The organism is Ruegeria sp. BI11 (assembly GCF_056538005.1).
Window position 1 is genome coordinate 1 of record NZ_JBQFSM010000004.1, and the last position, 111938, is coordinate 111938.

Sequence of the window (111938 nt, forward strand, 5' to 3'; positions counted from 1 at the left end):
GCTTCGGCTTCGGCTTCGGCTTCGGCTTCGGCTTCGGCTTCGGCTTCGGCTTCGGCTTCGGCTTCGGCTTCGGCTTCGGCTTCGGCTTCGGCTTCGGAAAAGGCCTCTTCTACTGGCTCAGCCACGTCAACAGGAGCTTCTTCCCCCGCAATTGTGGATTCAACCACTTCGTCCGACTTGGGGTCTTCCACCGGCTTTTGATCGGTTTTCTTCTTACGAGCCACCGCAACATTCCCCTTATCGAATCCAAAATCGCATGAATAACAGACCACTCTAAGTTAATCGGTGGTCCCGCCACCCTCAACCCGCATCGCATGTTTCACAAGTGTTTTAACTGCTTTCCTCATTTTCTTCTGGGTCGGCGCTTTGGCGATCTTTAGACGCGCGTGGTCCAAGGAATAAAGGGGTTCCGCGGTCGCTTCGCTGATCGAGGCCAGCCACAACGGCGCTGAACCAGTCCAGATATCGGCAAATTGTCGCGCCGTTCGGGGGGAAAATAACGGCGCGATAATCGGTTCTTTGCCACTGGCGGCGGCGGAGGCCTCTGGTGTTAGTGGTAACAAGTGTTGCTGATAGACGGCCTGTTCGCGCACGGTCAGCCCGGACTCGGTCAGGCGATTGGCGATATTGCCCCGGCTGTGTTCACCACGCAAATGCAGCAGCGGGCTGTTGGGCCTGTGTTTCAGCAGATTAGCCACCAGCTCTTCCGCCGTTGCGCCAACCATCTGCGCATTCCATCCGGCAATTTGGGCCGTGCCGGTGGTGGCGGGGCCGACGCAAAAGGCGGGCATGTCGCGCGATAATCCCAGAGACATGGCAGCATTCACCCCATTTGCAGAGGTGAAAATCAGCCCCCGCACCCCACCGACGTCGACATTGATCGGCAGGGGTTTGATTTCCAGTATCGGGGAATAGATGACTTTGACCCGAGATCTGGTGCGGGCCGACAACTGCGCGACAAACCGTTCTGAGGCGGCGCGCGGGCGGGTCATCAACAAATACAACGGTCGGCGCCTTCCGCCTTGGGATTGTTTGCATCCGCGCAGGGTGATACCCCGCTTGGCAATCATGGTGTAACGGATCAGACCAATGGTGCAAACACTTACCGTCCTCGGATTGGAAAGCAGCTGTGATGACACGGCTGCCGCCGTCGTGCGCCAGACCGAGGGTTCGGGGGCCGAGGTGCTGTCCTCGATCGTGCATGGCCAGACCGAGTTGCACAGCGCTTTTGGCGGCGTAGTGCCCGAGATCGCCGCCCGAGCGCATGCGGAAAAACTGGATATCTGCGTCGTTCAGGCATTGGACGCCGCCGGTCTGACGCTATCTGATATGGACGCCATCGCCGTCACCGCCGGGCCGGGCCTGATTGGCGGCGTCATGTCCGGCGTCATGTGCGCAAAAGGGCTGAGCGCGTCTACCGGCCTGCCGTTGATTGGAGTGAACCATCTGGCCGGGCACGCGTTGACACCGCGTCTGACTGACGGGATCGCCTTTCCCTACCTGATGTTGTTGGTTTCAGGAGGTCACTGTCAGTACCTGATCGCGCACGGGCCGGAACAGTTCACCCGGCTGGGCGGCACCATCGACGACGCTCCCGGCGAGGCGTTCGACAAAACTGCTCGCTTGCTGGGCCTTCCGCAACCCGGTGGTCCATCGGTTGAGGTTGAGGCTCGTTCGGGTGATCCCAAACGGTTCCGCTTTCCGCGCCCTCTTTTGGACCGGCCAGGGTGCGATCTGTCTTTCTCGGGGTTGAAGACTGCGCTGATGCGAATGCGGGATCAGATCGTGGCTGAAAAGGGTGGGCTGACCCGTCAGGACCGCGCCGATCTGTGCGCCGGGTTTCAGCAGGCCATCGTCGATACGTTGGCAGAAAAAACCCGCCGCGCGATGGATCGATATCTGGACGAAAATCCTGTAGAACCTGTGATCGCAGTTGCGGGTGGCGTGGCGGCAAATTCTGCCATTCGTGCCACGTTAGAGGCTGTTTGTGCTGAAAAAGGCGCGCGCTTTACAGCTCCACCACTGAATTTATGCACCGATAATGCCGCCATGATCGCCTATGCCGGGATCGAGCGGTTTCGTACTGGTGCCAGGGATGGGTTGGACCTGACAGCCCGACCCCGCTGGCCGTTGGATCAGACCAGCCCTGCAATGCTGGGCAGCGGCAAGAAAGGGGCCAAAGCATGAGCGTCGCGATTCTCGGTTCAGGTGCATTCGGCACCGCACTGGCAATCTCACTGGCCGGGAACGGCCCGGTGACCTTGTGGTCGCGCAACGCAGAGCAAGCACGCGACATGCAAAACACCCGCGAAAACGCTACACGCCTGCCAATTGTGACCCTCCCGGATGAGATATTGGTGACAGCCGATATACCGGACGCTGCGACCTCTGATGTGCTGTTGCTAGCGGTGCCTATGCAGAAACTGCGGACCGCTCTTGAGGAGCACGCCCAAGTTCTGACCGGAAAGACGCTTGTGGCCTGCTGTAAAGGGATCGAGCTTTCCTCGGGTCTTGGTCCTATCTCGGTGATCCACCAGACCATCCCGGATGCGCGCCCGGCTCTGCTGACCGGCCCCAGTTTCGCCGATGACATCGCGCGCGGGCTGCCCACGGCGCTGACGCTGGCCTGTGCGGATGCCGATCTGAGCGAAACGCTGCAGACCGAACTGACCACTGCCAACTTGCGTCTCTATCGCACCACAGATGTTATCGGCGCGGAACTGGGCGGTGCCTTGAAGAACGTCATGGCCATCGGCTGCGGTGCAGCAATCGGCGCCGGGCTGGGCGACAGCGCTCGCGCTGCCCTGATGACCCGTGGATTTGCCGAGATGCAGCGGTTCGCTTTGATGCGGGGCGCGCGCCCTGATACCTTGATGGGCCTGTCCGGGCTGGGGGATCTGGTGCTGACCTGCTCGTCCGAATTGTCCCGAAATTACCGTTTTGGCCTGTGTTTGGGTCAAAATCGCCCGTTCGACAGCCGCACTACGGTCGAAGGCGTCGCTACCGCACGGGCCATGGCCGAGATCGCCCTGGCCGAGGGGCTGGACATGCCCATCAGCGCCACGGTGGCCGACCTAAGCCATGGTACTTATAGTGTGCCCCAAGCCATCCAAACCCTGCTCAATCGACCCCTCAAGGAGGAATAATATGCTCATAGCCCTGATCGCCAAGGACAAGGACGGTGCCCTGCAAACCCGGCTGGACAACCGCGCCGACCACCTGGCCTATATCGAGGAAACCGGCGTTGTCTCCCAGGCCGGTCCTCTGCTGGATGGCGATGCGATGATCGGCTCGCTGATCATTCTTGAGGTCGAAGATATGGCTGCGGCACAGGCCTGGGCGGATAACGACCCTTATGCCAAGGCGGGGCTATTTCAATCCGTCGAGCTGATCGTGTGGAAGAAGGTCATCGGCTGATGGCGTATTGGCTGTTCAAATCCGAACCTTCCACCTGGAGCTGGGACCAGCAGGTTGCCAAAGGGGATGCAGGCGAAGAATGGGACGGCGTACGCAATTATCAGGCGCGCAATTTCATGCGCCAGATGGCTGTCGGTGATCGTGGGTTCTTTTATCATTCGCAAAAGGACAAAGCGATCGTCGGCATTGTCGAGGTCTGCGCCGAGGCGCATCCCGACAGCACCACCGATGATGAACGCTGGGAATGCGTCGACATCAAGGCCATCCGTCCCTTCACAACTCCGGTTACATTGGACCAAATCAAGGCGGATGAACGTCTTGGCGAGATGGTGCTGGTAAAAAACTCTCGCCTGTCCGTTCAACCTGTGACTGAAGAGGAATGGCGGACCATTTGTGCCCTGGGGGCAACCCAGCCGGATTGACCGATTCAGCGCATACAGGCGCAAACCTTCTCAAGACACCAATAAAATGGTATATTTTATGCGCTGCACCTAGTGGGGGCAACGGCGGTCGCAGATTTAGTGATCGCCTGTCTTTTGGTGTTGCTCGATCTTTGGTTGATCAATTCGAAAGCACGAACCCATGTCTGACGTTGAAGGCAGCGATGGGAATATAGAAGACGTTGCTGCTGAGCTGAGTTCGAAAAACTGGGAAACGCGCCTCGAGATTGCACGAGAGCAGCGCGCCGCTGCGCTGGCCGAAGCCCAGAAATCGCGTGAGCCAAAAACACCGTCAGGTAACTGCCATGAAACACCGCAGAGCGAAGCCCTAGCGGAACCTGGCGAGTCGAAATTCGAACAGGTTGTGTTTAAAAGCACCCAGTCAAAACACCCAACAACGCATCCCCGGCGACGGCATCTGAATCGCATGTATCCGGTTATTGCTGGCGCAATGCTTTGTGGTGCTTTCCTGCACTGGGCCACAACCAGTGTTTTGGCGGGATGGCGAAACCCCGACGCCGTAATTCAGGCCAGCTTACCCATTGAAACAAAGCCTGAAATCTCCGCGAGAATCGAACCGAGAGAAGACTATGTGCCTTTACCCAATCTGGAACCGGATACCGCAGAGCCGATTACACATATTGGCAAATTGAAACTCAAGGACGCCGCAGCACAACCGAAGCTTGGGCTAGCAGAAAGGGACCCAATTAAGCCGTTGGGTTACACACCGCCCCAGGTGATTGCCATCACCGACGCGTTGTCACCACCAGTGCTGCAAAATTCAGACCAAGCAAAGACGCCACTAAAATCCATGCCGGACGTCGTGTATGCCTTTGCGATCACGCATGGTTCGGCGCCAACACCCCCTGAATTGACTGACAACTGGCCTGTTCAAGACAGGACCAAAGAAACTGAGGTGTCTCTTTTTGTACCCGTGGGCGTATCAAATGAGACCAGCATTAACGTACTTGAGGTTTTGACCTCAGATCAGACCGACGTGGTTGCAACTGCGCGGGTTAATTTTTCCATTAAGGCGACTCAGGTTCGGTATTATCACGCAAAAGACGCGGAAATTGCTGATCTGACAGCAAAGGCGCTTGGTGGAATCTCTCGAGATTTTACGAAGGCAGGTTCAAAAACGCGGCCTGGTCATATTGAGGTTTACCTGGCTGGAAAAGGGGGTGGCAAGAAAAGCCGACCAGATCCAGTGGAACGGTTTGTTGCCCGAATTATTGAAGAGTTCCAGTGAAAATTCGGGAAGGTTCCGACGGTACAGAACCTTCCCTACCCCCGCGTGCTCCCTACTCACCACACGCGTTTGGAAATCTTTGGCTCTGACCGTCCTGGTCACACTCTGATACTAGTCGAATTCCGGCAGTCAGCACAAACGCCAAGTGCTTAAAATTGAAAACGCCCGCTAACGGACTGCCGGACGCCCATTGACCAAGGGTTCAGCCGTAGACGGACTCTTTGCCGAAATGTTTGGTCAGCATGTAATACACCACAGCACGGTATTTGTTGCGCTCGGACATGCCATAAGTTTCCAGCGCTTTGTTGATACCCTTCATCAGATCTGGCCCATCGGACAGGCCCAGTTTCTTGATGAGGAAGTTATTCTTGACTGTCTCAAGCTCACCTTCCTGCGTGGCAGCCACAGTTGACGCGTCGGCGTCATAGATCGCCGGACCACAACCGATGGTGACCTTGGTCAGCAGGTCCATGTCGGGGTCCATTCCGCATTTGTTTTTCAGATCATCTGCGTATTTGGCGATCAGCTCGTCGCGTTTACCCATGTCCCAATCTCCTTAATCCGTTGTCACGGCACGTTTCACCGATGCCCGAGAGACTAGCCTTGCAACGAGATTTCCCAAAAGGGAAAAATCACAAGGTTTCCCCCTAGGCCGAACTTTGCGGAACGCCGCGAATTGATTTTCGTGGATTTAGTATTTAACCTTTTTGTTAATTATGATTCCCGGAGGTCCTCATGCCCGTTTCCCTGCCCAATGAAACCACCGAATACCGATCCGCGCGCAACGCACTTCTTTCCGCCGAGCGGGACCTGAGAGCCAAGGTTGAAGAGGTCGCCGCCTTACGCCGTGCTCTACCTGCTGGTGGTAAAATCCCTGACGATTACACGTTCCGAGATCTGGCAGGCCAGGCCGCGCCAATGTCGTCGTTGTTTGGAGACAAGGACACGCTGATCATCTATTCGCTGATGTACGGACCGGATGCGGAGCGTCCCTGCCCGATGTGTTCGGCCTTTCTGGACGGGCTGAACAGTCAGGTCCATCATCTGACGCAGAAGGCATCGGTTGCAGTGGTGGCGCAGAATACGCCCGAAAAGCTCTTGGCTCTCAAGGACAAGATGGGCTGGAATGCACTCCCGCTCTATTCCGCACTGGGGACACGCTACCAGAGTGACTATCTGGCCGAGACGGAGGGTGGTGACCAGCTTCCCATCCTGAATGTCTTTCAGCGCCTCGCGGACGGTATTCGTCATTTCTGGAGTTCCGAGCTGTTTTTTGAACCCAGCGAATGGCATCCCCGGCATGTGGATGCAGCGTGGCCATTGTGGAATGTACTAGATTTCACGCCTCAGGGCCGCGGTGATTTCATCCCCTCCCTACGCTGAGCCGGCGGGCGCGACTATCGGCAATTGCCCCAGCCGGGTCCCTGAAGGTGAAAATGATCGGCATGTAAGCGGTTGAAATCAGGTCCAAGTACTACACGGAACCAATCACATGCGCCGCGTCCGATCCGGCGCAGAAATTCGGCCTCGGGGCTCGAAGACGCCCAATCCTGCAACAGGCTGAGTGTCCGTCCATCCGCCAGTTCCACCCCGACAATGTCGATTGAATCCGCGGTGGCATGGCTGCTCCACCCGCTGTTTTCGCCTTGGGCCGTGCGCATGCGGCGACAGTTATAGCTGCCCAGATGGCGCAACTTTCGGACCTTGGTGCCCAGAAGCTCCTGCGCTGATGGCTGCACCACATGGTATTCCCACATCGCTAGACGCAGGGCGGTGGTGCACCGTGTCTCAACAGCCGCAACCCTGGCTGAGGTCAGTTGCGACAACGCGCCCCGACCGGCAATCCCGCAATTCTGATCAACGACCAGATCCTCCATCGGTGCGAACTCCACGCCCGCGTCGGACAGAACCGCCCGACATTGCGCCTCATCCGCCAGCGCCCAGTTCAATTGGTATTTTGTGACCGGAGTGACCAGAGCGGTGACCGTCAGGCCCCGCAACGGATTCCAATGTGCGGGAACAGGCGATTGTGGATGGGACAACAGCAAGTACCCACCGGAACCAACAAGAAATAGAAATACGATGATCGAAAAGAAGGACGCCGCCAGATAAGAAATCCGGCGGCGTCCCGTGCGTTTGGTCATACCAGATCCGCGATCAGTAGCGGTAATGCTCGGGCTTATAGGGGCCTTCCGGCGCAACACCGATATAGGCCGCTTGTTCATTATCCATCTTGGTCAGTTTCACGCCGATGCGGTCCAGATGCAGGCGGGCCACTTTCTCATCCAGATGCTTGGGCAAGATGTAGACCTTGTTTTCGTACTGATCCCCTTTTGTGAACAGTTCGATTTGCGCCAGAACCTGATTGGTGAACGAAGCCGACATCACGAACGAAGGATGCCCGGTGGCGTTGCCGAGGTTCAGCAGGCGGCCTTCGGACAGCAGGATGATACGGTTGCCCGAGGGCAGTTCGATCATATCTACCTGTTCCTTGATGTTGGTCCACTTGTGGTTCTTCAGGTTGGCGACCTGAATTTCGTTGTCGAAGTGACCGATGTTGCCAACGATGGCCATGTCCTTCATCTCGCGCATATGCTCGATGCGGATCACGTCCTTGTTGCCGGTGGTGGTGATGAAGATGTCCGCGCTTGCAACTTCGTCTTCCAGCAGGGTGACTTCAAACCCGTCCATCGCCGCTTGCAGCGCGCAGATCGGGTCCACTTCGGTCACCTTCACACGGGCACCCGCACCGCGCAGAGACGCTGCCGATCCTTTGCCCACGTCGCCATAACCGCAAACCACGGCAACCTTACCGGCCATCATGGTGTCGGTGGCGCGGCGGATACCGTCGACCAGAGATTCTTTACAGCCGTATTTGTTGTCGAATTTCGACTTGGTGACCGAGTCATTCACATTGATCGCCGGGAACGGCAGGTGGCCGTCTTTCACCAGCTGATACAGACGATTCACACCGGTGGTGGTTTCCTCGGACACGCCTTGGATCTGGTCGCGCATCTTGGTGAACCAGCCGGGGCTTGCTGCCATGCGCTTGGCGATCTGTTTCTTGATCACCTCTTCCTCTTCCGAACCCGGAACAGGAATGATGTCCTCACCCGCTTCGGCGCGGGCACCCAACAGAATGTACAGCGTAGCATCGCCGCCATCGTCCAGGATCATGTTCGGGCCGTCTTCGAACAGGAAGGACTTGTCCAGATAATCCCAATGCTCTTCCAGTGTCTGGCCCTTGATGGCGAAGACCGGGATGCCAGCCTCGGCAATCGCCGCCGCCGCGTGGTCTTGGGTCGAGAAGATGTTGCACGACGCCCAGCGCACATCGGCGCCCAATGCAACTAGCGTTTCGATCAACACAGCTGTCTGGATGGTCATGTGCAGCGAACCCACGATCCGCGCACCTTTCAGGGGCTTGCTCTCACCGTATTCCGCGCGCAGGGCCATCAGGCCCGGCATCTCGGTTTCGGCGATGTCTAGCTCTTTGCGGCCAAATCCGGCCAATGCAATGTCTTTAACGATATAGTCCCCGGCCATCATATGCTCCATTCCGGTAAACAGGTCCGGGCTGCCCCCTAGCATCCCTTGGGGCAGGTAGCAACGCAGATGGCCGAAAACAGATTATTTGGCAGCAAAAATTAGCTGGGCTCACCCTTTAGTGCAATCTTCGGGATCGCTTCAAAAAAATCGGTGCCAACGGCGACAATACAACTAATGCCGTTCGCCTGGGTCACCAGAACCGTATAGCTTCCGGTTTCCTTCGAGGTCCAAACCTCCATGATCGCCTGTGCACCGCGCGTTTTCTGCAATCCGCCAAAGACCAGCTCTTCTGAATAGCTGTCCTGCAGCTTGGCGATCACATGCTCGCGTTGCGCACAACCTTGGGCAAATGCAGGGGGGGCAGTGGCGGCCATTCCAAAGGCCAGGGTAATTCCAAACAGTCGCTTAAACATAGCTAGCTCCTTTCGATACGAGTTACGTTCCGAGAGGGGCACACCAGGAGGAGCATGCGCCCCCCTCAGCACTAATGTCGGTATCACCACGCACCCCTTCAAAGCACGACTGGTCAAGAAAAAGTTGGCAGCTGGTGATCTCGACAGGTACATCATAACACAAAAACGCGAAACTTACGTGTGCGACTTCACAGGGCATGGCATAATGGCAACACAAGCACGAGCATGGCAGAGGATGCTGTCGGGGCGCAGACTGGATCTGCTGGACCCGACCCCTGTCGACATCGAAATCGAAGATATTGCGCACGGGCTGGCCTTTGTGGCCCGTTGGAACGGCCAAACGGCGGGTGATTTTGCCTATTCCGTGGCCGAACATTCCCTGCTGGTCGAAGAGCTTTTTGGCCGGATTGCGCCCAAAGCGCCGGTGAAATGGCGGCTCGCAGCTTTGTTACACGATGCGCCGGAATATGTGATCGGAGATATGATCTCGCCGGTCAAATCCGCCGTTGGCCCCGATTATGGTGCTTTGGATGACCGTCTGGCGGCAGCGATCCACATCCGCTTCGGATTGCCTGCTGCGGTGCCGAAAACGGTGAAACGTCAGATTAAGAAGGCTGACAAGATCAGCGCCTGGATGGAGGCGACACAGATCGCGGGCTTTTCTGAAACCGAGGCGACCAAATTCTTTGGTCGCCCGGATAAGGCGGTGATGGAAGGGTTAGAGATCAAGCTTAGACCGCCAGTTGAGGTAAGGCGAGCGTATACGGCCCGACATGATGAATTGCTGCGGAAGCTGTAGTCCTAAGCCACGTCTTTGATCCAGCGGGTTAGGGGAAGATGTCCGTGTCTCCAAAATCGTTCGAACCAGCCTGACTTGGCTGAATGTAGAAGTATATTAGGACTAAGGTTCCGATTATTGGAATGAAGCCAATCAACAGCCACCAACCGGTTCGTCCAATGTCGTGCAAACGTCTGGCTCCGATCGCAAGATTGGGAAGCAAAAGCCCAAGCGACACCAGAACTGACAGCGGCTGGCCGGCGCTCGGCTCGAACGCACCAAATCCAAGCATCGGTGCGATTAGGGTCCCATCAATTATCCGCGTCACCACAAGAACGAGAATTACGGCCAATACCCACCACCAAAATGTCGGACGCGAAGCTCGCCCGTTGAAATTAGCGTAGTTTGACAGGGCCCGCCGAAATGCCGTCGAAAGATTGTTCATTCCATTCTCCGCGATTGGACGGCATTCACATATCATAATTTCTTGTTATTTAACACGAAAACAACTGAATTTCGCTTCAGTAAACAGCCTAGGGAACTGGTACCAGAAATCCTGATGTACCATCGGGACAGTGCGCTAGACTATTATTCCACTGCTAGAGTGCGTTAAAACCCGCTTTAATCGGCCAGAAAGAGAGCTACCGCGGGCTGCGTTTCGCCAAAATCCGCTGCAACGTCCGGCGGTGCATGTTAAGCCGACGGGCGGTCTCGGAGACGTTGCGGTCACACAGCTCATAAACCCGCTGGATATGCTCCCAACGAACGCGGTCCGCGCTCATGGGGTTTTCCGGTGGTGGCGGCAGTTCGTCTCCTTTAGCCAGCAGCGCACTGGTAATGTCGGTGGCGTCGGCGGGCTTTGACAGGTAGTCGGTCGCGCCGATCTTGACGGCAGCCACGGCGGTGGCAATCGCGCCGTATCCGGTCAGAACCACAACCCGGCTGTCGGGGCGCTTTTCGCGCAGAACCTCGACCACATCCAGACCGTTACCATCCTCAAGCCGCAGGTCGACAACGGCATAGGCGGGGGGACGGGCGGTTGAAATGGCGCGGCCTGCAGCGACAGAGCCAGCGGTTTCAACTTCAAAGCCACGCTTCTCCATGGCTTTGGCCAGCCGCCTCAGAAACGGCTCGTCATCATCCACCAGAAGCAGGGATTTATCGGGGCCGATATCGAGGTCAGAGCTGTCCGCCATATTCTGTTCTTTCCGCAAATTCACGTCTTTGGCTTAAACATGAGTAATAGCAGCGCCATTCCAAAGGTCAAATCGACAGTGCGCCCTATATCTGATCCAAGAAGCACCCGACCTTATCGGCCATCTGTTCAGCCGTATCGTCGCGGTTGAAGAATTCCAGGAATCCGTGCTCGGGTGTCATCAGGTAGGTAAAGGTGGAATGATCGACCAGATAGTATTCGTCGCTTTTGTCCTGAGCCTTATAATAGGTCTTGTAGGCCTGGCTGGCGGCCTTCACCTGCTCGGCCGACCCGGTCAGCGCGATGGTCTTACCGCCAAGGTTAAACGCGTAGTCCGCCATCACTTCAGGGGTGTCGCGATCCGGGTCGATCGAGATGAACAGTGGCGTCACCGACTGGCCGCGCTCGGCCAAAATATCCACGGCCTCGGCATTGCGCGACATGTCAAAGGGGCAGACATCGGGGCAAAAGGTGTAGCCGAAATAAACCAGCGTCGGTTCGGTGATCACGTCTTTGTCGGTGATCGTCTCACCCTTGCCGTTGACCAACTCGAACGGGCCGCCAATGGCAGCTGAACCGCCCGCGATCTGCGCCGAGCGGCATTGCGCGAACTGGTCATCCGACCGACCGCCCAATGTCAGCAGCCACATGGCGCCCAAACCGACGGCCAGAACTACGGTTGCAAGGATGGCATAAAGGCGGGTCATGACATCAATCCTGAAATGAGAGGGGTTGTTGATCGTTTCGGCCGGGACACCTATCAAGATGCACAGCCGATGCAACAGGACAAAATAGACCAATGGCGAATTCCAACATCACATTGTGGCGCGGTCAGGAAAGCAGCAGTTGGATTCGGCTGCGCACGCTGATCCTGTTGCGCTGGGTGGCTATTATCGGCCAGTTCACAGCCATCACAGTGGCGCAGCAGTATTTTGACGTGCAGTTGGAATTGGCGCTGTGTTACCTGGCCATCGGTGTTTCGGTCATGGGTAACATGACGGCCATTCTGCTGTTCCCACAGAACAAGCGCCTGACCGAGTTTGAAAACTTTCTGATGGTGCTGTTCGACCTGCTGCAGCTGGCCATTCTATTGTATCTGACCGGCGGCTTGAACAACCCATTTGCCTTGCTGCTGCTAGGGCCGGTGACGATCTCGGCTAATGTGATGAGCACGCGATCGACCCTGATTGTGGGGGGGGTTGCGATCCTTGTAGCGTCCTTGCTGGCCGAGTTTCACCTGCCGCTGCGTACAGTTCAGGGCCAGACTTTGCTGATCCCTGATATGTTGCTGTTCGGAAACTGGGCCGCGATCGTTATCGCAATTGTGTTCATCGGGGCCTATTCCCACCGCGTCAGCTCCGAAGTCCGGTCTATGTCCGAGGCACTTGCTGCCACTCACATGGCCCTTGCGCGTGAACAGAAGCTGACCGATCTGGGCGGGGTCGTCGCCGCCGCCGCGCATGAACTGGGCACGCCGCTGGCCACGATCAAACTAACCAGCTCAGAGCTGATCGAGGAACTGGATGATCGCCCCGATCTGAAAGAAGACGCCGCCCTGATCCGCGAACAGGCCAACCGCTGCCGCGATATCCTGCGCGATATGGGCCGGGCGGGCAAAGACGATCTGCACTTGCGGCAGGCCCCCCTGTCCACCGTCGTGCATGAAGCCGCCGAGCCGCATATTCACCGGGGCAAGGTTGTGCATTTTGACGAAGGTCCGGCCGGGGACGGCGATGTGCAACAGCCCTCGATCCTCCGCAAGCCCGAAATCATTCACGGCCTGCGCAATCTGATCCAGAACGCAGTGGATTTCGCCCGTGCCAATGTCTGGGTCGAGGCCGAATGGACCACCGATCAGATTACCATCAACATCATGGATGACGGGCGCGGATACCCATCGCATATGATCGGGCGGATTGGCGATCCCTTTATGCGCCGCCGACGAGCCGAGACAGATCAGCGGACTCGTCCGGAATATGAAGGAATGGGGCTGGGGTTGTTCATTGCCAAAACCCTGCTGGAACGCAGCGGCGCAGAACTGAAATTTGCCAACGGGTCAGACCCCTATCAAAACCTGAGCGACAACCGTGACCGGCGGGGTGCGATTGTGCGAGTTTCCTGGCCGCGCAATCTGGTGGATGCGCAGACCGGAGACACGCCCGTCCCCTCAGGCGCGAACCAGCGCATCCAAGTCTGAGTTAAGACCCCGTTAACCATTAACACGCATAGTGCCTCCTCATGATATCAGTACCGAGGAGAGCATGGTCGACTGGATCATTCTGGCCGCAATTAGCCTAGTATCCGCCAGCCTGGCGGTGCAATGGCTGTTGCCCCGCCGTCGCCAACGGGGCGATAATTTTGGCTTATCCTCGCCCGCGTCTCTGTTCGATGTTGTCTTTCTGTTCGATGGTGACCGTTTGATCAGCCATTCCGACATTGCTCTGGAGGGGTTTCAGGCGGTCCGCGACTGGCCCGATCTGCGCCGCCTGCTGCAACGAGATTTTCCAACCTTTCCCGAGACACCTGACCTTATCCGACGCGAGGGCACGTTGGTCATTCCCGCCATCGATTGCACCATTGAACGCGACGTTCTGTGCGAATGGATCGATGGGATCGTTCGGGTGCAACTGCGCGACAGTGCCGACCGCCCTGCCCCGGTGCAACGTGACGCGCAGGATCCGATCCGGCTGGCAATGGAACAGGCGCCCTATCCGGTGTGGCTGCTGGATCTGCAAAACAACGTGCGCTGGTGCAACGCTGCCTATGTGTCGCTGGTGCGCAAAGTTCGCGGTCAAGATACCGATCTGACTGCACCGATGTTCCCTGGCACCGGAGAGGACGCACGGCTGGGTGCAAAAAGCCGCATCTCGATCTCGTCCGAAGACAGCGGCAACAAGCTATGGTTCGACCTGACGCTGGTGAATCACCCCGAGGGGCACCTGTGCTATGCCGTCGATATCAATGCAATCGTTGCCGCGGAAACCGCCCAACGCAAATTCGTTCAGACCATGACGAAAACCTTTGCGCAGCTGTCCATTGGTCTGGCCATTTTTGACCGTAACCGACAACTGGCGCTTTTCAACCCGGCCTTGATCGACCTGACCACCCTACCCCCGGATTTCCTGAGCTGCCGCCCCAGCCTGTCCAGCTTTTTCGACCGGCTGCGCGATCAACACATGATGCCGGAGCCCAAGAATTACCGTGGCTGGCGCAATCAGATGAACGACCTGCTCGAAGCGGCCGAGGACGGGAATTACCAAGAAACCTGGTCGCTGCCCTCGGGGTCAGTCTATTCGGTCAGCGGGCGGCCGCATCCCGACGGCGCTGTGGCCTTTCTGTTCGAGGATATCACGGCCGAGATTACCCTGACCCGGCGGTTCCGTTCGGAAATGGATCTGATGCAATCGGTTCTGGACAAGTTGGCCGATGCCATCGCGGTATTTGGGGATGATGGAACGCTGGCCTTCACCAACCGCGCCTATCAGCAGCTCTGGGGTGATACCGGCGAAGCTGGGTTCGAGCCGGATTCCGTGCTGGACGTGACACGCAGCTGGCAGGAACAAAGCGTCGCCTCACCGATCCTTGGCGAGATTCGCGATTTTGTGGAAATGCGTGACAACCGCGCCGAATGGTCAAGTGGCATGCGGCTGCGCAATGGCACCCATTTGTCTTGCACCGTTAGCCCCATGCAGAACGGCGCAACGATTGTGCGGTTCTCGGTCGAGGATGCACCAGCAACCCTGCCGATCCGTCATATCAGCGCTTGAACCGGGTTGCAGCCGCCCGGGCGTAAGGCCATTGTGGCGCTATGACGTTGCAGGCCGGTTCCATTACCCTTAATTCACCCGAAGAAACCGCCGATCTGGCCGCAAGGCTGGGCGCGGAATTGCGTCCCGGCGACATCCTGTTGCTTGAGGGTGAGATAGGTAGTGGTAAGACCCATTTTGCCCGCAGTCTGATCCAATCGCTGATGGTTGTCCCCGAGGATGTGCCCTCACCCACCTTCACGCTGGTGCAGGCCTATGACACCCCAGCCGGTGAAATCTGGCACTGCGACCTGTACCGGCTAACCGCAGTGGAGGAGATTGAGGAGCTGGGCCTATCTGATGCTTTTGACACCGCCATCTGCTTTATTGAATGGCCGGAAAAGCTGGGCCCGTTGACGCCCACAACCGCCTTGACTCTACATTTGAAACCAGACCCTAACAAACTGGAAAAACGTCATCTAACCCTCTCGTGGTCAGATCCGAAATGGCACAAAAAGCTGGAGAATGCCACATGACGAACCGGGCTGTGCTGGCCGAAGCGCTGATTGCACAAACACCATGGTCCAACGCAACGCGTGCGCCGCTGGCTGGGGATGCTTCGAACCGCCGGTACGAACGATTGAGCGATCCCGACACTGGCCGCACGGCGGTTTTCATGGATTCCCCTCCGGGCAAGGCCGAACCGGTCGAGGCTTTTGTTCGCATGGCCAACTACCTGCGGGAAATCGGCCTCAGCGCGCCTGAAATCTATGCAGAGGACACAGAATTCGGCTTTCTGTTGCTGGAGGACCTGGGTGATGATCTGTTCGCCCGCATACTCAAGCAAAACCCTCAGATGGAGCGAGAGCTGTATGAGGCCGCAACTGACGTGCTGATCGAACTGCACAGGGCACCCACCCTGTCTCTGCCCTCTTATGATCCGACCATGATGACCGAGCTAGCGGCGCTGTCCTTCACTAAATACGCCCAGGCGGTGTTGGGGGAACATGACGCAGACGCGCGGGTGCGGTTTGAAAACCGTTTTGCAGACATTCTGCATCGCGAAACCTCAGGCCGCAAAGTTGTTATTCAACGCGATTACCATGCGGAAAACATGATCTGGCTGCCGGACCGCGAAGGGGTGAAACGGGTGGGGTTGCTGGATTTCCAAACCGCGATGCTGGGCCATCCGGCCTATGACCTTGTGTCGCTGCTGCAGGACGTACGCCGCGATGTCGCAACAGGCACCGAGATGCGGATGGTAAACCGATACATCGCCGCAACCGCGGTAAATGATCATGATTTTCGAAGTGCTTATGCCGTGTTGGGCGCCCAAAGGAACCTGCGCATTCTGGGTGTGTTTGCCCGTTTGGCGACGGAATACGGTAAACCTCAGTATATTGATCTGATTCCGGCCACCTGGGCCCATCTGATGCGTGATCTGGACCATCCTGCATTGGTCACCGTAGCTGATCTGCTGCGTGGAGCCCTGCCCGCCCCAACCCCGGAAAACCTAGACAGGTTAAGACAAGCATGACCCGACACCCCGATGCCGTAATGCTGTTTGCCGCCGGGTTTGGCACCCGTATGGGCGCGTTGACCAAAGACCAGCCCAAACCCCTGATCAAGGTTGCGGGCCGCCCGTTGATCGACCACGCGCTGGATATGACAAACGATCTGCCTGCTGGCCGAGTGGTCGCCAACTTGCATTATCTGCCCGATCAGCTTGCGATGCATCTGACCCCCAAAGGTGTGCTGATGTCCCGTGAAGAGCCCGAGATTCTGGAAACAGGCGGCGGTTTGCGCGCTGCTTTGCCTCTGTTGGGGCCAGGCCCGGTCTTTACTCTGAATTCGGATGCAATTTGGTCCGGACCAAACCCGTTGACCATGCTCCGCAATGCGTGGGATCCAGACCGGATGGACGCGCTGCTGATGTGCGTTCCCATCGCCCAGACAATCGGGCATACCGGACCGGGCGATTTCACCGTAGATGCCGAGGGCCGGATCACTCGCGGCCCCGGATTGGTTTATGGCGGGGCGCAGATCGTCAAGACCGACGGGCTGGCGAATTTTACAGAACAGGCGTTCTCACTGAACCTACTCTGGGATCAGATGCACAAACAGGGCCGCTTGTTCGCGGTCACCTATCCCGGCCGCTGGTGTGACGTGGGTCGCCCCGAAGGGATCGCACTGGCCGAAAGGTTGATTGCCGATGTTTGAACCCAGCGGCGCGCCTCGTGTCTTTGCCGTGCCTCCGGGTGCGGATTTCCCGAAGGCCTTGGTAGAAGGCGTGCGCCAGCGTGCTGCTGAAAATCCGCCCGAGGCTCTGGCCCGAGTTCAGTTGGTCGTCAACACGCGCCGCATGGCCCGCCGCGTGCGCGAGTTGTTCGATCAGGGTCCCGCCTGCCTACTGCCGTGCCTGTCGCTGGTGACTGATCTGGGCGAAAGCGTCGATCTGGCGCAAATCCCGCCCGCCATCCCCGCATTGCGGCGCAAGCTCGAATTGACCCAGCTGATTGCCAAGCTGTTGGAACAACAGCCTGATCTGGCTGCACGATCCTCGCTTTTCGACCTGTCCGACAGTCTGGCGGCGCTGATTGATGAGATGCAAGGCGAAGGCGTTTCACCTGACACAATCCGGCAACTGGACGTCAGCGACATGTCCGGTCACTGGGCGCGGGCACAGGATTTTATCGGGATTGCCGACCATTTCATCGATTCTGGCCCAGATGCGTTGGACGCGCAGGCACGGCAGCGACGTGTGGTGGAAAACCTGATTGATCGCTGGCAGGTTACGCCCCCGCAGCATCCCGTGATCCTTGCTGGCTCAACCGGTTCGCGCGGTACAACACTGATGCTAATGGAGGCCGTGGCCCGCCTGCCGCAAGGGGCGCTGATCCTGCCGGGATTCGATTTCGACCAGCCAGACCACGTCTGGCAGGGTCTGGACGACGCGCTAACCTCGGAAGACCATCCGCAATACCGGTTCCGCAAGCTGATGACCCGGCTTGAGTTACAGCCGGGGCAGATCAAACAGTGGACCGACAATCCTGCCCCATCCCCTACCCGTAACCGACTGATTTCACTTGCTTTACGCCCAGCGCCAATCACTGATTCATGGATGTCCGAAGGCCCCCGGTTGTCCGATCTGGACGGTGCCACCAAAGACCTCACCCTGGTCGAAGCGCAATCTCCCCGCGCTGAGGCTTTGGCCATCGCATTGCGTCTGCGCGAAGCGGCTGAAACCGGCCAGACCGCCGCGCTCATCACACCCGATCGGATGCTGACCCGTCAGGTTAGCGCCGCGCTGGATCGGTGGAACATCCTGCCTGACGACAGTGCGGGTCTGCCCTTGCAACTGTCGCCTCCGGGCCGGTTCCTGCGCCATGTAGCAGGGCTGTTCGCCCGGCGGCTTGATGGTGAGGCACTGCTGACCCTGCTGAAACATCCGCTGTGTCACGATGGCGGCGAACGTGGCGCGCATCTGCTGCATACCCGCGATCTGGAACTGGATTTGCGGCGTCACGGCCCTCCGTTTCCGGACAGTGCCAGCCTGACCGCCTTTGCCATCCGCAAAGAGGTGCCTGAGGACTGGATGCAGTGGCTTGTGACGCAGTTCTGCGACCAACACCTGACAGGTGAATTGCCACTGTCCGATTGGGTGACCCGACTGCGCAATCTGGCCGAGGCGATTTCGGCTGGCAGTCAAGGCGATACGGGCACGTTGTGGGACAAAAACGCGGGGCAAAAGGCGTTGTCGGTTCTGACCGCGCTTGAGAATGAGGCCGAACATGGCGGCCCAATGACGGCCCATGATTTCGCCGATCTGCTGGGTGCACTGTTGGCGGGTGAAGAGGTCCGCGACCGTGACGCACCGCATCCACATATCATGATCTGGGGAACGCTCGAAGCACGGGTGCAGGGCGCTGATCTGTTGATCCTGGGTGGTCTGAACGAAGGCAGTTGGCCCGAGGCCGCAGCACCAGACCCTTGGTTGAACCGACAGATGCGCGATAAGGCGGGGCTGTTGCTGCCCGAACGCCGGATTGGGTTGTCGGCGCATGATTTTCAACAAGCCATCGGCGCGCCCGAGGTCTGGCTGACTCGCGCAACCCGATCTGATGACGCCGAAACCGTGCCGTCGCGTTGGCTGAACCGGATGACGAACCTGTTGCAGGGTTTGCCGGGGCAGGGTGGTCCTGAGGCCCTTTCCGCCATGCGCGCCCGTGGACGGCAATGGCTTGGTTGGTCAGAACAACTTGAGATCGCGCCGCGGATCGAACCGGCCGCGCGCCCGTCACCGCGCCCACCGGTCGCCGCGCGCCCGCGTCAACTAAGCGTGACCGAGATAAAACGCCTGATCCGTGATCCCTATGCAATCTATGCCAAACATGTCTTACGCCTGCGACCGCTGGACCCTTTGGTTCAGGCACCAGACGCTTTGCTGCGCGGGATCGTTATCCACGAAATCCTCGAACATTTCGTCAAGGACAGCGTGCTTGATGCTGCCTTGCTGACCCGCGAGCACTTCCTGACACGCGCCGAAACCCTGTTGGATCAGCATGTCGCGTGGCCCACCGCCCGAAAACTGTGGCTGGCGCGGCTTGAGCGGATCGCCGATGACTTTCTGACCGCTGAAATTGCTCGGCGAGGCGATGGCGGACCGGTGGCTTTTGAAGCGGCAATGAAGCTTGTGCTGTCTCCGCTGGATTTCACGATCGCAGGGCGGGCCGACCGGATCGACCACAACAGTCATGGCGCGTTGCGGATTGTGGATTACAAAACCGGTACACCTCCGACCGAAAGCCAGCAGGCCAAGTTCGACAAACAGCTATTGATCGAGGCTGCCATGGCCGAACAAGGTGCCATCGAGGGGATTGATCCGCTGCCAGTGGCCGAGGCTGTCTTTATTGGCATGGGCGGCACCTACAAAGAGGTCGCGGCCCCGCTGGTCAAGGAACCGCCGGACAAGGTTCTGGCTGAACTGAAAATGCTTATTTGCTCTTATTTAGAGCCTGATCAAGGATTCACCGCCCGCCGTATGCTGCACAAAGACACGGACGTTGGCGACTATGACCATCTGGCCCGGTTCGGAGAATGGGACCGCACCGATGAAACAACGCCCAAGGACCTGACATGAACGCCCACAACGATGCAACCGAGCGGCAGGTGCAGGCGGCGCGTCCGGATGCCTCAACCTGGTTAGCGGCCAATGCGGGTTCGGGCAAAACGCGGGTATTGACCGACCGGGTGGCGCGTTTGCTACTGGGTGGTGTTCAGCCGCAACATATACTCTGCCTGACCTACACCAAAGCTGCCGCCAGCGAGATGCAGAACCGGTTGTTCAAACGGTTGGGTGAATGGGCGATGCTGGGGGATGACAGGTTGCTGTCGCAACTGACCGATCTGGGCGTACCCGGCGTGATCGACCCTGACAAGTTAGCGCAGGCGCGTACCCTGTTTGCCCGCGCCATCGAAACGCCGGGTGGGTTGAAAATCCAAACGATCCACTCATTCTGCGCCTCGCTATTACGGCGTTTTCCGTTGGAGGCCGGGGTCAGCCCACAATTCTCGGAAATGGAGGACCGCGCCGCCGCCCTGTTGCGCGAAGAGATTGTCGAGGATTTTGCCGAAGGTCCACAGGCCACGCTAATTGAGGATGTCGCTCGGTTCGTCACCGATACCGGCTTTGACAACCTAACCGCCGCCGTCACGCATAAACGCAACCTGTTCGCACAACCGATGACGTGGACCGATTTGCTTCACCGTTTCGAGCTGCCCGACGGGTTTGACGAAATCGCCCTGCAGGACCGCGTATTTATGGGTGGGGAGGTCGAGCTGATCCGCGCGATCCTGCCTGCGCTGGTTGAAAGCGGCGGCAACAACGCTAAGGCTGCGGCCAAACTGGCGACGTTTGCTGAGGCACGGATTAGCAGCTTGCCCCTGTTGGAAAGTGTGTTTCTGACGGGCAAGTCCGCCAAAGAACCCTTTACCGCCAAGATCAACAGTTTCCCCACCAAAGCCCTGCGCGAAGGCGCCTTGGTTGGTAATATGCCGCAGCTGGAAGCCCTCATGCTGCGGATCGAGGCCGCACGCGAACACCGACTGGCGCTGGTTGCGGCACGCAAAACGCATGTCCTGCACCGCTTTGCCGCGGCCTTTTTGCCGGAATACGAACGCCGTAAACAGCTGCGGGGTTGGTTGGATTTTGACGACCTGATCCTACGGGCTCGGCAAGTGTTGAACGATCCGGCGGTGGCCGAATGGGTGCTGTACCGCCTGGATGGCGGCATCGACCATATTCTAGTGGACGAAGCGCAGGACACCAGCCCCGACCAATGGGACGTGGTTGAAAAGCTGGCTCAGGAATTCACCAGCGGGGAAGGGGCCCGGTCCGGAGTCGAGCGGACGATATTTGTGGTTGGCGACAAGAAACAGTCGATCTATTCTTTTCAGGGCGCTGACCCGCAGGCCTTTGACCGGATGCAGCAGGAATTCGGCCGCAGATTGAATGAATCAGGCTCAAAACTATGGGATTCGACGCTGGAATACTCTTTCCGGTCCTCCAGCGCGATCCTGTCTTTGGTCGATATCCTGTTCGAAAACCGCGCCGAAGCTGGTTTCCACAAGGACAGCCTGCACCGTGCCTTCAAGGCCGACTTGCCGGGGCGGGTTGACCTATGGCCGGTGATTGAAAAGGTCGACGAAGACAACGATGACGACTGGACCGATCCGGTCGATCGACCGGGCGCCCGGCATCACACCGTCATTCTGGCCGAGAAGGTAGCCCGGTCGATCAAAGACATGATCGAAACCGGCGAGACGATCCCAGAAGATGGTGACACGCCCGGCACCTTCGTGCGGCGCAAGGTGCAGCCGGGGGATTTTCTGATCCTCGTCCAGCGCCGTTCGGACCTTTTTGCCGAGATCATCCGCGCCTGCAAAACCGAAGGCTTGCCTATTGCCGGGGCTGACCGCCTGAAGGTGGGCGCGGAACTGGCTGTCAAGGACCTGGCCGCACTGCTAAGCTTTCTGGCCACACCCGAAGACAGCCTGTCGCTGGCAACCGTGCTGAAATCGCCATTGTTCGGGTGGAGCGAACAGCAGCTGTTCGATCTGGCGCACAAGCGGCAGGAACAATTCCTGTGGGCCGCATTGCGTCAACGGGCCGAGGAATTCCCCGAAACGCTGGGCATCCTCAACGATCTACGCGGCCAGATCGACTTTCTGCGCCCTTATGACCTTATCGAACGCATCCTGACCCGTCATGACGGGCGGCGGAAACTACTGGGTCGATTGGGGGCCGAGGCCGAGGATGGCATCAACGCGCTGCTATCCCAAGCGTTGGCTTATGAGCGTACCGATATTCCCAGCTTGACCGGGTTTTTGGTCTGGATGCAGACCGACGACCTGGAAATCAAACGACAGATGAGCGGTGTCGGAAACATGATCCGCGTGATGACGGTACATGGCTCCAAAGGGCTTGAGGCCCCCATCGTGATCCTGCCGGATACCGGTAAACGGCAGGCACCACGCGACGCAGAGATCATGGTAGCTAAGGGCACACCACTGTGGAAAGTGCCAGCGGATTCCTCGCCGGCCTTGATCGCAAAGGCGCGGGCTGAAGCGCGGGCGCGGGAAGAGAATGAGCGGCTTCGACTGCTATATGTGGCTCTAACACGAGCAGAAAAGTGGTTGATCGTCGGTGCTGCTGGGGATGTCGGCAAAGATGGCACCAGCTGGTATCAAATGGTCGAGGCCGCAATGGCGCGAGCGGGGGCCACGCAGCTGCCCGGTTCGGAAACCCTGCGCCTGTCGCATGCGGATTGGAACGCGCTGCCAGTTGCCGAACACGCGGAGTCACAAGTCGCCGCGACACAGCTGCCTAGTCAATTCCTATCTCCGGCAGTCACGCCGGAACCAGCGCCCGAAACGCTCAGCCCGTCCGATCTGGGCGGAGCCAAAGCACTACCCGGAGATACCGGTCAGGACGAAGAGGCCGCCAAGCTGCGCGGCACACGGCTGCACCTGTTGTTGGAACACCTGCCCTCCGTCGGACCGGAGAAGTGGCAGCAGCTCTGCGCCCGGGTTCTGCCCGATATGCAGGAACCTGCACGGCGGGAATTGCTGGGCGAGGCGCAGGCCGTTCTGGCGGCAGATCATCTGAAATTCGTGTTCGCCGATGACACCTTGTCCGAAGTGCCGGTGACCGCTGAGTTGAACGGTCGGCGCATGCATGGGGTGATTGATCGTCTGATCGTAACCGAGACCGAAGTGCAGGTGATTGATTTCAAATCAAATGCCACGGTCCCCGACAGCCCAAAGACCTGCCCTGAAGGTCTGTTGCGGCAAATGGGGACCTATGCCCAAGCACTGGCGCAAATCTACCCGGATCGGGAAATCCGCACGGCGATCCTGTGGACGCGCACAGCCGATCTGATGTGGTTGCCACACGATCTTGTGACGGATGCGCTGGCCCGCACCCAGATATCTTGACCTTGGGCGGTGCCGACCCTACGTTCTGTTCCCGAGTTTACCCCATTCAGGAGACAGAATATGTCGACCGTAGCCGTAACCGACGATACCTTTGACGCCGAAGTCAAGAATTCCGACATCCCCGTTGTTGTCGATTTCTGGGCCGAATGGTGTGGCCCCTGTAAGCAGATCGGCCCCGCTCTGGAAGAGCTGGCCGCTGAATATGGCGACAAGGTGAAAATCGCCAAGGTGGATGTAGACAGCAACCCGAATGCGGCTGCCGCCATGGGCGTACGCGGCATTCCTGCGCTGTTCATCTTCAAGGACGGTCAGGTTGTTTCGAACCGCGCTGGCGCGGCACCGAAAGCGGCGCTGCAAAGCTGGATCGACGAGTCCATCTGATCTTCCACCGAATTCAGACACAATGGGTGCCTCAAGCGGGGTACCCATTTTTTTGCGTCTGTTCATGGATTGAATTGCAGCTAGCTAACTGCAAGGTATCACTCGATCGTCCAGCTTATCGAAATCCCGCTGCCATCCTTATGTGTAAAGGTGACGCTGTCACCTTCGATTGAAACGATCTGACAGTCACGGGGCAGGGGTACATCGTCAATCACAATATCCCGGCAATAGTATTTGCCCTTCCATTCCCATGACCCGCTGATGTTGCCGGCTTCGGGGCCTTTGCCCTCGACCACCCCGTCCTTAAGTATTTTCACCCAGGTTTCTCCCTGGACAAGCTTCTTGCCGACCACCAGTTCCAGAAACTTATTTTTGCTTTCAATTTCTTCGGCTGATGCCTGTGTCACAGCCAAACCAAACAGCACCATCCCTGACAAAAGTTGAAAGGACTTCATCGCAACAATCCTTTTTCCGAACACCCAGTTTAATACGTTGGATGTTAGTCGATATCGCTGGAATTAGAAAATTGCCTTGCTCAATATCCGGGTTTGCGATTTCTGACCATTGGCCGGATACAACTTGTAAATTTGGTTCTTCCAATCCGCCGTCTGTCGTGCACGGTGTCCTTGAACTGAAAAACAGGAGGTGACATGCCCAAAACACGGGTTCTTGTGGAATTTGGCATGGGAACGTCTTTGCGACGCGAGGATTATACCGAGGCCGCGCTGCGGGCGATCAAAGATGCGCTGTGGCACAATTCGGTCAACATGGCCGAGCTGTTCGGGTTTCCGAAAGAGGCGATGATCATCGACGCCGAAGTCGGGGTACAACAGCCGGACAAGGTGGACCGGGACGCGCTGACCGCCATTTTCCCCTATGGTCAGCCCAATATCACCGTCACGCAGGGTGGGCTGGATATCGAAAAACCGCATACCGAGGGCCGGACCGTCATAGCCAATGCTGCCATCATCGTTTCCTTTGACATGGAGCCCGCGACATGACCGAAAAGCGCATCATTCTGGAAATGGGAACCGGCAACGACCTGTACGGGCAAGATTACACCAAGGCGGCGCGCCGGGCGGTGCAAGATGCGCTGCATCATTCTTCGATCACACTGTTCTCGAAACTAGGTTTGGATCATACCGAAATGCGCGTGCGCGTCACGATTGGTGTGCAGGACCCGGACCGCGTGGATTGTGATCTGGTTGCCGCCGATCTTCCCCGCGGAAGGGCCGAAGTGCACGCTGTCAAAGGTGGATTGGATATCGACGACGCCAAAGCCGGGACAAGGCATGTTGTAGCAACCGCCGCAATTGAGGCTTTCCTACCCGATCTATCCGGACAGTATAAACTCTCCTGACAAAGAAAAAGCCGCCCAACTGAGCGGCTTACATTCTTTTTCGCACTGGGCGCGGATCAGACGTTTTTGATGTCCGCGCGGCACAGGCCGATATCGTCCAGCTGTGCGTCGCTCAGGTCCGACAGGGCCTTGCGTGTCTTGCGGGATTCATTCCACGCGATTGCTTTGTCAAAGGTTCCGTAGAACGCGTCCACTACGTGCAGGATGGTAGCTGCTCCGAGCGGCGCATGAATTTTTGCAGTAGTTGCCATTTGCGCAGTCCTTATATGTGAAACAGCCGACCCGTTGTCGGTTGTAGGGCTCATGTAGGACGTCAGGCTGAGACTCACAATTGCTAGTCCGGTAACCCCGCATTGCGATTCCTGCATATCTTTTAGGCGGTTTGTGCACTGTTGCGCTGCGCGCTGGTCCGGCCCATATAGGACGGCAGTTGAATACGGAGGCATTTATGGCGGATAGCGATTTTCCCGGGTGGCACGGCACAACCATCATTGGCGTCAAAAAGGGTGGCCAAGTGGTGATTGCCGGTGACGGACAGGTCAGCCTGGGCCAGACCGTGATCAAGGGCACAGCCCGCAAGGTGCGCCGCCTGTCACCCGGCGGGTTCGAAGTTGTCGCCGGGTTCGCTGGATCGACCGCCGATGCCTTCACCCTGCTCGAGCGTCTGGAAGTCAAGCTTGAGGCCACACCCGGCCAACTTGCCCGCGCTTCGGTCGAGTTGGCGAAAGACTGGCGCACAGATAAGTACCTGCAAAAGCTCGAGGCGATGCTGATCGTCACGGACGGCAAGGATCTGCTGGTGATCACCGGGGCAGGGGACGTGTTGGAACCCGAACACAACGTGGCCGCCATCGGATCAGGTGGTAATTTTGCCCTCGCCGCAGCTCGCGCCATGATGGACAGCGACAAACCCGCCGAGGATGTGGCGCGCGAGGCAATGTCGATTGCCGCCGATATCTGCGTCTATACCAACGGCAATCTGACGGTTGAGACAATTTCAAGCTAACAGCGCCTTGATCTCTTTTCCCTTCCAGCGCATGTGCATCCCGATCAGGCCCATCAGGGCCGTCGCGATGACGATGTAATAGGGCAGGCGGATGTCAAAACTCATCAATCCGCCGCCAATCAGCGACATGACCCCGCCAGCCAGACAGAAGACGGCAGTTGTAACACCCATGACCCAGCCCTGGTCGGTCTCGGCGACAGCCGACGAAAACAGACCAAGCAGGGTTGGGTATGAGACGCCGAAGAAGAAATAGAAGAAGAAAACTGGCACGTAACTCAGCACACCACTGGGGCTGAACGCAAAGCCGAAACCGCAGATCACCATTACCACCAGCGAAGTGTAGATGATCTGGTGCTTGCTGAATCTTTCCTGCGCGGGTTTCACCAGGAAGGTGCTTGAAAACGCCAGCGCAAAGCCGATCACCACCATCGCCATGCTGCCACCGATGACACCATAGCCCCACGCGCTGGTCAGGAAGTTATCAACAAAGACATAGAATGTAACGTTGGCGATCATGAACAGCGCGTAGACAGGCAGAATTTTCAGAACCATTGGGTGTTCCCGCACGGCAATCAGGCTGTCAGTCACGTCGCGGGGGCGGAACACAAAAGCCGTACGCTCGGTACGGGTGTCCTTGAAGAAGAACAGCACCAAGAAGATCGCAATCAGCACAAGAACAAATGCGCCGTAGAATGGGGTTTTCAGCGTGGCAAAGCTGCCGAATAAAGCCGCGTCAGACAGAACCGCGCCGATGATCGGGCCGCCCACAAGACCAAAACTGACCCCGGTAACGATATAGCCCATATTGCGATCCCGGTCGGCAGCATCGGTGCTGCCATCAATCATAGCCGCTTGCGCGATCGGCTGATTTCCGGCGGTGAAACCCGTGATCGACCGGCCAACAATCAGCAACAGCAGGCTGTTCAGATACAAGGCCGCTATGGTCAGCGCATAACCAATAAGCGCCCCGCCCAGACAGACCAGCAAAGCGTTTTTGCGTCCAATTGAATCCGAAACCTTTGAGACGTAGACAACGCCAAGAAACCAGGAGAGGAAGAAACATCCAATCACCAGCCCATAGTAGAAATGACGTCGACCCACAGGGGTGCTGTCTGGCAGGAACCCAGATTTGGTCTCCATGATCAATGAGTTGATGATGGGAAAAACCAGCCCTTGCCCGATCAGGTCCACAAACACCACGAACAACAAGGTGATCTTGGCAATCTTGGTCATAAAAACGCCCCCAGTTCCAATACCTTGGGGGGAGTGTAGCAGACAGATGCCCTGTTACCTAACAGCGTGTCAGAGGCCGGGTAACCCAACCTCCGACTTTGCCGGTTACTTCAGCGTTGCAACGCCTAGCGGTACACCGGCAACCTCGCACCAGATGTACACTTCGTTATAGCCCGACACATCCATGGTCGGCGGAACGGCGTAGGATTGCTTGCCGGTCAGGTGAAGCAGTGCGCCCAGTTTGCTGTCGGGGGCGTAGGTGCCGTCCTTGCCGAAAGCGACGCGCGGATCGGGGCCACCGTCCAGCGAGAAATCCTCTCCTAGTTCGACAATGTAACGGTCGCCTTCCTTGACCAGCTTTACCGAACCGCTGGTGATGTGGTTCGAACGCCCCTCGAACGTGCCTTTCTTTTTGGCACCGCCGGCCAGGGCTGTGGTTGTGCCGGCCAGGGTCAGGGCCGCGCCGGTGGCTGCAGCTTTCACAAAAAGCGAACGACGAGTCATCATGATGAGGTATCTCCCTAAAGTGACGCGGGCTGGGGTGCCCGTCGTCGAAGGTTATGCCGCAGGCCCCGCTCGAATGGCGATTCACATCACCACGAATTTCCGTGTGCCGCTCGTGAGTTGGTGTGATCTTTGCGTGATCGGCTTGTGTTTTCTTACGGTATGATTAGGTTCCGCTGCGAAACAGACGGATAGATTAGACATGACCGACCTGACCCCGCGCGAAATCGTCTCGGAACTGGACCGCTTCATCATCGGGCAGAAAGACGCCAAGCGCGCCGTGGCCGTGGCGCTGCGCAACCGCTGGCGGCGCAAGCAGCTGACCGATGACATCCGGGATGAGGTCTATCCCAAGAACATCCTGATGATCGGCCCCACCGGTGTCGGCAAGACCGAGATCAGCCGCCGTCTGGCGAAGCTGGCGCGCGCACCTTTCATCAAAGTCGAAGCCACCAAGTTTACCGAGGTCGGCTATGTCGGGCGCGACGTGGAACAGATCGTGCGTGATCTGGCCGATGCCGCCATCATTCAGACCCGCGAATACATGCGCGAAGACGTCAAGGCCAAGGCTCATCAAGCCGCCGAAGACCGCGTGATCGAAGCCATCGCCGGCACCGATGCCCGCGAAGGTACCCGCGAGATGTTCCGCAAGAAACTGAAAGCGGGGGAATTGGACGATACGGTGATTGAGCTTGAACTGTCCGACACCTCGAATCCGATGCCAATGTTCGACATTCCCGGCCAGCCCGGTGGCCAGATGGGGATGATGAATCTGGGCGATATCTTCGGCAAGGCCTTTGGTGGACGAACCGTTAAAAAGCGCATGACCGTAGCCGAAAGCTATGACGCGCTGATCGGGGAAGAGGCCGACAAACTGCTGGATGACGAAACCGTCAATCGGGTTGCTTTGGAATCGGTGGAACAGAACGGCATCGTGTTCCTGGATGAAATCGACAAGGTCTGCGCCCGCTCGGACGCGCGCGGTGGCGATGTCAGCCGCGAAGGGGTACAGCGCGACCTGCTGCCGCTGATCGAGGGCACCACGGTGTCGACCAAGTACGGTGCCGTGAAAACCGACCATATCCTGTTCATCGCCTCGGGTGCGTTCCACATCGCCAAACCGTCAGACTTGCTGCCGGAACTGCAGGGTCGTCTGCCGATCCGCGTGGAATTGCGCGCCCTGACGGAAGAGGATTTTGTCCGTATCCTGACCGAAACCGACAACGCCCTGACCCGCCAATACACCGCGCTGATGGGTACCGAAGAGGTCACCGTCAGCTTTACCGAAGACGGTATCGCCGCGCTGGCCAAGATCGCGGCAGATGTAAACCAAAGCGTCGAAAACATCGGCGCGCGGCGACTGTATACGGTGATGGAGCGGGTGTTCGAAGAACTCTCATTCACCGCACCTGACAAGGCGGGCTCCGAAATCACCGTCAACGCTGATTTTGTCAGCGACAATCTGGGCGAGTTGACCAAGTCTACGGATCTGAGCCGTTACGTTCTGTAACGCATTCAGCCGGATTTCGCCACTAATCCTGCCCCATGTCGCTGGACGTGGGGCCAGAATTCGATAGCTTAGCGCAAAAGGCCCCAAGGACCCTTGTTGATGCGCTATCTGATCATTCTGTTTGTGTCTCTTTCGCTGGGTGCCTGTGTTGACAGGACGGTCTCTGAAATAGTGCCCTCGGCTGCCTCGGTCGGCACACCGAAAACCGTATTTGCTAGCACCGCTCGGGCCCGTGAGGCAGACGGGTCCTATGGCTTCCGACGCAGCAAAAAACTGCAGTTTCTGGAAACCACGGTTTCCATTCCGCCGACGCACACACCGGGCACTCTGAAATTTTCATATGCAAATCCGAATCCGCAAAAGGAATTCGTTCTTGCGGATGTGACCGAGCTAGACGGGCCTCAGGGATTGCGCGAGCATCTGCGGGGTCAAGACGATGTCACGATCTTCGTGCACGGCTATAACTCGACCCAGACGGAAACCATTTTCCGTGCCGCGCAGCTGTCGCATGACATCGGCATTCCCGGCTCTATCCTGGTTTATTCCTGGCCCAGTCGCGCGACTGGTATTGGATATGCATACGATCTGGACAGCATGCTGTTCGCCCGTGACGGGCTGGAACAAACCATTCGCGAATTGAAGTCCATGGGCGTTAACCGTGTACTGCTAGTGGCGCATTCCATGGGCAGCGCTCTTACAATGGAAATGATGCGACAGGCCGAACTGCAGGAGCCGGGCTGGTCCAACAGAAACATTGAAGGCGTGGTTTTAATTTCCCCCGATCTGGATGTGGATTTGTTCAGGTCACAGATGGAACGGATCGATAATCCGCCTGATCCGTTCATTGTCATGGTTTCGCAAAAGGACAAGATTCTGAACATATCCGCCCGCCTGCGCGGCACGGACGAGGGCGAGCGGCTGGGCAATATCAGCTCAATCAAAACGCTTGAGGAATTCCCGATCAGCGTGATCGACACGACCGCCTTCAACAGTGATGCCGAATCTTCGCACTTCGTGGCGGCCACCTCTCCGGCTTTGCTGGCGATCCTCAATTCAGTTCGGCGTGTCAGCAATACATTTGGATCTGAGGACCGCCCAGGCCTCGACATTCTGGTGCCGCCCAGCGAGCGCAACCCCGACGGCGCGACCGGGATCGTGTTGACGGAAACGGGACAGGCTCAGGTCTCGACCCCGTGACGCAGTTGCGACTGCGTAGCTTTCTTGTTCCAAACGCCACTTGGCTGGGCGCCGGGGTACTGCTGACTTTTCTGTCCAGCTTTGGGCAAACCTTTTTCATCTCGGTCTTTGCAGGTGAAATCCGCGCGGACTATGGGCTGAGCCATGGGGCATGGGGTGGGCTTTATTCGCTGGGCACCACGGCTGCAGCGATCGTTATGATCTGGGCCGGGGGGCTGACCGACATCTTTCGGGTTCGGGTTCTGGGGCCGGTGGTGCTGGCGGGTTTGACGCTTGCGACACTTGCGATGGCCCTGAACACCGCGTTGTTCCTGCTGCCCGTCGTGATCTTTCTGCTTCGTCTTTTCGGACAGGGGATGAGCACTCATCTGGCGCAAGTGGCCATGGCGCGCTGGTTCACCACCACGCGAGGCAAGGCGCTGTCCATCGCCTCGCTGGGATACGCGGTCGGAGAGGCGTTGTTACCGGTGGTGTTCGTTGCCGCGATGGCGGTTTTCGACTGGCGTTTGCTGTGGGTGGTGGCCGCAGGCGTGACGGTGCTGGGTATTCCAGTGCTGATGCGGCTGTTACGTCAGGAACGCACACCGCAAAGCCTTTCGGGGGATCACACCGCCACTGGCATGCAAGATCATCACTGGACGCGGCGTGAGGCGCTGTGCCATCCGCTGTTCTGGTTTATGGCCCCTTCGATCCTTGCCCCTTCTGCCTTCATCACCGCGTTTTTCTTTCACCAGGTGCATCTGGCACAGGTTAGGGATTGGCCGCACATTCAGCTGGTGGCACTGTTTCCGGTATTCACCGGCGTTTCGATCCTGTCGATGTTCGCGGCGGGCTGGGCGCTGGATAAATGGGGCACCGCGCGGATCATGCCGTATTATCAGCTGCCGATGGGGTTGGGCTTTGCCATACTCTCAGTCACCGACACCATCTCCGGGGCTCTGATCGGACTGATCTTTCTGGCCCTGACTGTTGGCGCGCATAACACCTTGCCCAGCGCTTTTTGGGCCGAGTTTTACGGCACCCGCCATATTGGCGCGATTAAGGCAATGGCAACGGCAGTCATGGTACTGGGATCAGCTATCGGCCCGGCCCTGACCGGAGCGCTGATCGACTTCCACGTCACGCTTGGCACCCAATTTATGTGGATCGCAAGTTTCTTCGGATTGGTCTGTGTGCTCGTCTGGACCGGCATTCACCGGGCGAAAGCCGGGTTCTAACGACCGCGACGCAGATACACGTAATAGGCGCCGTCACCGCCGTGGCTGATATGGGCGGGTGTCACCTGCAACACGGCCTGTGCCAGCGGTGGAATAGAAAGCCAGTGCGGAACCTGGTTGCGCAATATTCCGCGCGGCGTCGGGATCGGGCCGGGCTCGTCGCGATCCTTGCCCTTGCCGGTAATCACCAACACTAGCCGCTTGCCCTGTGCCTGCGCCGTCAGCACGAACCGCACCAACGCCGGATGCGCCGTGTCGATCCGCATACCGTGCAGGTCGAGCCGACCTTCGGGCTTTAGCTTGCCGCGCTTCATTCGGCCAAAGGCCTTGGTATCCATCTGCACCGGGCTGGCACGCAGGCTGTCTGTGACAGAGGGTTTCAGTGCATGACGCGTAGATTTGGTGGGTGCAGTCTGGCCGATCTCGAACCCGTCCAAGCGCATTTTTGGTGTTTTGGTCGGCTTGGGCTTGGGTAGGGTGGTCGGATGCACCGATTGAGGAAGTTCGGGGTGCAGGCGTTCGGCCTGTTTGGCGACCTTGCGCCACAGCTCTATCTCGTCTTCGGTCAGTTTGCGCCGGGTCATCAGAATTCATCCGGGATCAGAGCATAGGCGCGCTGGATCGGCAACAGGATCACCATCCGTCCCGGGTCCTTCAAACGACCCGCAGCCTGTCCTGCGGCATCCCCGGTTCCAAAGAAGATATCCGCCCGCTGTGCTCCCTTGATTGCAGCGCCCGTATCCTGCGCGATCATCAACCGGCGCATCGGCTCCTTGCCGTCTTTTTCAACCCAGACCGGGGATCCCAGCGGTGTATAGTTCGGATCAGCGGCAATACTGCGCATGGTGGTGACGGATCGATTCATCGCACCCAGTGGCCCAAATTCAGGTGCGACGCGGGTGACCTCGCGAAAGAAAACGTAAGAAGGGTTGTGAAACAGCAACTCCGCCCCGGCCTCGGGGTTCTTGCGGACCCAGGCGCGGATCATCTGGGCGCTGACTTCGTGCGCAGCCAACGCGCCTTGGCGGATCAGTTCGGCTCCGATGGAACGATAGGGGTGCCCGTTCGCGCCGCCATAGCCCACCCTTAGCGCACCGCCATCAGGCAGCCGAATACGGCCCGAGCCCTGGATCTGCAAAAAGAACAGCTCGACCGGGTCATCGACCCAGGCAATTTCGAGCCCCCGGCCGGTCATGGCATCCCCGGTCAAGATGTCCCGGCGGCTTAGCCATGGTCCTTCGGCACGCGCTTCGGGTGGCATTTTGTAGATTGGGTATTTGAACCGGTCAGTCCGGTTGCGCGATCCATCTAGCTCAGGTTCAAAATAGCCGGTGAACAACGCGTCCTTGCCGTCTTCAACCAGAACTGGACGGAAGAACAGTTCAAAAAAAGCCCGCGCTGCGTCCCCCTCATAGGTTCGGGCCACGCTGCATAGAGCCCGCCAATCGGGATCGTCCAGATCGCCGCAGGTGTTCAGAAAAACCGAAAGGGCCGCCCCGTGATCATCAGCAGCCCAGCCTTCCAGGTCGTCAAACGACAAGATCGAGCGCGTCGCCTCAGCTCCGGCGGCGCTTGCGGTGGTCATCGCGCCCACCAGTAAGAGCGACCGGAGTGCGGCAATCATGCGTCCGTGGCAACAAGCAGCCAGTTCGGATCGTCCGCGCCCATGACACGAGCAAAGGTCCAGCTGTCCTTTTGGCGTTTGACGGTATTCGGATTTCCTTCGATGATATCGCCGCCGCGATCCCGCACGACCGAGGTCAACTCACCAACAAATTTCATGGTGATTTCGGCCTGATTGGTATCCTTGTCAAACTTCACATCGGCCAGCGTTGTTTCGCGCACTCCGATGAACTCGGCCTCGATAGTCAGACCTTGGTCTTCACGATCTGCAACGACGGAAACGAAAGTGTCAAACACCTCTTCGGACAGGAAGGGTTGGATTTCGTCCAGATTACCCTTTTCGAACCCCATGACGATCATCTCATAGGCCCCGCGCGCACCTTGCACAAACTCGCTTACGGAAAAGCTGGGCTCGACCCGCTTCATCGCGGTCAGAGTTTGCGCCTGTTCGCTGTCTTCAGCGACATGGTCTGTGATGTCGTGATCCGGGCCACCGTCAATCACCTCGAACCCGCGGCGGGCACTGTGCCCTTCGGGTTGTTGCTGAACAGGAGGTTTCTCAAAACCTTCACGCGTGCCCAGCACACTTTTCAGGCGCAGGATCAGGAAAACGGCTATTCCGGCAAGGACCAGCAACTGGATCATCGGTTCGTTCATTTCATCCTCTTTTCAGACCGCGACTTTGTATACGCGGCCTCATGCCACTATGTAGGTGACAGTTCGTGGCAAGTCCACTGCCCGACCTCTGGTAAAGGATAACGCAAATGTACCTGTTCTTGGCATTTTTATTGGTTCCGATCATCGAGATTGCCCTGTTCATTCAGGTGGGTGGCTTGATCGGCCTGTGGCCCACCCTTGCAATTGTGGTGCTGACGGCCGTTCTGGGCACTGCGCTGGTCAGGACACAAGGTCGCATGGCGCTGGCAAATCTGCAGCGATCCTTTGCCGAACTGGACGACCCGACCGAGCCGCTGGCCCATGGTGCGATGATCCTGCTGTCCGGCGTTCTGCTGCTGACACCGGGGTTTTTCACCGATGCGGTCGGCTTTGCACTGCTTGTTCCGGGCATTCGGGTGGCAGTGTTCCGGTATCTGAAATCCAAAGTGACGATCACCCAATTCCAGATGGGTACCGGGGCGCAATTCCAATCCGGTCCGGCACCCTTTGACCAAGACGACGTGATCGACGGCGAATTCTCCGAGGTTCGGCCCCGCCAGGACCCTTCAAAGCCATCGAAATGGGTTGAAGGCCCGCACCAGCATTGAGGTGCCGCGTCCAACTTGCTAAGCAGTGTCGAATTTCATTTTTGGAGTAGATCCATGGCCGAAGAAAACGCTGCGGAAAACACGGCAGCCCAAGCCGCCCCCCAGGTTCAAATGCGTGTGCTAGGGCAGTACATTCGCGATTTGTCCTTTGAGAACGTGATGGCGCAAAAAGGCGTGTCCGGTGACGTTCAGCCCGAAATTGCGGTTCAGGTGAACCTGGACGCAAAAAAGCGCGCGGCTGAACATCAGTACGAAGTGGCGATCAAGCTGAACCTCAAGTCGAAAGCCAAAGGTCTGGAGGACGTCCTGTTCCTGTGCGAGATCGACTATTGCGGCCTGTTCCACATCGAAGGCATCGCCCAGGATCAGCTGCACCCGTTCCTGATGATCGAATGCCCGCGCATGCTGTTCCCGTTCCTGCGCCGGATTGTCAGCGATGTCACTCGCGACGGTGGCTATCCACCGGTGAACCTGGACAATATCGACTTTGTGACTCTGTACCGCAACGAGTTGCTGCGTCGTCAGGCCGAGGCACAGAAAACCGAAGCCTGATCGGTTTGACCCGCGCCGGGATTGCCTCAGGCGCGGGTCCACAGGGCGTTTTCGCCCAGTTTCTCTACAAATGCCTCATGCGCCGCGCGTTCTTCTTCGGTGATCTTGGACGCCAATGGTGTCGGGCGTGCCGTCGGACGCCAGTCATCCTGGCCGCCTGCAGCTGAAGACGCAGTAGCAGACAGACCGAAATCCGGTTGGCGTCCACCGATCAGCTCAAGGTAGACCTCAGCCAGAATTTCCGAGTCAAGCAAAGCGCCGTGCAGTACCCGGTTCGTGTTGTCGATATTGAAGCGGCGGCACAACGCATCCAGTGATGCGGGAGAACCTGGAAACCGTTTGCGCGCAATCGCCAATGTATCCAACGCCTGATCCATCGGAATCTGCGGCAGCCCCAACCATCTGAGTTCCGCGTTCAGAAATTTCATATCGAAGGACGCGTTGTGGATCACCAGTTTCGAATCCTGGATAAAATCGAGAAACCCCTGACCAACCTTGGCAAAAACCGGCTTGTCCTTCAGCGTAACCTCACCCTTTTCCGGCGGGCGCGGGTTTTCCAATAGGTCAGGGCCAATACCATGCACACCGAACGCCTCTTCCGGCATGGACCGTTCAGGGTTGATATAGACGTGATAGGTTTCGCCGGTTGCAACGTGGTTCCACAGCTCAACCGCGCCGATCTCGACAATTCGGTCGCCGCTTTCGGGATCGAAGCCCGTGGTTTCGGTATCGAGTACAATCTCACGCATCTGCCATTCCCGCCCGTATTTGCCTGACCACATCCTGCACCTGCGCGCGAGCGTGGTCCAGAGTGTCAGTCACGATCACATAATCCGACCGCGCGCATTTTTCATCATTTGGCATCTGCTTGGCGCGGATCTGTTCAAACTGTGCTTCGGTCATGGTGCCCCGCGCCATCACGCGGCGCTTTTGCTCCTCTGCCGGGATCGAGACGCAGGCGACGGCATCCATTGCCGCCTCACCGCCGGTTTCAAACAGCAGAGGGATGTCGAACACCAAAATATCAGCGGTCTCTTGATCCCGAAAAACAAACCGATCTGCGGCGACCAACGGATGAACGATGGCTTCGATTTGTTTCAATGTCGCCGGGTTCTGCGCGATAATTTGTTTCAGGACTTCACGGCTGACAGACCCATCAATAACAGCATCCGGAAAGGCGGCACGTATCGGTGCAATAGCTGCTCCTTCCCTTGAATAGAGTCTATGTACGGCCGCATCTGCATCCCACAGCGCACAGCCCTCCTCGACGAACATCTGCGCCGTGGTGCTTTTGCCCATCCCAATCGAACCGGTCAGGCCAAGCGCAAAACTCATCCCAGAACCGCCGCACGCAGATCGTCCGTCACCTCGGGGCGGATGCCGAACCATCTTTCAAATCCGGGCACAGCCTGATGCAGCAACATGCCCAAGCCATCGACTGTGGTGCAGCCTGCCTCTTCCGCCGCATGTAATAGGTTTGTTTGCAGCGGTGCATAAACCAGATCAGTCAACACGGTGCCCGGCTGCAGACCATCCAGCGGCACCCGCAATTCTGGCTGCCCCTGCATTCCCAGCGAGGTTGTGTTGACCACCAGCTCGGCCTCATCGATGACATTGCCCGCCCGCACCCAATCAACCACGGTGATGCGGTCGCCGAATTCGTTCTTCAATTGATCCGCCCGGGCGCGTGTACGGTTGGTCAGCAAAATCTGGGGCACGCCCGCGTCCAACAAGCCCTGCAACACCGCCCGTGCCGCGCCGCCTGCGCCAAAAATCACCGCCGGACCATCCGACGGAACCCAATCAGGCGCGCCACTGCGCAAATTCTCCATAAACCCATAACCATCGGTGTTGTCGGCTTGAATCGTGCCGTCGTCGTTGAACACCAATGTGTTCGCCGCACCGATAACCGAAGCGCGCTCGGAAACATGATCCGCAATACGCAGCGCGGCCTCTTTATGTGGAACAGTCACATTGGCCCCAACAAACCCGGCTTTGGGCAAAGTACGCAGTAGTGTTTCCAAATCCTCGGGAGATACGTCCATGGGAACGTAATGCCCTGCCAGCCCATATTTCTGAAGCCAATGACCATGCAGCTGCGGTGATTTGGAATGCGCAATCGGGTGTCCGATTACCCCGGCCAGCGGAATTCGGTTATGTGTCATTGGTCGATCACCCCTTTGACAGCCAGATAATTGAGCAGTTGCAACAAGGGCATACCCAAGACATTAAAATAGTCGCCGTCAATGGTGGCGAACAGGCGCACGCCTTCTTCTTCCAGCTTATAAGCCCCCACCGCGTGCCGGATACTGTCCCAGTTGCGGTCAATATAGTCGCGCAGATATGCGTCCGAGCTCATCCGCATCCGCAAGCGCACCTGACCCACGTGACGCCAGATCGGTTCCCCATCCTGATAGATCACTGCCGCCGATAATAGCATATGCCGCTTGCCCCGCATCGCCTTGAGCTGCGCCAGCGCGTCCTGGGGTGATTCCGGCTTGGACAGCAACTGCCCTTCGAAATCCAACACCTGATCGCAGCCCAGAACCATCGCCCCCGGGTTCTTGTCGCTGACTTTGCGCGCCTTCATTTCGGCCAGCGCATCAGCAATGTCGCGGGGCGAGGCATCCTCGGCCTGCAGCGCGCGTTTCATGGTATCCTCATCCACGCGCGCGACCTGAACGGAAAACGGCACGCCTGCGTTTTCCAGCAACTGCGCGCGAATGGATGACCCTGAGGCCAGAATGATGGGGACAGACATGTGGACAACCCCGTGTGCAAATCGTTGAGCGTTCTTGAATGGTTTGTATGGTTTTCCGATTGACACGCAACCCCGGGAATTTCGCGTAAATCTTCCCTGAGTCGCTCGAACGCTGTCCATCCGGGACAAGGATAAGTCGGAAAGACGGGATAAGCCGGAACTCCACAGATACTCAGAAACTTATCCCCAGATCATATTTTTCAGGATCATTTTAATATACTGATTTTATTATATTATTTTTGAAACTAACAGAATCAGAACGAAAACTAGGAAAAATACCCACCTGGGGAAAACACATGTGTAAAAAAGAAATCCACGGATTTTGTTCACCCTACAAAACCATCTTCCTTTTTCTTTTCTTATTTTTTTATTAGGGAGAGTTCCGAGCAACGCCCGGAGCCAGAATGACCGATCTTCTTTTCACGATTTACCCGTGGGTGAAGTCTTTACACATTATGGCCGTGATCTCATGGATGGCCGGATTGTTCTATTTGCCCAGGCTGTTCGTGTATCACGTAGAAAAGGCTCAAGCCGTCGATGGTGCTGAAACCATCTTCTTTGAAATGGAAGAGAAACTGCTGCGCGTGATTATGCGCCCTGCGATGATCGTGGCATGGGTCTGTGGCCTGATTATGGTGTTCACACCAGGTATCGTCGGCTGGGATTTCACCTGGCCCTGGGTCAAGGGCGCGGCTGTGGTTGGCATGACCTGGTTCCATCATTGGCTGATGGCTCGGCGTAAAGATTTCTTAGAGGGGCAAAATAAGCTCACTGGGCGCCAGTACCGCATGATGAACGAGGTTCCCACCATTTTGATGGTTGCCATCGTTCTGGCGGTCATTCTGAAGTTCTGAAGCCCTGTTTGACTCCGATGGCTGTCGCGCATATGTAGTGATCAACACGCCCGTCCGGGCGGCGTATCTTCCGTACTGAAATTCAACTTCGTGCCGCGATGCCAGCGGTGAAGGTATATATCATGACAACTGACGCCCTGAATCTGGCCGACCTGAAAGCCAAAAGCCCCAAAGACCTTCTGGCGATGGCCGAAGAGCTGGAGATCGAAAACGCCTCGACCATGCGTAAAGGCGAGATGATGTTCCAGATTCTGCGCGAGCGCGCAGACGAAGGCTGGACCGTGGGTGGCGACGGCGTGCTTGAAGTTCTGCAGGACGGCTTTGGCTTTCTGCGCTCGCCCGAGGCGAACTATCTGCCGGGCCCTGACGACATCTATGTCTCACCCGACATGATCCGCCTGCATTCGTTGCGAACCGGGGACACCGTCGAAGGAGAGATCAAGGCGCCAGATGAGAACGAGCGGTATTTTGCGCTGACCAAGGTCACCAAGATCAACTTTGAAGATCCTGAGAAAGCCAAGCATAAGATTCTGTTCGATAACCTGACGCCTCTGTACCCCGATGAGCGTCTGAAGATGGAAATCGAAGATCCGACCATCAAGGACAAATCGGCCCGGGTGATCGACCTGGTTTCGCCCATAGGGAAAGGTCAGCGGTCGCTGATCGTGGCCCCGCCGCGGACTGGTAAAACCGTGATCCTGCAGAACATCGCGCATTCGATCGAACAGAACCATCCCGAGTGCTACCTGATCGTTCTTCTGATCGACGAACGCCCGGAAGAGGTGACCGACATGCAACGCTCGGTGAAGGGTGAGGTTGTCTCCTCGACTTTCGACGAACCGGCAACGCGTCACGTAGCCGTGTCGGAGATGGTCATCGAAAAGGCTAAGCGTTTGGTCGAGCATAAACGAGATGTTGTTATTCTTCTCGACTCGATCACAAGACTTGGTAGAGCGTTCAACACCGTGGTGCCGTCTTCGGGTAAAGTTCTGACCGGTGGTGTCGATGCGAATGCTCTGCAACGTCCCAAGCGTTTCTTTGGTGCCGCGCGGAACATCGAAGAGGGCGGTTCGCTGACCATCATCGCCACCGCGCTGATCGATACCGGCAGCCGGATGGACGAAGTGATCTTCGAAGAATTTAAGGGCACCGGTAACTCGGAAATCGTTCTGGATCGCAAGATTGCTGACAAACGCGTCTTCCCGGCGATCGACATCCTCAAATCCGGTACCCGGAAAGAGGACCTGCTGGTCGACAAGGGTGATCTGGCGAAGACCTTTGTCTTGCGCCGTATCCTCAACCCGATGGGTACCACCGATGCGATCGAGTTCTTGCTGTCCAAGCTGAAACAGACCAAGACAAACGGTGAGTTTTTCGACTCGATGAACACCTGATACAGGTCTTAATTCACGCGAGGCCTTCGAATGGATACGATATTCGCCTTGGCCAGCGCGCAGGGCAAAGCAGGGGTGGCGGTCATCCGCCTCTCTGGTCCTCTGGCGCATTCAGCCGCTGCAGCATTGACAGACAGCCCGCTGCCAGCCCGTGGCATGCGGGTTCGATCCTTGCATGCGGCCGATGGTTCTCGGCTGGATGAAGGGTTGGTTCTGACATTCCAGGGACCGGCGAGTTTTACTGGCGAAGACGTGGCCGAATTGCAGATTCATGGCAGCACTGCTTCAGTCAACGCAGTGATGCGCAACCTGTCGGACTCGACTGGATTACGGCTTGCGGAGCCCGGGGAATTCACGCGCCGCGCGTTAGAAAACGGGAAGATGGATCTGACACAGGTCGAAGGTTTGGCCGATCTGATCGATGCAGAAACCGAGGCGCAGCGCAAACAAGCTCAAACCATTTTGGCCGGTGAATTGGGTGGATTGGCCGAACGCTGGCGCCGTGATTTGATACGGGCGGCGTCCTTGCTGGAGGCCGTAATTGATTTCGCGGATGAAGAGGTACCAACCGACGTTACCCCCGAAGTTCGCACATTGGTGACCGGCGTCATGCAGGACCTGCAACGCGAAGCCGAGGGTGTGAAGATCGCCGAACGCATCCGAGCCGGATTTGAAGTTGCTATTGTCGGCCTTCCAAACGCAGGCAAATCAACATTGTTAAATGCCCTGGCCGGACGTGAGGCAGCGATTACGTCGGAATATGCCGGTACGACCCGTGACGTGATTGAAGTTCGCATGGATCTAGACGGCCTTCCTGTGACTTTGCTGGATACCGCTGGGTTGCGCGAAACCGAGGATCACGTCGAAAATCTTGGGATCGAGTTAGCCCGTAAACGAGCGGACGCAGCAGATTTGCGGGTATTTCTGACAGAAGATCCGACAGAGCTCGGAGTTCCCATGATTGAGGGCGATATTCAACTTTTGCCGAAATCAGATTTGCGCGGCGACGACAAAGGTGGGATTTCCGGGAAAACTGGTCATGGAATTGATCAACTTATTTCCCACATATCGCGTGTTTTAGGTGTTCGATCCACTAGTCATGGTATTGCAACACGTGAACGCCATCGGGTGGCTCTGAATGACTCCGGGGCTGCACTGGCTGCGGCAATGACGGTTCTGGAATCAGGGCCAGACTTGTATGATATCGCGGCAGAAGAATTGCGGACCGCAATCCGCGCACTTGAAACTTTGGTTGGCAGAATTGGGGTCGAAGACCTGTTGGATGAGATATTCTCGAGTTTCTGCCTGGGTAAGTAAGGAGTGTTTCACGTGAAACATTCAAAGTTCGATGTCGTAGTGATTGGTGCTGGACATGCTGGAACCGAAGCCGCACATGCAGCTGCGCGCATGGGAGTCGAGACGGCATTGGTCACGCTTTCTGCCTCCGATATTGGTGTGATGTCCTGTAATCCAGCAATTGGAGGTCTTGGGAAAGGACATTTGGTCCGCGAGATTGACGCGCTGGACGGTGTCATGGGCCGGGTTGCTGATCAGGCGGGTATTCAGTTTCGCTTGCTGAACCGCCGCAAAGGCCCGGCAGTGCAGGGCCCGAGGACTCAGGCAGACCGAGCACTTTATCGCGCGGCCATGCAAAGAGAGACGGAGGCGCAGGAGCGTCTAACCGTTGTTGTCGGGGAAGTTGTAGATTTCCTTATGGATGGGACACGCGTCGTTGGAATACGATTGGCTGATGAATCGGAGATTCACGCCAAGGCCGTGATCCTTACATCGGGAACATTCTTGCGCGGAGTTATTCATATCGGAGATGCCTCCCGTCCTGGGGGACGGATGGGAGATCGACCTTCTGTAAAATTGGCGGAGCGGTTGGACAGTTTTGACCTTCCGCTGGGTCGCCTAAAAACAGGCACACCACCCAGGTTGGACGGGCGGACGATTGATTGGTCAGATCTAGAACGCCAGGATGGAGATGAAACTCCAACACTATTCTCGTTTTTGTCGTCGTCGGCAATTGCACCACAAATTTCTTGTGGGATCACGCACACAAACGCGCGTACACATGAGATTATCGAAAAGAATCTGTCACGGTCCGCGATGTATGGCGGTCACATTGACGGGGTAGGGCCCAGGTATTGTCCTTCGATAGAGGATAAGATCGTTCGTTTCGCTGACAAGGAGTCTCATCAGATTTTCCTGGAACCTGAAGGGATTAACGATCACACAATTTATCCTAATGGAATTTCGACATCGTTACCGCAGGATGTACAGATAGATTATGTTCGATCGATCAAAGGCCTGGAGAATGCCGAAATCTTGCAGCCCGGCTATGCGATTGAATATGACTACGTTGATCCTCGTGTTTTGACGTCTTCATTGGCGCTGCCTAGCACACCTGGGCTATTTCTTGCGGGGCAAATAAACGGTACTACAGGATACGAAGAAGCGGCTGCCCAAGGTCTTGTCGCCGGCTTGAACGCTGCATTGGCTGTCCTAAACCAGGATCCCCTCCATTTCACACGTGCTGACAGCTATATCGGCGTTATGATTGATGACCTAACAACACGTGGGGTTGCAGAACCCTATCGGATGTTTACCTCACGGGCGGAATTTCGGTTATCTCTGCGCGCTGATAACGCAGACCAGCGATTGACACCCACAGGAATTGACCTGGGATGTGTTGGCGAGGAGAGAACAGCGAGATTTAGTGAAAAAATGGAGAAGCTTTCCGTCGCTAAGTCAAGACTAACAGATAGAACATATACACCAAAAGAAGTGCGCGCTGTTGGGATTAATGTAAACCAAGATGGAAACCGCCGGGATGGCATGGCGTTACTGGCATTTCCTGATGTTGCTTTCGACGATTTGCTACCGCTAATTTCTGGATTGGATGATGTTGAAAACGACATCCGATGCCAGGTTGAACGGGACGCACTTTATGCAAACTACATAGCGCGGCAGAAAAAAGATGTTGAAGCCATGAAACGCGACGAATCGTACGAAATACCAAGGGATTTTGACTATTCCTCGTTGGAAGGCTTGTCCTCTGAGATGAAACAGAAACTGTCTCAGGCAAGACCGAACAATGTCGCTCAAGCTGGTCGGGTAGAGGGCGTGACACCAGCCGCCTTGACTTTGCTGCTAGCCAAGTTGCGACGTGGACAAAAGGTACGAAAAGCATGAACCATGAGGTTTTCGATGGCCTGAGTGTTTCACGTGAAACATTCGAGCGACTAGAAATCTATGTAGAATTGGTTCGGCGTTGGAATCCTAAGATAAATTTGGTGTCTCGCAACAGTTTGGATGACATCTGGTCACGGCACATTCTTGATTCCGTGCAGGTGTACCGATGTTCGGAAGAGTTCGAGAGTTGGGTGGATTTGGGCAGCGGTGGAGGTTTTCCAGGTATGGTTTGTGCGATCATGGCGATTGAGCAAGCACCCGAAGCCAAGTTTACCTTAGTTGAAAGCGATCAACGTAAATCTGCCTTTCTGCGCAGTGTTGCGCGGGAATGTGGGGCAAATTGCGCTGTTGTTTCAAAGAGAATCGAAGCGGTTGAACCGTTGAACGCTGATATTTTGTCGGCCCGCGCTCTTGCAGACCTGCCCACGTTATTGTCCTTTTGCGACAGGCATTTAGGAAAATCCGGTACAGCGCTGTTGCCGAAAGGCGTAAGCTGGAAAAAAGAGCTAAATGACGCACGCAAGGAATGGAATTTCGACTGCGAGCCGATTACAAGTTTAACTGAGCCCCAAGCTGTTATTCTAAGGATCAAAGGAGTATCGCGTGGTTGATCTGTCTCGTCCCTCAGGGCCCCGGATAATTGCGGTAGCCAATCAAAAGGGCGGGGTAGGAAAAACGACAACTGCGATCAATCTTGCCGCCGGTTTGGCCGAAGCAGGAAGCAGAGTTTTGGTGGTTGATCTGGATCCGCAGGGGAATGCGTCAACTGGCCTAGGTGTCGAAGACAGAGACTGGACAACCTACGATTTAATTCTGGATGACGCCCCGCTTGAAGCCGTGGTTCAGGAAACAGAAATTGAAGGCCTGCTAGTTATACCCGCGACAGTTGATCTGAGTTCAGCTGATATCGAGCTTATTTCCAACGAAAAACGCAGCTATTTGTTACATGATGCGCTGCGTCAGACCTCGATCGATAGGTTTGGACTGGATTTTGTTCTGATAGACTGCCCACCATCCCTGAATCTGTTGACCGTGAACGCCATGGTGGCTGCACATTCTGTTTTGGTCCCACTTCAAAGTGAGTTCTTTGCGCTAGAGGGGCTTTCGCAGTTAATGCTGACGATCCGAGAGGTTCGTCAAACCGCGAATCCGGACCTAAGAATCGAAGGTGTTGTGTTGACAATGTATGACAACCGCAACAACTTGTCCCGCCAGGTCGAAAAGGATGCGCGTGACAATCTGGGTGAGATGGTATTTAAGACCAAGATACCTAGAAATGTACGGGTCAGTGAGGCGCCATCATACGCTTTGCCGGTTCTGCAATATGATTCGGGGTCGTTGGGTGCGATGGCATATCGGCATCTGGCGCGCGAAGTCATTCATAAGAATAAAAATGTCGCCGCCTAAGCGGCAGTGAGGAGGGATCAGTGGCTGTCAAAAAATCAAAACCTCGAGGTTTAGGCCGGGGCCTTTCTGCGCTGATGGCGGACGTGACGCAGGAAGTCGAAGGTCTGGCGCCAACTGAACCGCGACGACCGGATATGAAAGTTCCGATCGAGAAGTTGCGGGCCAATCCCAACCAGCCACGCCGGACGTTCTCAGCGGATCAGTTGGATGAGCTTGCAGCCTCGGTCAAAGAAAAGGGTATTATCCAGCCATTGATTGTTCGGGAAATCAGCGGTGGTGGATATGAAATCGTTGCCGGTGAACGCCGATGGCGCGCGGCTCAGATGGCGCAGTTGCACGATATTCCGGTCATTGTGCGCGAATTCGACGACACAGAGGTGTTGGAAGTCGCCATCATCGAGAATATTCAACGAGCCGACCTGAATGCTGTCGAAGAAGCGGCCGGCTATAAGCAGTTGATGGATAAGTTCGGTCATACGCAGGAGAAACTGGCCGAAGCCTTGGGTAAAAGTCGCAGTCACATTGCGAACCTGTTGCGGTTGTTGTCCTTGCCGATGGATGTTCAAACGCTGGTTATCGAAGGTAAACTATCTGCTGGCCACGCCCGGGCGTTGATTACAGCGGAAAACCCATCAGAACTGGCTAAAATCGTGGTGCGGGACGGGCTTTCGGTTCGCGCGACCGAAGCATTGGTGAAAAAACAGCAAGCAGATCCAGCGAAATCTGCCCCCCGGTCTCGAAATCTGGATGAGGGCAAAGACGCGGATACACGGGCGTTGGAAAAGGATCTGTCGGCAATTTTGGCGATGAAGGTGGCAATTAACCACAAGGCGGGAACCGAAACCGGGCAAGTAGTGCTGACCTATGAAAATCTGGATCAGTTGGACGATCTTTGCGCCAAACTTAGCCGTTAGGCCGGGACCAGATAAACAACATCACAGCGCTCAAAACCACAGCCTGAATGATCAGGACATGAGAGGGTAGAGTTAATAGAACCGACAATCCAAACACGGCGGCGACCGAAATGGTTGCCGCCTTTTTTGCGCCTGGACGAATAGCGCCAGAAGATTGCCAGTCTACGATCAAGGGGCCGAAGGTACGGTGTGAAATGAGCCAGTTGTGCAGGCGAGAGGAAGAACGGGCAAAGAAAAACGCGGCCAACAATAAGAAAGGAACTGTCGGTAACAAAGGTAGGACGACGCCAACCATGGCGAAGCCAACGCAAATCAAACCCAAAGTGGCCCAAACGTACTGCATCATCTATCCCAGAAGTTCCCGGATCACCGCATTTAGAACGGCACGCCCGTCTTTGGTGGCAATCAGCCGACCGTCTGTCTGTTCGATCATTCCGAGTTCATTCAGATCAGACAGCATTTCCTGCGATAACGAATGGTCTGCTAAGGCGTTGTATCTGTCAATATTTAGACCATCTTTAACTCTTAAACCCATCATAAGGTATTCGTTGGCTTGGTCTTGTGTTGAAAGATGCGACCGCTCTTTTTCTCCGCTGCCTTTGCTGACGGCGGTCAGCCAGGCGTTGGGGGAAAGATAGGTCTCTGTCGCCATTTTCCGACCATTTAGCGTGATCCGCCCATGGGCCCCAGGTCCGATGCCGACATAGTCACCATAACGCCAATAGATCAAGTTGTGCTGGGATTCGGCCCCGGGTCGTGCGTGGTTTGAAACCTCATAGGCAGGCAAACCGTGCGCCTCACAAATATCCTGAGTGGCCAGATACATGTCGGCTGCACTGTCATCTTCGGGCAAGCCACGCAGCTTTCCAATGGCGTATCGGTCACCAAAGGCGGTGCCGTCCTCGATAGTCAGTTGATACAGCGACAGGTGATCGACGGCCATCGTCAGGGCTTCAGTCAGTTCAGATCGCCAGTCTTCGAGGGTTTGGTGTTGTCGGGCGTAGATCAGGTCAAAACTGACTCTATCAAAGCAATTCCGGGCGATATCAAAGGCGGAACGGGCCTCGGCCACAGTGTGAATGCGGCCCAATCGGCGCAGATCTTCATCATTGAGCGCCTGAACCCCCATCGAGATGCGATTCACCCCAGCGTCCCGATAAGCAGCAAAGCGGCCCGCTTCGACCGAGCCGGGGTTAGCTTCTAGCGTGATTTCCATGTCATTGGCCGGACGCCATAGGGCGCGGGCTTGATCAATGATGGCGTCAACCGTGTCGGGGTCCATCAGGGACGGCGTGCCGCCGCCAAAAAAGATCGTGTTCAAAACCCGGTCAGGTGTTTCGGCAGCCGAGCGACGCAGTTCACCTAAATACGCGTTAAGCCATTGTTTTTGATTAATATTACGTGAAACATGGCTGTTGAAGTCGCAATAAGGGCACTTGGCCTCGCAAAAAGGCCAATGCACGTAAAGGCCAAAGCCCCCGTTGCGCCAATCATCCGCCAAAACAGCCTTTCACGAACATCTCCACCGCGCGGCCGCGATGGCTGATCTTGTTCTTTTCCCAGCGATCCATCTCGGCAAAGGTAATGTCGTAGCCGTCAGGGACAAACATCGGATCATAGCCGAACCCGTCTTTGCCACGGATAGGCCAGACCAGATGACCGGGGGCGATACCTTCGAATACCTCGTCATGCCCGTCGGGCCAAGCCAGCACCAAAGTGCACCGAAACTGGGCAGTACGCGGGTGGGCGGCACTTTTCGCTTCCAACTCATTGTGCGCGCGGGTCATGGCCATCAGAAAATCGCGGCCATCACCGGTTTCGGCCCAATCCGCAGTGTAAACGCCCGGAGCGCCATCCAGCGCATCAATGGTAATTCCGGAATCATCCGACAGGGCAGGCAAGCCAGTGGCCTTGGCAGCGGCATGGGCCTTGATCCGGGCGTTACCGACGAACGTGTCTTCGGTCTCTTCCGGTTCGGGTAGGTTCATCTCACCCGCGCCAACCACGGTCACACCAAAGGGTTCGAGGAGATGTTTCATCTCTTCGAGTTTGCCTTTGTTATGCGTGGCTACCAGCAGCCTGTCGCCGTCGAACTTGCGGGTCATGCCGTCGCGGCTTTCTGGGCAGCAGCTAGTTCGCTAACGCCTTTTTCAGCCAGGTCCATCAGTTGGTCCATCTGCGCGCGGCTGAAGACCGACCCTTCGGCGCTCATCTGCACTTCGATCAGTTTACCCGAGCCGGTCATGATGAAATTGCCATCCACGCCCGCTTCGCTGTCTTCCGGATAGTCCAGATCCAGCACGGGCTGGCCCGCATAGATACCACAAGATACGGCTGCAACAGGGTCTATTAAAGGGTCCGAGATCACATCGCCAGCCTTCATCAGCTTGTTCACCGCCAAACGCAGAGCAACCCAACCGCCAGTGATCGAAGCGCAGCGGGTTCCGCCATCGGCCTGGATCACATCACAGTCGACGGTGATCTGACGTTCGCCTAAGGCAACGCGATCCACACCCGCGCGCAGGGCACGGCCAATCAGGCGCTGGATTTCGACTGTGCGGCCACCTTGCTTGCCTGATGCCGCCTCGCGCCGCATCCGAGTGTTGGTTGCGCGAGGTAGCATACCGTATTCAGCGGTGACCCAGCCCAGACCCGTACCCTTAATGAAAGGCGGCACGCGATCCTCGATCGTGGCGGTGCACAGCACATGGGTATCGCCCATTTTAATCAGGCAGGAACCTTCGGCATGTTTGGTGAACCCCGTTTCGATTGAAACGGCGCGCATTTCGCTTAAATCTCGTCCTGAGGGTCGCATGGAAAATCCTTTGTTTGCTGGGTTGGGGATAACGCCCCCTTGGCTTAGGATGCAACCCCGATTGACCTTTCATATGCCTGCGATTTAATGACGGCCCAGCAGGGGACCGCTGATGAGCGAAGCGAGCAAAATTCTAAATGAGATGAATGACCGGTCACGTGAAGTGTTCCGGCTGATCGTCGAAAGCTATCTGGACAGCGGTGAGCCCGTTGGCAGCCGCACCCTGACCCGCACCCTGTCGGAAAAGGTCAGCGCCGCCACCGTGCGCAATGTAATGCAGGATCTGGAGTTTTTGGGCCTGCTTGACAGCCCGCATGTCAGCGCGGGCCGGGTTCCTACGCAGCAAGGTCTGCGGATGTTTGTCGATGGGTTGCTTGAGGTCGGTGATCTGGGTGACGATGACCGCCAGAAACTGGACGAAACATTAGGCTCTAACGCGGGCAATGTGGGTGGAATGCTGGACCGAGTAGGTTCGGCTTTGTCACACGTGACACATGGCGCATCGCTGGTTCTGACCCCCAAGCATGAGTCTGAGATCAAGCATATCGAGTTTGTTTCACTGGCCCATGACCGGGCATTGGTTGTGTTGGTTTTTGCCGATGGTCATGTTGAAAACCGCCTGTTCACGCCACCGCCCGGACAAACGCCGAGCTCAATGCGAGAAGCCGCGAATTTTCTAAACGCTTTGATCGAGGGGCGCACGCTCAGCGAAGTGCGCCGTCAGATGCAAACTCAGATCGATGCGCGCAAACAAGAGATTGATGTACTGGCGCGTGCGATGGTTGAAAGCGGTATGGCGGCTTGGGACGGGGATGGAGGCGACTCGGCCCGCCTGATTGTGCGTGGGAGGGCGAATCTGCTGAATGAACCGGGTCAGGCCGAGGAACTGGACCGAATCCGTACCTTGTTTGATGATCTGGAACGCAAACGTGACATCGCTGAATTCCTTGAATTGGCCGAAGAAGGCGAGGGTGTTCGCATTTTTATTGGTTCTGAGAACAAACTTTTCTCACTTTCGGGTTCCTCTTTGGTGGTGTCTCCATATATGAACGCTGATCGAAAGATAATTGGTGCGGTCGGGGTCATCGGACCCACGCGTCTAAATTATGGACGGATCGTGCCGATCGTGGATTATACGGCGCAACTGGTCGGCAAGCTTATATCCGACCGGAGCTAGAGGGTAAGAGATGGCAGAGCCCAAAGACGAAGATTTCCTGGATGATATCGCAATGGCTGAAGCGGAAGAGTTGGCCGACGAAATCGCCGAGTTCAGCGACGATGCGCTGGAACTGGACGAGCTGCGTGCTGAACGCGACGACTATAAGGACAAGTTCATGCGCGCGCTGGCGGATGCCGAAAACGCGCGTAAGCGTGGCGACAAGGCCCGTCGGGATGCCGAGCAATACGGTGGATCGAAACTGGCCCGCGATATGCTGCCGGTTTACGACAACATGAAACGCGCGCTTGAGGCGGCGACTGATGAGCAGAAAGAGGTTGCTGCCGGTCTGCTGGAAGGCGTTGAACTGACCATGCGGGCCTTGAAGGATGTGTTCCAGAAACACGGAATTCAGGTGATCACACCCGAGGTTGGTGATCGTTTTGATCCGAACGTGCATGAGGCAATGTTCGAAGCGCCAGTTCCGGGCACCCGTGCCGGCGACATCATTCAGGTCTCGGCTGAAGGTTTCATGCTGCACGACCGCCTCCTGCGACCGGCGCAAGTGGGTGTGTCGTCGACACCTGCAAGCTAAGCGGCTTTAAAACCAAGAATTTTTGAGGCGGTCAGGATCTGGCCGCCTCTTTCAATTTATAGATCAGATCCAGCGCCTCACGTGGGCTCAGCTCATCGGGCAAAACGTTGTCCAGTATATCTGTGACCGGTGACTCCTTGGGGGTAGGCGGAGGGGGCGGCGGAGCGGCAGAAAACAGCGGCAGGTCGTCAATCAGCGCCTTTTGTTTGCCGCCTTCACGTTCGGTTTTTTCTAGTTGATCCAGCACAACTCGGGCGCGGTCGACCACGGATGCGGGCAGGCCTGCAAGCTGGGCTACCTGAACGCCATAAGATCGGTCTGCCGCACCTTTATGCACTTCGTGCAGGAAAATGACTTCACCTTCCCATTCCTTGACCGCGACCGTGGCATTGTCGACGCCTACCAGCTTGCCGGCCAGCGCGGTGAGCTCGTGGTAATGGGTAGCGAACAGTGCACGGCATTGGTTCGCTGCGTGTAGGTGTTCCAGCGTGGCCCAGGCGATGGACAGGCCGTCATATGTGGCGGTGCCACGACCGATTTCATCGAGGATCACCAGCGCGCGGTCATCGGCCTGATTCAGGATGGCGGCGGTTTCGACCATTTCCACCATAAAAGTTGAGCGGCCCCGAGCCAGATCATCGGAGGCTCCTACACGGCTGAACAACTGACTGACCACGCCAATATGCGCCTGTTCGGCGGGAACATAACTGCCCATCTGGGCCAGCAGCGCGATCAGGGCGTTCTGGCGTAGGAAGGTCGATTTACCAGCCATGTTGGGGCCGGTCAGCAACCAGACCGCCGCACCTTGATCAGCGCTGAGATCGCAATCGTTGGCGATGAAGGTATCGCCGCTTTGCTGGCGTAGAGCGTGTTCGACGACGGGATGGCGGCCGCCCTGCACGCTAAATGCTCGGGAGGTGTCGACTTGCGGACGGCACCAATTTTCGCCGCGCGCCAGATCGGCCAGTGCGGTGGTCATATCAAGCTCGGCAAGCCCGCGTGCAGCTTGGTTCAGACGTGCAGCAAGGGCTAGAATTTCATCAGAAAGCCTTTGATAGAGCCTTTTTTCAATCTCCAGCGCCAGATTACCCGCGTTCAGGATGCGGGTTTCGATCTCGGACAGCTCCACGGTTGTAAACCGAACCTGATTGGCGGTGGTCTGGCGGTGGATATAGGTCTCAGAGAATGGCGGGTTCAGCATTTTCTCGGCATGCGTGGCCGTGGTTTCGATGAAATAGCCCAGCACGTTGTTGTGCTTAATTTTCAACGAGGTGATGCCAGTGTGTTCCGCGTATTTCTGCTGAAACCCGGCGATGACAGATCGACCCTCGTCGCGCAGGGTACGGGCCTCGTCCAGTTCCGTGTCAAACCCGGGGGCGATGAAACCGCCATCGCGCGCCAGCAGAGGTGGTTCTGCGACCAGGGCTTCGTCCAGTAAGGTTAGAAGTTCGTCGAAGCCGATCAGGTTCTGCACGGCAGTGGCCAGCAGAACCGGCAAATCTTGCATCTCACAGACACCGGCAATTGCTGCTGCTTGCGCCAAGCCGTTGCGGATCGCGGCCAGATCACGCGGGCCACCCCGTTCCAGCGACAGGCGCGACAGGGCACGGTCCAGATCAGGGGTTTTGCGAAGGGCGTCGCGCAGGTCTGATGCGGTAAGGCTGTCCTCTGCCGCAAAGCTCACAGCATCCAATCGCGCATGGATCACGTCCAGATTGCGAGATGGGCTAGAAAGGCGCTGCTCCAACAACCGCGCTCCACCGGGTGTGACGGTGCGGTCGACCACCGACAACAACGATCCGGCGCGACCGCCGGACAAAGACCGGGTCAGTTCCAGATTGCGACGCGTGGCGGCGTCGATCTGAACAACGCGATCCTCAGATTCCTTCAACGGCGTCTGCAGCAGTGGCAATTTGCCCTTTTGCGTGATCTCAAGATAGTCGATCAGCGCACCCATGGCTGAAATCTCGGCCCGTCCGAAACTTCCGAACGCATCCAAGGCGCCCACATGAAACAATCCGCAGATACGTTTTTCCGCCGCCGCGCTGTCGAAGCTGGCCCGCCCGATAGGTGTCAGCGAAATCCCGAGATCACGAACCGGATCTTGCAAATCCTGTTCCGATCCATCGGCCACGATCAACTCGGACGGGGCTAGTCGCGCCAGTTCGGGACTGAGGCGCACAGATGTCAGGGGCATCACGTGAAATGCCCCGGTTGATATATCCGCCCAGGCCAGCGCGGACTCATCCCGAACCTCGGCATAAGCCGCCAGAAAGTTGTGGCGGCGTGCCTCTAACAGGGCATCTTCGGTCAGCGTGCCGGGCGTCACCAGACGCACGACATCACGCTTTACCACCGATTTAGAGCCTCTTTTCTTAGCCTCAGCCGGGCTTTCCATCTGTTCGCAGACGGCGACGCGAAACCCTTTTCGGATCAGGGTCAGCAGGTAACCTTCGGCAGAATGAACCGGCACACCGCACATTGGGATATCGGTGCCGTTATGCTTGCCGCGTTTGGTCAGGGCGATGTCCAGCGCCTCGGCGGCGTTGACGGCATCCTCGAAGAACATCTCATAGAAATCGCCCATACGGTAGAACAGCAGAGCATCGGCATGGGCCTCTTTGATTTCGAGATATTGCGCCATCATCGGCGTGACTGTGGACAAGGCTGACCCCTTCTGGCGTGTTCCGGTCGCGACCTTACAAATCCCGCATCTTCTGTAAAAGCCGAAAACTCATTCTCGTTGAGGCGCGCGTTTTCCTGCGCTATGAGGCGACAGCCCAACAGATGTAAAGAAACGACATATCAGATGCCCAAAGCGAAAATTACCGACGAAGAGGCCTTAGCCTTTCACCTGGACCCCACCCCCGGCAAATGGGAGGTACAAGCTACCGTACCCATGACCACCCAGCGCGATCTGTCGCTGGCCTATAGCCCCGGTGTTGCAGTTCCTTGTGAAGCTATCGCCGCCAACCCGGAAACAGCCTACGATTATACGAACAAGGGCAATCTGGTTGCGGTGATCTCGAACGGTACGGCGGTTCTGGGCCTTGGAAATCTGGGCGCGTTGGGCTCGAAACCGGTGATGGAGGGGAAATCTGTCCTTTTCAAACGGTTTGCCGACGTGAATTCGATTGATATCGAGCTGGACACCGAGGACCCGGATGAATTCTGTCGCGCAGTCAAGCTGATGGGACCGACCTTTGGTGGCATTAATCTGGAAGACATCAAAGCGCCTGAATGTTTCATCATTGAACAGCGCCTGAAGGAAGAGATGGATATTCCCGTCTTCCACGATGATCAGCACGGCACTGCGGTGATCTGTGCGGCAGGTCTGCTGAATGCGCTGCATATTTCGGGTAAAAAGATCGAGGATGTGAAGATCGTCCTGAACGGTGCGGGTGCGGCAGGTATTGCCTGTATCGAACTGCTCAAGGCGATGGGTGCGCGGCATGAAAACTGCATCGTCTGTGACACTAAGGGTGTGATCTATCAGGGCCGGACCGAAGGGATGAACCAGTGGAAATCGGCACACGCCATCACCACTGATCTGCGGACACTGGAAGACGCCATGAACGGCGCGGACGTGTTCCTAGGCGTGTCGGTCAAAGGCGCAGTGACGCAAGACATGGTTGCCAGCATGGCCGACAACCCGGTGATTTTCGCCATGGCAAACCCTGATCCCGAGATCACACCGGAAGAGGCCCATGAGGTGCGCGTGGACGCCATCGTCGCCACTGGGCGCAGCGATTATCCGAACCAAGTCAACAACGTTCTGGGCTTCCCCTACCTGTTCCGGGGTGCGCTGGACATCCATGCCCGCGCCATCAATGACGAAATGAAGATCGCCTGCGCCCATGCGCTGGCGCGTCTGGCGCGCGAGGATGTGCCAGATGAAGTCGCCATGGCATACGGCAAGTCGCTGACCTTCGGTCGCGACTACATCATCCCGACACCGTTTGACCCCCGACTGATCCACCGTATCCCGCCCGCCGTGGCCAAGGCGGGCATGGATACCGGTGCGGCAAGGCGTCCGATCATCGATATGGAGGCTTATGAGCTGAGCCTCAAATCCCGCATGGACCCGACCGCCAGCATCCTGCGCGGCCTGAACGCTCGCGCCCGTCAGGCGCAAAGCCGCATGATCTTTGCTGAGGGCGATGATCCGCGCGTGCTGCGCGCTGCGGTCACCTATCAGCGCTCTGGCTTTGGCAAGGCTTTGGTTGTCGGTCGACCCGATGACGTGAAACAAAAGCTTGAAGAGGCTGGATTGGGCGATGCTGTGCGCGAGCTGGAAGTTGTGAACGCAGCCAACACCTCGCATCTCGAGACCTATACGGATTTCCTGTATAACCGCCTGCAGCGTAAAGGATTTGACCGCAAGGACATTCACCGCTTGGCCGCGCGCGACCGGCATGTTTTCTCGTGCTTGATGCTGGCGCATGGACATGGCGATGGTATGGTCACCGGGGCCACACGGAAATCGGCGCATGTGCTGGACCGGATCAACCACGTATTTGACGCCGACAAAGCGCACGGCGCGGTGGGTGTGACTGCGTTATTGCACAAAGGGCGGATCGTGCTGATCGGCGATACGCTGGTGCATGAATGGCCGGATGAAAATGACCTGGCTAATATCGCCGAACGCTCAGCTGCTGTGGCCCGTCACATGGGGCTTGAGCCGCGCGTGGCGTTCGTCAGCTTCTCGACCTTTGGTTATCCGGTGTCGGAACGGGCCGAGAAGATGCACCGCGCCCCAGCTGTTTTGGATCAGCGCAATGTCGACTTCGAATACGAAGGCGAGATGACCGTGGATGTAGCCTTGAACGAGGATCAACAGGCGAGCTACCCGTTCCAGCGACTGACCGGCCCAGCAAATATCCTGATCGTGCCGGCGCGGCACTCGGCGTCGATTTCGACCAAGTTGATGCAGGAAATGGGTGGGGCCACTGTGATCGGTCCGATCCTGTCGGGCATCGATAAGCCGATCCAGATCTGTTCGACCGGGTCGACGGCGAACGATATCCTGAACATGGCCATTCTGGCCTCGTGCGATATAGCTTAATCCATGACGATCTGGAACCTAGGCTCGATCAACGCGGACATGATCTATGAGGTACCGCACTTGCCCGGACCGGGAGAGACGCTTTCGGCCAATCGGCTGGACCGGTATCTTGGCGGCAAAGGGGCGAATATGTCCGTGGCCGCTGCCCGGGCCGGGGCGCAAGTGGCCCATATCGGGGCCGTGGGTCCCGATGGGCGCTGGGCGCAGGATCGTCTGACGGAATATGGCGTGGACACGCGCCATATCTCCGGGGTCGAGGTTTCGACCGGTCACGCAATTATTGCGGTGGACGCACAAGGTGAAAACAACATCATCCTGTTCCCTGGTTCAAACCACGCCATCTCGCAGGATCAGTTGGGGCAAGCGTTATCCTCGGCCCAGCAAGGCGATTTGTTGGTGATGCAGAATGAAACCAACCTGCAGGTCGAAGCAGCAAAGATGGGCCGGGATCTGGGGCTGACAGTCTGTTACGCCGCTGCACCGTTTCAAGCCGATGCGGTTCAGACTGTATTGCCGTTTCTGGATTTCCTGATTCTGAATGAGATCGAGGCTGAACAGCTGAGGCAGGCAACCGGGCAATCCGTCACCGACCTTGAGGTCGAGCATGTGATTGTCACTTTGGGGTCGAAAGGCGCGCGGTATTACCATCACGGCGTGGCTACGGATTTTCCGGCGCATAAGGTGAAGGCCGTGGATACCACCGGCGCGGGGGATACCTTTACAGGTTATGTTCTGGCTGGAATGGATCGCGGGATGCCGATGGCACAGGTTGTTTCACAAGCGAACCGTGCCGCGGCCCTGATGGTCACGCGGCACGGCACAGCTGATGTAATTCCCGACCTCAAAGAGGTGCGCGAGGCGCGGTTCGATTAAGATCCCGTAAAGGGTGCGTCGCTGCCCCACAGTTGCTTGACCCGGTCGTCACGCCCGCAGGCTTTGCGATAAGCTTTATAGGCGCTGTGTTGGCGCTTGGGGCCAAAGCGGGTCAGGACCAGCTTGTTCCCTTTGTAGTAATCCTGGTGGTAGGCCTCGGCCGGATAGAATGCGCCTTGCTGCAGGATCGGAGTCACGATCTGCTGACCCAGCGCGTTCTGGGCATTGGTCTTGGCTTGCTGCGCCAACGCTTTTTCCCCTGCGTTAGAGACGAAAATCGCAGTACGATAGCTGTCACCTCGGTCACAGAATTGACCGCCTGCATCCGTCGGGTCAACCGAGCGGAAGAACATGCTCAGCAGGGTTTCACGGGAAACGCGTGTCGGGTCAAAAGTGATTTGAACCGCCTCGTAATGGCCGGTGCCGCCTTTGGTGACCTGATCATAGGTCGGGTTTGCGGTTGTGCCGCCAGTAAAGCCTGACACGGCCCCGGTAACGCCTGGAACGGATTCGAAATCGGATTCGACGCACCAGAAACAGCCTCCCGCAACCGTCAGGGTCTCAGAGCCGGCAGCGGGCGCAGGGGCGGCGCGCAGCAGGGCGATAAGTGCGATCAGAGAGAACAGAAGCGTGGGTTTGAAATAATCGAGATAGGCGATGCGGGTCATGGCAGGTCTCCTTTTCGGGATCAGGCTGCCCTGACTTATGCGCTGGCGCAATCCGCTGACATGGTTTGTCACGGGGTGGTGAGACGAGTTTATCGTCCTAGCCCAAAAGCTGCCCCAACTTCATTGCCACGCCCATATTGCCCGAAATCTTGAGCTTGCCCAACGCCACACCGGTCATCGGATTCAACTTGCCGGTCAGCAATTTGGTCAGGTTGTCCTGCGAAATGCGGATGGTGCAATCGGTGTCGCGATCCTGCGTAGTGGCCTGATTGTCGGCCAGAACAATCACACCCGCGTCGCCGCAATCGAATTTCAATGAGCCCTCAAAGCTTTTGCCATTTAAACCCTGCTGAATGCCATTGGCGATGTCCTGAAGCATCTTCGTCCCCTCACAATTTACGTATGCGTAAAGAGAATGGACGTTCTTGTGCAAGGGTGACCCAACTGGACCCTGCAGTCATGAAGTCTGCAAAATCTGCAGAGTCCGCGCACAAGGTTGCCCGGCATAGAAGGCATCAAGTACCGCCTGAAACTCCGGCGGAGCACCGGGAACGGATGAAAACAGCGTCATGGACGACCGTAATTTCTTTGCGTCGATCCCACCAAGAATATCGCTGGACTCGCGACCGTTGTGCCGCAGCATCAGCCCTGCAACCTCAGTCAGGCGTTGACGGAGTTCGGAGTGATTTAGATAGGCCTTGGCCTCATCCAAATCCTCGATCCCATAAAGCTGTGCCATGTGGGATCGGCCAAGTTCGGCTAGTTGCGGAAATACAAACCACATCCAGTGGCTGGTTTTCTGCCCTTGTTCCAATTCGCGCAGGACGTCGGACCAGACCGCGTCCTGCGCCTCGATGAACAGATCGAGTTCGTCGTTGATATCGTCGTCGTCGGTCACTTGGACAAACGCTTGTCACGCGCTGCCAGCAGTTTCAGGCGCAGCGCATTCAGTTGAATGAAACCGGCCGCGTCTGTCTGATCATAGGCGCCCGCGTCTTCTTCAAAGGTCACATGTGCTTCGGAATACAGCGAGTGATCCGACCAGCGGCCCACGGTCGAAGCCAAACCTTTGTACAGTTTCACACGAACAGTGCCGGTGACATGTTCCTGAGATTTGTCGATGGCGGCCTGCAGCATCTCGCGTTCGGGCGAGTACCAGAAACCGTTATAAATCAGCTCTGCATATTGCGGCATCAGCTGATCTTTCAGGTGCATTGCGCCGCGGTCCATGGTGATGGATTCAATGCCGCGATGCGCTTCCAGCAGGATTGTGCCGCCCGGGGTTTCGTAGATGCCGCGCGACTTCATACCAACGAAACGGCCTTCGACAAGATCGAGACGGCCAATGCCATGCTTGCCGCCATACTCATTCAGCTTGGTCAGGATGGTTGCCGGGCTCATCGCCTCGCCATTGATGCTGACGGCGTCGCCTTTTTCAAAGCCGATCTCGATGAACTCAGGCTCGTTCGGCGCATCCTCGGGGTGCACGGTGCGCTGATAGACATAGTCGGGCGCCATATCGGCAGGGTCTTCCAGAACCTTACCTTCGGACGAGGTGTGCAGCAGGTTGGCATCGACCGAGAAGGGCGCCTCGCCGCGTTTGTCCTTGGCGATCGGAATCTGGTTCGCTTCGGCAAATTCCAGCAGCTTGGTGCGGCTGGTCAGGTCCCATTCACGCCACGGAGCGATCACCTTGATGTCGGGGTTCAGCGCGTAAGCGGCCAGTTCGAAGCGAACTTGATCGTTGCCCTTGCCGGTTGCACCATGGGCGACAGCGTCAGCACCGGTTGCTTCAGCAATCTCAACCAGACGTTTCGAGATCAGCGGCCGCGCGATCGACGTGCCCAGCAGGTACAGACCTTCATAAACCGCATTGGCGCGGAACATCGGGAAAACGAAGTCGCGAACGAATTCTTCGCGGATGTCCTCGATATAAATGTTCTCGGGCTTGATCCCCAGCAGCTCGGCTTTTTTGCGGGCAGGCTCAAGCTCTTCACCCTGACCCAGATCGGCGGTGAAGGTAACGACCTCACACCCATACTCGGTCTGCAACCATTTCAGGATGATCGAGGTATCAAGGCCACCGGAATAGGCCAGAACAACTTTCTTGGGCGCGGACATCTGACTTCCCCTTATGCGTAAGACGATTGGCCCCTAACGGGTTTTGAACGTGGGGGCAAGTTATCTGCGTTGACCTGAGGAGGGAATTGGGATGAAACAGGCGGAAAGAGAACAAGGATTGGTTGAGAGGGCAGTTTTCGGATGTTGGGTTGGAAGATTTTGAAGCACGCAATGCAGATGGTTCTGAGAAACTTACCGGCAGTTTTTCGGATTTTTTGGGCTCCAACTGTGTTGAGTATCTTAGTACTGGCCGCATTTGTTTACGTGTCGGGGTTGGGCGAGTTTTTGGTTTGGGGTGAACACGTAAATGTCCCGGCAGATAAGCTTCCTCGGTTTACCCTGTTGTGGGGCATAGCCGTTTGGATTGTGACGGCAGTCATTGGTGCGTGGGGTATAACGACTTGGCACCGATTCATTCTTCTCGAAGATTTTTCTTCAGGGCTTATTCCAGAATTTAATACAGGCAGGGCTGTTGGATATATATTCCGACTCTTCCTTCTCGGACTAATCGCTTTGATAATTATCCTCCCTGTGGGATTTGTTTTGATGGCGGTCGTTCAGGCCGCATGGCCCGTTGGTCTTGCCTTGCTTGTTGCATTTTTGTTTTTGCTTGGCGTGTTGATGTTGAGGTGGTCGCTTATCCTTCCAGCTTTTGCGGTTGGTAACCCCTTGACCATGTCTGAAAGCTGGAAATGGTGGGAAACCATCGGCAACCCAGGGCGGACCGCTTTGGGATTGGTTTTCTTTTACGTGATCGTGCAGTTCTTGATCGGGCTGGTCGTGGAGGCCTTCCAATTCTCGCCAGCACTGCACGGTGTTCTGTCACTTGTAGTACAAGTATTCTTTGCGATCTTGAATGTCAGTATCCTGACAACCTTGTATGGGTACATCGTTGAAAAACGGGAACTGGCCTAACCGCCCGTACACATATGTATTCCTTGCCCTTTCGGCGGTGATGCGGCAGTGAAACGGTCATGAGTGATTTCATGACCCGCGCCCGCGCCGCCGAACAGGCGATGCGCACTGTTTTTCCTGCAACGCCTCTGCAGCGGAATGCCCATTTGTCGGACCGTTTTGGCACGGATATCTGGCTCAAGCGGGAAGATCTCAGCCCGGTGCGATCGTATAAAATCCGTGGCGCGTTCAACGCCATGCGTAAGCAGCAGGGGCAAGAGCTGTTTGTATGCGCCAGCGCGGGCAATCATGCGCAGGGCGTGGCTTATATGTGCAAGCACCTGAACGTGCGCGGCGTGATCTTCATGCCAGTGACGACCCCGCAGCAGAAAATCCAGAAGACCCGCATCTTCGGCGGCGACAATATCGAAGTGCACCTGACCGGAGACTATTTCGACGACACGCTGGCCGCTGCGCAGACGTGGTGTGCGGAACAGGGTGGGCATTTCCTGTCGCCTTTCGACGATGAGGATGTGATCGAAGGGCAGGCCTCACTGGCCGTTGAGATTGAGGAGCAGTTGGGAAGTGTCCCCGATCACGTTATCCTGCCGGTGGGCGGGGGCGGCATGTCGTCAGGCGTGGCAACATGGTTTGGGGATCGGACCCATTGCCTGTTTGTCGAACCCAAAGGCGGGGCATGCCTGCACGCGGCCATGGCTGCTGGGCATCCGGTGGCGCTGGATCAGATTGACAATTTTGTCGATGGTGCAGCGGTCGGGAAGATCGGTGCGAAACCGTTTGAACTGCTCAAGGATCGTCACCTGTCCGACGTACTGGTGCTGTCCGAAGACCGCATCTGCACCACAATGATCGAGATGTTGAATGTCGAAGGCATCGTGCTCGAGCCCGCAGGCGCCCTGGCGATCGAGGCGGTGACCGATGTGCAAAGCTTTATCCGCGGCAAGACCGTTGTCTGCGTTACTTCGGGCGGGAATTTCGATTTCGAACGTCTGCCCGAGGTCAAGGAGCGGGCGCAGCGGTATTCCGGCGTCAAGAAATATTTCATCCTGCGCCTGCCGCAGCGCCCCGGCGCGCTGAAAGAGTTTCTGGGCATTCTCGGCCCCGAAGACGATATCGCCCGGTTCGAATACATGAAAAAATCTGCGCGTAATTTCGGCTCGGTCCTGATTGGTATTGAAACCCGTAAGCCTGAAAATTTCGCCCGCTTGTTCGCCCATCTGGACGAGGCTGGCTTTACTTATACCGACATTACCGAAGATGAGACTTTGGCGCAGTTCGTGATCTAGGACAGGTTCGCGGCTTTTTCGGCCAGAAACACGGCTTTGGAGTCGTCATACACCGCCAGGATGACAGGCAAATCGACGTCATCAGCCTTGCCTGCTGCAGCATTTCGTTCGGCATCCTGACAGAGTTTGGAAAACTGGTCGAAACCCAGGCTCAACGCGCTGCCTTTGAGGAAATGCATGTTCTGCTCGAACGCAAGTCGAGTCGTATCTTGGTGCAGCCGGTCGATAGTTTCTTGCACTTCGTCAAGAAAGATCTGTACCACATCTTCGAATTCGCTGGCGCCGACCTCATCCCGCAGCTGTCTGACCCTTGACCAGTCGATCATGTTCGGCCTCTCCACACATATCGCGACCTGACTTGAGTAACCCACGGCAGGTAAAGAGCGGGTTAAGCAATAAGACAAAGACGTCTTCACGGGATGTTAAACTGCCGCGCGTTAGGGTCGCAGGGTTCCGATTAGGTCACAGTGCAGAGGGTTCAGGTGGCAGAGGGCAGTCAGGCAGAGGCCAGGGCAGAGCTGGATTTTGGCGCGATCCAAAAGGTGCTGGTCGTTGATGACAGCCGCCTGCAACGTCGCATTCTGGTGGCCTCGCTGAAGAAATGGGGCTTTGAGGTGCTTGAGGCCGACAATGGTGATGCGGCTATCGAAATGTGCGCCACCGACCCGCCGGATCTGGTGCTCAGCGATTGGGTCATGCCGGGGATGAGTGGGCTGGAGTTTTGTCGCGCCTTCCGGGCGTTGGAAAGTGATCAGTACAGCTATTTCATTCTGCTGACCTCGAAAAGTGAAAAGCAAGAGGTGGCGCGCGGGCTGGACGCGGGCGCCGACGATTTCCTGATCAAACCGCTTGAGGCGGATGAACTCCGCGCTCGGATCTCGGCCGGGGCGCGGATTCTGGATATGCAGCGCGAGCTGTCCGAAAAGAACCGGATGATCGAATCCGCGCTGGAAGAACTGCGCGTTGCGCATGACGCCATCGACAAGGATTTGATTCAGGCCCGGAAAATTCAGGAATCACTGGTCCCTGAACTAAAGCGGGATTTCGGCAATTCTCGGGTCAGCATGCTGCTGAAACCCTGTGGGCACATCGGAGGCGATCTGGTGGGTATGTTCTCGCCTGGGGTCAACCGGCTGGGGTTCTACAGCATTGACGTGTCGGGCCATGGCATCACTTCGGCGATGATGACGGCGCGATTGGGTGGCTATCTGTCCAGCAACCATTTCGATCAGAACGTGGCGATGGAAAAACGTTTTGACAAATTCTATGCGCTGCTGCCGCCCGAACAAGTGGCGGAAATGCTCAATTGCCGCCTGATGGCCGATGCGGGCGTCGAAGAATATTTCACCATGGTTTACGCTATTGTCGACTTGCGCAACGGCCATCTGAAGATGGTGCAGGCTGGTCATCCGCACCCACTTGTTCTGCGTCATGATGGCAGTACCGAATTTCTGGGCGAGGGCGGGCTGCCCATCGGATTGCTGCCCGATGTGTCTTTTCAGCGGATCGAAACCTATCTGCAGCCCGGCGATAAACTGATGCTGTATTCGGATGGTTTTACCGAATGCCGTCTGGCCAATGGAGGTTTGCTGGAAGAAGAAGGCCTGCAGCAGATGGCACGCGATTGCACCCTTGGCCGCAGCGGTACCGAGTTTTTAGACGATATGTTCTGGCGCCTGACACAGGTCATGGCACCGGGCTGCGGCATGGATGACGACGTGTCCGCCGTGTTCTTTGAATATAATGGGACTTAAAGCCTGTTCAGGTGTCGCGTGGCAAAGTGGCGATCCCCTTCGTTGCCCAGCATCTGCACGGCAACGGCGGTGTCCATCCAAAGGGCCTCGTGGAACTTTTCGCGGGGTGGACCCATCGGGCGCACGGGGCGGGCGCTATAGATCATGCAGATTTTCTCGGCCCAGAGGTCATATTCAGGCATATAGGTGAACCGGCGAAAGGCGCCGATCCGGCGGGGCGCTGCGATCAGCCAGCCGGTTTCCTCGAACACTTCGCGGTGCAAGGCGGTAATTGGCGATTCGCCGGGATCGATACCACCGCCTGGCAGCTGTAATTCGGGGTTCTCGCCGTCGTCATACCATGTCACCAACAGGTCCTTTCCCTGCGGTAGCAAGGCATAAACTCCCGGTCTGCGTGTATATGTACGCCCCGTTTCCGGGGTTTCACCGAACCGTCTGATCATGTATGGCCCCTTACAACCCAATCTGTTCGACCTATATGGTGCCGGTATGCCAACCCGTGGCGTGTAAGGAAACCCCATGTCTCTTGGAACGAAAATCGCGTGGGACGATACCGTCCTGCCCTTTCAACTCGATTTATCTGATATGCGCGGCCGCGTGGCCCGTCTGGACGGTGTGCTGGATGGCATCCTGAAACAGCATGATTATCCGGAAAAGGTCGAGGCTCTGGTGGCCGAGATGGCCCTGCTGACCGCTCTGATCGGTCAGACCGTTTCGCTGCGCTGGAAGCTGTCGCTGCAGGTGCAATCCAAAGGTGCGGTGCGCATGATCGCGACTGATTACTTTGCGCCAAAGGTCGAAGGTGAACCAGCCCGCATCCGGGCCTATGCCAGTTTCGACCGTGATCGCCTGACCGACGGTGCGCCGTTTGATCAGGTGGGCGAAGGTTATTTTGCCATCATGATCGACCAGGGCAAAGGCACGCAGCCGTATCAGGGGATCACGCCGCTGACCGGAGGCTCGATTAGTGCCTGTGCCGAGGCGTATTTCGCACAGTCCGAACAGCTGCCGACACGGTTCTCGCTTAGCTTCGGGAAATCGACCGAGCCGGGCGTCGGTGAACATTGGCGCGCGGGCGGCGTCATGCTGCAGCACATGCCCAAGGCTTCGCCTTTTGTCGCTACCGGAGACGGAGAAGGTCAGATTCTAACCGCCGATGATCTGGTTGACGGAGAAGAGGGTGAAAACTGGGGCCGTGTCAATATCCTGTTGGATACGGTCGAAGATCTGGAACTGATCGGGCCTTCGGTGGCGCCGACCGACCTGTTGATCCGACTGTTCCACGAGGAACAGCCGCGGGTCTATGACGCTCAGCCCGTGCAATTCGGTTGTACCTGTTCGGAAGACCGCGTGCGCCAAAGCCTGTCGATCTATTCGGCCAAGGACATCGAAAAGATGACCACGCCCGAAGGCAATGTAACCGCAGATTGCCAGTTCTGCGGTGCCCATTATGTGCTTGATCCAAGGTCAGTCGGCTTTGATGCGGATGACGCCTGATCCATCAGACCAGCTGCGGACGGCCCTGCGTCGCCCCGGCCACGGGTCGAGCGATTTCGACCTGAACCCCGAAACCATCCTGCCCGAAGGGCGCAAGCTGCGCCCGGCAGGGGTGCTGGTGCCAATCACGTTGGCGGCCGATACGCCACGACTGATCCTGACGAAACGATCCTCGGCCCTGAAACACCATCCCGGCCAGATCGCTTTTCCGGGCGGAAAGCAGGATGAAGGCGACGTGGATGTCACCGCCACGGCCCTTCGTGAGGCGCAAGAGGAAATCGGTCTTCCACCCGACCTGCCCGAGATTTTGGGCCACCTGCCAGCGCATGAAACCGTCACCTCATTCACTGTGACGCCGGTTGTGGCGATCCTGCGTGACTCGTTCCAACTGATCCCCGAACCGGGTGAAGTGGACGAAGTGTTTTCGGTTCCACTTGCACATGTGCTCAACCCTGCGAATTATATCGTTGAATCGCGCCGCTGGCGTGGTCACAAACGGTATTATTTCACGGTGCCGTTCGGCCCCTATTACATCTGGGGTGCGACGGCCCGCATGTTGCGGGGTTTGGCTGCACGGGTGAGTGAATGACGCAAATATCCGAGGCCTGGGTTTCTGACCCGGCAACGCAAAAAGTCTGCGCGGCGTTGACTGACGCTGGTGCGCAGGCCTTGTTCGTCGGAGGCTGTGTACGCAATGCTCTGCTAGGTGCGCCGGTCTCGGATATCGACATCGCCACCGATGCGCGCCCCGAACGGGTGATGGAGCTAGCGCAGGCAGCGGGCCTTAAGGCTATCCCCACCGGAATCGACCACGGCACCATTACTGTGGTCAGCGGCGGTGCCCCGCATGAGATCACCACTTTTCGTCGCGACGTCGAGACTGATGGTCGCAGGGCCGTTGTAGCTTTTTCCGACAAGGTGGAAGAAGACGCCGCACGCCGCGATTTCACCATGAACGCGATCTATGCGCGGCCCGATGGCAGTCTTCTGGACCCGCTGAATGGGTTGCCCGACCTGCAAAACCGCCGCGTGCGCTTTATTGGCTCTGCCGAGAACCGCATTCGCGAAGATTACCTGCGATCCCTTCGCTATTTCCGGTTTCACGCCTGGTATGGTGATACTGAGGCTGGGTTTGACCCAGACGCTCTGGCAGCGATTGCGGCTAATCTGGACGGTTTAGAAGGCCTTTCTGGTGAGCGGGTCGGGGCCGAGATTCTGAAGCTTATGGGCGCGCCCGATCCTTCACCCTCGATTGCGGCGATGCGCCAAACGGGTGTCCTGGCACAGCTGTTGCCGGGGGCCGAGGACCGTTCGCTGGCCTCTCTGGTCGCACTGGAACAGCAGGCTGGTGCTGAACCCGAACCCATCCGCCGTCTGGCTGCCATTGCGACGCCAGAGATCGCCAAGACCCTACGCCTGAGCAAAGCACAGCTGCAACGTCTGACCCGAATGCGGGATGAGGCATCCGGCACCGCCAGTGTGGCGGAGCTGGGGTTCCGCTATGGCGAAGAGGGTGGTTTGCACGAAACCCTTCTGCGCTGCGCCTTCCTTGAGCAGCCGTGGACCGATTCCCTGCGAAACGACCTGCACAAGGGGGCCGAGGCTGATTTCCCGATCAGGGCCACCGATCTGATCCCCGATTTCACCGGCCCCGCGCTGGGCAAAAAACTGTCCGAGCTTGAGAAGCGCTGGATCGCATCAGGTTTTACCCTGACCCGCGATGAATTGCTGAGCATCTGAAACGAAGTCTCAAAAGGGGATGACAAATCAGTTTCTTTGTGGTTTCGTGCGCCTGTCACATAAATGGAGGGATGCGAATGTATTACGGGATCTGGTTCGGCTAAAGCCGGAACACTTTAACCCGTAGGGGTGGTGTTCTGGCGCCATCTTTCTTCGCATGACCTGTTATCTGCTCAATCGGAGCACTCTCCATGTTTCGCTATTTCGAAAACCTCGTTGACCCTTTTGCTGATTATACCGAGACCGACGCGCCGCCCACGCAGCTGTGGCCGTTCATGCTGGATTATTCGCGGCCGTTCATGCGGGTGTTCTTCTGGACTGCTCTGATTTCGATCGTCGTCGCGGCGGTTGAGGTCGGGCTGATCTACTATATGGGTCGGGTAGTTGACCTGCTGTCCGGTTCCCCTGCCGAGGTTTGGCAGAAACACGGCACCGAACTGATCCTGATGGCCGTGTTTGTTCTGCTATTGCGGCCGATGCTGCATGTGGTTGATGTTCTGCTGTTGAACAACACGATCCTGCCGAACTTTGGCACCATCATTCGCTGGCGTGCGCACAAACATGTGCTGCGGCAATCGGTTGGTTGGTTCGAGAATGACTTCGCGGGGCGCATCGCCAACCGGATCATGCAGACGCCACCCGCCGCAGGCGAGGCGGTGTTTCAGGTTTTCGACGCGATTTCCTTCTCACTGGCTTATCTGATCGGTGCGGCGATCCTGTTGATGGCCGCCGATCCGCGTTTGCTGTTGCCGCTGCTGATCTGGTTTGCGTTCTATGCATTGCTGGTGCGCTGGACGGTTGCACGGGTTGGCCCGGCGTCCAAGGCGGCGTCCGATGCGCGGTCGGCGGTGACGGGGCGAGTGGTGGATAGTTACACCAACATCCATTCGGTCAAGATGTTCGCTCATGATGATCAAGAGTTGGACTATGCCCGCGAAGCCATCGCTGAAACCCGCCGCACCTTCCAGGTTGAGATGCGGATCTTTACCATCATGGATGCAGTTCTGGTCACGCTGAACGGCCTGCTGATCGTTGGCGTGGTCGGTTGGGCCATTGCCTTGTGGATGCAGGGCAGCGCCACGGTCGGTGTGGTCGCGGCAGCGACCGCGCTGACCCTGCGGCTGAATGCGATGACCGGGTGGATCATGTGGGCGCTCACCAGTTTCTTCCGCCAACTTGGCGTAGTGGCCGAGGGGATGGAGACGATTGCCCAGCCTATCGACCTGCTGGACGAGTCGGATGCAAAGCCGTTGCACTTGACCAAGGGCCAGATGGAGATTCGCAACTTGTCGCATCACTACGGTCGTAAAACGGGTGGTCTGGATCATATCAATCTGACCATTCAGCCGGGCGAAAAGATCGGTCTGATCGGGCGGTCTGGTGCCGGAAAATCGACCCTAGTTAAGCTACTTTTGCGGTTTTATGATGTGGAGCAAGGCGCAATTCTGATTGATGATCAGAACATCGCGGGCGTCACGCAGGACAGCCTGCGCAGCCACATCGGTATGGTGCAGCAGGACAGTGCCTTGCTGCATCGATCGGTGCGTGACAACATCCTCTATGGTCGTCCCGAGGCGTCCGAAGAACAAATGATTGCCGCCGCCAAACAGGCTGAGGCGCATGAGTTCATACTGGACCTGCAAGACCCGCAGGGGCGAACCGGGTATGACGCGCATGTGGGTGAACGGGGCGTGAAATTGTCCGGTGGTCAGCGTCAGAGGGTGACGTTGGCGCGGGTGATCCTGAAAGACGCGCCGATCCTACTGTTGGACGAGGCCACTTCCGCCCTAGATTCCGAGGTCGAAGCGTCGATTCAGGAGACCCTCTACGGCATGATGCAAGGTAAAACCGTGATCGCCATTGCCCACCGGCTCAGCACCATTGCGCAGATGGACCGTATTTTGGTCATGGATGGAGGCAGGATCGTAGAACAGGGTGGGCATTCCGAGCTGTTGGCGCATGGGGGGCTTTACGCTCAGTTCTGGGCGCGGCAATCTGGTGGCTTCCTGAACCCGGAGGCTGCGGAATGAAGGCTGCCGACCTTATTAATCCGTTCAAAAATACCGAAACGCCCCCGCCGCAAACGCTGGGGGCGTTCATACGCTGGTGCTTGTCCGGCGCGTGGCCGATGATCTTTGTCGCGGCCAGCTTTTCAGCCATGGCCGGCGCAATGGAGGCCGGGACGGCCTGGATGCTGGGTCTGGTGATAGACATTGCCAACGACAGCGGACCGCAGAACTTTTTCAAATCGGACAATCTGTGGATGATACTGGGCGTCGTGGCGTTTTTCATGCTGTTGCGTCCCGCACTATTCGGGCTGTCCTCGGTGACGAATAATTACATCGTCATGCCCAATGTGCCGCCGCTGGTGCTGGCCAAGCTGAACCGCTGGACGCTTGGGCAATCGGTCACCTATTTCGACGATGATTTTGCAGGTCGGATCGCGCAGAAACAGATGCAGACCTCGAACGCGCTGGCCTCGGTCGTGTCGGAAACGATTAGCGCGATTGTGTTTGCGTTAGCCTCGCTTGTGGGCTCTTTGCTTTTGTTAGGGTCTATTCATCCTTTGGTGATGTTGCCTTTTGCCGCGTGGTTGGCAGTGTATTTTCTGCTGATCCGCTGGTATCTACCACGCATTCGGGCTCGATCCGCGGCGCGTGCTGGCGCACGCGCGATGGTGTCCGGACAGGTTGTCGACACCATCACCAATATTAAGACTGTGAAACTGTTCGCCCATTCCGCGTTCGAGGATCAGGCCGCGCGAAACTCGATGGTCGACCTGCGGGAAAAGATGTTGGCCTTTGGCGCGCTGTCCGCCAGCTTCCGATTTATCCTGATGGTGCTGGCCGGGGTACTGCCGGTTTTGCTGTTGGGCGCGACGTTGCTGCTGTGGCGGAACGGAGTCGCGACGGCGGGAGATATCGTGGCGGCAGGCGCCGTTTCGATCCGGATCGCGCAAATGACCGGCTGGGTCAGTTTCACGCTGATGGGGCTCTATGCAAATGTGGGTGAGGTCGAGAACGGCATGAAGACGCTGGCCAAACGCGACCGGGTTGAAGATGCAGCCCAAGCGACCGCGCTGACCGTGACCGAAGGGCAGATTGATTTCGACCATGTCAGTTTTGCCTATGGTCGTGATGTGGGGGGTGTGTCCGATGTGACCATGACCGTGCATCCGGGCGAGAAACTGGGGATTGTCGGGGCATCGGGCGCTGGGAAATCCACTTTGGTTTCGTTGCTGCTCAGGCTCTATGATGGGGAAAAAGGTTCCATCCGCATTGATGGGCAGGATGTTTCGCAAGTGACGCAGGACAGTTTGCGCAGCCAGATCGGCATGGTCACGCAGGAAACTGCAATGTTTAATCGCTCGGCGCGTGAGAATATCCTTTATGGCCGTCCCGATGCCTCGGAGGATGAGATGATCGCGGCGGCGAATAAGGCCGAGGCGCATGAATTTATCCTCAGCCTGGAGGATGCCGATGGTCGCACTGGTTATGACGCGCATCTGGGCGAACGGGGTGTGAAACTCAGCGGCGGTCAGCGGCAGCGGATCGCTTTGGCGCGCGCCATCCTCAAGGATGCGCCGATCCTGGTGCTGGATGAAGCGACCTCGGCGCTGGATTCCGAGGTCGAGGCGTCGATCCAAACCGCGCTGCACCGGGTGATGCAGGGCAAGACGGTGTTGGCGATTGCCCATCGCCTGTCCACGCTTAGCGAGATGGATCGGATCATCGTGCTTGATCAGGGAAAGATCGTTGAAACCGGCACCCATAACGCGTTGCTTGAGCAGGGCGGCCTTTATGCGCGGTTCTGGCATCGCCAGTCGGGCGGGTTTATTCAGGCCGAAGCCGCCGAATAACGCGCATTGTGCGCAAAGGGGTTTTGTTGCGCTCAAAGCCCCGGTATCAGGCCCCCTATGACGCAGCAGTTCACCATAACCCGCTTGGGCCATCAGGGCGATGGCATCGCCGACGGCCCTGTTTACGCTCCGCGCACTCTGCCGGGTGAGGTGGTAAGTGGTACATTGGTAGGGCAGCTGCTGACCGACATACGGGTCGAAACACCCACGGACCAGCGGATCAAAGCGCCCTGTCGACATTATAAGGCGTGTGGCGGATGCCAGTTGCAGCACGCCGCGGATGATTTTGTCGCCGATTGGAAGGTAGACGTGGTGCGAACTGCGCTGGCGGCGCAGGGGTTAGAGGCGCAGATGCGCCGGATCCACACCTCGCCTGAACGGTCGCGCCGCCGTGCGACGATTGCTGTGCGGAGAACCAAAAAGGGCACGTTGGCCGGGTTCCATGGCCGAGCGTCTGACACGATCACCGAGATTACCGATTGTCGTCTGCTGGACCCGGCTCTGATCGCCGCCATACCAGTGGCCGAGGCGCTGGCGATTTTGGGCGGCAGCCGCAAAGGCGTTCTGGCCGTGACGCTGACCCTGTCCGAAGGTGGACTGGATGTGGCTGTCAAGGGTGGCAAACCACTGGACGGCCCGTTGGAGCTGACCTTGGCGCAGGCGACTGAGAAGCACGGGTTGTCGCGGCTGAGCTGGGATGGGGAGGTGATCGCCATGCGCCAGCCTCCGGTACAGCGCTTTGGGGGTGCGGGAGTTGTGCCGCCGCCCGGAGCGTTCTTGCAGGCGACCAAGGAGGGTGAACAGGCTCTGTTACAGGCTGTTTTGCAGGCAACTCAGGGCGCGAAGCGCGTTGTCGACCTGTTTGCTGGTTGCGGAACCTTCTCGCTGCCTCTCGCTCAAACCGCCGAGGTTCACGCGGTCGAAGGTGAGGCCGCGATGACAGATGCGTTGGATCAGGGTTGGCGTCGCGCGCAAGGATTGAAACGCGTCACGAACGAGGCCCGCGACCTGTTCCGCCGCCCGCTGATGCCGGATGAGTTAAAGTCCTTTGACGCGGTGGTCATCGACCCACCCCGCGCCGGGGCCGAGGCTCAGGTTGCCGAGCTTGCACAGGCGCAACGCCCGGTGATCGCCTATGTCTCGTGTAACCCGGTGACCTTCGCGCGAGATGCAAAAATGCTTGTTAACGCAGGCTACACCCTTGAATGGGTACAGGTGGTGGACCAATTTCGATGGTCGTCACACACGGAACTTGCCGCGCGGTTTGTATTGGGGTCCGCATCATGAGCAGACAGGAGAACGTCACGATGGGATTCAATCAGCGCCTGCTGGACATCATTGAACATCCCGCATTTGGCCGGTTCATCACCGGGGTCATTATTTTCAATGCAATATTGCTGGGGATGGAGACGTCTCCGACCTTGATGGAAGCAGCCGGCCCCCTGATCGTGACGCTGGACAGTATCTGTCTTGCCATTTTCGTCGCCGAGATCGCCATGAAGCTGGTGGCGACCGGACGGCGGTTCTTTCTGAACGGCTGGAATGTTTTCGATTTCATCGTAGTTGGCATCGCCCTGATCCCCAGCGCCGGGGGGCTGTCGGTACTGCGGGCGCTGCGAATCCTGCGGGTTTTGCGGGTCATCTCGGTTGCGCCACGCCTGCGGCGGGTGGTCGAGGGCTTTATCTCGGCACTGCCGGGCATGGCCAGCGTGTTCCTGCTGATGGCGATCCTGTTTTATATCGGCGCCGTGATCTCTACCAAGCTGTTCTCGGTGTCTTTCCCCGACTGGTTCGGCGATCTTGGCCTGTCCGCCTATACGCTGTTCCAAATCATGACGCTAGAAAGCTGGTCGATGGGGATCGTGCGCCCAGTGATGGAGGTCTATCCTTATGCCTGGTTGTTCTTTGTTCCGTTCATCATGGTCACCACCTTTGCGGTGGTGAACCTGCTGGTCGGTCTGATCGTGAACTCGATGCAGGATGCGCACCATGCCGAGGACGAAGTGCGAACCGACGCCTACCGTGACGAAGTACTGGAACGGCTGGAAAGCATCGAACGTCGCCTAACCGAGCAGCAACACATCAAAAAGTGATTTCAGTTTTTGCGTATTCTGGCATAATACAAAAAAAAAGAGCAGCAGGCAGTGAACATGGATCGTCGAGCATTTGGATTGGGCGCAATGGCAACGCTGAGTCTCTCAGCATGTGCCTCGGCAAGCCCCAGATTTCTGACTTATGATGGACCCGAGGTGACCTCTTTGGTCATCAACAAGGGCGCGCGGAAGATGTATCTTCTGCACAACGAGAAAATTCTCAAAACATACGATGTCAGACTTGGTTTTGCGCCTACTGGGACAAAGACCAAGCGCGGCGACGGTCGTACGCCCGAGGGCAGCTATCTCATTGATCGGCGCAACCCCAACAGCAGTTACCACCTGTCGCTTGGGATTTCGTACCCGAACTCTCAGGACATTGCACAGGCAAAAGCGGCGGGGGTTGACCCGGGCGGCGACATCTTCATTCACGGTGAGCCCAAGAAACGGTCCGAGCGCAAGCGGGCCAAAAAGACACCGGATTGGACCGCGGGTTGCATCGCCGTCAAAAACGAAGAGATCGAAGAGATCTATGCGATGGTGAATAAGGGAACGCTGATTACACTGCGTCCGTAAGCGGTTTCCAATTCCCGAACCCGAATTGTACGTAGTCACGCTGGTAGGCCTCGGCCGCCAGCGTTTCTAGTTTGTCGTCATAAATATCCGCCAGTGTGAACGGGATATCAGGTGCGCAAAGCCCTGGTGTTGGTGGGCTGTCATGCCCCATCTGCCGGGCCATTCCGGGCAGAGCCGTGACGATCTCATCCTCACGCAGGATTAGGTCGGGGAGGGCGAATGATGCCATGCCGTCAAGGGCCTGCGATTGGCTGCACCAAATCCCATCCACGCGAATGGGCGTCTGTCCGGCCAGGTTCTGGCGCAGGAATTTCAGGAAAGCTGAAAACGCTTCATAGTGCTGATCCACCGGGTAATTGTCCTGACGCAACTGACCAGGGATCGGAATTTTGAACCGGTTGCGCAGCAAATTTCGGATTTTCAGATATGCGCCGGGTCCGGTGTTGAGAATGTGAGAACAAAAGGCCGTATGCGCTCGTGCCAGAGGATGTTGCAGAACCGTGAATTTCCGGTGTCCGGGATGGGTTTGCAACCATTGGCGCATTTGTTTACGGGTCAGATTGGTGATCAGCCTGTCAGTGCTGGCCGAATCCAGTTCTGCCATCCATTGCGTCACAAGTGCCTCAAGCCCACCGCGTATTGGCATATACATCAAAGGAGTCTGTGGGGTGGTAACGTAGTTGCCGACGGTTGGTCCGCGCCGTGGTTCGAAATTTGGGGTGCGGTGTAGGTTGAATCCGTCAATCCGGGCCAGTCCATGCTCGGCCTCGTCCGGGTTTGTCATTTTGGACAGGGCTGGATCGGGGTTCTGCGGCTTGATCGTGTCATCAATCGAACTCAGCCGTGCCGAAACGCCCAGCCAGGCGGCCAGACCATTCAATACGTCCAGATTGGTCAGGTCGTCATAGGCAATGTAAAACCCGGTCTGGCCCGTTCTTTGAAGAGTATTGAGTAGCAGGAGCTGAAAGTCCTGCTGTCTATCCAGATATGTCTCGAACTCTTCGGCGTCGAATTCAACCTGTGCCTCGCGGCGGCGCTTGATGTTTTTCAACTGCCATTGCTTGGTTTCCCGCGCGATTTTCAACGAGACGTAACTGTCCAGCGGATTGCGCGTCAAAATGATCTTGGCACAGCGTGGATCAGCTAAAACAGGCTCTAATACACGGGGATCGTGGCCCTGAAAGAACCGAAACCCGTTCAATTCTCCCGGAGCAGTCTTGATAGCCCGCACTAGTTTCATCGGATCACTGTCACGGTCGTTTAGCGTGACATCCAGCAGGTTTTCGGATTTGAGGCGACCGATAAAATGCGGGTTGAATGCCTCACCAAAGCTGGTGACGCCCTCAAGCGCATTTAGGTTGAACTCAAGCAGGTTGGATCCGGTGCGCATGGCGGCGAGAATGACGAAATAGTCGAACCTTGATGTCATGACGGACTATTGCACCAGATAGGGTTTCTTGAAGGGCCGGATCTGAGCACCGAAAACATCATCCACCGGAAAGTCCCCCATCATATAGGGATGCATGCCCTGGTTCTTAAGGTTCTGCAGGAATTGTCCAAAGCCGGACAGATCCACCATTTTTGGTGCCTCAGTCAAATGGCTGGCGCGTTGGGTGCCGATTTCTTCGATCACGGACTGCATGGGCTCCATCGGCGATTCCACAAATTCCGCCAATGACCAGGTGCGCACCCGCGCCTTGGTCCAAACCGATCCAAGAACCTCTAGCTGTTTGGTTTCTATCTGTTGCAGGCGTGCGGCCTCGCAACGGATGTCGGCAAAGTTCATATTCGAACGGAATAGCGGGATCGCCCAGGCTCCGGTGATGACCGAGACTTGCGCGTTCTTGTCCCGCGCCAGAAACCAGTTGATCTTTTGCGTATCGCCGGGGCCGAACTGAAAGCACTGCCTCTCGCCACGCGTGTTCCAGATCAGGTTCGAGACAAAGGCCGTTGGGTTATAATCGCGCAGAACAGCGCAATCGCTGAGCGCCCCATTGGTGATCGTGTCACCATTTGCGAATACGGCCCGTTCGGGGCCAAACAGGTGCCCATGGACCCGGGCGCCTGTTGCCTCAGCCAACCAAGGTTCGAAATCCTCGAACAATTCGGTAAAACCCTGAAACACCGAATAGGGAAAAGAGGTTAGGCCGTTCTCGCTGCCATGGCGAGGAAAGCGGCTTTGCATGTACAGCCCGTCGCGGCCGCGGGTTCGACGTTCGACCGCTTTGGAAAACACCCGATCGATCTTGCCAGGATTGGGTTCTGTCGGCCGCATAGCACTGTGCTGATCGGTTAGAAATGCCTGATACAACCGATCTGCGCGCGGCCAGATTTTCCGAGCCACGAAACAGTCCGAGCGGCGTAACAGCTGCAAATGGTCGTCATAGAAGATGTGTGGCCGCCCTTGGTAATCGAACTTCGACAAGGTCAACGACCGGCTTTCGATATGGGTGGAATAGAGCCGCGCCAGTGTCTGAAAATAGCTTTCATCCGGTATCCAGACACGGCGGAAGTAGCGATCATAGGTTCGCCGCTTGGGGTCCTGTAGGATCGCCGACAGGGTTTGGCGGGTCAGGCACCACCATTGGCTGCCCATATGTGGCACCAAACCATCGGGAATCTTACGGCGCATCCCGATGGCACGTTGCAGTTTCACATATGCATCGAACAATTTGCGATTCCGGCGCCAGGAAAACGGAAAGCGCAGGGTAAATCGCTCCTGATCCAGCCCGCCGATGGTCCAGCTGACGTCTGCGGTCGTGGCGCTTTCGATGAAATCGACACGCGGTCGGTCGGAAAGATAGTCGATCAGTTCATCCACGGGCCGAAGCGGCAGGCAGGCCCCTGAAGACAGGTAGACGTGGTGCACATCCGGAAACGCCTCAAGCATCAGTTCGGCGGCTGATTGCGAGGCTGCGACGATGCCCCAACTGCCCCATTCGCAGATATGACGCTCAGAAAACCGGATCAGTGGTTCATCAGCGCATGAGGCGATAAATTCGGAAAAAACCCGGTCGGGGACTTTGTGGTCCACATGGATCACCACCGGGCAACCCGATGCCGTCCAGTGACGCGCCACCTGCTCGGCCCGGTGCAGCGCCGTGTGCACTAGCATGACAACGCCCAGACGGTTCATGCCCAGTTTCCTTTCGACATGAGGCCAAGGATCTCAAGCTGACGCCAGTTGATGTATTTCTCGGAGCGGTCGCACCAGAATACCGGTTGCTCATCCAGCCCCTTGGCATAGGCGCGATACTCGCCTGAGCGGCGGTAATGCTGGCCGCGCTGCATCTCTTCGTGAGCTTTTTCGCTCAACGTGCTGATCAGCTTGGCGTGCAACAGCGCGCCGCTGGTTTTTTCGCCGCCCCATTCGTCATAGACTTGGTTCAGCCCACGCGGCAGCAGCGAATGGGTCGAACTGACATAGACATACCGCCGGTCCCATTTGACCAGAGGGATCTTATTCAATGCAGGCGCCTGCAAGGGGGTGTCGCGGAAGAAGACGCGTGCACGAGGTCCTCCCTGAATCCAGAGGTTCTTATATTCGGGATTCTTGGTGATCATGTAGTTGCCGGCATCAAACCAGCGGGCGATCTGGAACGGGTCCTGCCCTTCACGATAGGGTTGGTCATCCACGGGCCCTTGCGGATACATGTCGATCAGCATGGTGCCGAAACTGCGCACCGCGCAGCCGTCCAGCCAATCGGTCAGGGCGCGGACCGGGCGAGTGTCGCAGAACGGGTAGATAAAGAACTCATCCGGATCGACCGTCAGAACCCAATGCCCGTGCGCGTATTTACGCAACAGGTAATTCGACCAATCCAACCCAAACGAGGCCCGTTTGTAGCTGGTATTCGTCTGCCAGACCGATGCGTCAGGTTGGCTGGCCAGATATTCGCGAGAACCGTCATCGCTGTTGTTGTCGATGAACAGAAAATGATCGATGCCCAACTTGCGGTAATATTCCAAAAAATAGGGCAGGCGGATTTTCTCGTTCCGCAAAACGCTCATCAGCAGGACATCGTCGCGCCGGATGTTGGCAGTGTTGTCCGAAACTGGCTTTAATTGCCTACGCTTACGCAGGCAGCGCGCAAGGCGGCGCTTGCGCCGCAGTCTCATCCGGTATGAATCCAACAGGCTCACGCGTTTGCACTGCCTTTTTTGTTACGCGAGCATGCCCGGGGCTGGATGATCCAGAGTGGTGCCGGGCAGGTGCCGTTTTATGCCATCGTTGCATCTTTCAAGGCAACGACTTTAAAAACCGTTAGTCACATATGCTGCTTTTCAGCAAACTTTCCCCATCAGGCCCAATTCCTGCAACTGAGCCCAACCCTCATACCTAACGGACTGTAGGGTCCACAGGTCGGGGCGGTTTCCGATCGCATCATAATATGACTCAAATAGGTCGGGATCATGAAAATGCTGGCGGCGGGTTTTCTCGGTTTTTGATTTGCCCACCACTTCGGGCAGGAATTTGGTGTGCAGCAACACGCCTGATGGGGTGTTTCCGCCCGGCCCGTCATAGGCTGAATTTAGATGCCGGGGCAGGGCCGAGTGGCATGAGTTCACATAGGCATATCGCCGCGACCAGCGCACCAGAGGTATTTTGTTCAGCGTTGGCGAACGCCTGGGCCGGTCCGTAAAGAACATCCGTTCCCGTGCGCCTCCCTGGACCCACAGGTTGCCCATCGGGCTTTGTCGTTGCGCCCGATAAGGGCCGGGGTCGAACCAGTTGAGGGTCTCGGTCGGGTCCGCCTGGGGGTCATAGGCCTGCGCACCCAGCGGGCCCTTGGGATAGAGGTCCAGCATCAGCGCGCCGAACGCAGCGCGTCCTTGTTGGTCCAATTTGGTTGTCAGATCGTGCAGAGATTTGCTGTCATGGTTGGGGTAGATCAGCAGCTCATCCGCGTCCACCATCAGGGTCCAATGGCCGTGGCCATAGCGCATTTGCAGCCATGTCACCCAATCCAGCCCATAGCGCGCGGCGCGATAGCTGGCTGTGGTCTGCCACAGTGACACATCCGGCTGTTCGAGCAGGAAATCGACCGAGCCGTCATCGCTGCCGTTATCCACGATTAGGAAATGGTCCACGCCCAGCGCGCGGTAGTGGTGGAAGAACCACGGAAGCCAGTTGATTTCATTGCGCAGCGTGGTGAAGGCCAGAACAGCGCCGGATCCGATCTGTGAGGTCTGATTCTTGAGGCAGGTCATCTGATGACGACTGCGAAAGGATCGCCACAGCAAACGCCGCCGTTTCAAACGCAACCGGTATTTTTGAACCCAACTAATAGGTGGTAGACTATCGGTTGCGTGATCTGTCACCCATGGCTCACTTTTCGTAATTGCCGTTTTGATGCCAGCGCCAGGCATCGCCGATCATCGTCTCTAACGTGGATCTTTTTGGCTCCCAGCCCAGCTCTTGCCCTGCGCGGACCGAACCTGAGACCAGTTTGGTGCAATCGCCAGCGCGGCGAGGACCGATGGAATAGGGCACCTCGCGGTTGGTGACGGCTTTGGAATGCCCGATCACCTCCATCACCGAAAAACCTGATCCGGTGCCAAGATTGAATACTCGGCTGCCCTTGTTCTGTTCCAGCCAGTTCAGACCCAGCACATGGGCATCGACCAGATCGCAGACATGCACATAGTCGCGGATACAGGTGCCGTCGGGCGTGTCGTAATCGGTGCCGAACACAGTCAGACCGTCGCGCTTGCCGTCAATGGCATCCAGCATCAGCGGCACCAGATGGGTTTCGGGACGGTGGAATTCGCCCACTTCGCCCTCGGGATCGGCACCGGCCACGTTGAAATAGCGGAAGATCACATGGTTCAGATCATGGGCGGCCTCGAAATCACGCAGGATGTCCTCGATGGCGCGTTTTGAGGCACCATAAGCGTTCAGTGGCAGTTGCGGGGTATTTTCGTCCAGCACCACATTGTCATGCTCGCCATAGGTGGCGCAGGTCGACGAGAACACGAAGTTCAGGCAGCCAGCGGCGACGGCGGCTTCGATCAAGGACAGTGAGCCGGTGACGTTGTTGGTCCAGTATCTGCCTGGCTGAGACATCGCCTCACCCACTTGGCTGAGGGCGGCGAAATGCATCACGGCGACGGGTTTATATTTGGCAAAGACTTCGTCTAGCTGGGAACGATCCAGCAAATCGCCCTGTTCAAACGGCCCGAATTTCACCGCGTCCTGCCAGCCGGTGATCAGGTTGTCATAGGTCACAGGTGTATAACCCGCCTGCGCTAGCGCCTTGCAGGCGTGCGATCCGATATATCCGGCACCACCGGTTACAAGAATATTGGTCATCTGTTTTCCAGAATAAACATGCTGCGCGCATTTACGCCGTCAGGCTTGTGCAGATCAGGGGGAAAAGAGATCAATCCAACCCCATTGCGGTCATCATTTCCTCAAGCTTAGGGACGTCCTGCGGGTTGTTCAGCTCCCAGAACTGGCGGCCCTTGGCTTCAACCTCGACGCACAGAACCTTGCGGCCGTTTTCCATAAAGCGCAGCTGCTCGAGTCCCTCCAGCTGTTCCAGCGGGCCGACCGGCCAAGTTGGATAAGCCGCCAGTGCATCAGGGCGATAGGCGTAGACGCCGACATGGTGGAAAACCGGGGTCGCGTCGTCGCTGCCATAGGTTTGGGCGGTGAAGGGGACGACCTCTTTTGAGAAATACATGGCACTGTGATCGGCGGCAAAAACAGCGGTGGTGCCGCCAACCCGCCCATGTTTACGGTCGTTCAGCAGACTGTTCAGCGCATCGCCATCGCAGCGCAGCACCGGCGTGGCCACGCCCGCCTCGGGGGCGGCGCGCAGACCGGCAACCAGATCTTCGACAAACCAATGCGGTGTCAGCGGCGCGTCGCCCTGCAGGTTCACCACGATCTCATAGCCTGCGCCCAGGTTGGCATGAGTCTCGGCGCAGCGCTCGGTGCCGTTCTGGCAATCCTCGGATGTCATCACCACCTCGGCTCCGAAGCCTTCAGCCACCTCGCGAATGCGGTCGTCATCGGTGGCAACGACCACCTTGTCGACACCCGACACAGAACAGGCCGCGCGCCAGGACCGTTCGATCAATGTCATCGCGGTGCCATTGGCCCCGGTCAGCGGGACCAGCGGTTTGCCCGGATAGCGGGTCGAGGCATAGCGGGCGGGAATGGCGATCAGAACGGACATCAGGCCTCCTTCAGGTCAACACCCGGAGCGTAGGCGATAAAGAACGGGTTTGCATAGCCGTCCTTGCCATAGGTCAGCGGCGAATGGTCATCGAAACGCACGACTTTGCCACCAGCGCCCGCCAGCACGGCATGGCCTGCGGCGGTGTCCCATTCCATTGTTCGGCCCACGCGGGGGTACAGATCAGCTTCACCCGTGGCGACCAGACAGAATTTCAGCGACGAGCCCGCGCTCTTGCTGTCCTGCACCTGATATTTGTTTATGTAATCCTCAGTGGCCTGGTCGCGGTGCGATTTCGACGCGACGATCATAAGTGCCGAATTGTCCGGATTAGACACTGATATTGAGGTCATTTCCCCAGCCTGCGCCTTGTCGAGCGCGCCGGTTTCTTCAACCGATTGACCATCGGCTTGTGTATAAAACATGCGGCCCTTAGCAGGTGCATAAACGACGCCCCGGGTCGGAACGCCGTTTTCGACCAGCGCGATATTCACGGTGAAATCGCCGCGGCGGTTGATGAATTCCTTGGTGCCGTCCAGCGGATCAACAATCAGGAACGTGTCGCCTTTTTCGGAATGCGACGCGGCCTGTTCTTCGGTCACCAGCAGGATATCGGGGAAAGCTTCGCGCAGACCAGCCGAGATCAGGGCATCGGCGGCCTCATCCGCTTCGGTCACCGGGCTGGCATCTGATTTGACCTTTACGTCGAAATCATCGGAATTGTAGATTTCCATGATCTTGTCGCCGGCTTCCAAAGCCAGTCGTCGGATGACGGGAATGAGGGCGTCGTAGGACACAAAAATGCTCCGTTCCTGTGATTTGTTGATCGAATATCCTGACGGCCTTATGATGTGCCGGTTACGGAACGGCAAGAATTTCGTGGCAGATTGCAGGCGAAAAAACGGGAAAGACGCTTCGGGTGTATTATTTCAGGAGAAATCAAACACTATTGGGCGGTGCGTTCACAACGGCCGAACTAATTTTCCACGCCGTCGTGCGCAGCGTTCGGTCCCAGCATCACAATGCGGTTGTGGCTGTTATCATCAACATCCTGCAGGTACTGGCCCTGGTTGCAGTGTTTTATACGATCATGTCTTTCCTGGGTCCGCGTGTTGCCAGAATCCGGGGCGAATTTATCCTGTTTCTGCTGTCGGGTGTGTTTTTGTTCATCACCCATATCAAGTCCGTCAGCGCAGTTGCTGGTGTCAGTACAGGCAATAACCCGATGATGCTGCATTCGCCGATGAATATGATGGTCGTCCTGCTGGCAACCGCCTTTGGGTCACTTTACACGCAGATTGTGTCACTGACCGTGATCCTGTTTCTATACAGTGTGGCGATCGGACCGATTGAAATTCAGGATCCCGGCGGCGCCTTTGCTATGGTGATCCTGAGCTGGTTTGTCGGATGCGCGGTAGGCGTTGTATTCATGGCTCTGAAACCGTGGTTTCCTACCATTGTCGAGATGCTGACCAACATATACCGGCGGCTGAACATGATTTTTTCGGGGAAAATGTTTGTGGCGAATGCGCTGGGCGGTGCCACACTCGCTATGTTCGCCTGGAATCCACTGTTTCACGTTATTGACCAGTGTCGTGGTTTCCTTTTCCGCAATTACTATCCGCGCAACACAAGCTGGGAATATGCGCTTTGGGTGGCGTTGGTGCTGTTGTTAATCGGCCTGTTGGGGATCTTCTTTTCCCGTCAGCACGTGTCCCAAAGCTGGGACGCACGCCGTTAACGGGCCACGCGCAGTGTCAGGTTGATCCGGCCACCCTTAGGTAGCAGCTTCGAAGACCCGAACCGAATACGGTCGATGCCGTGATAGGTCAGCCGGGCGGGTCCGCCCATGATCACCACATCACCCGAATTCAGCCAAATGGATTCGGTCTTGCCACCCCTTGTCTGGTTGCCGATGCGGAACAATGCGTCATCCCCCAATGAGATTGACAGAACCGGCCAGGAAAAATCGGCCTCGTCCTTGTCCTGATGCAACCCCATCCGGGCCCCTTCGCCGTAATAGTTGATCAGGCAACAGTCGGGATCGCGGTGCGCGCTGGCAAGGTCGCGCCAGATATCAAGAACCTGGTTCGGAATCGCGGGCCAGTCCGCGCCTTTAGGATGTTGCGCCTGATATCTGTAGCCCGTCTTGTCGGTGACCCAGCCCAACGCTCCGGCCGACGTCATGCGCACGGACATTTCCTTGCCCGACGGCGTAACTGGCCGGAATAAGGGGGCCGATTTCAGAATCGGCCGCAGGCTGTCGATCAGCTGCGCCTGTGTCGGCCCATCCAGCCAGGCTTTCCTGATATCAAAACCGCGTAAAAGCAGCCGCGCCATCCGAGAATCCCCGATCCTTGCCAAAACCTTGCCAAAAAGGCCACAGATTCCCGAAAACCTGCGTTTTACAACGCTTGCAGGCCTCTGATCCCGCCCTTATATACGCCGGGACGCGCGATGGTGTAGGGCTGTTGCGCACAGTAGATCGGGGCCGGGTGCCATAACGGGTTCGGACCTCGGGACATCGCCTTGAAGAGAAAGGGATTGAACATATGGGAAAAGTAATCGGGATTGACCTCGGAACCACCAACTCGTGTGTGGCCATTATGGACGGCTCGCAACCGAAGGTCATCGAAAACGCCGAAGGGGCGCGGACCACGCCCTCGATCGTCGCCTTCACCGAAGATGAGCGACTGGTCGGTCAGCCTGCAAAACGTCAGGCGGTCACCAACCCTGACAACACGATCTTTGGCGTCAAGCGTCTGATCGGTCGTCGTGTGGATGATGCCGAAGTCGAAAAAGACAAGAAAATGGTGCCGTACGCCATCGTTGATGGTGGCAATGGCGACGCGTGGGTAGAAGCCCGCGGTGAAAAATATTCCCCAAGCCAGATCTCGGCCTTCACTCTGGGCAAGATGAAGGAAACCGCCGAGAGCTATCTGGGTGAGGAAGTCACGCAGGCGGTTATCACTGTTCCGGCCTATTTCAATGACGCTCAGCGTCAGGCCACCAAAGACGCCGGTAAAATCGCCGGTCTGGAAGTGTTACGGATCATCAACGAACCGACAGCTGCTGCGCTGGCCTATGGTCTGGACAAAGAAGAAACTCAAACTATCGCGGTATATGACCTTGGTGGCGGTACTTTCGACGTGACCATTCTGGAAATCGACGACGGCCTGTTCGAGGTTAAGTCGACCAACGGTGACACCTTCCTGGGTGGTGAAGACTTTGACATGCGCATCGTCAACTACCTGGCCGATGAGTTCAAAAAAGAACACGGTGTCGATCTGTCTGCCGACAAGATGGCCCTGCAGCGTCTGAAAGAAGCTGCTGAAAAAGCCAAGATCGAATTGTCCTCGACCTCGCAAACCGAAATCAACCAGCCGTTCATCTCGATGGGGTCGAACGGTCAGCCGCTGCACATGGTCATGAAACTGACCCGTGCCAAGCTGGAATCGCTGGTTTCTGACCTGATCAAGAAGTCGATGAAGCCCTGCGCGGCTGCTCTGAAAGACGCGGGTCTGTCGGCCAACGACGTGGACGAAGTTGTTCTGGTCGGTGGTATGACCCGGATGCCGAAAGTGATCGAAGAGGTCACCAAATTCTTCGGTAAAGAGCCGCACAAAGGTGTGAACCCGGACGAAGTCGTTGCCATGGGCGCCGCCATTCAGGCCGGTGTTCTGCAAGGCGACGTCAAAGACGTGGTTCTGCTGGACGTGACCCCGCTGTCGCTGGGTATCGAAACGCTGGGTGGCGTGTTCACACGCCTGATCGACCGCAACACAACGATCCCGACCAAGAAGTCGCAGGTTTTCTCGACCGCAGAAGACAACCAGAACGCCGTAACCATCCGCGTGTTCCAGGGTGAGCGTGAAATGGCTGCGGACAACAAGATCCTGGGTCAGTTCAACCTCGAAGATATCCCACCCGCACCGCGAGGCATGCCTCAGATCGAGGTGACTTTTGATATCGATGCCAACGGCATTGTCTCGGTCTCGGCCAAGGACAAAGGTACCGGCAAAGAGCAGAAGATCACCATTCAGGCATCTGGCGGTCTGTCGGATGACGACATCGAAAAGATGGTCAAGGACGCCGAAGAGAACGCGGAAGCCGACAAGGAACGCCGCGAACTGGTCGATGCCAAGAACCAAGCGGAAAGCCTCATCCACTCGACCGAGAAGTCGATGGAAGAGCATGCCGACAAGGTCGATCCGACCACCATCGAAGCCATCGAGCTGGCAATTGCTGCGCTGAAGGACGAGCTGGAGACCGAAAATGCCGACAAGATCAAGTCGGGCATCCAGAACGTCACCGAAGCGGCCATGAAGCTGGGCGAAGCCATCTATAAGGCGCAAGCCGAAGAAGGTGAGGATGAGCCTGCAGCGGCAGATGCTGCACCGGGTGAGGATGACATTGTCGACGCCGAGTTCGAAGATCTGGACGACGACAAGCGTAACTAACGGGTAACCGGGCCAATGCGGGCCGGTCCGGTTGCCGGGCCGGCCCGATTACGTTGAGGCAGAAGGAAACACTGATGTCAAAACGCGACTACTATGATGTGCTCGGCGTAGCTAAGGGCGCATCGGCGGATGAAATCAAAAAGGGTTTTCGTAAGAAAGCCAAAGAGTTGCATCCCGATCGCAACAAAGACAACCCGGATGCCGAGTCGCAGTTCAAAGAGGCCAACGAGGCTTATGATGTTCTGCGCGACGCTGACAAAAAAGCTGCTTACGACCGCTTTGGCCACGCGGCCTTTGAAAACGGTATGGGTGGCGGCGGTGGTCGTCCCGGCGGCGGCTTTGGTCAGGGTGACTTCTCCAGCGCGTTCTCGGATGTGTTCGACGATTTGTTCGGCGATTTCATGGGCGGTCAGCGTGGCGGTGCCGGTGGCGGACGTCGTGCGGCGCGCGGATCGGACCTTCGCTATAACCTTCGCGTAACGCTGGAAGAGGCGTTCGCAGGTCTGCAGAAAACCATCAGTGTTCCCGCCGCTGTGGCCTGTTCGGCCTGTGACGGTTCGGGCGCGGAAGGCGGAGTAGAGCCGACCACTTGTCCGACCTGCTCGGGCATGGGCAAGGTACGTGCGCAGCAGGGTTTCTTTACCGTTGAACGCTCGTGCCCGACTTGTTCGGGGCTGGGTCAGATCATCAAGAACCCCTGTAAAGCCTGCGGCGGTGCAGGCCGCGTAGAAAAAGAGCGGGCGCTGTCCGTCAACATTCCCGCCGGCGTGGAAACCGGTACGCGTATTCGCCTGGCAGGTGAGGGTGAGGCCGGCATGCGTGGTGGCCCTCCGGGTGATTTGTACATCTTTGTCGAAGTGTCGGATCACAAGCTGTTCGAACGCGACAGTGTGAACTTGTATTGCCGCGTTCCGGTCAGCATGGGCAAGGCCGCGCTGGGCGGATCGATCGAAGTGCCAACCATCGACGGTGGCCGCGGCCGCGTGCAGATTCCGGCAGGCAGCCAGTCAGGCCGCCAGATGCGCCTGCGCGGCAAGGGCATGCCCGCCCTGCGTGGCGGTGGCGTGGGTGACATGTTCATCGAGCTCGCCGTGGAAACACCGGTAAATCTGACCAGCCGCCAGAAAGAACTGCTGCGTGAGTTCGACGACCTGGGTGAAGATAACCATCCGGAATCAAAAAGCTTTTTCTCATCCGTCAAATCCTTTTGGGATGGAATGAAGGGTTAAGACCACGCTGCCAATTTTCGAATGAGCCGATCCCCTTGGGTCGGCTTTTTTCGTTTCATAGGTCCAGTTCGTTGATGAACTGCGCCAAAATTGGCCCTTGAATCCCCTCGCAACCCCTGAGATTGTCGCGCCAACCGTTGGGGTGCCCTGATCAAAGGGCTGAGAGGCGTGAACGCGCTAACCCATCGAACCTGATCCGGGCAATACCGGCGGAGGGAACGGTCTACACATACAGACGTTTTCCATGCTGCGTTGCCCTTAGAAGATGGAGCAACGATATGGCGCATATTGCCCTGACTATTGCGGGCTCGGACAGCGGGGGCGGGGCTGGGATTCAGGCGGATCTTAAGGCGATGTCCGCGCTGGGCGTGTATGGGGCCAGTGTAATCACAGCAGTGACGGCGCAGAACACGCGGGCTGTGACGGCGGTGCATGGGATACCGCTGAACGTGGTTGCCGCCCAGATCGATGCGGTGCTGACCGACCTAGATGTGGGCGCGATCAAGATCGGCATGCTAGCGACGCCTGATATTATCCAAACCGTGGCCGAAGCCATTGCTGCATTTGACGGCCCTGTGGTTTTGGATCCGGTGATGATCGCCAAATCCGGTGATGCTTTGCTGGCGCGGGACGCAGTTCAGACCCTGCGTGAGATTCTTTTGCCCCGAGCGACCATTTTGACCCCGAACTTGCCCGAGGCCGCGTGTTTGCTTGGAGCAACTGACGCCGAAACCCCCGATCAGATGATCGCCCAAGGGATGGCGTTGTGCGGGTTGGGCGCGCAGTCGGTGCTGATGAAAGGGGGGCATAGGCGCGGGGACGTTTGTCACGACCTTCTGATTAACCCTTCAGGCGCTTTGGCTGAATTCACGGCCCCCCGGTGCGACACGCGCAATACGCATGGCACCGGTTGCACCCTGTCGTCTTCGATCGCGGCAGGGTTGGCGCAGGGGCTTGGTCTGACCGACGCGGTTGCGCAGGCGCATGACTATCTGCAAGGGGCCATTATCCAAGCTGACACTCTGATGGTCGGGCAGGGGCACGGTCCGGTTCATCATTTTCATCGGGTCTGGCCCGCGTGACTGTTTGGTCGATCATAGGGGCTGGCGTGGCGGGATTGGCTGTCGCCAGTGAACTGGTGTCGCGCGGGGCAAATGTTCAGGTGTATGACCCCGGCGGTTCGCCGGGCCCGCATGGGTGTTCGTGGTGGGCGGGCGGCATGCTGGCCCCGTGGTGCGAGTTTGAAAACGCCGAGGAACCGGTTTTGCGTCTAGGTCAGGCCGCTTTGGAGTGGTGGGCCGCGCGCACGCAAGTTTCGCGGCGGGGCACTTTGGTCGTCGCCAATCCGCGCGATTTGCCCGATCTGCGCCGATTTGCCCGCCGTACCGACGGGTATGTTGAAGTCGATCGAGCCAAATTACTCCAATTAGAGCCTGATTTGACCAGTTTTGCCAAAGGTCTGCACTTTGCGGATGAGGCGCATCTGGACCCGCGACAGGCGCTGCGTGATTTGCACCGTCAGTTGCAGGAACAGGGTGTCACGTTCTACCGAAAACTGGCCCCGTCCCGGTTGGAGAATGCAATCGATTGCCGCGGACTGCACGCCCGCGAAGTGTTGCATGACCTGCGTGGTGTGAAGGGTGAGATGCTGGTGATCCGCTGCCGGGATGTGACCCTGACCCGCCCCGTGCGTCTGCTGCATCCAAGGATGCCGCTGTACATCGTGCCGCGCGGGGATGGCGTCTACATGCTGGGCGCATCTATGATCGAAAGCGAAGACAGCAGCCGCATCACGGCCCGATCCATGCTGGAACTGCTCAGCGCGGCTTATGCGCTGAACCCCGCCTTTGGCGAGGCCGAGGTGCTTGAGATTGGCGTCGATCTGCGCCCGGCATTTCCGGACAACCTGCCTCGAATCCGACGGCTGGGGTGCACGATTTACGCCAACGGGCTGTACCGTCATGGCTATCTGTTGGCCCCCGCGTTGGCGCAGGGTGTGGCCGATCTGGCGCTGGACAATAAACATTCGGAGATGGTCGATGAAGATCGTGCTTAACGGTGAACCGCGCGAGGTGCGCGCTGAAATCCTTTCGGATCTGTTGGATGAATGCGGGTTCTCGGGGCGGGTGGCAACGGCCGTGAACGAGGATTTTGTGCCCTCGAGTCTGCGTCTCGCTCATAAACTGACTGATGGCGACCGGGTTGAGGTCGTCGCACCGATGCAGGGGGGCTGAAGATGAAAAGTTTCTACGCCACCGAACTGCCCAACGCGCTGATGCTGGGCACAGCGCAATATCCCAGCCCGGCCGTCCTAGAACAGGCGTTTCGCGACAGTGGTGCGGGCGTGGCGACAGTGTCCTTGCGGCGGGAATCCGGCGCGGGACAGACATTTTGGCAGATGATCCGCGAGCTGGGCGTGCTGATCCTGCCCAACACTGCTGGATGCCACACGGTCAAAGAGGCCGTGACCACCGCCCATATGGCGCGAGAGGTGTTTGATACCAAGTGGATCAAGCTGGAACTGATCGGCCACACTGACAGTTTGCAGCCCGACGTGTTTCAACTGGTCGACGCCGCGCGCATCCTGACTGAGGACGGGTTTCAAGTGTTTCCCTACACAACCGATGATCTGATCGTGGGCGAACGGCTACTGGCCGCCGGGTGTGAGGTGTTGATGCCCTGGGGGGCGCCCATCGGGTCAGGACGGGGGCTGAACAATGAATATGCCTTGCGTGCGATGCGCGCCGAATTCCCCGACGTGCCGCTGGTGGTGGATGCCGGGATTGGCCTGCCCAGCCATGCCGCGCAGGCGATGGAGCTGGGCTACGACGCGGTTCTGCTGAACACTGCAGTGGCACGTGCCGGAAACCCCGCCGCCATGGCGCGTGCCATGATGCTGGCGATAGAGGCCGGGCAATTGGCGTATCAGGCAGATCCGATCGAGGCGCGCGACATGGCTGAACCTTCCACCCCGGTAATCGGAAAGGCCTTTTTATCATGACGTTGGACCGATTTTATCCGATCTTCGATCACTCGGACTGGTTGCGTCGGATGCTGCCACTGGGTGTGAAACTGGTGCAGTTGCGGATCAAGGATCAGCCCGACGAGGTTATACACGAACAGATTGCCCAATCGCGGGACCTGTGTCGCACACACGACGCGGTTTTGGTGGTGAACGACCATTGGCAGGCAGCCATCGATGCCGGTTGCAATTGGATTCACCTCGGGCAGGAGGATCTGGACGAGGCCGATCTGAAAGCCCTCCGTAAGGCGGGGCTGAAACTGGGCGTTTCCACCCATGATGATGATGAGTTGGAGCGGGTTTTGGCCATGGATCCGGATTATGTGGCGTTGGGTCCGGTCTATCCCACCATCCTGAAGAAGATGAAATGGGAACAACAGGGCCTGCCACGCGTCACTGAATGGAAGGCGCGGCTGGGGGAAATTCCTCTGGTCGGGATTGGCGGCATGAGCGTCGAACGCGCACCAGGAGTTCTTGCCGCCGGGGCCGACATCGTTTCGGTCGTCACAGACATCACGCTGAACGCTGACCCTGAAACCCGTGTGCGCGAATGGATCGAGGTCACGCGATGAACCGCTATGCGCGCCAGATGATCCTGCCCGAGGTTGGGGAGGCTGGGCAGATCAACCTGTCCGCCGCACGGGTTTTGGTAGTGGGGGCAGGCGGGTTGGCCGCGCCGGTGTTGCCGTTGTTGGCTGGGGCCGGGGTGGGGCACCTGACCATTATGGACCGGGATGAAGTCGCGATATCGAACCTGCATCGGCAGACTTTGTTCACCGAAACTGACTGTGGATGCGCTAAGGTTGATGTCGCCGCCAAGCGCTGTAGCGCGCAGAATAGTGAAATCACAGTCGTTGCTAAAAAACAGGCTCTAACAAGCGAAAACGCTGCAAAATTTGTTGAGGAAGCAGACATCATCCTGGATTGTGCGGATAGCTATGCCGCCAGCTATATTCTGTCGGATACATGTTTCGCGCAGGGCAAGCCGCTGATCAGTGCATCCGTATTGGGTCTGTCCGGCTATGTCGGTGGGTTCTGTGCTGGTGCACCGTCTTTGCGCGCGGTGTTCCCAAACGCTCCGGACAGCGGCGCGAGCTGTGCGACCGCCGGAGTACTGGGCCCAGTCGTAGGGATGATTGGCGCAATGCAGGCGCAAATGGCGCTGGGCGTGATCCTCGGTCTGGATTCTTCACCTTTGGGTCAGATGGTGCAATTTGATGCCCGCACGCTGCGCAGTACCACGTTTCGGTTTGGCGGCGCTCCGGAACCTGCGCAACACTTTCCATTTCTTTCCGCCAGCCAATTGACTGAAGACGATTTGATTATTGATCTGCGTACCGTGGATGAGGCCCCTGAATCGCTTCATGCTAACGCGGGTCGTGACAGACTGGATTTTTTAGAAACAGAGACTAATCCGGGTAAAAGACTGGCACTTTGCTGCGCTTCCGGTCTGCGCGCATGGCGGGCGGCCGAATTGATTCAACCGGATTGGCCGGGCGAGATTGTCCTCGTCGCAGCGTCAACCTCATGAGTGAAAAGGAACGCAAGACTGGTTGATATTGGTCGCCTGATGAAAGGTGGCCTAGTTTGTCGCAAACACCCCCTCCGCGGCTTTGCCCTTGTTGGCATCAAGGATGCGCCGAGCTACGGCATCTTTGGTCGCTGAGGCGCGTTAACCTTTCAGAAACCGATTCTGCGTCAATCTGGGCGCATGACTCAGGACGCCTTTGCCGAAGCCCCGATGCTGTTTGAAAGTGACGAAGCCCCGGTGGCGCCGCTGCCTTCGGGGCGGTTGCCGTCCTATATCAAGGATCACCGCAAGAGATTGCGCGAAAGGTTTATGTCTGGCGGTTCGGCTGCGATGCCGGATTATGAACTGTTGGAACTTGTCTTGTTCCGATCAATCCCGCGGCAGGATGTAAAGCCGCTGGCACGGGCGCTGATGGACACGTTTGGTGATTTCAACCGGGTTTTGACCGCGCCCGAGGAACGACTGCGTCAGATCAAGGGTGCAGGTGACACTGTGATCACCGACCTAAAAATCCTTGAGGCCTGTGCCCATCGCATGGCCCGCGCGCGGGTGATGCAGCGGCATGTAATCTCGGGCTGGGATGCACTGCTGGACTATTGCCACACAACGATGGCGCATCGCGAAACCGAGCAGTTCCGAGTGTTCTATTTGGACCGGAAGAACGTGCTGATCGCGGATGAGGAACAAGCCAAGGGTACCGTGGATCACGTGCCGGTTTACCCCCGTGAGGTGGCGAAAAGGGCGCTGGAACTGAATGCTTCGGCCTTGATCCTGGTGCACAATCACCCTTCGGGTGATCCGACGCCGTCGCAGTCAGATATTGATATGACCAACCGCATACAGGACGCATGTCTGGCACTGGGGCTGACTCTGCATGATCATTTGATCATCGGTAAATCGACTGAGCTGAGCTTTCGGTCGCAGGGGTATCTGTAGCGGGCTACTTCACCCATATCTCGACCCTGCGGTTGATCTTGCGCCCCCAGTCGGTGTCGTCGCAGGCCATCGGCATTGCCTCGCCAAAAGCATCGACCTGCAGCTCAACACTGTCGGGAATGGCAGTTTCCACCGCAGCCAGCACCGCATTGCGCACGGTTTTCGCACGCAACATGGCGATCTGTTTATTGGTGTTCGCGGCACCGTCGCCGTCGCTGAAGCCGACAAAGACCAACTTACGCGCGTTCAACGTACCAGCCTCAAGCTGCTGGGCTAGATGCTGGATGTTTGATCTCGATTGTGCATCGGGGCGGGAGGAGCCTGCCTCGAAACGTACGGACAGCGACATCCGGGACATCGGTCTGAGGGTTTCGACCATGCGCTGCAATTCTTCCAATCCGACCTCGGGGCCACCGGACGCTACCGCATTGGCCAAACGATCCCCCTGCAACCCGAGCCGCATCATCTCAGGCTCTTGATCGACAAAACCGGCCTTACGGATCGCCTTCTGGGCAGGGGTGCTTTGCGCATAGGCCAGAAATTGTCGTGCGATACGAGGCAGGCGCCGCTTGGGCAGGTAGAGGAACATGGGCGAGGTCAGCGGATAGTCCTCGGTTTTGATCGTCTGCCGGGTGGCTGTCAACACATGGCCGCACCCACCGGTTAGAGGCAGCGCGCGGGCCGTATCGGCCTCGGCCTGGCTGGCGATGCCGATGGCGAAGGGGTCGGTGGTCACCGCATGAACCAGATCGCTGCTGCGGTCATGCCGGATTACTGTATCAGTAAGCGCAACGCTCGCCGGTGAAAGCAGTTGATCCTCGACCCCTTGGGCCAGACCCGACCCGGCACCGGTCAGATGCAGTGCAATCGGCGCGTCCGGCCCACCCAGGGCGGACCAGTTGTCAATCGCGCCGGAAAACACCAATGCCAGGTCAGCGGGCGAAATATGAGGCACCGGATTGTCCCGCGCCACGATGGGCACAAGCGCATCCAGCGCCACAACCCGTGACCGGCGCGCAAGGGTTAGATCACCCAGCCCGGCATCTTCGGCGGCCTCCTGCTCTGACGGGCGAATTTCACGCAATGCCATGACAATGTCGGTCTGATCCGCGATCAGATCGGCAAAGCCCTGTCCGGTGTTGCCGATGTCGAAAAAGAACCGACCTAGCGGTGCATTGCGCCCAGGCTGGTGCAGCTCATAGGTCAAGGTATTCGGGTTGGATAGGTCCGGCGTTGCAATTAGCCCTTCCTGCTCGGCAAAGCCCATCAACAGGGCTGGCAGTACTTTTTCAGCCATGACGGACGAGCCGGAAAACCGCAATTCACCCACGAAATCGGTCAGGTTGGGGCAGGCGGGGCCATCGCATGTCACACCCGATCCGTCCACCGTTAGCTCACCAAACTGGGTGTTGACGCGATAGAATTCACCATCGAAGCCCAGCAGCGTGCCGGTTACCTCGACCTTGCCGTCATGAGAGGTGAGCGTGATATCCTGCGCCTGTACGGCTGTAGCGAGTGTTGCCGAAAACAGTGCAGCCACCGCCACACGAAAAAATGTCATTGGAAGTTCGAGCCTGCCTGCGGTTTTAGTTTGCCGCGATTGTCAGGTTTTGGAACAGATTATTCAACACCAGAAAATCTCCGGTTCTGGAACAGTCGGGAAAGCTCAGCATGAATTCGCGCGACCGCAATTTCCGGTCTTCGCGCAGTTCCAGCGATTGAACCCGCAGATCAGTGCCGCAGTTTTCTGCTGTTACCTCAGCCTCAACCGTCAATTCGATTGAGCCGGATTGATCAGATTGCGCCGCCGGAAAGGAATAGATCTCAAGGTTGCGGGCATCGCTGAACGTAGGTTGTGTCAGCTGTACAACATTGCCCGCGCCTGTGGATTCAGGTTGCGCCGAGACATGGCCTGCGTCACCATAGCTGGCCCCAAATTCCAGCGCATGTATCTGCAGTTCAGTCTGACCCTGCCATTGCAGGGCTATGCGGGAATACTGGCCGATGTCGGGGATGTGAGTGGTGGCTACGGTCCCTTTCTGATCGTCAAGCGAGATCAGAAAGATCGCGTATTCCGACAAGGCCGGTATGGTCAGATCCAATTTGCCATTGGCGTCCGTCTGTTGGGTAACGGTCAATCCGTTGTGATGAATCTCGATCCGTTCATTGCCGTGACAGGGGGCTTTAACGATCAGGCGCGCGGCAGCACCAGTGACGGCACGCGCCCGGGCGCTGAGATTACAATCAACCTGGTCAGAGGGGGTTGACCGGCTGGATGTCTGGTTCGGTTGAGCCAAAGGGGGCGTGCGGTCTGTTCCCTGGGCGGGGGTCGAGGAGGTCAAGACAATGTCCTCCAGCCCGGGAATATCCGCGCTTTGATCAGCAGCCGCAATCTGAGTGCCCTGCACGTCGTCTGACCACGCAGGGAATCCATTCTGCATCAGGTAACCAATAGCCAGCGCGCAAACGACTGTGCCGCCGGTAGTCACGTAGTTCTTTATTACAAACAAGACACCCTCCCCAGTTGAAGGAGCGAGTCGCATATTGATTCCAAATCACGGCCAATATGTGGCCGTGACAGGGACTCAATGTGTCTCAATTGGGGTGACGTTAGGTCAGGCGCCCGTGGCAATGCTTGAATTTCTTGCCCGAGCCACAGGGGCACCGGTCGTTGCGCGACGGATTCCCCCAGGTGCTTGGGTCATCCTCGACAAAGCCGGGGCGCGGGTCGCCCGAGGCTTCGGCTTCCGCCACCGCTTCGGCCCGTTCGGTTGCTTGTTCGACCTTCTGTTGCGCCTGTGCCTGTTGAGCCTGCATCTGCGCCAGCATTTCCCGTTGCTCGTCTTCGGTCAGCGGGCGCACGCGTGACAATTGCTGGGTCACGGTTTCGCGCAAGCTGTCCAGCATACCTTCGAACAGTTGGAAGCTTTCGTTCTTGTATTCGTTCAGCGGGTCGCGCTGGGCGTAGCCGCGGAACCCAACGACCGAGCGTAGATGCTCCAGCGTCAACAGATGTTCGCGCCATTTGCTGTCAATGGTGTTTAGCAGAACCTGCTTTTCGATATTGCGCATGTTCTCGGGACCAAAGGCAGCCGCCTTCTGGGCCATCATCTCATCTGCGGCGTTAACAAGGCGTTCGCGCACCTGTTCGTCATCCACGCCTTCTTCAGCGGCCCAATCCTGTACCGGTGCGTCGATGGTCAGTTTGTCCCTGACCGCTTCGTGCAGACCGTCGGTGTCCCACTGATCTGCATAGGATTTTGGCGGCATGTGCTCGTCGATCAGATCGTCGATCACCTGTTCGCGCATGTCCGAGACGATCTCGGACAGGTCGTCCGAGGACATAATCTCACGCCGTTGGCTGAACACCACTTTCCGCTGGTCGTTCATCACATCGTCGAATTTCAGAACGTTCTTGCGCATGTCAAAGTTGCGGCCTTCAACCTTGGACTGCGCGCGTTCCAGTGACTTGTTTACCCAGGGGTGAACGATCGCCTCGCCTTCTTTCATGCCCAAAGTGGTCAGCACCTTGTCTAGCCGTTCCGAGCCGAAGATACGCATCAAGTCGTCTTCGAGGCTGAGGTAGAACACCGTGCGACCCGGATCGCCCTGACGACCAGAACGACCACGCAATTGGTTGTCGATGCGGCGGCTTTCGTGGCGTTCAGAGGCCATCACATAAAGGCCACCAGCAGCCAGAACCTTTTCTTTTTCTTCGGCGTGGCGTGCCTCTTCGGCCGCGCGCAGTTCCGCGGGGTCGGCCTCGGGGTTCTCCGCCATGGCCTGCAGAACTTTCATTTCCACATTGCCGCCCAGCTGAATGTCGGTGCCGCGACCCGCCATGTTGGTGGCGATGGTCACCGCGCCTAGACGGCCCGCATCGGCGACGATCTGTGCCTCTTGCTCGTGCTGGCGGGCGTTCAGAACATTGTGTTCGATGCCTTCCTTTTGCAGCATTTGGCTCAGCAACTCGGATTTCTCGATCGACGTGGTGCCCAATAGGACCGGCTGGCCCTTTTCCTGCGCTTCTTTGGTCTGTTCGATCATCGCGCCGTATTTTTCACCAGCCGTGCGATAGACCTGATCGTCCTCGTCCTCGCGGGCAATGGGCTTGTTGGTTGGAACCTCGACCACGCCCAGACCATAGATTTCCTGGAATTCCTCGGCCTCGGTCAATGCGGTGCCGGTCATACCGCCCAGCTTGTCGTACAGGCGGAAATAGTTCTGGAAGGTCACGCTGGCCAGTGTCACGTTTTCCGGCTGAATCTGCACGCCTTCCTTGGCTTCGATGGCTTGATGCAGACCTTCGGACAGGCGGCGGCCCGGCATCATACGGCCAGTGAATTCGTCGATCAGCACGACATCGCCGTCACGGACGATATAGTCCTTGTCGCGTGTGAACAGCTTATGCGCGCGCAGACCCTGGTTCACGTGGTGTACAACCGTTGTGCTTTCCGGATCGTACAGCGAATGCCCTTCGGGGATCAGGCCCGCGGCGATCAGCTGCTGTTCCAGAAACTCGTTGCCTTCATCGGTGAAGGTCACGTTGCGGGACTTTTCGTCCAGCGAATAGTGATCGTCCTGCAGCGAGGGGATCAGTGCATCGATGGCGGTATAAAGATCAGATCGGTCCTGCGATGGCCCCGAGATAATCAGCGGCGTCCGCGCCTCGTCGATCAGGATCGAGTCGACCTCATCCACAATCGCGAAATTGTGGTATTTCTGGTAAATCTGATCCAGCTCCGCCTTCATGTTGTCGCGCAGATAGTCGAAACCCAGCTCGTTATTGGTCGCATAGGTTACGTCGCAGGCATAAGCGGCCTTTTTCTCGGCGTCGGGCTGACCCGACCAGATCACGCCGGTAGTCATACCCACGGCGGCAAACACTTTGCCCATCCATTCCGAGTCACGCTTGGCCAGGTATTCGTTAACCGTAACCACGTGCACGCCCTTGCCGGTCAGCGCGTTCAGATAAGCGGGGAAGGTGGCGACCAGTGTCTTACCCTCACCCGTCTTCATTTCCGAGATATTGCCCTGATGCAGGAATGTGCCGCCCATCAGCTGCACGTCAAAGGCGCGCAGGCCCAGCGCGCGTTTAGCGCCTTCGCGGACGTTGGCAAAGGCCTCGGGCAGCAGGCTATCCAGGCTCTCACCGTCCAGCGCGCGTTTGCGCAGTTCGGCGGTTTTTTCGATCAGGCCGTCATCGGACAGTTTCTCGAACTCGGGTTCCAGCGCGTTGATCTGTTCGATCAGGGGGCGGGTCGCCTTGATCTTGCGGTCGTTCGGTGTTCCGAACACCTTTTTGGCGAGCGTTCCGAGTCCCAGCATGTTCACTCCAGCGGATCTATTCTTGTCTTGGTTGCGACAGGCTTGCCCACCTTGCGCGCAACCCATAGATACGGGGGGTGAAAGGCGGCCCTGTCCAAGGCTTCAAAGCGATGTAAGCGGCAGGTCCCAGAGTGTCAACGCCGCGCCCTGTCGCGGCAAAGAAATAGGATGATTCCATGCCCAAAGGCCTCACTTTTCTGCCATCTCTGGCGTTTGCTGCCGTGCTGGCCCTGCCATTGGCCGCCGAAACTAAGCCTGATGCTGCCACCGTGGTCGCGCGCGTAAACGGGGATGAGATCACATTGGGTCACGTCATCGCCACCGCGGCCGCTCTGCCCGAGCAATATCAGCAGATCGAAGATGACGTTCTGTATGATCTGATCTTAGACCAGATGATCCAGCAGCAATTGCTGAGCCAACAGCAGGAGGCGCTAAGTAAACTGAACAGGTTGGCCCTTGAAAACGAGGAACGTTCATTGCGGGCAGTGCAGACGGTAGATGCACTGATCGACGAAAATCTGACTGACGACGTGATTCAGGAGGCGTATGACGCCCAGTATGCGGATTTCGAAGGCGCGGATGAGTTCAACGCCAGCCATATTCTGGTGGAAACGGAAGATCAAGCCAAGGACATCAAGGCGCAGCTGGATGATGGCGCTGACTTTGCTGAGATGGCCAAAGAACATTCCACGGGCCCGTCAGGCCCGAACGGGGGTGAGCTGGGCTGGTTTGGACCGGGCCAGATGGTTCCGGAATTTGAGGCGGCCGTGATTGCGTTGGACAAGGGGCAGGTATCCGAGCCAGTGCAAACTCAGTTCGGCTGGCATCTGGTCACCCTGAACGACAAGCGCAAAACCGAAGCGCCCGAGCTGGAACAAGTGCGTGCTGAGCTGACTCAGACCCTGCAGCAGGGTGTCATTCAGGCGCGGATCGACGAATTGACCCGCGAAGCTGACATCGACCGCCCCGCCGCCGAGGGCGCTGGCCCTGAAGCGCTGCGTCAGATCGAACTGATTCAGGAGTAACCCTCGTGGCCACTATCACCAAGGTTTCCCCGCTGGCCCCGGCGGCTTTTCCCGATCTGCCCGCGATAGATGGTGTGCGATTTGCCACCGTCGAGGCCGGTGTGCGCTATCAGGGCCGCACCGATGTCATGTTGGCGGTATTGGACCCCGGCACCTCGGTGGCAGGAGTGTTTACCCGATCTGCCACACGCGCGGCCCCGGTTCTGGACTGTCAGGACAAGATCGGCGGCGCCAGTGACGGGCCTGCGGCGATCCTGGTGAATTCGGGCAATGCCAATGCCTTTACCGGCCACTATGGTCAGACCTCGGTGACCGAGGTGACGCAGGCCGTGTCCAGCGCAACTGGTGTTCCGGTTGCGCGGGTCTTTACCTCGTCCACTGGCGTGATCGGTGAGCCGCTGCCCCATGACCGCATCGTGTCGCAGCTTGAGACCCTGAAAGCGGGCCTGAGCCGTCACGCGGTCGAGGACGCGGCGCGGGCCATCATGACCACGGATACCTTCCCGAAAGGAGCTTCGGCGCAGGTCGAGATTGATGGCAAAACAGTCTCTATTGCGGGGATTGCCAAGGGGTCAGGCATGATCGCCCCGGATATGGCGACAATGCTGGTTTACATCTTCACCGACGCGCAGGTCGAACAATCCGCGCTGCAGGCAATGCTGGGCGCGCAGACCGACCGGACCTTCAACTGCATCACCGTGGACAGCGACACCTCGACTTCCGACTGTCTTTTGCTGTGCGCAACCGGGGCGTCGGGTGTGGATGCGACGGGCAACGCTGCCTTTGCTGACGCGCTGGAAGGTGTGATGTTGGATTTGGCGCAGCAAGTGGTGCGCGACGGTGAAGGGGCCACGAAATTCGTAGAAATCCGAGTGACCGGGGCGGCCTCGGACGCGGATGCCAAGGTGCATGGGCTCGCAATCGCCAACTCTCCGTTGGTGAAAACCGCCATCGCGGGCGAGGACCCGAATTGGGGCCGCGTGGTCATGGCCATCGGGAAATCCGGTGCCGCAGCGGATCGCGACCTGCTAAGCATTTCTTTCGGCGACATTCTGGTAGCCGAAAAAGGCTGGGTCAGCCCCGGTTACAGTGAAGACGCCGCCGCCGCCTATATGAAAAGTCAGGACCTCGTGATCTCGGTCGATCTGGGTCTGGGCGAGGGCAAATCCACCGTTTGGACCTGCGACCTGACCCACGGATACATTGAGATCAACGCGGATTATCGCTCGTGAAACCGGAGCAATTCCAGCAAAAGTGGAGCCCGGTTTTGCGTCCGGGATTGCGGCCATGAAAACCGTATTAGTGTCTGCTGTCGCCCTGATCGATATCGAGGGCCGGGTCTTGCTGGCGCAGCGCCCGGAAGGCAAATCCATGGCAGGCTTGTGGGAGTTCCCCGGCGGCAAGATCGAGCCCGGCGAAACCCCCGAGGCCGCGTTGATCCGCGAATTGCATGAGGAACTGGGCATCGATACCTGGGCCTCGTGCCTCGCCCCGCTAACCTTTGCCAGCCACAGCTATGACGATTTCCACCTGCTGATGCCACTGTTTGCCTGCCGCAAATGGGAAGGCATTCCGCAATCTAAGGAGGGTCAGGCATTGAAATGGGTCCGCGCGAATGATCTGCGCAATTACCCAATGCCGGCTGCTGATGTGCCTTTAATCCCGATTTTGAGGGATTGGTTGTGAATCCTGTGCCTAGCTAACTCAACATCGCCGATGTCACTGTTTGACCCACACTTTATCTGGGATTTCAAGCTTAGAAGGTTCAGAAGTGAAACTGTCTTGCCATTTCACGCCCTTGAGACATTTAACTTTTGAGCCAGTAACTAGATTGATATCTGCTGGCGCGGCCATGGCTCCCAAAAGTCTCACATTAGAGCGTTTTCTCTCGGAAATCACCTTCAGTTCATTGACCAGCCAGGTCGCGCTTCCGAGTTGTGTCTTGATCGCTGTATTGCCTGAAAAAAGTTTGGCTTTTTCCAAGAACTCTTTTCTCGGAACATTACCCAGATAACCAACGCAGGCATACGCTCTATTTTTGACCCTTACCACTTTGTGAAATGTGACAAGTTGATGCCAGTTGTTTCCCAGCTCCTTTACCTGCGCTCCATGAGTAGTAACCTCAAATGTGTTGTCGATTACCACGAACACCTTCGCCGCAGCACCACTGCTTACGATAGTGGAAAGCAATAGGCTCACCAGTCCGGTTATCAACGCGCTACTTTTTGCTTTAATTTTCATTCGCCTACCAATTATCGAATATATGTGGACACCCTACGTAACAAAGAAGAGGGTGTGAAGCATTGCGCTTTGAATGGCCCCGATAGGCTGTTTAGCATTTGTGTTCTGAGTGCTGCCGGAATTTCGACATTGGTGGAACGGTCCCCTCCCCTGTTACAATTCGTAAGAATTGAGAAAACATCAGGAAAAAGTTGACGCTGATCTTTCTCGCGTCCCTTATCGGGGCATTGGCGTTCAGGGATTCAACCTGGACCCGCCATTTCCGGCCCTAGGAGGGGCCGGATGGGGAGGAGAGGAAGATTGGCTCAGACGCAGTCGGGCGCCGCGGGGATGCACTCCCTTGCTGCGCTGCTACACCGCAATGCGACGCAGTTCGGGGACGCCCCGGCCTATCGGGAAAAGGAATTCGGCATCTGGCAATGCTGGACCTGGGCTGAGACAGCCAAGGAAGTCCGGGCGCTGGCACTGGGATTTTTGGAGCTTGGTGTCGAAAAGGGTGACCACATTGCTGTGATCGGCCGCAACCGCCCGGCGCATTACTGGTCGATGGTGGCCGCGCAGATGGTCGGTGCGGTGCCGGTTCCGCTGTATCAGGACGCAGTGGCCGAAGAGATGGCCTATGTGCTGGAACACTGCGGTGCGAAATACGTCGTCTGTGGTGATCAGGAACAGGTCGATAAAGTCATCGAGATTCAGGAAAACCTGCATCAGGTCAAACACATCCTCTATACCGACAAGCGGGGGATGCGGAAATACGACCATTCCCAAATGAATGCGCTGGACGACATCATGGCCGAGGGCCGTGCCGGTCACGCACGGTTTGACGCCGAGTTGGATAAGCGCATTGCCGCGATCACTTACGACGATACCTGCGTGATGCTTTATACCTCGGGCACCACTGGTAAGCCGAAAGGCGTGGTCCTGTCGAACCGGAACGTTATTGAAAGTGCAAAGAACTCTGCCGAGTTCGATCATTTGAACCGGAATGAAGATATCCTGTCCTATCTGCCGATGGCTTGGGTGGGTGATTTCATCTTTTCGATCGGTCAGGCCTATTGGTGCGGCTTCTGCGTGAACTGCCCCGAAAGTGCCGACACAATGATGACCGATCTGCGCGAGATCGGGCCGACCTATTTCTTCGCCCCGCCGCGTGTGTTCGAGACGCAGCTGACCAATGTGATGATCCGGATGGAGGATGCGGGCAAGCTGAAGCAGCGCATGTTCCATCACTTCATGGCCCATGCGAAGAAGGTCGGAGGATTGTTGTTGGACGGTAAGCCGGTTGGGTTTGGTGACCGTATCAAATACGCGCTGGGCAATCTGCTGGTCTACGGTCCGCTGAAGGATACACTGGGCTATGGCCGGTTCCGGGTGGGCTATACGGCGGGTGAGGCGATTGGACCGGAGATTTTCGATTTCTACCGCTCACTCGGCATCAATCTGAAACAGCTGTACGGCCAGACCGAGGCCACCGTTTTCATCACCGTACAACCAGATGGCGAAGTGCGTGCGGATACGGTTGGCGTTCCAGCGCCAGATGTGGAACTGAAAATCGACGACAATGGTGAGATTCACTATCGCTCGCCCGGGGTTTTTGTTGAGTATTTCAAAAACCCGGACTCGACTGCTTCGACCAAGGATGCCGAAGGTTGGGTGGCCACTGGGGACGCTGGTTTTATTGAGGAAGACACCGGCCATCTGCGCATTATCGACCGGGCCAAGGATGTGGGCAAAATGGCCGACGGGTCGATGTTCGCGCCGAAATATGTCGAGAATAAGCTGAAGTTTTATCCCGATATCCTCGAGGTTGTGCTGTTTGGCAATGGCCGTGATCACTGCGTCGCTTTCATCAACATTGACCTGACGGCAGTGGGCAATTGGGCCGAGCGAAACAATGTCGCCTATGCCTCTTATCAGGAATTGGCAGGACATCCCCGCGTGTTAGAGACGATCAAATCCCATGTGGAAGCGGTAAACAAATCCGTTGCCGCGGATGAGATGCTCTCGGGCTGCCAGGTGCACCGCTTTGTGGTTCTGCACAAGGAACTGGATGCAGATGATGGCGAGATGACCCGTACGCGGAAGGTGCGGCGCGGGTTTGTCGAGGACAAGTTCAGCGATATCATCGCGGCGCTGTATGACGGGTCCGAGACGATCTCGACCACAACGGAAGTGACTTATGAGGACGGCCGCAAGGGATCGATCAGCGCGACGCTGGAGATCGTGGATGCGCCGGTGGTGCCGGTCGCACAGCATAAAGTGGCCGCGGAATGATGTTTATGGTCCCGGTATTATTAGTTGCATTGTCGATGGGCATTGGCGCTGGAACAGTCGTTTTTGTTTCAGAGCGAACTCCAAGCGCTCTTTCCTATGTAACTAGTGCGATCATTGGTGGATTGGTTGGTGTTATCTGCGCTTTCGCCTACCCCGCGAAGGCTTTCGACGGCGGCGCGATCTACGGATATCTCGGTGCAGGCGTGATTAGCTGTCTATTTTTGAACCGTGTAGTGAAGTGGGTGAACGATGCTTGATAGTTCCGAAGGATATGTCACCGAAGACGGCCGCAAGATCGGCGGCGTGGTGATGGAGATGAAAAACATCACCCTGCGCTTTGGCGGTGTGGTGGCGATCAAGGATATTTCGTTCGACATTCGCGAGGGTGAGATTCGCGCCATCATCGGCCCGAACGGGGCTGGCAAATCCTCGATGCTGAACGTGATCTCAGGGTTTTATGTTCCGCAAGAGGGTGAGGTTTGGTTTCATGGATCGAAACGCCCGCAGATGCGCCCTTATGAGGTGGCCCGTCAGGGCATCGCCCGGACGTTCCAGAACATTGCCCTTTTTGAAGGCATGAGCGTTCTGGACAACGTCATGACCGGGCGGTTGAACTTCATGAAGACCAATATCTTTCAGCAGGCTTGGTGGAAGGGAAAAGCCGAGGCGGAAGAGGTCGAAAACCGCGAGGCTGTCGAGAAAATCATCGACTTTTTGGAAATCCAGCACATCCGCAAAACGCCGGTATCGCGCCTGCCTTATGGTCTGAAGAAACGGGTCGAGTTGGCACGCGCCTTGGCGGCAGAGCCCAGGCTGCTGCTGCTGGATGAGCCGATGGCCGGTATGAATGTCGAAGAGAAAGAGGACATGAGCCGCTTTATCCTCGACGTAAATGACGAATTTGGCACCACCATTGCTTTGATCGAACACGATATGGGCGTGGTGATGGACCTGAGCGACCGCGTGGTCGTGATGGATTACGGCAAAAAGATCGGCGACGGCACCCCGGATGAGGTGCGCAGCAACCAGGACGTCATCGACGCTTATTTGGGGGTCAGTCATGACTGAGCATCGGACAGACATGGGGAGAGGCGCAGATGCCTGAACAACTCGTATTCGCGATGGAGGTCATCCTCAACGGTCTGATGGCCGGGGTGCTGTATGCGCTGGTCGCGCTGGGCTTTGTGCTGATCTATAAGGCGTCCGGAATTTTCAATTATGCACAAGGGGTTATGGCGCTGTTTGCTGCGATGACGCTGGTTGGGATCATGAACGGGCAGGTGCCTTTTGCGCATCTGATCAACGCGACATTCGGCACTCATGTGCATGATTTCGGCTGGACCGTTCCGGCGTTGCTGGCGATCCTGATGACCATGGCGGTGATGGTGCTACTGGCCTGGGCAGTGCAACGGTTCGTCATGCGCCATCTGGTGGGGCAAGAGCCGATTATCCTGTTCATGGCCACCATCGGTCTGGCCTATTTCCTTGAAGGCGTTGCCGACCTGATGTGGGGGTCCGAGATCAAGACGCTGGATGTGGGATTGCCGCAGGGCATCAACCTGTGGATTGACGAGAGCACTTTTAACATCTTCGGTTACGGCTTCTTCATCGACAATCTGGACATCGTGGCGACCGTGATTGCGGCGCTGCTGGTGGCTGCACTGGTGGCGTTCAGCCAGTATACCAAGCAGGGCCGGGCGATGCGCGCAGTGGCCGATGACCATCAGGCAGCACTTTCGGTGGGTATCTCGCTGAATTTCATCTGGATCATGGTCTGGTCAGTGGCCGGGTTCGTGGCGCTGGTGGCCGGCATCATGTGGGGCACCAAGTCGGGCGTACAGTTTTCGCTGTCGCTGATCGCGCTCAAGGCGCTGCCGGTGCTGATGCTGGGCGGGTTTACTTCGATCCCCGGTGCCATCGTCGGTGGATTGATCATCGGTGTGGGTGAGAAACTGTTCGAGTTCGCCATCGGCCCGCTGGTCGGCGGCGCGACCGAGAACTGGTTTGCCTATGTTCTGGCGTTGATCTTCCTGGTGTTCCGACCCCAAGGTCTCTTCGGTGAGAAAATTATCGAGAGGGTGTAGGGCATGACCAAACTGATCGCCATCATCAATGTCATTGCATGGGCCGGGTTTTGGGCCTTTGGGTATATCGCCGTCACCTCGGACGACTTGACCGAAAGCCAGTTGGTGGTCGCTGCGATACTGGCTTTTGCAGGGCTGATCACGGGCGTTCTGGCCTACATGAAACTGGTGCGCAATTCCGAGGTGAGCGGCTACGCCAAAGGCACGAACCAACTGAATACCGAGGCCCGTAACCGGGCGCAGGAAGAGTGGGAGAAGTAAGTCATGTTCTACCGTGAGGCCGGGGATTTCAAAACCTCCTACGTCGATGACAACCAGACCTTCCCGATCAAGTTCGACCGGTATCGATATTATGTCGTGGTGGCGGTAGCCTTTGGGATCATTCCGTTCCTCATCAATGATTACTGGGCCAACGCACTGCTGTTGCCGTTTTTGATCTATGCGATTGCAGCGATCGGACTGAACATTCTGGTCGGCTATTGCGGTCAGGTCAGCCTAGGCACCGGGGGCTTCATGGCCGTCGGGGCGTATGCCTGCTACAAGTTGATGACTGCTTTCCCCGATGTCAGCATGTTTATCCACGTCATCCTCGCCGGTGGGATCACCGCCATTGTTGGCGTGTTGTTCGGCCTGCCAAGCCTGCGGATCAAGGGATTCTACTTGGCAGTGGCGACACTGGCCGCACAGTTTTTTCTTGTTTGGCTGTTCAACCGGGTGCCGTGGTTCTACAACTACTCGGCTTCGGGCCAAATCAACGCGCCCGAGCGGGATGTGTTTGGTATCATTATCACCGGTCCGAATGCTCCGGCCTGGGCGACCTATTTGTTCTGCCTGATCTTCCTGGCTATCAGCGCCCTGATCGCGCGCAACCTGACGCGCGGCACCACGGGGCGCAGTTGGATGGCGATCCGTGACATGGATATCGCCGCCGAAATCATCGGGGTAAACCCGCTGAAGGCGAAACTGACCGCCTTTGCCGTCAGCTCGTTCTTTGTGGGCATCGCCGGGGCGCTTTTCTTTGCGGTCTATCTGGGCGCGGTCGAAGTGGGCGAAGTTTTTGGCATCCAGAAATCATTCCTGGTGCTGTTTATGATCATTATCGGCGGATTAGGGTCTATTTTTGGCTCATTCGCGGGGGCGGCGTTTCTGGTACTGCTGCCCGTGGTGCTGAAGGTAGTTGGCGCTGACTGGCTGGGTTGGCCCACCGATATCGTGGCGCATCTGCAGTTGGTGATCGTCGGTGCGCTGATCGTCATGTTCCTGATCCTGGAACCACACGGTCTGGCGCAGCTGTGGCGCGTGGCGAAAGAGAAACTCAGACTCTGGCCGTTCCCGCACTAAGGGGCAGGCCCAATCAAATAACGGGTGCAAAGCCCGACCCAAACATCGGACCAACCAAGGGAGGAGACACCCGATGAAATTGAAACTGGCAACCGCGGCGCTGAGCGCCCTGATGGCTGCAGCTCCGGCCATGGCGGATCTTGTGATCCCCGATCTGAGCTATCGTACTGGCCCATTTGCCGCTGGCGGCATTCCATTCTCGGATGGCTACAACGACTATTTCACGATGCTGAATGAGCGTGACGGCGGCATCGGCGGCGTGCCGATCCGCATGGTCGAATGCGAAACCGGGTATACGACCGAAAAGGGCGTCGAATGCTATGAGGCCACAAAAAACGAAGGGTCTCTTGTCTATCAGCCGCTGTCGACCGGGATTACCTATCAGTTGATCCCAAAGGTTTCTGCGGATGGCATTCCGCTACACACGATGGGTTATGGTCGGACTTCGGCGGCCAACGGCAAAGTATTTGAATGGGTGTTCAACTATCCGGCCAACTATTGGAACGGCGCATCCGGTGCGATCAATCACCTGCTGGAGGAAAACGGCGGTGACCTGAGCGGCAAGAAAGTCGCGCTGGTCTATCATAATTCGGCCTACGGCAAGGAGCCGATCCGCACGCTGGAAGAACTGTCCAAAAAGCATGGGTACGAGCTTGCCCTGCTGCCAGTCGATTCCCCTGGTCAGGAACAAAAATCCCAGTGGCTGCAAATTCGCCGGGATCGGCCCGATTATGTCATTCTCTGGGGCTGGGGCGTTATGAACCAGGTCGCCATTCAGGAAGCCGCGAACATCCGTTTCCCGATGGAGAACATGATCGGCATCTGGTGGTCCGGGGCTGAGCCCGATGTCATTCCGTCGGGTGAGGCATCCAACGGCTATAAGGCGCTGGCCTTTACCGCAACGGGTGATGACTTTCCTGTCTTCGACGACATCAAGAAATATGTCCACGAAACAGGCAAAGCGGCCGGTGCCGGTGATAAGGTCGGAACTGTTCAGTACAACCGCGCGGTTTATGCCGCGATGTTGGCAGCCGAAGCCATCAGAACAGCGCAGGAAATTCACGGCGTCGCCGACATTACGCCTGTCATGATGCGCGATGGCATGGAAGCGCTCAGCATCACCGAGGACAGAATGGCCGAACTTGGCATGAGCGGTTTTGGTCCGACATTCGACGTTAGCTGTGAAAACCACGGTGGTCCCGGTCTGGTCGGTGTCACGCAATGGGATGCATCTGCGCAAACGTGGAATGTCATTTCCGACTTCAAACCCACAGATGCCGAGGTGATCGGCGCGCTGATCGACGAAGATTCCGCGGCTTACGCGTCGGAGAACAACCTCGAAGGGCGCTGCAACTAAGGCGCGACAAGAACCGGGGTGGCGGCAGACCGCCGCCCCACACTTAGAACACATGGCATGAGGGTTCACTGATGCTGGATGCGGCACAAACCACCGATGTACAGGCCGAAACCCTGTTGGAAGTCAACAATATCGAGGTGATCTACAACCACGTCATCCTTGTGTTGAAAGGCGTCAGCCTGACTGTGCCCAAGGGCGGGATCACCGCATTGCTGGGCGGCAATGGGGCGGGCAAGACCACAACGCTCAAGGCGGTGTCGAACCTGCTGCAGTCGGAGCGCGGCGAAGTCACCAAGGGCACGATCACCTATCGCGGCACCAGCGTGCATGAAAGCGATCCGGCCGATCTAGTGGAAAAGGGCGTCATTCAGGTGATGGAAGGCCGCCATTGTTTTGAACACCTGACGGTCGAGGAAAACCTGATGACCGGGGCCTATACCCGCAAGGATGGCAACGCGGCGATTCAGCAGGATCTTGAGCTTGTGTATTCCTATTTCCCGCGACTCAAGGAGCGCCGCCGCTCGCAGGCGGGCTATACTTCGGGTGGGGAACAGCAGATGGTGGCAATGGGCCGGGCGCTGATGTCTCGGCCGGAAACGATCCTGCTGGACGAGCCCTCGATGGGTCTTGCGCCGCAGCTGGTCGAAGAGATTTTCGGCATCGTCAAGGATCTGAACGAGAAAGAAGGCGTGTCCTTCCTGCTGGCCGAACAGAACACAAATGTGGCTCTAAGGTTTGCACATTACGGTTATATTCTGGAATCGGGTCGCGTGGTGATGGACGGTCCGGCAGCAGATCTGCGTGAAAACCCGGATGTGAAAGAATTTTATCTGGGCATGTCCGATGAGGGGCGCAAAAGCTTCCGCGATGTGCGTTCGTATCGCCGCCGCAAGAGGTGGCTGTAAGCGGATGGAGGATCTGGTCATGACGAACTATTACGACGCGCTCGAGACCCGTTCAGCCGATCAGCGCACTGCCGATCAGGCACAGGCCTTGCGTGTTCAAATACAACGGGCGCTGTCTGCGCCCGGTTTTGCGGCGCATCTGGCAGGGGTTGAATGTGATGCGGTTGCCTCGGCCGAGGATCTGGTGAAACTGCCGGTGCTGCGCAAATCCGATCTGGCACAAGCGCAGGCGGCGCGCCCGCCGTTTGGCGGCTTCACGGTCACTCCGGCACGGCATTTTCACCATGTGTTTCAATCCCCCGGCCCGATCTACGAACCCGGCAGTACTGATCCCGACTGGTGGCGCATGGGTCGGTTCCTGCATGCGGCGGGTGTCGGGCCCGGTGATATCGTCCATAATTGTTTCGGCTATCACCTAACACCGGCAGGGATGATTTTCGAAAGCGGCGCACGAGCTGTTGGAGCAGCCGTTCTGCCAGCGGGCACCGGCCAGACGGAGTTGCAGGTCACTGCGGCGCGGGACGTGGGTTGTACCTCCTACGCAGGTACGCCGGATTACCTGAAGGTTATTCTGGATAAAGCGGATGAGATGGGTGTGCTGCTGAACTTTTCCACCGCCGTAGTGGGCGGGGGTGCGCTGTTCCCATCGTTGCGTAAGGATTATGCCGACCGGGGTATTTCCTGCCTACAGTGTTATGCCACTGCCGATCTTGGCAATATCGCCTATGAAAGCCCTGCGATGGAGGGGATGATCATCGACGAGCATGTAATTGTCGAGATCGTCACGCCGGGCACCGGAAACCCGGTGGCCCAAGGTGAGGTCGGTGAGGTCGTGGTGACCTCGCTGAACCCCGACTATCCGCTGATCCGGTTCGCCACTGGAGACCTTTCGGCCATCCTGCCGGGGCAATCTCCCTGCGGGCGTACCAACGCGCGGATCAAGGGTTGGATGGGCCGGGCCGATCAGACCACCAAGATCAAGGGTATGTTCGTACGGCCCGAGCAGGTGGCCGCGCTGGTCGAAAAGCATGATGAGATCGTCAAAGCCCGCGTTATTGCAGCCCGACAAGGGGAAATGGACACGATGACCGTTCAGATCGAAAGCCCGCGCGACGATGACGTGACCTATGCCAAATCCGTGATCGAGGTGTTGAAACTGAAAGGTGCGATCGAGGTCGTCGCCCCCGGCTCGCTGCCCAAAGACGGTTTGGTGATCGAGGATCAGCGGGTCTACGAGTGAAAGGGCTCAATGCGGCAGCGGTGGATCACACGCCGCACTCAACTTGCATTAGGCTGGTCTCAGGTGCCGTCGCTCATTTGCGATTCAGAACACTATTTACACGTATAGGAAATCCATCATCACGTAGTACGAAGCTGGAATACAGACTGTAAGCGAAAAGTGACTTCAAAGGATGCATGCTCCATTCGAGTTCGTTCTTTAGGATCACGCCTCCAACAATTACACCCTCTCCGTCATAGTTGTGCCCAATCCTCATTACAGTTTTTGACTGACTGATCGGTTTTGAAACATGGAAGCCGCTCGCGGCCATCCAGTCGATCAGTTTTTCTGCATCAGAAAATAACTCGGCCACGGAAAGCAGACAGAAATCCAGTTCTTCCAGAAACCTGATGTTTTTCCAATTTAGGGTCGAATTCTCCAATTCGATTGCGCCCGGCATCAGGCATTTTTCTGTAAATTCGGAATTATCGCCGATATCCGCACTTACGGGCAGGTTCTGGAAGGCTACAAGCGATAATGTGAGAAGCGCTCTATGTATCATCAAATTGCCAGTTTCAAACTCTGTGTTCAGCTGGATCTGATCTGCCAGAGCGCTGCAAGTCAGGAATTCCTCTTTAAGCCTGAGCCACTAATTGTACGTCGAGATGATTTGAGAGGTGTATTGGTGCTGGAAATTCCGACAAATTTAGTCGAAAAGGCAACCTACCACCGAGTTAAGACACCGCATGACCGAAATCGAATATTCAGAACACGGAACGCGCAATCGGGGCGTGTTTGGCACCCGGTTGGTGGCCGTGGTCGCCTATCTGGTGGCGGCGGCCTGTCTGCTGCCAATGTTGGCAGTTGTTCTGGCGGCGGTGACGGGCGGGACTGAAACGATCTCGCATCTGCTGGATACCGTGCTGCCGGGTTATGCACTGACGACGATGATTTTGGTGGTACTGGTGGCCATCGGGACCTTTTGCATCGGCGTGGGCGCGGCCTGGCTGGTGACAATGACCCGCTTTCCCGGCGTACGTTTTCTTGAGATCGCTCTGGTCCTGCCACTGGCCTTTCCGGCCTATGTTCTGGCTTATGCCTATACGTTCATTCTGGATCACCCCGGCATTGTTCAGACTACCCTGCGTGAGGTGACCGGCTGGGGTCCGCGCGACTATTGGTTCCCCGAGATCCGCTCGACTGGGGGGGCAGCGGTGATGCTGATCCTGGTTCTGTATCCTTATGTCTATTTGCTGGCCCGCGCCGCCTTTCTACAGCAAAGCTCGACCGCTTTTCTGGCCGCTCGGGCGTTGGGAAAAAGCCCGTGGCTGGCGTTCTGGCATGTGTCTTTGCCGATGGCGCGCCCGGCAATTGCCGGAGGCGTTCTGCTGGCGATCATGGAGACCATCGCTGATTTCGGCACCGTGGCCTATTTTGGCGTCCAGACCTTTGCCACCGGTATCTATACCAGCTGGTTTTCGATCGGAGATCGCGCCGCTGCCGCGCAGCTGGCCATGTGCCTGCTGGGCTTTGCCTTGCTGTTGGCCGTGATCGAACGCACTCGGCGGGGCAGGGCAAAGTATTATCAGGCGGGTAAAAGTCATGCCCCACTGCCTGCAACACCGATAAAAGGCTGGTTTGCGGTTGCGGGCTTCACGCTGTGTGCCATTCCGGTGCTGTTGGGGTTTTTGCTGCCGGTGTTCATTCTGGTTCAGATGGGGCTTGAATCCGAACAAAACCTGCTGTCGCGGCGCTATATCGGGTTTATCCAGAACTCGCTAACACTGGCAGGCACGGCCGCCGTCGTCACCGTTTTTGCGGCGATATGTATCGGATTCTATCAACGGCTGCGCCCGGGCAAAGCGTCGGCTACGGCGGGGTATGTCGCGCGGTTAGGTTATGCAGTGCCGGGTGGAGTGATCGCGGTGGGCCTTTTGGTGCCTTTCGCCAGTTTCGACAACGCGCTGGATGCCTGGATGCGCGAAACGTTTGATATATCGACCGGGCTGCTTGTCACCGGGTCTATCTGGCTGTTGATCGCCGCCTATATGGTGCGATTTCTGGCCGCTGCGCTCAGCGCTTATGAAGGCGGGCAGAGCACGGTGCATGTCAACATGGACGCTGCTGCCCGGTCTCTGGGTCAAACCCCGTTGGGAACGCTGAGACGGGTGCATCTGCCGATCCTGACGCCCTCGCTGCTAACGGCCCTGCTGATCGTCTTTGTAGACGTGATGAAAGAGCTTCCCGCTACCCTGATCATGCGGCCCTTCAACTTTGATACGCTGGCGGTGCAGGCTTATCGGCTGGCCTCGGATGAGCGGTTGGAGGGTGCCGCCGTACCCTCGCTGGTGATCCTTGCGGTGGGATTGCTGCCGGTGATTCTGATCTGCCGTCAGGTTGGGCGGCGCTAACACACGACGGACCAAAATATCACACCATTTTGTGCTTGGGCTTGATTCAAACGCGATTTCCGGCAAGGCTTGGGGTATGAACATGCAGCCTCCCAGCCGGTTTTCTGCAAACTCGGCCCAGATGCCCGTCGCGTTTAACCGGCACGAGATGTCCCATATTCTGTCCGTCTATGGCCGGATGGTCGCCGCCGGAGAATGGCGCGATTACGGAATTTCCAACTTGCGCGACATGGCGGTGTTCTCCATCTTTCGAAGAACGGCAGAACATCCGATATACCGGGTCGAGAAACATCCGCGTTTGCGGCAAAGGCAGGGGATGTATTCGGTGGTTGGCATGGATGGTCGCATCCTGAAACGCGGCCAGGATTTACGCACGGTTCTGAGGGTGCTGGAGCGTAAGCTGATCCGCTCGGTTGACCTTGATTAGAGCCGTTTATGGGCGGTCACCGGCCCATCGCCTTGTTCCAGAATGCGCGTGATTGCCTGATCCATCGGCTCGAACGTTACATCCATATGATAGGCATTGGCATGCAACAGCATGTTTTCTCCATAGACCCACGCCACGTGACCCTTCCAGAACAGCAGATCACCGCGTTTCGGTTCCGTTCCTGCGGTCAGGGCTTCGCCCAGTTCACGCTCTTGATCGCCGCTGTCGCCGGGGCACGGCGTGCCGCAGGCCAGTAGGCCAGCTTGCACCAAGCCGGAACAATCCAGCCCGA

General features: G+C 57.3%; 113 protein-coding genes, 1 pseudogene and 1 riboswitch (1 of these 115 running past the window's edge). Of the genes and pseudogenes, 69 read left to right on the plus strand and 45 right to left on the minus strand.

Annotated elements, in window-relative coordinates; all coding sequences use genetic code 11:
- Together ACR0DT_RS10485 and ACR0DT_RS10490 are read right to left on the minus strand one after the other, a co-directional pair.
- Positions 1-224, minus strand: a pseudogene (locus tag ACR0DT_RS10485) (hypothetical protein); the annotation flags it as partial.
- A 54-nt stretch (positions 225-278) separates the two neighbouring features.
- Positions 279-992 (minus strand): uroporphyrinogen-III synthase, encoded by a 714-nt coding sequence (locus tag ACR0DT_RS10490; protein ID WP_480710684.1) that lies wholly within the window; start codon positions 990-992, stop codon positions 279-281.
- Positions 993-1089: 97 nt separating this feature from the next.
- On the opposite strand from ACR0DT_RS10490, the gene tsaD reads away from it, so the two are divergent.
- From tsaD to ACR0DT_RS10515, 5 genes are all read left to right on the plus strand, one after another.
- Positions 1090-2187: a tRNA (adenosine(37)-N6)-threonylcarbamoyltransferase complex transferase subunit TsaD gene (gene tsaD / locus ACR0DT_RS10495; RefSeq protein WP_480710685.1), complete on the plus strand. Its 1098-nt coding sequence runs from the start codon at positions 1090-1092 to the stop codon at positions 2185-2187.
- Positions 2184-3146: an NAD(P)H-dependent glycerol-3-phosphate dehydrogenase gene (locus tag ACR0DT_RS10500; protein WP_480710686.1), complete on the plus strand. Its 963-nt coding sequence runs from the start codon at positions 2184-2186 to the stop codon at positions 3144-3146. Before tsaD ends, ACR0DT_RS10500 begins: the two co-directional genes overlap by 4 nt.
- 1 nt (position 3147) lies before the next feature.
- Positions 3148-3417 (plus strand): YciI family protein, encoded by a 270-nt coding sequence (locus ACR0DT_RS10505; protein WP_480710687.1) that lies wholly within the window; start codon positions 3148-3150, stop codon positions 3415-3417.
- Entirely contained in the window at positions 3417-3839 is a 423-nt protein-coding gene (locus ACR0DT_RS10510; protein WP_480710688.1) for an EVE domain-containing protein, read from the plus strand. The genes ACR0DT_RS10505 and ACR0DT_RS10510 overlap by 1 nt, the downstream gene beginning before the upstream one ends.
- A 160-nt stretch (positions 3840-3999) precedes the next feature.
- Complete coding sequence (locus tag ACR0DT_RS10515; protein WP_480710689.1) at positions 4000-5106, plus strand: hypothetical protein; 1107 nt, start codon at positions 4000-4002, stop codon at positions 5104-5106.
- Between the two features lie 202 nt (positions 5107-5308).
- Here ACR0DT_RS10515 and ACR0DT_RS10520 read toward each other — a convergent pair whose 3' ends face one another.
- Positions 5309-5650 carry a DUF2853 family protein gene (locus ACR0DT_RS10520; RefSeq protein WP_480710690.1) on the minus strand — a complete coding sequence of 114 codons (342 nt, stop codon included), beginning with the start codon at positions 5648-5650 and terminating at the stop codon, positions 5309-5311.
- Positions 5651-5841: 191 nt separating this feature from the next.
- On the opposite strand from ACR0DT_RS10520, the gene ACR0DT_RS10525 reads away from it, so the two are divergent.
- Positions 5842-6489 (plus strand): DUF899 family protein, encoded by a 648-nt coding sequence (locus ACR0DT_RS10525; RefSeq protein WP_480710691.1) that lies wholly within the window; start codon positions 5842-5844, stop codon positions 6487-6489.
- A gap of 14 nt (positions 6490-6503) precedes the next feature.
- Here ACR0DT_RS10525 and ACR0DT_RS10530 read toward each other — a convergent pair whose 3' ends face one another.
- From ACR0DT_RS10530 to ACR0DT_RS10540, 3 genes are all read right to left on the minus strand, one after another.
- A complete protein-coding gene (locus ACR0DT_RS10530; RefSeq protein WP_480710692.1) occupies positions 6504-7250 on the minus strand; it encodes an extensin-like domain-containing protein in 747 nt (248 codons plus the stop codon).
- A gap of 13 nt (positions 7251-7263) precedes the next feature.
- Complete coding sequence (ahcY, locus tag ACR0DT_RS10535) at positions 7264-8652, minus strand: adenosylhomocysteinase (RefSeq protein WP_480710693.1); 1389 nt, start codon at positions 8650-8652, stop codon at positions 7264-7266.
- Between the two features lie 101 nt (positions 8653-8753).
- On the minus strand, positions 8754-9068 hold the full coding sequence (locus ACR0DT_RS10540; RefSeq protein WP_480710694.1) for a hypothetical protein: 315 nt from the start codon (positions 9066-9068) through the stop codon (positions 8754-8756).
- A gap of 205 nt (positions 9069-9273) precedes the next feature.
- Here ACR0DT_RS10540 and ACR0DT_RS10545 point away from each other — a divergent pair, with 205 nt between their 5' ends.
- Complete coding sequence (locus tag ACR0DT_RS10545; RefSeq protein WP_480710695.1) at positions 9274-9867, plus strand: HD domain-containing protein; 594 nt, start codon at positions 9274-9276, stop codon at positions 9865-9867.
- 28 nt (positions 9868-9895) lie between these two features.
- Here the strand turns inward: ACR0DT_RS10545 and ACR0DT_RS10550 are convergent, their stop codons facing one another.
- From ACR0DT_RS10550 to ACR0DT_RS10560, 3 genes are all read right to left on the minus strand, one after another.
- Positions 9896-10291 carry a DUF805 domain-containing protein gene (locus ACR0DT_RS10550; protein ID WP_480710696.1) on the minus strand — a complete coding sequence of 132 codons (396 nt, stop codon included), beginning with the start codon at positions 10289-10291 and terminating at the stop codon, positions 9896-9898.
- A gap of 196 nt (positions 10292-10487) precedes the next feature.
- Complete coding sequence (locus tag ACR0DT_RS10555; protein WP_058283361.1) at positions 10488-11042, minus strand: ActR/PrrA/RegA family redox response regulator transcription factor; 555 nt, start codon at positions 11040-11042, stop codon at positions 10488-10490.
- A gap of 85 nt (positions 11043-11127) precedes the next feature.
- Complete coding sequence (locus ACR0DT_RS10560) at positions 11128-11748, minus strand: SCO family protein (protein WP_480710697.1); 621 nt, start codon at positions 11746-11748, stop codon at positions 11128-11130.
- A gap of 92 nt (positions 11749-11840) precedes the next feature.
- On the opposite strand from ACR0DT_RS10560, the gene regB reads away from it, so the two are divergent.
- From regB to trxA, 8 genes are all read left to right on the plus strand, one after another.
- Positions 11841-13238, plus strand: a complete 1398-nt coding sequence (gene regB / locus ACR0DT_RS10565) for a sensor histidine kinase RegB (protein WP_480710698.1) — start codon at positions 11841-11843, stop codon at positions 13236-13238.
- A gap of 64 nt (positions 13239-13302) precedes the next feature.
- Complete coding sequence (locus ACR0DT_RS10570) at positions 13303-14808, plus strand: PAS-domain containing protein (protein WP_480710699.1); 1506 nt, start codon at positions 13303-13305, stop codon at positions 14806-14808.
- Between the two features lie 41 nt (positions 14809-14849).
- On the plus strand, positions 14850-15323 hold the full coding sequence (gene tsaE / locus ACR0DT_RS10575) for a tRNA (adenosine(37)-N6)-threonylcarbamoyltransferase complex ATPase subunit type 1 TsaE (protein ID WP_480710700.1): 474 nt from the start codon (positions 14850-14852) through the stop codon (positions 15321-15323).
- Positions 15320-16324 carry an aminoglycoside phosphotransferase family protein gene (locus ACR0DT_RS10580; RefSeq protein ID WP_480710701.1) on the plus strand — a complete coding sequence of 335 codons (1005 nt, stop codon included), beginning with the start codon at positions 15320-15322 and terminating at the stop codon, positions 16322-16324. Before tsaE ends, ACR0DT_RS10580 begins: the two co-directional genes overlap by 4 nt.
- On the plus strand, positions 16321-17007 hold the full coding sequence (locus tag ACR0DT_RS10585; RefSeq protein ID WP_480710702.1) for a nucleotidyltransferase family protein: 687 nt from the start codon (positions 16321-16323) through the stop codon (positions 17005-17007). Before ACR0DT_RS10580 ends, ACR0DT_RS10585 begins: the two co-directional genes overlap by 4 nt.
- The gene (addB, locus tag ACR0DT_RS10590) at positions 17000-19927 is read left to right on the plus strand and encodes a double-strand break repair protein AddB (RefSeq protein ID WP_480710703.1); all 2928 of its coding nucleotides are present in this window, start codon (positions 17000-17002) and stop codon (positions 19925-19927) included. Before ACR0DT_RS10585 ends, addB begins: the two co-directional genes overlap by 8 nt.
- Positions 19924-23283 (plus strand): double-strand break repair helicase AddA, encoded by a 3360-nt coding sequence (addA, locus tag ACR0DT_RS10595; protein WP_480710704.1) that lies wholly within the window; start codon positions 19924-19926, stop codon positions 23281-23283. Before addB ends, addA begins: the two co-directional genes overlap by 4 nt.
- Positions 23284-23292: 9 nt before the next feature.
- Positions 23293-23664 carry a thioredoxin gene (gene trxA / locus ACR0DT_RS10600; RefSeq protein ID WP_226689009.1) on the plus strand — a complete coding sequence of 124 codons (372 nt, stop codon included), beginning with the start codon at positions 23293-23295 and terminating at the stop codon, positions 23662-23664.
- Positions 23665-23762: 98 nt separating this feature from the next.
- Here the strand turns inward: trxA and ACR0DT_RS10605 are convergent, their stop codons facing one another.
- Positions 23763-24119 carry a hypothetical protein gene (locus ACR0DT_RS10605; protein ID WP_480710705.1) on the minus strand — a complete coding sequence of 119 codons (357 nt, stop codon included), beginning with the start codon at positions 24117-24119 and terminating at the stop codon, positions 23763-23765.
- Between the two features lie 195 nt (positions 24120-24314).
- Here ACR0DT_RS10605 and ACR0DT_RS10610 point away from each other — a divergent pair, with 195 nt between their 5' ends.
- Positions 24315-24665 carry a Lin0512 family protein gene (locus ACR0DT_RS10610; RefSeq protein WP_480710706.1) on the plus strand — a complete coding sequence of 117 codons (351 nt, stop codon included), beginning with the start codon at positions 24315-24317 and terminating at the stop codon, positions 24663-24665.
- Positions 24662-25024, plus strand: a complete 363-nt coding sequence (locus ACR0DT_RS10615; protein ID WP_480710707.1) for a Lin0512 family protein — start codon at positions 24662-24664, stop codon at positions 25022-25024. The genes ACR0DT_RS10610 and ACR0DT_RS10615 overlap by 4 nt, the downstream gene beginning before the upstream one ends.
- 56 nt (positions 25025-25080) lie before the next feature.
- On the opposite strand, the gene ACR0DT_RS10620 is transcribed toward ACR0DT_RS10615, so the two are convergent.
- Positions 25081-25275, minus strand: a complete 195-nt coding sequence (locus ACR0DT_RS10620; RefSeq protein WP_480710708.1) for a DUF1127 domain-containing protein — start codon at positions 25273-25275, stop codon at positions 25081-25083.
- Between the two features lie 197 nt (positions 25276-25472).
- Here ACR0DT_RS10620 and hslV point away from each other — a divergent pair, with 197 nt between their 5' ends.
- Entirely contained in the window at positions 25473-26030 is a 558-nt protein-coding gene (hslV, locus tag ACR0DT_RS10625; protein WP_480710709.1) for an ATP-dependent protease subunit HslV, read from the plus strand.
- On the opposite strand, the gene ACR0DT_RS10630 is transcribed toward hslV, so the two are convergent.
- Positions 26022-27263 (minus strand): MFS transporter, encoded by a 1242-nt coding sequence (locus ACR0DT_RS10630; protein ID WP_480710710.1) that lies wholly within the window; start codon positions 27261-27263, stop codon positions 26022-26024. The two genes, hslV and ACR0DT_RS10630, sit on opposite strands and share 9 nt — an antisense overlap.
- A gap of 105 nt (positions 27264-27368) precedes the next feature.
- Positions 27369-27770, minus strand: coding sequence for a DM13 domain-containing protein (locus ACR0DT_RS10635; protein ID WP_480710711.1), 402 nt, complete (start codon positions 27768-27770; stop codon positions 27369-27371).
- Positions 27771-27969: 199 nt separating this feature from the next.
- On the opposite strand from ACR0DT_RS10635, the gene hslU reads away from it, so the two are divergent.
- The 3 genes from hslU (at position 27970) to ACR0DT_RS10650 (ending at position 31691) form a co-directional block, all read left to right on the plus strand.
- A complete protein-coding gene (gene hslU / locus ACR0DT_RS10640; RefSeq protein ID WP_480710712.1) occupies positions 27970-29277 on the plus strand; it encodes an ATP-dependent protease ATPase subunit HslU in 1308 nt (435 codons plus the stop codon).
- Positions 29278-29376: 99 nt separating this feature from the next.
- Positions 29377-30474: an alpha/beta hydrolase gene (locus ACR0DT_RS10645; RefSeq protein ID WP_480710713.1), complete on the plus strand. Its 1098-nt coding sequence runs from the start codon at positions 29377-29379 to the stop codon at positions 30472-30474.
- A complete protein-coding gene (locus tag ACR0DT_RS10650; protein WP_480710714.1) occupies positions 30471-31691 on the plus strand; it encodes an MFS transporter in 1221 nt (406 codons plus the stop codon). The genes ACR0DT_RS10645 and ACR0DT_RS10650 overlap by 4 nt, the downstream gene beginning before the upstream one ends.
- Here the strand turns inward: ACR0DT_RS10650 and ACR0DT_RS10655 are convergent.
- The 3 genes from ACR0DT_RS10655 to ACR0DT_RS10665 are packed head-to-tail and all read right to left on the minus strand — an operon-like array spanning position 31688 to position 33971.
- The gene (locus tag ACR0DT_RS10655; protein WP_480710715.1) at positions 31688-32275 is read right to left on the minus strand and encodes a Smr/MutS family protein; all 588 of its coding nucleotides are present in this window, start codon (positions 32273-32275) and stop codon (positions 31688-31690) included. The genes ACR0DT_RS10650 and ACR0DT_RS10655 overlap by 4 nt on opposite strands.
- Positions 32275-33315, minus strand: coding sequence for a murein transglycosylase A (mltA, locus tag ACR0DT_RS10660; protein ID WP_480710716.1), 1041 nt, complete (start codon positions 33313-33315; stop codon positions 32275-32277). The genes ACR0DT_RS10655 and mltA overlap by 1 nt, the downstream gene beginning before the upstream one ends.
- A complete protein-coding gene (locus ACR0DT_RS10665; protein WP_480710717.1) occupies positions 33312-33971 on the minus strand; it encodes a Tim44/TimA family putative adaptor protein in 660 nt (219 codons plus the stop codon). The genes mltA and ACR0DT_RS10665 overlap by 4 nt, the downstream gene beginning before the upstream one ends.
- A gap of 107 nt (positions 33972-34078) precedes the next feature.
- Between ACR0DT_RS10665 and ACR0DT_RS10670 the strand changes: the two genes are divergently transcribed.
- Together ACR0DT_RS10670 and secB are read left to right on the plus strand one after the other, a co-directional pair.
- A complete protein-coding gene (locus ACR0DT_RS10670) occupies positions 34079-34579 on the plus strand; it encodes an FxsA family protein (RefSeq protein ID WP_480710718.1) in 501 nt (166 codons plus the stop codon).
- 54 nt (positions 34580-34633) lie between these two features.
- Positions 34634-35131 (plus strand): protein-export chaperone SecB, encoded by a 498-nt coding sequence (secB, locus tag ACR0DT_RS10675; RefSeq protein WP_480710719.1) that lies wholly within the window; start codon positions 34634-34636, stop codon positions 35129-35131.
- A gap of 26 nt (positions 35132-35157) precedes the next feature.
- On the opposite strand, the gene dnaQ is transcribed toward secB, so the two are convergent.
- The 4 genes from dnaQ to ACR0DT_RS10695 are packed head-to-tail and all read right to left on the minus strand — an operon-like array spanning position 35158 to position 37892.
- Positions 35158-35880 carry a DNA polymerase III subunit epsilon gene (dnaQ, locus tag ACR0DT_RS10680; protein WP_480710720.1) on the minus strand — a complete coding sequence of 241 codons (723 nt, stop codon included), beginning with the start codon at positions 35878-35880 and terminating at the stop codon, positions 35158-35160.
- A complete protein-coding gene (coaE, locus tag ACR0DT_RS10685) occupies positions 35873-36466 on the minus strand; it encodes a dephospho-CoA kinase (protein WP_480710721.1) in 594 nt (197 codons plus the stop codon). Before coaE ends, dnaQ begins: the two co-directional genes overlap by 8 nt.
- The gene (locus ACR0DT_RS10690) at positions 36463-37296 is read right to left on the minus strand and encodes a shikimate dehydrogenase (protein WP_480710722.1); all 834 of its coding nucleotides are present in this window, start codon (positions 37294-37296) and stop codon (positions 36463-36465) included. The genes coaE and ACR0DT_RS10690 overlap by 4 nt, the downstream gene beginning before the upstream one ends.
- A complete protein-coding gene (locus ACR0DT_RS10695; protein ID WP_480710723.1) occupies positions 37293-37892 on the minus strand; it encodes a Maf family protein in 600 nt (199 codons plus the stop codon). Before ACR0DT_RS10695 ends, ACR0DT_RS10690 begins: the two co-directional genes overlap by 4 nt.
- Positions 37893-38296: 404 nt before the next feature.
- On the opposite strand from ACR0DT_RS10695, the gene ACR0DT_RS10700 reads away from it, so the two are divergent.
- The 7 genes from ACR0DT_RS10700 (at position 38297) to ACR0DT_RS10730 (ending at position 45659) form a co-directional block, all read left to right on the plus strand.
- A complete protein-coding gene (locus ACR0DT_RS10700; RefSeq protein WP_480710724.1) occupies positions 38297-38746 on the plus strand; it encodes a CopD family protein in 450 nt (149 codons plus the stop codon).
- A gap of 122 nt (positions 38747-38868) precedes the next feature.
- A complete protein-coding gene (gene rho / locus ACR0DT_RS10705) occupies positions 38869-40140 on the plus strand; it encodes a transcription termination factor Rho (RefSeq protein WP_480710725.1) in 1272 nt (423 codons plus the stop codon).
- 30 nt (positions 40141-40170) lie between these two features.
- On the plus strand, positions 40171-41457 hold the full coding sequence (gene mnmE, locus ACR0DT_RS10710) for a tRNA uridine-5-carboxymethylaminomethyl(34) synthesis GTPase MnmE (RefSeq protein ID WP_480710726.1): 1287 nt from the start codon (positions 40171-40173) through the stop codon (positions 41455-41457).
- Positions 41458-41469: 12 nt separating this feature from the next.
- Positions 41470-43338, plus strand: a complete 1869-nt coding sequence (mnmG, locus tag ACR0DT_RS10715) for a tRNA uridine-5-carboxymethylaminomethyl(34) synthesis enzyme MnmG (protein WP_480710727.1) — start codon at positions 41470-41472, stop codon at positions 43336-43338.
- On the plus strand, positions 43335-43949 hold the full coding sequence (gene rsmG, locus ACR0DT_RS10720; protein WP_480710728.1) for a 16S rRNA (guanine(527)-N(7))-methyltransferase RsmG: 615 nt from the start codon (positions 43335-43337) through the stop codon (positions 43947-43949). The genes mnmG and rsmG overlap by 4 nt, the downstream gene beginning before the upstream one ends.
- Positions 43942-44745, plus strand: a complete 804-nt coding sequence (locus tag ACR0DT_RS10725) for a ParA family protein (RefSeq protein WP_480710729.1) — start codon at positions 43942-43944, stop codon at positions 44743-44745. Before rsmG ends, ACR0DT_RS10725 begins: the two co-directional genes overlap by 8 nt.
- Before the next feature lie 20 nt (positions 44746-44765).
- On the plus strand, positions 44766-45659 hold the full coding sequence (locus ACR0DT_RS10730) for a ParB/RepB/Spo0J family partition protein (RefSeq protein WP_480710730.1): 894 nt from the start codon (positions 44766-44768) through the stop codon (positions 45657-45659).
- Here the strand turns inward: ACR0DT_RS10730 and ACR0DT_RS10735 are convergent.
- Genes ACR0DT_RS10735 through rph form a run of 4 tightly spaced genes read right to left on the minus strand, consistent with a single transcriptional unit; the run spans position 45649 to position 48474 of the window.
- On the minus strand, positions 45649-46002 hold the full coding sequence (locus ACR0DT_RS10735; protein WP_480710731.1) for a YbaN family protein: 354 nt from the start codon (positions 46000-46002) through the stop codon (positions 45649-45651). The genes ACR0DT_RS10730 and ACR0DT_RS10735 overlap by 11 nt on opposite strands.
- 3 nt (positions 46003-46005) lie before the next feature.
- A complete protein-coding gene (gene hemW / locus ACR0DT_RS10740) occupies positions 46006-47160 on the minus strand; it encodes a radical SAM family heme chaperone HemW (RefSeq protein WP_480710732.1) in 1155 nt (384 codons plus the stop codon).
- Positions 47150-47764: an RdgB/HAM1 family non-canonical purine NTP pyrophosphatase gene (gene rdgB / locus ACR0DT_RS10745; RefSeq protein ID WP_480710733.1), complete on the minus strand. Its 615-nt coding sequence runs from the start codon at positions 47762-47764 to the stop codon at positions 47150-47152. Before rdgB ends, hemW begins: the two co-directional genes overlap by 11 nt.
- The gene (rph, locus tag ACR0DT_RS10750; protein WP_480710734.1) at positions 47761-48474 is read right to left on the minus strand and encodes a ribonuclease PH; all 714 of its coding nucleotides are present in this window, start codon (positions 48472-48474) and stop codon (positions 47761-47763) included. The genes rdgB and rph overlap by 4 nt, the downstream gene beginning before the upstream one ends.
- Before the next feature lie 112 nt (positions 48475-48586).
- Between rph and hrcA the strand changes: the two genes are divergently transcribed.
- On the plus strand, positions 48587-49651 hold the full coding sequence (hrcA, locus tag ACR0DT_RS10755; RefSeq protein WP_480710735.1) for a heat-inducible transcriptional repressor HrcA: 1065 nt from the start codon (positions 48587-48589) through the stop codon (positions 49649-49651).
- A 10-nt stretch (positions 49652-49661) separates the two neighbouring features.
- The gene (locus ACR0DT_RS10760) at positions 49662-50225 is read left to right on the plus strand and encodes a nucleotide exchange factor GrpE (protein ID WP_480710736.1); all 564 of its coding nucleotides are present in this window, start codon (positions 49662-49664) and stop codon (positions 50223-50225) included.
- Between the two features lie 31 nt (positions 50226-50256).
- On the opposite strand, the gene mutS is transcribed toward ACR0DT_RS10760, so the two are convergent.
- Complete coding sequence (mutS, locus tag ACR0DT_RS10765) at positions 50257-52872, minus strand: DNA mismatch repair protein MutS (protein ID WP_480711020.1); 2616 nt, start codon at positions 52870-52872, stop codon at positions 50257-50259.
- Positions 52873-53034: 162 nt separating this feature from the next.
- On the opposite strand from mutS, the gene ACR0DT_RS10770 reads away from it, so the two are divergent.
- Together ACR0DT_RS10770 and ACR0DT_RS10775 are read left to right on the plus strand one after the other, a co-directional pair.
- The gene (locus tag ACR0DT_RS10770) at positions 53035-55290 is read left to right on the plus strand and encodes an NADP-dependent malic enzyme (RefSeq protein ID WP_480710737.1); all 2256 of its coding nucleotides are present in this window, start codon (positions 53035-53037) and stop codon (positions 55288-55290) included.
- 3 nt (positions 55291-55293) lie between these two features.
- Entirely contained in the window at positions 55294-56163 is an 870-nt protein-coding gene (locus tag ACR0DT_RS10775) for a ribokinase (RefSeq protein WP_480710738.1), read from the plus strand.
- Here ACR0DT_RS10775 and msrA read toward each other — a convergent pair.
- The 4 genes from msrA to ACR0DT_RS10795 all read right to left on the minus strand — a co-directional run bounded on the left by msrA (position 56160) and on the right by ACR0DT_RS10795 (position 58952).
- Positions 56160-56831 (minus strand): peptide-methionine (S)-S-oxide reductase MsrA, encoded by a 672-nt coding sequence (msrA, locus tag ACR0DT_RS10780; protein WP_480710739.1) that lies wholly within the window; start codon positions 56829-56831, stop codon positions 56160-56162. The genes ACR0DT_RS10775 and msrA overlap by 4 nt on opposite strands.
- Before the next feature lie 97 nt (positions 56832-56928).
- Complete coding sequence (locus tag ACR0DT_RS10785; protein WP_480710740.1) at positions 56929-57210, minus strand: SCP2 sterol-binding domain-containing protein; 282 nt, start codon at positions 57208-57210, stop codon at positions 56929-56931.
- Between the two features lie 78 nt (positions 57211-57288).
- Complete coding sequence (locus ACR0DT_RS10790) at positions 57289-57729, minus strand: DUF1810 domain-containing protein (RefSeq protein WP_480710741.1); 441 nt, start codon at positions 57727-57729, stop codon at positions 57289-57291.
- Entirely contained in the window at positions 57726-58952 is a 1227-nt protein-coding gene (locus tag ACR0DT_RS10795) for an argininosuccinate synthase (RefSeq protein WP_480710742.1), read from the minus strand. Before ACR0DT_RS10795 ends, ACR0DT_RS10790 begins: the two co-directional genes overlap by 4 nt.
- Before the next feature lie 171 nt (positions 58953-59123).
- On the opposite strand from ACR0DT_RS10795, the gene ACR0DT_RS10800 reads away from it, so the two are divergent.
- Together ACR0DT_RS10800 and ilvA are read left to right on the plus strand one after the other, a co-directional pair.
- Positions 59124-59867 carry a hypothetical protein gene (locus ACR0DT_RS10800; protein WP_480710743.1) on the plus strand — a complete coding sequence of 248 codons (744 nt, stop codon included), beginning with the start codon at positions 59124-59126 and terminating at the stop codon, positions 59865-59867.
- Between the two features lie 59 nt (positions 59868-59926).
- Entirely contained in the window at positions 59927-61153 is a 1227-nt protein-coding gene (ilvA, locus tag ACR0DT_RS10805) for a threonine ammonia-lyase IlvA (protein ID WP_480710744.1), read from the plus strand.
- Here the strand turns inward: ilvA and ACR0DT_RS10810 are convergent.
- Complete coding sequence (locus ACR0DT_RS10810) at positions 61150-61479, minus strand: Hpt domain-containing protein (RefSeq protein WP_480710745.1); 330 nt, start codon at positions 61477-61479, stop codon at positions 61150-61152. The genes ilvA and ACR0DT_RS10810 overlap by 4 nt on opposite strands.
- A gap of 156 nt (positions 61480-61635) precedes the next feature.
- Between ACR0DT_RS10810 and ACR0DT_RS10815 the strand changes: the two genes are divergently transcribed.
- Entirely contained in the window at positions 61636-62907 is a 1272-nt protein-coding gene (locus ACR0DT_RS10815) for a PP2C family protein-serine/threonine phosphatase (RefSeq protein WP_480710746.1), read from the plus strand.
- Here ACR0DT_RS10815 and ACR0DT_RS10820 read toward each other — a convergent pair.
- Positions 62904-63350, minus strand: a complete 447-nt coding sequence (locus tag ACR0DT_RS10820) for an NUDIX hydrolase (protein WP_480710747.1) — start codon at positions 63348-63350, stop codon at positions 62904-62906. The two genes, ACR0DT_RS10815 and ACR0DT_RS10820, sit on opposite strands and share 4 nt — an antisense overlap.
- Positions 63351-63426: 76 nt before the next feature.
- Between ACR0DT_RS10820 and hslO the strand changes: the two genes are divergently transcribed.
- From hslO to ACR0DT_RS10860, 8 genes are all read left to right on the plus strand, one after another.
- Positions 63427-64404 carry an Hsp33 family molecular chaperone HslO gene (gene hslO, locus ACR0DT_RS10825; protein ID WP_480710748.1) on the plus strand — a complete coding sequence of 326 codons (978 nt, stop codon included), beginning with the start codon at positions 63427-63429 and terminating at the stop codon, positions 64402-64404.
- A complete protein-coding gene (locus ACR0DT_RS10830; RefSeq protein WP_480711021.1) occupies positions 64394-64993 on the plus strand; it encodes a CoA pyrophosphatase in 600 nt (199 codons plus the stop codon). Before hslO ends, ACR0DT_RS10830 begins: the two co-directional genes overlap by 11 nt.
- The gene (locus ACR0DT_RS10835) at positions 64990-66144 is read left to right on the plus strand and encodes a CCA tRNA nucleotidyltransferase (RefSeq protein WP_480710749.1); all 1155 of its coding nucleotides are present in this window, start codon (positions 64990-64992) and stop codon (positions 66142-66144) included. Before ACR0DT_RS10830 ends, ACR0DT_RS10835 begins: the two co-directional genes overlap by 4 nt.
- A 191-nt stretch (positions 66145-66335) precedes the next feature.
- Complete coding sequence (locus tag ACR0DT_RS10840; RefSeq protein ID WP_480710750.1) at positions 66336-68174, plus strand: ABC transporter ATP-binding protein; 1839 nt, start codon at positions 66336-66338, stop codon at positions 68172-68174.
- Positions 68171-70003, plus strand: a complete 1833-nt coding sequence (locus tag ACR0DT_RS10845; RefSeq protein WP_480710751.1) for an ABC transporter ATP-binding protein — start codon at positions 68171-68173, stop codon at positions 70001-70003. Before ACR0DT_RS10840 ends, ACR0DT_RS10845 begins: the two co-directional genes overlap by 4 nt.
- 57 nt (positions 70004-70060) lie before the next feature.
- Positions 70061-71290, plus strand: a complete 1230-nt coding sequence (locus ACR0DT_RS10850) for a class I SAM-dependent RNA methyltransferase (RefSeq protein ID WP_480710752.1) — start codon at positions 70061-70063, stop codon at positions 71288-71290.
- A gap of 20 nt (positions 71291-71310) precedes the next feature.
- Positions 71311-72096 (plus strand): ion transporter, encoded by a 786-nt coding sequence (locus ACR0DT_RS10855; RefSeq protein ID WP_480711022.1) that lies wholly within the window; start codon positions 71311-71313, stop codon positions 72094-72096.
- A gap of 57 nt (positions 72097-72153) precedes the next feature.
- Entirely contained in the window at positions 72154-72672 is a 519-nt protein-coding gene (locus ACR0DT_RS10860) for a L,D-transpeptidase family protein (protein ID WP_480710753.1), read from the plus strand.
- Here ACR0DT_RS10860 and ACR0DT_RS10865 read toward each other — a convergent pair.
- The 7 genes from ACR0DT_RS10865 to cysQ all read right to left on the minus strand — a co-directional run bounded on the left by ACR0DT_RS10865 (position 72656) and on the right by cysQ (position 80653).
- Positions 72656-74101, minus strand: coding sequence for a nodulation protein NodH (locus ACR0DT_RS10865; protein ID WP_480710754.1), 1446 nt, complete (start codon positions 74099-74101; stop codon positions 72656-72658). The genes ACR0DT_RS10860 and ACR0DT_RS10865 overlap by 17 nt on opposite strands.
- A gap of 6 nt (positions 74102-74107) precedes the next feature.
- Positions 74108-75808 carry a DUF5927 domain-containing protein gene (locus ACR0DT_RS10870; RefSeq protein WP_480710755.1) on the minus strand — a complete coding sequence of 567 codons (1701 nt, stop codon included), beginning with the start codon at positions 75806-75808 and terminating at the stop codon, positions 74108-74110.
- On the minus strand, positions 75805-76791 hold the full coding sequence (locus ACR0DT_RS10875; RefSeq protein ID WP_480710756.1) for a glycosyltransferase family 2 protein: 987 nt from the start codon (positions 76789-76791) through the stop codon (positions 75805-75807). The genes ACR0DT_RS10870 and ACR0DT_RS10875 overlap by 4 nt, the downstream gene beginning before the upstream one ends.
- Before the next feature lie 165 nt (positions 76792-76956).
- Positions 76957-77883 carry a glycosyltransferase family 2 protein gene (locus tag ACR0DT_RS10880; RefSeq protein ID WP_480710757.1) on the minus strand — a complete coding sequence of 309 codons (927 nt, stop codon included), beginning with the start codon at positions 77881-77883 and terminating at the stop codon, positions 76957-76959.
- Between the two features lie 118 nt (positions 77884-78001).
- Positions 78002-78985, minus strand: a complete 984-nt coding sequence (galE, locus tag ACR0DT_RS10885) for a UDP-glucose 4-epimerase GalE (RefSeq protein ID WP_480710758.1) — start codon at positions 78983-78985, stop codon at positions 78002-78004.
- A gap of 70 nt (positions 78986-79055) precedes the next feature.
- A complete protein-coding gene (locus ACR0DT_RS10890) occupies positions 79056-79856 on the minus strand; it encodes a 3-deoxy-manno-octulosonate cytidylyltransferase (protein ID WP_480710759.1) in 801 nt (266 codons plus the stop codon).
- Complete coding sequence (cysQ, locus tag ACR0DT_RS10895; protein ID WP_480710760.1) at positions 79856-80653, minus strand: 3'(2'),5'-bisphosphate nucleotidase CysQ; 798 nt, start codon at positions 80651-80653, stop codon at positions 79856-79858. Before cysQ ends, ACR0DT_RS10890 begins: the two co-directional genes overlap by 1 nt.
- Positions 80654-80775: 122 nt before the next feature.
- On the opposite strand from cysQ, the gene ACR0DT_RS10900 reads away from it, so the two are divergent.
- A complete protein-coding gene (locus ACR0DT_RS10900; protein WP_480710761.1) occupies positions 80776-81597 on the plus strand; it encodes an ABC transporter permease in 822 nt (273 codons plus the stop codon).
- Here ACR0DT_RS10900 and ACR0DT_RS10905 read toward each other — a convergent pair.
- Positions 81594-82196, minus strand: coding sequence for an alpha-ketoglutarate-dependent dioxygenase AlkB family protein (locus ACR0DT_RS10905; protein WP_480710762.1), 603 nt, complete (start codon positions 82194-82196; stop codon positions 81594-81596). The genes ACR0DT_RS10900 and ACR0DT_RS10905 overlap by 4 nt on opposite strands.
- A gap of 212 nt (positions 82197-82408) precedes the next feature.
- Between ACR0DT_RS10905 and dnaK the strand changes: the two genes are divergently transcribed.
- The 9 genes from dnaK (at position 82409) to radC (ending at position 91034) form a co-directional block, all read left to right on the plus strand.
- Positions 82409-84316: a molecular chaperone DnaK gene (gene dnaK, locus ACR0DT_RS10910; protein ID WP_480710763.1), complete on the plus strand. Its 1908-nt coding sequence runs from the start codon at positions 82409-82411 to the stop codon at positions 84314-84316.
- A gap of 74 nt (positions 84317-84390) precedes the next feature.
- A complete protein-coding gene (gene dnaJ, locus ACR0DT_RS10915) occupies positions 84391-85545 on the plus strand; it encodes a molecular chaperone DnaJ (protein ID WP_480710764.1) in 1155 nt (384 codons plus the stop codon).
- A gap of 128 nt (positions 85546-85673) precedes the next feature.
- Positions 85674-85780: riboswitch (TPP riboswitch) on the plus strand.
- A 43-nt stretch (positions 85781-85823) separates the two neighbouring features.
- A complete protein-coding gene (gene thiD / locus ACR0DT_RS10920; protein WP_480710765.1) occupies positions 85824-86627 on the plus strand; it encodes a bifunctional hydroxymethylpyrimidine kinase/phosphomethylpyrimidine kinase in 804 nt (267 codons plus the stop codon).
- Positions 86624-87601: an FAD-dependent oxidoreductase gene (locus ACR0DT_RS10925; RefSeq protein WP_480710766.1), complete on the plus strand. Its 978-nt coding sequence runs from the start codon at positions 86624-86626 to the stop codon at positions 87599-87601. Before thiD ends, ACR0DT_RS10925 begins: the two co-directional genes overlap by 4 nt.
- Positions 87585-87779 (plus strand): sulfur carrier protein ThiS, encoded by a 195-nt coding sequence (thiS, locus tag ACR0DT_RS10930; protein ID WP_480710767.1) that lies wholly within the window; start codon positions 87585-87587, stop codon positions 87777-87779. The genes ACR0DT_RS10925 and thiS overlap by 17 nt, the downstream gene beginning before the upstream one ends.
- Before the next feature lie 2 nt (positions 87780-87781).
- Complete coding sequence (locus ACR0DT_RS10935; protein ID WP_480710768.1) at positions 87782-88546, plus strand: thiazole synthase; 765 nt, start codon at positions 87782-87784, stop codon at positions 88544-88546.
- Positions 88543-89139, plus strand: a complete 597-nt coding sequence (locus ACR0DT_RS10940; protein ID WP_480710769.1) for a thiamine phosphate synthase — start codon at positions 88543-88545, stop codon at positions 89137-89139. Before ACR0DT_RS10935 ends, ACR0DT_RS10940 begins: the two co-directional genes overlap by 4 nt.
- Entirely contained in the window at positions 89136-90098 is a 963-nt protein-coding gene (locus tag ACR0DT_RS10945; protein WP_480710770.1) for a ThiF family adenylyltransferase, read from the plus strand. Before ACR0DT_RS10940 ends, ACR0DT_RS10945 begins: the two co-directional genes overlap by 4 nt.
- 180 nt (positions 90099-90278) lie before the next feature.
- Entirely contained in the window at positions 90279-91034 is a 756-nt protein-coding gene (gene radC / locus ACR0DT_RS10950) for a RadC family protein (RefSeq protein WP_480710771.1), read from the plus strand.
- Positions 91035-91038: 4 nt separating this feature from the next.
- Here the strand turns inward: radC and ACR0DT_RS10955 are convergent, their stop codons facing one another.
- From ACR0DT_RS10955 to secA, 3 genes are all read right to left on the minus strand, one after another.
- Positions 91039-92595, minus strand: a complete 1557-nt coding sequence (locus ACR0DT_RS10955; protein ID WP_480710772.1) for a phosphate ABC transporter substrate-binding/OmpA family protein — start codon at positions 92593-92595, stop codon at positions 91039-91041.
- 25 nt (positions 92596-92620) lie between these two features.
- On the minus strand, positions 92621-93544 hold the full coding sequence (locus tag ACR0DT_RS10960; RefSeq protein WP_480710773.1) for a hypothetical protein: 924 nt from the start codon (positions 93542-93544) through the stop codon (positions 92621-92623).
- Between the two features lie 100 nt (positions 93545-93644).
- Positions 93645-96362, minus strand: coding sequence for a preprotein translocase subunit SecA (gene secA / locus ACR0DT_RS10965; RefSeq protein WP_480710774.1), 2718 nt, complete (start codon positions 96360-96362; stop codon positions 93645-93647).
- A gap of 176 nt (positions 96363-96538) precedes the next feature.
- Here secA and ACR0DT_RS10970 point away from each other — a divergent pair, with 176 nt between their 5' ends.
- From ACR0DT_RS10970 to mutT, 3 genes are read left to right on the plus strand one after another with little or no spacing between them, the layout of a single operon-like run.
- Entirely contained in the window at positions 96539-97387 is an 849-nt protein-coding gene (locus tag ACR0DT_RS10970; protein ID WP_480710775.1) for a peptidylprolyl isomerase, read from the plus strand.
- A gap of 5 nt (positions 97388-97392) precedes the next feature.
- Positions 97393-98619, plus strand: coding sequence for a bifunctional glutamate N-acetyltransferase/amino-acid acetyltransferase ArgJ (gene argJ / locus ACR0DT_RS10975; RefSeq protein WP_480710776.1), 1227 nt, complete (start codon positions 97393-97395; stop codon positions 98617-98619).
- 55 nt (positions 98620-98674) lie between these two features.
- Complete coding sequence (mutT, locus tag ACR0DT_RS10980) at positions 98675-99073, plus strand: 8-oxo-dGTP diphosphatase MutT (protein ID WP_170334201.1); 399 nt, start codon at positions 98675-98677, stop codon at positions 99071-99073.
- A gap of 33 nt (positions 99074-99106) precedes the next feature.
- On the opposite strand, the gene ACR0DT_RS10985 is transcribed toward mutT, so the two are convergent.
- The gene (locus ACR0DT_RS10985) at positions 99107-99628 is read right to left on the minus strand and encodes a hypothetical protein (RefSeq protein ID WP_480710777.1); all 522 of its coding nucleotides are present in this window, start codon (positions 99626-99628) and stop codon (positions 99107-99109) included.
- 330 nt (positions 99629-99958) lie between these two features.
- Here ACR0DT_RS10985 and ACR0DT_RS10990 point away from each other — a divergent pair, with 330 nt between their 5' ends.
- The 9 genes from ACR0DT_RS10990 to ACR0DT_RS11030 all read left to right on the plus strand — a co-directional run bounded on the left by ACR0DT_RS10990 (position 99959) and on the right by ACR0DT_RS11030 (position 108829).
- Complete coding sequence (locus ACR0DT_RS10990) at positions 99959-101902, plus strand: AMP-binding protein (RefSeq protein WP_480711023.1); 1944 nt, start codon at positions 99959-99961, stop codon at positions 101900-101902.
- Positions 101899-102159: a hypothetical protein gene (locus tag ACR0DT_RS10995; protein WP_480710778.1), complete on the plus strand. Its 261-nt coding sequence runs from the start codon at positions 101899-101901 to the stop codon at positions 102157-102159. Before ACR0DT_RS10990 ends, ACR0DT_RS10995 begins: the two co-directional genes overlap by 4 nt.
- The gene (locus tag ACR0DT_RS11000; protein WP_480710779.1) at positions 102152-102970 is read left to right on the plus strand and encodes an ABC transporter ATP-binding protein; all 819 of its coding nucleotides are present in this window, start codon (positions 102152-102154) and stop codon (positions 102968-102970) included. The genes ACR0DT_RS10995 and ACR0DT_RS11000 overlap by 8 nt, the downstream gene beginning before the upstream one ends.
- A 29-nt stretch (positions 102971-102999) precedes the next feature.
- Positions 103000-103986: a branched-chain amino acid ABC transporter permease gene (locus ACR0DT_RS11005; protein WP_480710780.1), complete on the plus strand. Its 987-nt coding sequence runs from the start codon at positions 103000-103002 to the stop codon at positions 103984-103986.
- 3 nt (positions 103987-103989) lie between these two features.
- Positions 103990-104247: a hypothetical protein gene (locus ACR0DT_RS11010; RefSeq protein WP_480710781.1), complete on the plus strand. Its 258-nt coding sequence runs from the start codon at positions 103990-103992 to the stop codon at positions 104245-104247.
- 3 nt (positions 104248-104250) lie between these two features.
- Positions 104251-105327 (plus strand): branched-chain amino acid ABC transporter permease, encoded by a 1077-nt coding sequence (locus ACR0DT_RS11015; protein WP_480710782.1) that lies wholly within the window; start codon positions 104251-104253, stop codon positions 105325-105327.
- 73 nt (positions 105328-105400) lie between these two features.
- Complete coding sequence (locus tag ACR0DT_RS11020; protein ID WP_480710783.1) at positions 105401-106684, plus strand: ABC transporter substrate-binding protein; 1284 nt, start codon at positions 105401-105403, stop codon at positions 106682-106684.
- Positions 106685-106755: 71 nt separating this feature from the next.
- Entirely contained in the window at positions 106756-107589 is an 834-nt protein-coding gene (locus ACR0DT_RS11025) for an ABC transporter ATP-binding protein (protein WP_480710784.1), read from the plus strand.
- Between the two features lie 19 nt (positions 107590-107608).
- A complete protein-coding gene (locus ACR0DT_RS11030; RefSeq protein ID WP_480710785.1) occupies positions 107609-108829 on the plus strand; it encodes a phenylacetate--CoA ligase family protein in 1221 nt (406 codons plus the stop codon).
- Between the two features lie 73 nt (positions 108830-108902).
- On the opposite strand, the gene ACR0DT_RS11035 is transcribed toward ACR0DT_RS11030, so the two are convergent.
- The gene (locus tag ACR0DT_RS11035; protein WP_480710786.1) at positions 108903-109370 is read right to left on the minus strand and encodes a hypothetical protein; all 468 of its coding nucleotides are present in this window, start codon (positions 109368-109370) and stop codon (positions 108903-108905) included.
- 184 nt (positions 109371-109554) lie between these two features.
- On the opposite strand from ACR0DT_RS11035, the gene ACR0DT_RS11040 reads away from it, so the two are divergent.
- Complete coding sequence (locus ACR0DT_RS11040) at positions 109555-111219, plus strand: ABC transporter permease (RefSeq protein ID WP_480710787.1); 1665 nt, start codon at positions 109555-109557, stop codon at positions 111217-111219.
- Between the two features lie 76 nt (positions 111220-111295).
- Positions 111296-111646 carry a DUF2794 domain-containing protein gene (locus ACR0DT_RS11045; protein ID WP_170349615.1) on the plus strand — a complete coding sequence of 117 codons (351 nt, stop codon included), beginning with the start codon at positions 111296-111298 and terminating at the stop codon, positions 111644-111646.
- Here ACR0DT_RS11045 and ACR0DT_RS11050 read toward each other — a convergent pair.
- Positions 111643-111938, minus strand: the end of a protein-coding gene (locus ACR0DT_RS11050) for a C40 family peptidase (protein ID WP_480710788.1). 442 nt of this gene lie beyond the right edge of the window; 296 of the gene's 738 nt are visible here — the last part of the coding sequence; its start codon lies off the right edge, out of view; its stop codon occupies positions 111643-111645. The genes ACR0DT_RS11045 and ACR0DT_RS11050 overlap by 4 nt on opposite strands.

What these genes read in the sequence shown, in the direction of transcription:
- ACR0DT_RS10490 (WP_480710684.1), bottom strand. Translation starts at nt 992, where the DNA reads ATGACCCGCCCGCGCGCCGCCTCAGAACGGTTTGTCGCGCAGTTGTCG.
- tsaD (WP_480710685.1), top strand. Translation starts at nt 1,090, where the DNA reads ATGGTGCAAACACTTACCGTCCTCGGATTGGAAAGCAGCTGTGATGAC.
- ACR0DT_RS10500 (WP_480710686.1), top strand. Translation starts at nt 2,184, where the DNA reads ATGAGCGTCGCGATTCTCGGTTCAGGTGCATTCGGCACCGCACTGGCA.
- ACR0DT_RS10505 (WP_480710687.1), top strand. Translation starts at nt 3,148, where the DNA reads ATGCTCATAGCCCTGATCGCCAAGGACAAGGACGGTGCCCTGCAAACC.
- ACR0DT_RS10510 (WP_480710688.1), top strand. Translation starts at nt 3,417, where the DNA reads ATGGCGTATTGGCTGTTCAAATCCGAACCTTCCACCTGGAGCTGGGAC.
- ACR0DT_RS10515 (WP_480710689.1), top strand. Translation starts at nt 4,000, where the DNA reads ATGTCTGACGTTGAAGGCAGCGATGGGAATATAGAAGACGTTGCTGCT.
- ACR0DT_RS10520 (WP_480710690.1), bottom strand. Translation starts at nt 5,650, where the DNA reads ATGGGTAAACGCGACGAGCTGATCGCCAAATACGCAGATGATCTGAAA.
- ACR0DT_RS10525 (WP_480710691.1), top strand. Translation starts at nt 5,842, where the DNA reads ATGCCCGTTTCCCTGCCCAATGAAACCACCGAATACCGATCCGCGCGC.
- ACR0DT_RS10530 (WP_480710692.1), bottom strand. Translation starts at nt 7,250, where the DNA reads ATGACCAAACGCACGGGACGCCGCCGGATTTCTTATCTGGCGGCGTCC.
- ahcY (WP_480710693.1), bottom strand. Translation starts at nt 8,652, where the DNA reads ATGGCCGGGGACTATATCGTTAAAGACATTGCATTGGCCGGATTTGGC.
- ACR0DT_RS10540 (WP_480710694.1), bottom strand. Translation starts at nt 9,068, where the DNA reads ATGTTTAAGCGACTGTTTGGAATTACCCTGGCCTTTGGAATGGCCGCC.
- ACR0DT_RS10545 (WP_480710695.1), top strand. Translation starts at nt 9,274, where the DNA reads ATGGCAACACAAGCACGAGCATGGCAGAGGATGCTGTCGGGGCGCAGA.
- ACR0DT_RS10550 (WP_480710696.1), bottom strand. Translation starts at nt 10,291, where the DNA reads ATGAACAATCTTTCGACGGCATTTCGGCGGGCCCTGTCAAACTACGCT.
- ACR0DT_RS10555 (WP_058283361.1), bottom strand. Translation starts at nt 11,042, where the DNA reads ATGGCGGACAGCTCTGACCTCGATATCGGCCCCGATAAATCCCTGCTT.
- ACR0DT_RS10560 (WP_480710697.1), bottom strand. Translation starts at nt 11,748, where the DNA reads ATGACCCGCCTTTATGCCATCCTTGCAACCGTAGTTCTGGCCGTCGGT.
- regB (WP_480710698.1), top strand. Translation starts at nt 11,841, where the DNA reads ATGGCGAATTCCAACATCACATTGTGGCGCGGTCAGGAAAGCAGCAGT.
- ACR0DT_RS10570 (WP_480710699.1), top strand. Translation starts at nt 13,303, where the DNA reads ATGGTCGACTGGATCATTCTGGCCGCAATTAGCCTAGTATCCGCCAGC.
- tsaE (WP_480710700.1), top strand. Translation starts at nt 14,850, where the DNA reads ATGACGTTGCAGGCCGGTTCCATTACCCTTAATTCACCCGAAGAAACC.
- ACR0DT_RS10580 (WP_480710701.1), top strand. Translation starts at nt 15,320, where the DNA reads ATGACGAACCGGGCTGTGCTGGCCGAAGCGCTGATTGCACAAACACCA.
- ACR0DT_RS10585 (WP_480710702.1), top strand. Translation starts at nt 16,321, where the DNA reads ATGACCCGACACCCCGATGCCGTAATGCTGTTTGCCGCCGGGTTTGGC.
- addB (WP_480710703.1), top strand. Translation starts at nt 17,000, where the DNA reads ATGTTTGAACCCAGCGGCGCGCCTCGTGTCTTTGCCGTGCCTCCGGGT.
- addA (WP_480710704.1), top strand. Translation starts at nt 19,924, where the DNA reads ATGAACGCCCACAACGATGCAACCGAGCGGCAGGTGCAGGCGGCGCGT.
- ACR0DT_RS10605 (WP_480710705.1), bottom strand. Translation starts at nt 24,119, where the DNA reads ATGAAGTCCTTTCAACTTTTGTCAGGGATGGTGCTGTTTGGTTTGGCT.
- ACR0DT_RS10610 (WP_480710706.1), top strand. Translation starts at nt 24,315, where the DNA reads ATGCCCAAAACACGGGTTCTTGTGGAATTTGGCATGGGAACGTCTTTG.
- ACR0DT_RS10615 (WP_480710707.1), top strand. Translation starts at nt 24,662, where the DNA reads ATGACCGAAAAGCGCATCATTCTGGAAATGGGAACCGGCAACGACCTG.
- ACR0DT_RS10620 (WP_480710708.1), bottom strand. Translation starts at nt 25,275, where the DNA reads ATGGCAACTACTGCAAAAATTCATGCGCCGCTCGGAGCAGCTACCATC.
- hslV (WP_480710709.1), top strand. Translation starts at nt 25,473, where the DNA reads ATGGCGGATAGCGATTTTCCCGGGTGGCACGGCACAACCATCATTGGC.
- ACR0DT_RS10630 (WP_480710710.1), bottom strand. Translation starts at nt 27,263, where the DNA reads ATGACCAAGATTGCCAAGATCACCTTGTTGTTCGTGGTGTTTGTGGAC.
- ACR0DT_RS10635 (WP_480710711.1), bottom strand. Translation starts at nt 27,770, where the DNA reads ATGATGACTCGTCGTTCGCTTTTTGTGAAAGCTGCAGCCACCGGCGCG.
- hslU (WP_480710712.1), top strand. Translation starts at nt 27,970, where the DNA reads ATGACCGACCTGACCCCGCGCGAAATCGTCTCGGAACTGGACCGCTTC.
- ACR0DT_RS10645 (WP_480710713.1), top strand. Translation starts at nt 29,377, where the DNA reads ATGCGCTATCTGATCATTCTGTTTGTGTCTCTTTCGCTGGGTGCCTGT.
- ACR0DT_RS10655 (WP_480710715.1), bottom strand. Translation starts at nt 32,275, where the DNA reads ATGACCCGGCGCAAACTGACCGAAGACGAGATAGAGCTGTGGCGCAAG.
- mltA (WP_480710716.1), bottom strand. Translation starts at nt 33,315, where the DNA reads ATGATTGCCGCACTCCGGTCGCTCTTACTGGTGGGCGCGATGACCACC.
- ACR0DT_RS10665 (WP_480710717.1), bottom strand. Translation starts at nt 33,971, where the DNA reads ATGAACGAACCGATGATCCAGTTGCTGGTCCTTGCCGGAATAGCCGTT.
- ACR0DT_RS10670 (WP_480710718.1), top strand. Translation starts at nt 34,079, where the DNA reads ATGTACCTGTTCTTGGCATTTTTATTGGTTCCGATCATCGAGATTGCC.
- secB (WP_480710719.1), top strand. Translation starts at nt 34,634, where the DNA reads ATGGCCGAAGAAAACGCTGCGGAAAACACGGCAGCCCAAGCCGCCCCC.
- dnaQ (WP_480710720.1), bottom strand. Translation starts at nt 35,880, where the DNA reads ATGCGTGAGATTGTACTCGATACCGAAACCACGGGCTTCGATCCCGAA.
- coaE (WP_480710721.1), bottom strand. Translation starts at nt 36,466, where the DNA reads ATGAGTTTTGCGCTTGGCCTGACCGGTTCGATTGGGATGGGCAAAAGC.
- ACR0DT_RS10690 (WP_480710722.1), bottom strand. Translation starts at nt 37,296, where the DNA reads ATGACACATAACCGAATTCCGCTGGCCGGGGTAATCGGACACCCGATT.
- ACR0DT_RS10695 (WP_480710723.1), bottom strand. Translation starts at nt 37,892, where the DNA reads ATGTCTGTCCCCATCATTCTGGCCTCAGGGTCATCCATTCGCGCGCAG.
- ACR0DT_RS10700 (WP_480710724.1), top strand. Translation starts at nt 38,297, where the DNA reads ATGACCGATCTTCTTTTCACGATTTACCCGTGGGTGAAGTCTTTACAC.
- rho (WP_480710725.1), top strand. Translation starts at nt 38,869, where the DNA reads ATGACAACTGACGCCCTGAATCTGGCCGACCTGAAAGCCAAAAGCCCC.
- mnmE (WP_480710726.1), top strand. Translation starts at nt 40,171, where the DNA reads ATGGATACGATATTCGCCTTGGCCAGCGCGCAGGGCAAAGCAGGGGTG.
- rsmG (WP_480710728.1), top strand. Translation starts at nt 43,335, where the DNA reads ATGAACCATGAGGTTTTCGATGGCCTGAGTGTTTCACGTGAAACATTC.
- ACR0DT_RS10735 (WP_480710731.1), bottom strand. Translation starts at nt 46,002, where the DNA reads ATGCAGTACGTTTGGGCCACTTTGGGTTTGATTTGCGTTGGCTTCGCC.
- rdgB (WP_480710733.1), bottom strand. Translation starts at nt 47,764, where the DNA reads ATGACCCGCAAGTTCGACGGCGACAGGCTGCTGGTAGCCACGCATAAC.
- rph (WP_480710734.1), bottom strand. Translation starts at nt 48,474, where the DNA reads ATGCGACCCTCAGGACGAGATTTAAGCGAAATGCGCGCCGTTTCAATC.
- hrcA (WP_480710735.1), top strand. Translation starts at nt 48,587, where the DNA reads ATGAGCGAAGCGAGCAAAATTCTAAATGAGATGAATGACCGGTCACGT.
- ACR0DT_RS10760 (WP_480710736.1), top strand. Translation starts at nt 49,662, where the DNA reads ATGGCAGAGCCCAAAGACGAAGATTTCCTGGATGATATCGCAATGGCT.
- mutS (WP_480711020.1), bottom strand. Translation starts at nt 52,872, where the DNA reads ATGATGGCGCAATATCTCGAAATCAAAGAGGCCCATGCCGATGCTCTG.
- ACR0DT_RS10770 (WP_480710737.1), top strand. Translation starts at nt 53,035, where the DNA reads ATGCCCAAAGCGAAAATTACCGACGAAGAGGCCTTAGCCTTTCACCTG.
- ACR0DT_RS10775 (WP_480710738.1), top strand. Translation starts at nt 55,294, where the DNA reads ATGACGATCTGGAACCTAGGCTCGATCAACGCGGACATGATCTATGAG.
- msrA (WP_480710739.1), bottom strand. Translation starts at nt 56,831, where the DNA reads ATGACCCGCATCGCCTATCTCGATTATTTCAAACCCACGCTTCTGTTC.
- ACR0DT_RS10785 (WP_480710740.1), bottom strand. Translation starts at nt 57,210, where the DNA reads ATGCTTCAGGACATCGCCAATGGCATTCAGCAGGGTTTAAATGGCAAA.
- ACR0DT_RS10795 (WP_480710742.1), bottom strand. Translation starts at nt 58,952, where the DNA reads ATGTCCGCGCCCAAGAAAGTTGTTCTGGCCTATTCCGGTGGCCTTGAT.
- ACR0DT_RS10800 (WP_480710743.1), top strand. Translation starts at nt 59,124, where the DNA reads ATGCAGATGGTTCTGAGAAACTTACCGGCAGTTTTTCGGATTTTTTGG.
- ilvA (WP_480710744.1), top strand. Translation starts at nt 59,927, where the DNA reads ATGAGTGATTTCATGACCCGCGCCCGCGCCGCCGAACAGGCGATGCGC.
- ACR0DT_RS10810 (WP_480710745.1), bottom strand. Translation starts at nt 61,479, where the DNA reads ATGATCGACTGGTCAAGGGTCAGACAGCTGCGGGATGAGGTCGGCGCC.
- ACR0DT_RS10820 (WP_480710747.1), bottom strand. Translation starts at nt 63,350, where the DNA reads ATGATCAGACGGTTCGGTGAAACCCCGGAAACGGGGCGTACATATACA.
- hslO (WP_480710748.1), top strand. Translation starts at nt 63,427, where the DNA reads ATGTCTCTTGGAACGAAAATCGCGTGGGACGATACCGTCCTGCCCTTT.
- ACR0DT_RS10830 (WP_480711021.1), top strand. Translation starts at nt 64,394, where the DNA reads ATGACGCCTGATCCATCAGACCAGCTGCGGACGGCCCTGCGTCGCCCC.
- ACR0DT_RS10835 (WP_480710749.1), top strand. Translation starts at nt 64,990, where the DNA reads ATGACGCAAATATCCGAGGCCTGGGTTTCTGACCCGGCAACGCAAAAA.
- ACR0DT_RS10840 (WP_480710750.1), top strand. Translation starts at nt 66,336, where the DNA reads ATGTTTCGCTATTTCGAAAACCTCGTTGACCCTTTTGCTGATTATACC.
- ACR0DT_RS10845 (WP_480710751.1), top strand. Translation starts at nt 68,171, where the DNA reads ATGAAGGCTGCCGACCTTATTAATCCGTTCAAAAATACCGAAACGCCC.
- ACR0DT_RS10850 (WP_480710752.1), top strand. Translation starts at nt 70,061, where the DNA reads ATGACGCAGCAGTTCACCATAACCCGCTTGGGCCATCAGGGCGATGGC.
- ACR0DT_RS10855 (WP_480711022.1), top strand. Translation starts at nt 71,311, where the DNA reads ATGGGATTCAATCAGCGCCTGCTGGACATCATTGAACATCCCGCATTT.
- ACR0DT_RS10860 (WP_480710753.1), top strand. Translation starts at nt 72,154, where the DNA reads ATGGATCGTCGAGCATTTGGATTGGGCGCAATGGCAACGCTGAGTCTC.
- ACR0DT_RS10865 (WP_480710754.1), bottom strand. Translation starts at nt 74,101, where the DNA reads ATGACATCAAGGTTCGACTATTTCGTCATTCTCGCCGCCATGCGCACC.
- ACR0DT_RS10870 (WP_480710755.1), bottom strand. Translation starts at nt 75,808, where the DNA reads ATGAACCGTCTGGGCGTTGTCATGCTAGTGCACACGGCGCTGCACCGG.
- ACR0DT_RS10875 (WP_480710756.1), bottom strand. Translation starts at nt 76,791, where the DNA reads ATGAGACTGCGGCGCAAGCGCCGCCTTGCGCGCTGCCTGCGTAAGCGT.
- ACR0DT_RS10880 (WP_480710757.1), bottom strand. Translation starts at nt 77,883, where the DNA reads ATGACCTGCCTCAAGAATCAGACCTCACAGATCGGATCCGGCGCTGTT.
- galE (WP_480710758.1), bottom strand. Translation starts at nt 78,985, where the DNA reads ATGACCAATATTCTTGTAACCGGTGGTGCCGGATATATCGGATCGCAC.
- ACR0DT_RS10890 (WP_480710759.1), bottom strand. Translation starts at nt 79,856, where the DNA reads ATGTCCGTTCTGATCGCCATTCCCGCCCGCTATGCCTCGACCCGCTAT.
- ACR0DT_RS10905 (WP_480710762.1), bottom strand. Translation starts at nt 82,196, where the DNA reads ATGGCGCGGCTGCTTTTACGCGGTTTTGATATCAGGAAAGCCTGGCTG.
- dnaK (WP_480710763.1), top strand. Translation starts at nt 82,409, where the DNA reads ATGGGAAAAGTAATCGGGATTGACCTCGGAACCACCAACTCGTGTGTG.
- dnaJ (WP_480710764.1), top strand. Translation starts at nt 84,391, where the DNA reads ATGTCAAAACGCGACTACTATGATGTGCTCGGCGTAGCTAAGGGCGCA.
- thiD (WP_480710765.1), top strand. Translation starts at nt 85,824, where the DNA reads ATGGCGCATATTGCCCTGACTATTGCGGGCTCGGACAGCGGGGGCGGG.
- thiS (WP_480710767.1), top strand. Translation starts at nt 87,585, where the DNA reads ATGAAGATCGTGCTTAACGGTGAACCGCGCGAGGTGCGCGCTGAAATC.
- ACR0DT_RS10935 (WP_480710768.1), top strand. Translation starts at nt 87,782, where the DNA reads ATGAAAAGTTTCTACGCCACCGAACTGCCCAACGCGCTGATGCTGGGC.
- ACR0DT_RS10940 (WP_480710769.1), top strand. Translation starts at nt 88,543, where the DNA reads ATGACGTTGGACCGATTTTATCCGATCTTCGATCACTCGGACTGGTTG.
- ACR0DT_RS10945 (WP_480710770.1), top strand. Translation starts at nt 89,136, where the DNA reads ATGAACCGCTATGCGCGCCAGATGATCCTGCCCGAGGTTGGGGAGGCT.
- radC (WP_480710771.1), top strand. Translation starts at nt 90,279, where the DNA reads ATGACTCAGGACGCCTTTGCCGAAGCCCCGATGCTGTTTGAAAGTGAC.
- ACR0DT_RS10955 (WP_480710772.1), bottom strand. Translation starts at nt 92,595, where the DNA reads ATGACATTTTTTCGTGTGGCGGTGGCTGCACTGTTTTCGGCAACACTC.
- secA (WP_480710774.1), bottom strand. Translation starts at nt 96,362, where the DNA reads ATGCTGGGACTCGGAACGCTCGCCAAAAAGGTGTTCGGAACACCGAAC.
- ACR0DT_RS10970 (WP_480710775.1), top strand. Translation starts at nt 96,539, where the DNA reads ATGCCCAAAGGCCTCACTTTTCTGCCATCTCTGGCGTTTGCTGCCGTG.
- mutT (WP_170334201.1), top strand. Translation starts at nt 98,675, where the DNA reads ATGAAAACCGTATTAGTGTCTGCTGTCGCCCTGATCGATATCGAGGGC.
- ACR0DT_RS10985 (WP_480710777.1), bottom strand. Translation starts at nt 99,628, where the DNA reads ATGAAAATTAAAGCAAAAAGTAGCGCGTTGATAACCGGACTGGTGAGC.
- ACR0DT_RS10990 (WP_480711023.1), top strand. Translation starts at nt 99,959, where the DNA reads ATGCACTCCCTTGCTGCGCTGCTACACCGCAATGCGACGCAGTTCGGG.
- ACR0DT_RS10995 (WP_480710778.1), top strand. Translation starts at nt 101,899, where the DNA reads ATGATGTTTATGGTCCCGGTATTATTAGTTGCATTGTCGATGGGCATT.
- ACR0DT_RS11000 (WP_480710779.1), top strand. Translation starts at nt 102,152, where the DNA reads ATGCTTGATAGTTCCGAAGGATATGTCACCGAAGACGGCCGCAAGATC.
- ACR0DT_RS11005 (WP_480710780.1), top strand. Translation starts at nt 103,000, where the DNA reads ATGCCTGAACAACTCGTATTCGCGATGGAGGTCATCCTCAACGGTCTG.
- ACR0DT_RS11010 (WP_480710781.1), top strand. Translation starts at nt 103,990, where the DNA reads ATGACCAAACTGATCGCCATCATCAATGTCATTGCATGGGCCGGGTTT.
- ACR0DT_RS11015 (WP_480710782.1), top strand. Translation starts at nt 104,251, where the DNA reads ATGTTCTACCGTGAGGCCGGGGATTTCAAAACCTCCTACGTCGATGAC.
- ACR0DT_RS11020 (WP_480710783.1), top strand. Translation starts at nt 105,401, where the DNA reads ATGAAATTGAAACTGGCAACCGCGGCGCTGAGCGCCCTGATGGCTGCA.
- ACR0DT_RS11025 (WP_480710784.1), top strand. Translation starts at nt 106,756, where the DNA reads ATGCTGGATGCGGCACAAACCACCGATGTACAGGCCGAAACCCTGTTG.
- ACR0DT_RS11030 (WP_480710785.1), top strand. Translation starts at nt 107,609, where the DNA reads ATGACGAACTATTACGACGCGCTCGAGACCCGTTCAGCCGATCAGCGC.
- ACR0DT_RS11035 (WP_480710786.1), bottom strand. Translation starts at nt 109,370, where the DNA reads ATGATACATAGAGCGCTTCTCACATTATCGCTTGTAGCCTTCCAGAAC.
- ACR0DT_RS11040 (WP_480710787.1), top strand. Translation starts at nt 109,555, where the DNA reads ATGACCGAAATCGAATATTCAGAACACGGAACGCGCAATCGGGGCGTG.
- ACR0DT_RS11045 (WP_170349615.1), top strand. Translation starts at nt 111,296, where the DNA reads ATGAACATGCAGCCTCCCAGCCGGTTTTCTGCAAACTCGGCCCAGATG.